Annotated in this window: 74 protein-coding genes and 1 rRNA gene; 24 read left to right on the plus strand and 51 right to left on the minus strand. The window is 71.6% G+C overall.

Going from position 1 to position 84,838, the window contains the following annotated elements; all coding sequences use genetic code 11:
- Window positions 1–217: 217 nt before the first annotated feature.
- From QLQ12_RS06410 to QLQ12_RS06420, 3 genes are all read left to right on the plus strand, one after another.
- Window positions 218–1,933 (plus strand): PHP domain-containing protein, encoded by a 1,716-nt coding sequence (locus QLQ12_RS06410; RefSeq protein WP_282757779.1) that lies wholly within the window; start codon window positions 218–220, stop codon window positions 1,931–1,933.
- A complete protein-coding gene (locus tag QLQ12_RS06415) occupies window positions 1,930–2,526 on the plus strand; it encodes a hypothetical protein (protein ID WP_282757781.1) in 597 nt (198 codons plus the stop codon). Before QLQ12_RS06410 ends, QLQ12_RS06415 begins: the two co-directional genes overlap by 4 nt.
- A 91-nt stretch (window positions 2,527–2,617) precedes the next feature.
- Window positions 2,618–3,538 (plus strand): 5,10-methylenetetrahydrofolate reductase, encoded by a 921-nt coding sequence (locus tag QLQ12_RS06420; protein ID WP_282757783.1) that lies wholly within the window; start codon window positions 2,618–2,620, stop codon window positions 3,536–3,538.
- 212 nt (window positions 3,539–3,750) lie between these two features.
- On the opposite strand, the gene QLQ12_RS06425 is transcribed toward QLQ12_RS06420, so the two are convergent.
- Together QLQ12_RS06425 and QLQ12_RS06430 are read right to left on the minus strand one after the other, a co-directional pair.
- A complete protein-coding gene (locus QLQ12_RS06425) occupies window positions 3,751–4,176 on the minus strand; it encodes a PIN domain nuclease (protein WP_282757784.1) in 426 nt (141 codons plus the stop codon).
- On the minus strand, window positions 4,173–4,379 hold the full coding sequence (locus tag QLQ12_RS06430; RefSeq protein WP_282757786.1) for a DUF2191 domain-containing protein: 207 nt from the start codon (window positions 4,377–4,379) through the stop codon (window positions 4,173–4,175). The genes QLQ12_RS06425 and QLQ12_RS06430 overlap by 4 nt, the downstream gene beginning before the upstream one ends.
- Window positions 4,380–4,504: 125 nt before the next feature.
- Here QLQ12_RS06430 and QLQ12_RS06435 point away from each other — a divergent pair, with 125 nt between their 5' ends.
- Together QLQ12_RS06435 and QLQ12_RS06440 are read left to right on the plus strand one after the other, a co-directional pair.
- Entirely contained in the window at window positions 4,505–4,801 is a 297-nt protein-coding gene (locus QLQ12_RS06435) for an MTH1187 family thiamine-binding protein (protein ID WP_282757788.1), read from the plus strand.
- Window positions 4,798–5,472, plus strand: coding sequence for an HAD family hydrolase (locus QLQ12_RS06440; RefSeq protein ID WP_282757790.1), 675 nt, complete (start codon window positions 4,798–4,800; stop codon window positions 5,470–5,472). Before QLQ12_RS06435 ends, QLQ12_RS06440 begins: the two co-directional genes overlap by 4 nt.
- 55 nt (window positions 5,473–5,527) lie before the next feature.
- Here QLQ12_RS06440 and QLQ12_RS06445 read toward each other — a convergent pair whose 3' ends face one another.
- Genes QLQ12_RS06445 through recO form a run of 3 tightly spaced genes read right to left on the minus strand, consistent with a single transcriptional unit; the run spans window position 5,528 to window position 7,619 of the window.
- Window positions 5,528–6,052: a histidine phosphatase family protein gene (locus QLQ12_RS06445; RefSeq protein WP_282757791.1), complete on the minus strand. Its 525-nt coding sequence runs from the start codon at window positions 6,050–6,052 to the stop codon at window positions 5,528–5,530.
- Window positions 6,053–6,063: 11 nt separating this feature from the next.
- Entirely contained in the window at window positions 6,064–6,846 is a 783-nt protein-coding gene (locus QLQ12_RS06450; protein ID WP_282757792.1) for an isoprenyl transferase, read from the minus strand.
- The gene (recO, locus tag QLQ12_RS06455) at window positions 6,843–7,619 is read right to left on the minus strand and encodes a DNA repair protein RecO (protein ID WP_282757793.1); all 777 of its coding nucleotides are present in this window, start codon (window positions 7,617–7,619) and stop codon (window positions 6,843–6,845) included. Before recO ends, QLQ12_RS06450 begins: the two co-directional genes overlap by 4 nt.
- A 106-nt stretch (window positions 7,620–7,725) precedes the next feature.
- On the opposite strand from recO, the gene QLQ12_RS06460 reads away from it, so the two are divergent.
- Window positions 7,726–8,493, plus strand: coding sequence for a DUF4097 family beta strand repeat-containing protein (locus QLQ12_RS06460; RefSeq protein WP_282757794.1), 768 nt, complete (start codon window positions 7,726–7,728; stop codon window positions 8,491–8,493).
- Here QLQ12_RS06460 and QLQ12_RS06465 read toward each other — a convergent pair.
- The 8 genes from QLQ12_RS06465 to QLQ12_RS06500 form a co-directional block, all read right to left on the minus strand.
- Window positions 8,480–9,586 carry an acyltransferase family protein gene (locus QLQ12_RS06465; RefSeq protein WP_282757795.1) on the minus strand — a complete coding sequence of 369 codons (1,107 nt, stop codon included), beginning with the start codon at window positions 9,584–9,586 and terminating at the stop codon, window positions 8,480–8,482. The genes QLQ12_RS06460 and QLQ12_RS06465 overlap by 14 nt on opposite strands.
- An 83-nt stretch (window positions 9,587–9,669) precedes the next feature.
- Window positions 9,670–10,590, minus strand: coding sequence for a GTPase Era (gene era, locus QLQ12_RS06470; protein ID WP_282757796.1), 921 nt, complete (start codon window positions 10,588–10,590; stop codon window positions 9,670–9,672).
- Between the two features lie 632 nt (window positions 10,591–11,222).
- Window positions 11,223–11,603 carry a cytidine deaminase gene (locus tag QLQ12_RS06475; protein WP_282757798.1) on the minus strand — a complete coding sequence of 127 codons (381 nt, stop codon included), beginning with the start codon at window positions 11,601–11,603 and terminating at the stop codon, window positions 11,223–11,225.
- Window positions 11,596–12,966, minus strand: a complete 1,371-nt coding sequence (locus tag QLQ12_RS06480) for a hemolysin family protein (protein WP_282757800.1) — start codon at window positions 12,964–12,966, stop codon at window positions 11,596–11,598. Before QLQ12_RS06480 ends, QLQ12_RS06475 begins: the two co-directional genes overlap by 8 nt.
- A gap of 12 nt (window positions 12,967–12,978) precedes the next feature.
- The gene (gene ybeY / locus QLQ12_RS06485) at window positions 12,979–13,446 is read right to left on the minus strand and encodes an rRNA maturation RNase YbeY (RefSeq protein ID WP_282757802.1); all 468 of its coding nucleotides are present in this window, start codon (window positions 13,444–13,446) and stop codon (window positions 12,979–12,981) included.
- A gap of 24 nt (window positions 13,447–13,470) precedes the next feature.
- Window positions 13,471–14,550 (minus strand): PhoH family protein, encoded by a 1,080-nt coding sequence (locus QLQ12_RS06490; RefSeq protein WP_282757803.1) that lies wholly within the window; start codon window positions 14,548–14,550, stop codon window positions 13,471–13,473.
- Between the two features lie 147 nt (window positions 14,551–14,697).
- Window positions 14,698–16,098, minus strand: a complete 1,401-nt coding sequence (locus QLQ12_RS06495) for a serine hydrolase domain-containing protein (RefSeq protein WP_282757804.1) — start codon at window positions 16,096–16,098, stop codon at window positions 14,698–14,700.
- The gene (locus QLQ12_RS06500; protein ID WP_282757806.1) at window positions 16,095–16,445 is read right to left on the minus strand and encodes an HIT domain-containing protein; all 351 of its coding nucleotides are present in this window, start codon (window positions 16,443–16,445) and stop codon (window positions 16,095–16,097) included. Before QLQ12_RS06500 ends, QLQ12_RS06495 begins: the two co-directional genes overlap by 4 nt.
- Before the next feature lie 74 nt (window positions 16,446–16,519).
- Between QLQ12_RS06500 and QLQ12_RS06505 the strand changes: the two genes are divergently transcribed.
- Both QLQ12_RS06505 and QLQ12_RS06510 read left to right on the plus strand, forming a co-directional pair.
- A complete protein-coding gene (locus tag QLQ12_RS06505; RefSeq protein ID WP_282757807.1) occupies window positions 16,520–18,931 on the plus strand; it encodes a glycoside hydrolase family 3 protein in 2,412 nt (803 codons plus the stop codon).
- 50 nt (window positions 18,932–18,981) lie between these two features.
- On the plus strand, window positions 18,982–19,767 hold the full coding sequence (locus tag QLQ12_RS06510) for a class I SAM-dependent methyltransferase (RefSeq protein WP_282757808.1): 786 nt from the start codon (window positions 18,982–18,984) through the stop codon (window positions 19,765–19,767).
- 10 nt (window positions 19,768–19,777) lie between these two features.
- On the opposite strand, the gene QLQ12_RS06515 is transcribed toward QLQ12_RS06510, so the two are convergent.
- From QLQ12_RS06515 to hrcA, 3 genes are all read right to left on the minus strand, one after another.
- A complete protein-coding gene (locus tag QLQ12_RS06515) occupies window positions 19,778–20,512 on the minus strand; it encodes a 16S rRNA (uracil(1498)-N(3))-methyltransferase (protein ID WP_282757810.1) in 735 nt (244 codons plus the stop codon).
- Window positions 20,513–20,745: 233 nt separating this feature from the next.
- Entirely contained in the window at window positions 20,746–21,882 is a 1,137-nt protein-coding gene (gene dnaJ, locus QLQ12_RS06520; protein WP_282757812.1) for a molecular chaperone DnaJ, read from the minus strand.
- A 34-nt stretch (window positions 21,883–21,916) separates the two neighbouring features.
- The gene (gene hrcA / locus QLQ12_RS06525; protein ID WP_282757813.1) at window positions 21,917–22,939 is read right to left on the minus strand and encodes a heat-inducible transcriptional repressor HrcA; all 1,023 of its coding nucleotides are present in this window, start codon (window positions 22,937–22,939) and stop codon (window positions 21,917–21,919) included.
- Between the two features lie 153 nt (window positions 22,940–23,092).
- Between hrcA and QLQ12_RS06530 the strand changes: the two genes are divergently transcribed.
- Window positions 23,093–23,653: a DUF4870 domain-containing protein gene (locus QLQ12_RS06530; RefSeq protein WP_282757815.1), complete on the plus strand. Its 561-nt coding sequence runs from the start codon at window positions 23,093–23,095 to the stop codon at window positions 23,651–23,653.
- Between the two features lie 3 nt (window positions 23,654–23,656).
- Here the strand turns inward: QLQ12_RS06530 and hemW are convergent, their stop codons facing one another.
- Window positions 23,657–24,859, minus strand: coding sequence for a radical SAM family heme chaperone HemW (gene hemW, locus QLQ12_RS06535; protein WP_282757817.1), 1,203 nt, complete (start codon window positions 24,857–24,859; stop codon window positions 23,657–23,659).
- A gap of 37 nt (window positions 24,860–24,896) precedes the next feature.
- On the opposite strand from hemW, the gene QLQ12_RS06540 reads away from it, so the two are divergent.
- The 3 genes from QLQ12_RS06540 to QLQ12_RS06550 all read left to right on the plus strand — a co-directional run bounded on the left by QLQ12_RS06540 (window position 24,897) and on the right by QLQ12_RS06550 (window position 28,381).
- Complete coding sequence (locus QLQ12_RS06540; RefSeq protein WP_282757818.1) at window positions 24,897–25,661, plus strand: enoyl-CoA hydratase-related protein; 765 nt, start codon at window positions 24,897–24,899, stop codon at window positions 25,659–25,661.
- 101 nt (window positions 25,662–25,762) lie between these two features.
- Window positions 25,763–26,629, plus strand: a complete 867-nt coding sequence (locus tag QLQ12_RS06545) for a hypothetical protein (protein WP_407651422.1) — start codon at window positions 25,763–25,765, stop codon at window positions 26,627–26,629.
- Between the two features lie 114 nt (window positions 26,630–26,743).
- Window positions 26,744–28,381 carry a PAS domain-containing protein gene (locus QLQ12_RS06550; RefSeq protein ID WP_282757819.1) on the plus strand — a complete coding sequence of 546 codons (1,638 nt, stop codon included), beginning with the start codon at window positions 26,744–26,746 and terminating at the stop codon, window positions 28,379–28,381.
- A 103-nt stretch (window positions 28,382–28,484) separates the two neighbouring features.
- On the opposite strand, the gene QLQ12_RS06555 is transcribed toward QLQ12_RS06550, so the two are convergent.
- From QLQ12_RS06555 to QLQ12_RS06570, 4 genes are all read right to left on the minus strand, one after another.
- On the minus strand, window positions 28,485–28,766 hold the full coding sequence (locus QLQ12_RS06555) for a GlsB/YeaQ/YmgE family stress response membrane protein (RefSeq protein WP_282757821.1): 282 nt from the start codon (window positions 28,764–28,766) through the stop codon (window positions 28,485–28,487).
- A gap of 83 nt (window positions 28,767–28,849) precedes the next feature.
- Window positions 28,850–30,730, minus strand: a complete 1,881-nt coding sequence (gene lepA / locus QLQ12_RS06560; protein WP_282757823.1) for a translation elongation factor 4 — start codon at window positions 30,728–30,730, stop codon at window positions 28,850–28,852.
- 403 nt (window positions 30,731–31,133) lie between these two features.
- Window positions 31,134–31,904, minus strand: a complete 771-nt coding sequence (locus tag QLQ12_RS06565) for an MOSC domain-containing protein (protein WP_282757824.1) — start codon at window positions 31,902–31,904, stop codon at window positions 31,134–31,136.
- Between the two features lie 137 nt (window positions 31,905–32,041).
- On the minus strand, window positions 32,042–32,575 hold the full coding sequence (locus QLQ12_RS06570; protein WP_282757825.1) for a DUF4240 domain-containing protein: 534 nt from the start codon (window positions 32,573–32,575) through the stop codon (window positions 32,042–32,044).
- A 53-nt stretch (window positions 32,576–32,628) separates the two neighbouring features.
- Here QLQ12_RS06570 and QLQ12_RS06575 point away from each other — a divergent pair, with 53 nt between their 5' ends.
- Together QLQ12_RS06575 and rpsT are read left to right on the plus strand one after the other, a co-directional pair.
- Window positions 32,629–33,759, plus strand: coding sequence for a phosphotransferase (locus tag QLQ12_RS06575; protein ID WP_282757826.1), 1,131 nt, complete (start codon window positions 32,629–32,631; stop codon window positions 33,757–33,759).
- Between the two features lie 160 nt (window positions 33,760–33,919).
- The gene (gene rpsT / locus QLQ12_RS06580) at window positions 33,920–34,186 is read left to right on the plus strand and encodes a 30S ribosomal protein S20 (protein WP_282757827.1); all 267 of its coding nucleotides are present in this window, start codon (window positions 33,920–33,922) and stop codon (window positions 34,184–34,186) included.
- Between the two features lie 15 nt (window positions 34,187–34,201).
- Here the strand turns inward: rpsT and QLQ12_RS06585 are convergent, their stop codons facing one another.
- The 5 genes from QLQ12_RS06585 to QLQ12_RS06605 all read right to left on the minus strand — a co-directional run bounded on the left by QLQ12_RS06585 (window position 34,202) and on the right by QLQ12_RS06605 (window position 39,951).
- Window positions 34,202–34,438: a hypothetical protein gene (locus QLQ12_RS06585; RefSeq protein ID WP_282757829.1), complete on the minus strand. Its 237-nt coding sequence runs from the start codon at window positions 34,436–34,438 to the stop codon at window positions 34,202–34,204.
- 39 nt (window positions 34,439–34,477) lie between these two features.
- Window positions 34,478–35,455: a hypothetical protein gene (locus QLQ12_RS47005; RefSeq protein WP_407651423.1), complete on the minus strand. Its 978-nt coding sequence runs from the start codon at window positions 35,453–35,455 to the stop codon at window positions 34,478–34,480.
- Complete coding sequence (holA, locus tag QLQ12_RS06595; RefSeq protein ID WP_282757830.1) at window positions 35,452–36,435, minus strand: DNA polymerase III subunit delta; 984 nt, start codon at window positions 36,433–36,435, stop codon at window positions 35,452–35,454. The genes QLQ12_RS47005 and holA overlap by 4 nt, the downstream gene beginning before the upstream one ends.
- Window positions 36,436–36,664: 229 nt before the next feature.
- A complete protein-coding gene (locus QLQ12_RS06600; RefSeq protein WP_328518262.1) occupies window positions 36,665–38,827 on the minus strand; it encodes a ComEC/Rec2 family competence protein in 2,163 nt (720 codons plus the stop codon).
- A 356-nt stretch (window positions 38,828–39,183) separates the two neighbouring features.
- Window positions 39,184–39,951 (minus strand): helix-hairpin-helix domain-containing protein, encoded by a 768-nt coding sequence (locus tag QLQ12_RS06605; RefSeq protein WP_407651424.1) that lies wholly within the window; start codon window positions 39,949–39,951, stop codon window positions 39,184–39,186.
- Between the two features lie 479 nt (window positions 39,952–40,430).
- On the opposite strand from QLQ12_RS06605, the gene QLQ12_RS06610 reads away from it, so the two are divergent.
- Both QLQ12_RS06610 and QLQ12_RS06615 read left to right on the plus strand, forming a co-directional pair.
- Window positions 40,431–41,318 carry a methyltransferase gene (locus QLQ12_RS06610; protein WP_282757831.1) on the plus strand — a complete coding sequence of 296 codons (888 nt, stop codon included), beginning with the start codon at window positions 40,431–40,433 and terminating at the stop codon, window positions 41,316–41,318.
- Between the two features lie 40 nt (window positions 41,319–41,358).
- Window positions 41,359–42,390 (plus strand): hypothetical protein, encoded by a 1,032-nt coding sequence (locus tag QLQ12_RS06615; protein WP_282757832.1) that lies wholly within the window; start codon window positions 41,359–41,361, stop codon window positions 42,388–42,390.
- A gap of 309 nt (window positions 42,391–42,699) precedes the next feature.
- On the opposite strand, the gene QLQ12_RS06620 is transcribed toward QLQ12_RS06615, so the two are convergent.
- From QLQ12_RS06620 to pepN, 7 genes are all read right to left on the minus strand, one after another.
- Window positions 42,700–43,551 carry a DegV family protein gene (locus QLQ12_RS06620; protein WP_282757833.1) on the minus strand — a complete coding sequence of 284 codons (852 nt, stop codon included), beginning with the start codon at window positions 43,549–43,551 and terminating at the stop codon, window positions 42,700–42,702.
- Window positions 43,552–43,580: 29 nt separating this feature from the next.
- Complete coding sequence (locus tag QLQ12_RS06625) at window positions 43,581–43,976, minus strand: hypothetical protein (protein ID WP_282757835.1); 396 nt, start codon at window positions 43,974–43,976, stop codon at window positions 43,581–43,583.
- A 35-nt stretch (window positions 43,977–44,011) separates the two neighbouring features.
- Window positions 44,012–44,644, minus strand: a complete 633-nt coding sequence (locus QLQ12_RS06630; RefSeq protein ID WP_282757836.1) for a histidine phosphatase family protein — start codon at window positions 44,642–44,644, stop codon at window positions 44,012–44,014.
- A complete protein-coding gene (gene rsfS / locus QLQ12_RS06635; RefSeq protein WP_282757837.1) occupies window positions 44,641–45,045 on the minus strand; it encodes a ribosome silencing factor in 405 nt (134 codons plus the stop codon). Before rsfS ends, QLQ12_RS06630 begins: the two co-directional genes overlap by 4 nt.
- Before the next feature lie 39 nt (window positions 45,046–45,084).
- Window positions 45,085–45,690 (minus strand): nicotinate-nucleotide adenylyltransferase, encoded by a 606-nt coding sequence (gene nadD, locus QLQ12_RS06640; protein ID WP_282757839.1) that lies wholly within the window; start codon window positions 45,688–45,690, stop codon window positions 45,085–45,087.
- 46 nt (window positions 45,691–45,736) lie between these two features.
- Window positions 45,737–47,239, minus strand: coding sequence for a hybrid sensor histidine kinase/response regulator (locus QLQ12_RS06645; protein WP_282757840.1), 1,503 nt, complete (start codon window positions 47,237–47,239; stop codon window positions 45,737–45,739).
- A 68-nt stretch (window positions 47,240–47,307) separates the two neighbouring features.
- Complete coding sequence (gene pepN / locus QLQ12_RS06650) at window positions 47,308–49,803, minus strand: aminopeptidase N (RefSeq protein ID WP_282757842.1); 2,496 nt, start codon at window positions 49,801–49,803, stop codon at window positions 47,308–47,310.
- Between the two features lie 200 nt (window positions 49,804–50,003).
- Here pepN and trpS point away from each other — a divergent pair, with 200 nt between their 5' ends.
- Complete coding sequence (trpS, locus tag QLQ12_RS06655) at window positions 50,004–50,969, plus strand: tryptophan--tRNA ligase (RefSeq protein ID WP_282757843.1); 966 nt, start codon at window positions 50,004–50,006, stop codon at window positions 50,967–50,969.
- Here trpS and QLQ12_RS06660 read toward each other — a convergent pair.
- From QLQ12_RS06660 to QLQ12_RS06710, 11 genes are all read right to left on the minus strand, one after another.
- Window positions 50,958–51,392, minus strand: a complete 435-nt coding sequence (locus QLQ12_RS06660) for a GNAT family N-acetyltransferase (protein ID WP_282757844.1) — start codon at window positions 51,390–51,392, stop codon at window positions 50,958–50,960. The genes trpS and QLQ12_RS06660 overlap by 12 nt on opposite strands.
- Before the next feature lie 57 nt (window positions 51,393–51,449).
- Window positions 51,450–52,958, minus strand: a complete 1,509-nt coding sequence (obgE, locus tag QLQ12_RS06665) for a GTPase ObgE (protein ID WP_282757845.1) — start codon at window positions 52,956–52,958, stop codon at window positions 51,450–51,452.
- Between the two features lie 134 nt (window positions 52,959–53,092).
- Window positions 53,093–53,350, minus strand: coding sequence for a 50S ribosomal protein L27 (gene rpmA, locus QLQ12_RS06670; protein WP_282757847.1), 258 nt, complete (start codon window positions 53,348–53,350; stop codon window positions 53,093–53,095).
- Between the two features lie 8 nt (window positions 53,351–53,358).
- The gene (rplU, locus tag QLQ12_RS06675; protein ID WP_282757848.1) at window positions 53,359–53,673 is read right to left on the minus strand and encodes a 50S ribosomal protein L21; all 315 of its coding nucleotides are present in this window, start codon (window positions 53,671–53,673) and stop codon (window positions 53,359–53,361) included.
- A 179-nt stretch (window positions 53,674–53,852) separates the two neighbouring features.
- Window positions 53,853–54,329: a hypothetical protein gene (locus tag QLQ12_RS06680; protein ID WP_282757849.1), complete on the minus strand. Its 477-nt coding sequence runs from the start codon at window positions 54,327–54,329 to the stop codon at window positions 53,853–53,855.
- A 111-nt stretch (window positions 54,330–54,440) separates the two neighbouring features.
- Entirely contained in the window at window positions 54,441–57,797 is a 3,357-nt protein-coding gene (locus QLQ12_RS06685; RefSeq protein WP_282757851.1) for an Rne/Rng family ribonuclease, read from the minus strand.
- Window positions 57,798–57,930: 133 nt separating this feature from the next.
- The gene (locus tag QLQ12_RS06690; RefSeq protein ID WP_282757913.1) at window positions 57,931–58,707 is read right to left on the minus strand and encodes a TIGR03936 family radical SAM-associated protein; all 777 of its coding nucleotides are present in this window, start codon (window positions 58,705–58,707) and stop codon (window positions 57,931–57,933) included.
- A 10-nt stretch (window positions 58,708–58,717) separates the two neighbouring features.
- Entirely contained in the window at window positions 58,718–60,661 is a 1,944-nt protein-coding gene (locus QLQ12_RS06695) for a TIGR03960 family B12-binding radical SAM protein (protein WP_282757852.1), read from the minus strand.
- Window positions 60,662–60,682: 21 nt separating this feature from the next.
- Complete coding sequence (locus tag QLQ12_RS06700; RefSeq protein WP_282757854.1) at window positions 60,683–61,027, minus strand: STAS domain-containing protein; 345 nt, start codon at window positions 61,025–61,027, stop codon at window positions 60,683–60,685.
- Window positions 61,024–63,528 (minus strand): SpoIIE family protein phosphatase, encoded by a 2,505-nt coding sequence (locus QLQ12_RS06705; protein ID WP_282757855.1) that lies wholly within the window; start codon window positions 63,526–63,528, stop codon window positions 61,024–61,026. The genes QLQ12_RS06700 and QLQ12_RS06705 overlap by 4 nt, the downstream gene beginning before the upstream one ends.
- Window positions 63,529–63,557: 29 nt before the next feature.
- Window positions 63,558–64,298, minus strand: a complete 741-nt coding sequence (locus QLQ12_RS06710) for an alpha/beta fold hydrolase (RefSeq protein WP_328518263.1) — start codon at window positions 64,296–64,298, stop codon at window positions 63,558–63,560.
- A 334-nt stretch (window positions 64,299–64,632) separates the two neighbouring features.
- Between QLQ12_RS06710 and QLQ12_RS06715 the strand changes: the two genes are divergently transcribed.
- Complete coding sequence (locus QLQ12_RS06715; RefSeq protein WP_282757858.1) at window positions 64,633–66,033, plus strand: hypothetical protein; 1,401 nt, start codon at window positions 64,633–64,635, stop codon at window positions 66,031–66,033.
- A gap of 384 nt (window positions 66,034–66,417) precedes the next feature.
- On the opposite strand, the gene QLQ12_RS06720 is transcribed toward QLQ12_RS06715, so the two are convergent.
- Window positions 66,418–67,095: a lysophospholipid acyltransferase family protein gene (locus tag QLQ12_RS06720; RefSeq protein WP_282757859.1), complete on the minus strand. Its 678-nt coding sequence runs from the start codon at window positions 67,093–67,095 to the stop codon at window positions 66,418–66,420.
- Between the two features lie 132 nt (window positions 67,096–67,227).
- Window positions 67,228–70,344, minus strand: a complete 3,117-nt coding sequence (gene ileS, locus QLQ12_RS06725; RefSeq protein WP_282757860.1) for an isoleucine--tRNA ligase — start codon at window positions 70,342–70,344, stop codon at window positions 67,228–67,230.
- A gap of 280 nt (window positions 70,345–70,624) precedes the next feature.
- On the opposite strand from ileS, the gene QLQ12_RS06730 reads away from it, so the two are divergent.
- Genes QLQ12_RS06730 through QLQ12_RS06745 form a run of 4 tightly spaced genes read left to right on the plus strand, consistent with a single transcriptional unit; the run spans window position 70,625 to window position 74,206 of the window.
- Window positions 70,625–71,632, plus strand: a complete 1,008-nt coding sequence (locus QLQ12_RS06730) for an ArsR/SmtB family transcription factor (RefSeq protein ID WP_282757861.1) — start codon at window positions 70,625–70,627, stop codon at window positions 71,630–71,632.
- A gap of 29 nt (window positions 71,633–71,661) precedes the next feature.
- A complete protein-coding gene (locus QLQ12_RS06735; RefSeq protein ID WP_282757862.1) occupies window positions 71,662–72,657 on the plus strand; it encodes an ABC transporter ATP-binding protein in 996 nt (331 codons plus the stop codon).
- Entirely contained in the window at window positions 72,654–73,424 is a 771-nt protein-coding gene (locus tag QLQ12_RS06740; RefSeq protein WP_282757863.1) for an ABC transporter permease, read from the plus strand. The genes QLQ12_RS06735 and QLQ12_RS06740 overlap by 4 nt, the downstream gene beginning before the upstream one ends.
- Window positions 73,421–74,206: an ABC transporter permease gene (locus QLQ12_RS06745; protein ID WP_282757865.1), complete on the plus strand. Its 786-nt coding sequence runs from the start codon at window positions 73,421–73,423 to the stop codon at window positions 74,204–74,206. The genes QLQ12_RS06740 and QLQ12_RS06745 overlap by 4 nt, the downstream gene beginning before the upstream one ends.
- A 20-nt stretch (window positions 74,207–74,226) precedes the next feature.
- Here the strand turns inward: QLQ12_RS06745 and ndk are convergent, their stop codons facing one another.
- Window positions 74,227–74,643, minus strand: a complete 417-nt coding sequence (gene ndk / locus QLQ12_RS06750) for a nucleoside-diphosphate kinase (protein ID WP_282757866.1) — start codon at window positions 74,641–74,643, stop codon at window positions 74,227–74,229.
- Window positions 74,644–74,791: 148 nt separating this feature from the next.
- Here ndk and QLQ12_RS47010 point away from each other — a divergent pair, with 148 nt between their 5' ends.
- Complete coding sequence (locus tag QLQ12_RS47010) at window positions 74,792–78,562, plus strand: VOC family protein (RefSeq protein ID WP_407651425.1); 3,771 nt, start codon at window positions 74,792–74,794, stop codon at window positions 78,560–78,562.
- A gap of 42 nt (window positions 78,563–78,604) precedes the next feature.
- Here the strand turns inward: QLQ12_RS47010 and QLQ12_RS06760 are convergent, their stop codons facing one another.
- From QLQ12_RS06760 to QLQ12_RS06770, 3 genes are read right to left on the minus strand one after another with little or no spacing between them, the layout of a single operon-like run.
- Window positions 78,605–79,000 carry a DUF4233 domain-containing protein gene (locus QLQ12_RS06760; protein ID WP_282757868.1) on the minus strand — a complete coding sequence of 132 codons (396 nt, stop codon included), beginning with the start codon at window positions 78,998–79,000 and terminating at the stop codon, window positions 78,605–78,607.
- Entirely contained in the window at window positions 78,997–80,322 is a 1,326-nt protein-coding gene (locus tag QLQ12_RS06765) for a bifunctional folylpolyglutamate synthase/dihydrofolate synthase (RefSeq protein WP_282757869.1), read from the minus strand. Before QLQ12_RS06765 ends, QLQ12_RS06760 begins: the two co-directional genes overlap by 4 nt.
- Before the next feature lie 40 nt (window positions 80,323–80,362).
- A complete protein-coding gene (locus QLQ12_RS06770) occupies window positions 80,363–83,002 on the minus strand; it encodes a valine--tRNA ligase (RefSeq protein WP_282757870.1) in 2,640 nt (879 codons plus the stop codon).
- Between the two features lie 123 nt (window positions 83,003–83,125).
- Here QLQ12_RS06770 and QLQ12_RS06775 point away from each other — a divergent pair, with 123 nt between their 5' ends.
- Window positions 83,126–84,496 carry a hypothetical protein gene (locus QLQ12_RS06775; RefSeq protein WP_282757871.1) on the plus strand — a complete coding sequence of 457 codons (1,371 nt, stop codon included), beginning with the start codon at window positions 83,126–83,128 and terminating at the stop codon, window positions 84,494–84,496.
- Between the two features lie 258 nt (window positions 84,497–84,754).
- On the opposite strand, the gene rrf is transcribed toward QLQ12_RS06775, so the two are convergent.
- Window positions 84,755–84,838 (minus strand): 5S ribosomal RNA (gene rrf, locus QLQ12_RS47345); the annotation flags it as partial.

Below are 84,838 nucleotides of genomic sequence, written 5' to 3' on the forward strand. Positions count from 1 at the left end.
GATCCGACGGAGCAGACCCTCGCGCTGATCCGGGTGAGTCATCCGAGTCACGAGTGACGTGCGGCTTCGCGTTCGGCGCCCTCGACTTCCTCACCCCCGTCCCCAGCTGAAGGTGGCCCCCGGCCAACCGGGGTTTCGCCTTCGGCCCGTTGATCGTTTGCCGGGTGGTCACTGGATCGCCAGGGGGTGTTGTCCTGTTCGGACGAGGGTGTCGGCCATGGGTCACGGCCACGATCACTCGCACGACCACTCGCACACCACAGCCGATGGGGGCGACCTCCCCGAGGCTCTCGATCTCTCCGTTCCGACCGCCGAACTGTCCACCTCCGACGCCTCGCGCCGCCGGTTCCTGCTCGGCGCGGGCCTGCTCGGCGCGGGTGCGGCCGCCTCGGTGCTGGCCCACTCGGGCGCCGCCGAGGCCGCCGGGCTGCCGCACACCCACGGCCACGCGGGCGGCGGCACCGCCAAGGGCGGGTTCCGCTGGCTCGCGGGCGACCATCACATCCACACCCAGTACAGCTCCGACGGCCAGTACCGGGTTCTCGACCAGGCGCAGAAGGGCCACGCGTACGGCCTCGACTGGCTGGTCATCACCGACCACGGCAGCGCCACCCACGCCAAGATCGGGGTGGACAAGGTCAACCCGGACATCGTCAAGACCCGCTCCGAACTGCCCGGGCTGCTGACCTTCCAAGGCTTGGAATGGAACATCCCGGCCGCCGAGCACGCCACCGTCTTCGTGCACCCGGGCCGCAACGAGGTCGATGTCCTCAAGCGGTTCGAGAACGCCTACGACGGCTCCCTGCAGCCGGCGACCAACACCGTCGCCCAGAACGAGGCCATGGCGATCGCCGGCATCCGGTTCCTCGGCGAACAGGTTCGCCGCCGCAAGATCGACGGTGCGCTGTTCTTCGCGAACCACCCGGCCCGGCGCGGCGTCGACTCCCCGCACGAGATCCGCAACTGGCGCGACGCCGATCCCACGGTCGCCGTCGGCTTCGAGGGCGCGCCCGGCCACCAGGCCGCCGGCATCCCCGCCCCGAACGGCCGTGGCGGCGCCCGCGGGCTCTACGACAACAACCCGTCGGCGGCGTCGTACCCCGGCTACCCGCTGGAGAGTTACCGCACCTGGGGCGGTTTCGACTGGATGACCGCCACCGTGGGCGGCCTCTGGGACAGCCTCCTCGCCGAGGGCAAAGCGTGGTGGATCACCGTCAACTCGGACAGCCACGTCAACTACCTGGACCAGACCGAGCGCGGGCCGGGCAGCGACTTCAACGCCAACGGCAGATACAACGACCCGGTCTACAACGGCTCGATCAACACTCAGGCCGGTGACTTCTGGCCCGGCTACTACGGCCGGACCAACGTGGGCTCGTCGTCGTTCTCCTACCGGTCGGTCATGGACGGCCTGCGCGCCGGCCGGGTCTGGGTCGACCACGGCCGCCTGATCAAGGGTCTGGACGCCCGGGTCCGGGTGACCGGTGACCGCCGCGCCTCCACCGGCACCCCACTCGGCGGAGTCCTGACGGTCAAACGCGGCACCTCCACCGAACTGGTGCTGGAACTCGACCTTCAGGACGTGCCGAACTGGGCCGGCTTCATCCCGGCGCTCAAGCGGGTCGACGTGATCGTCGGCACCGTCACCGGCCCGGTCGCCGACAAGGACACCTTCACCACCCCGAACACCACGGTGGTCAAGTCGTTCGAGATCAACCGGACCAGCGGGAAGATCTCGCTCAGCTACCCCCTCGGCCGGCTGGACAAGCCGTTCTACCTGCGGATCCGCGGCACCGACGGCAACCACACCCAGCCGGGCCTGCTCGGGTCGGCCGTCGACCCGCACGGTCCCCGGCTCGACGTGGCGGGCGCCGCGGACCCGTGGGGCGACCTGTGGTTCTACACCAACCCCATCTGGGTCCTGCCCCGATGACACCGTTCTCCGAAACGAGCGCGCCGGCCGCCACCGCGGCCGGCGCCGCCCCGATCCCGTCCGGTGACCGCCCCGCCACCACCGCTACCGCTACCGCCGCCGGGGCCGGGGCCTCCGGCGACGCCCGGATCGTCGGCGTCAGCCTCGGGCACGCCACCCTCGCCGAGGCCGACCACTGGATCCAGTCGCTGACCCCGGCGCCGGTCCTCGCCTGCACCCACCTGGTCGGCGAGCCGTTCCCGCACGTCGCGATCAGCCTGCTCACCGCGCACCCGTTCGACACCGCCGCCGGCCTGGCCGACGCCGCCACGGCGGCCGCGGCCGGGACGTTCGGACGGGCGGTGCGTTTCCCCGGCGTCGAACACTTGACCGGCGCACTCACCGTCGGTGAGATTCTGCGGCGAAGTTCGATCGCCCGGGTCGAGGTTCTCGGCGGCGGCCCGGCCGACCCGGAGACGATCGTGGAGACCGGCGACTTCGTACGGCCCCAGTTCCGCAACGGGGAGCTGGTGCTGGTCACGGCTCCGGCGGCGGGCGGGGTGCTGATCCCCTTCGAGACCCGCAATCCCACACCGTGCTGCGCCGACCACTGACCCGCGGCGTGAACGGCGGCCCCGCGTTCGCGGAGCGGGATGCGGTGGCGGGGGTGGCGGGCGTCGCGGAGCGGCTGCCTAGGGTGGCCGCATGACTCGTCCCCCTTTGCGACAGCTTCTGGCGGAGGCCCGCAGTGGCGTGCTGGTCTTCAGCATCACGCCACCGCGGCGCAGCGCCACCGAGGAACGGATAAAGGAGATCGCCGAGGTCACCCTCGACCGGCTTTCGGCGCTCGACCTGGACGGCCTGATCCTGTACGACATCGACGACGAGTCCGACCGGAACCCGGACGACCGGCCGTTCCCCTATCTGCCGACGCTCGATGCGGCCCGCTACTACGCCGACCACCTGACCGGCTGGCGCCAGCCGGTGATCGTCTACCGCTGTGTCGGAAAATATCCGGAGGACGAACTCCGTGAATGGATGACCCGGGCCGGGCCCGAGGTGCTCAGCGTGTTCGTGGGCGCGTCGTCGGGTGGGAAGAGCGTGCACACCAGCCTGCGCCGGGCCCATGAGTTGCGGGCCGAGTTCCGGCCCGACCTGCCGCTCGGCGCGGTCGCGATCGGGGAACGCACCGACGAGCACCTGCGCATGCTGGCCAAGCAGGACCGTGGGGCGTCGTTCTTCGTGAGCCAGGTCGTCTACCACGTCAATGAGACGAAGAACCTGCTCAGTGACTACTTCTACGAGTGTCGGGCGCGCGGCGCCGAACCCCGGACGGTGATCTTCACGCTGTCGCTGTGCGGCTCGCTGAAGACGCTGGAGTTCGTGCGGTGGCTCGGCGTCGATGTGCCGCGCTGGCTGGAGAACTCGATCCGGCACTCGGCTGATCCGCTGGCCGAGTCCTACCGGCAGTGCGTGGCCATCGCCCGGGATCTAATCGACTTCTGCGAGCACCTGGGCCTGCCCTACGGGTTCAACATCGAGAGCGTGTCGATCCGCAAGGCGGAGATCGAGGCCAGCACCGATCTCGCGGCCGAGGTCGCCGGGATGCTCCGCGACCGGCGCTGATCTGATTTCGGCCACGTCGGCGGCGACAAGCCGCAAGGCTCCGGCGACGACGTTCTCCTCCAGGCGGACGACGTCGCCGGAGCCCTGACCGCCAGCACGTGCCGTCCCTGTTGGAGCGCCCAGGCCAGTGGCACCGCGCGCCGCCGCGATCCCGGTGCCGAGCGCCTCCCGCCTCCCGGCCTCGATCACTGACAGTTCAGACCCAGGGTGGTTCAGTCCACCGTTCCAGGCTTCGCTAACCAGTGGACCGGCTGCCCCGTAACCTCGGCAACGCGCACGAAGTCCCTGTCGTAGTGCAACAACGTGAGCCCGTGCTCTTCAGCCGTGACAGCGGTGAGCAAGTCCACGGGGCCCGCGGATCGGTGGGCGCCTTTCGCGGCCAGGACAGCCTGCAACCGAGCGGCTCGCTCGAAGACACCGTCCGGCATTACCACCCAACCGAACAGTTCCCGCAGCAACGCTTCCTGCCGCTCCCGGTCGGCATGCGATCGAGCCGTGTAGAGCAGCTCAATCTCCGTTATGGTGCACGTCGAGATCAGACCGTCTGTCACGGTCCGTCGCCATTCGCAAAGGACATGCGGATTGAGAAGAAGGCGAATCAGAGCGCTGGTGTCGACCAGATACTTGGTCTCATTCACGGACGGCGCTCTTTGTCGAGCAACTCGTCGAACTGGCCGGTCTTGGCTATCTCCACCAACTCGGCCAGCGCCTTGACTCGCCGAAGACGAGCGGAGGCGTCACGCAACGCCGCATTGACGGTATCGGCTCGATTCGCCGTCCCGAACAACTCCGCGGCATCGGCCAACGCCTCTTCGTCCAAACCGCCCACACCTTTGGTCATGACGTCCCCCATGCGCAACCAACTCCCTCAGCGTAAGCCACTAGTCTTTAGCCCAGTGGGCATGTGACCAGACTAGTCGGGCGCATTGATCGACTCAAGGGCGATCGGGCTGGGAGGATGGGGACATGCTTGTTGCCTTCTCTGTCACGCCCATCGGCACCGGTGACTCCGTGGGGGACGCGGTCGCCGAGGCGGTCCGCGTCGTCCGGGCGTCGGGCCTGCCGAACCGGACCGACTCCATGTTCACCACCATCGAGGGCGAGTGGGACGAGGTGATGGCCGTGGTCAAACAGGCCGTCGACGCCGTCGCCGCGGTCTCGCCCCGGGTCAGCCTCTCTCTCAAAGCGGACATCCGGCCGGGAGTGACCGACGCCCTGACCGCCAAGGTGGAATACATCGAGCGGGTGCTGGGCCAGTCGTGAGACGGCTGGTGATGTGGGACATCGACTACACACTGCTGCGTGGCGGCGGAGTCGCCGCCAAGGCCTGGAAGGCGGCGTTCACCGAGGTCACCGGGGTGGCCTGGCGGGACACGCCGATCTTCGGCGGGCGGACGGACACCGACATCTGCATCGAGGTCTTCGCCACCCACGGGGTGACCGACTGCACTCCGGAGCGGTTCTTCGCCCGCTATGTCGAGGTGGTGCACGAGATCAAGCACGAGTTCACGGCGCAGGGCATGCTGATGCCGGGAGTCCGTGAGGTGCTGACCCGGCTCGGTGACGACCCGCACGTGGTGCAGACGCTGGTCACCGGGAACGTCCCGGAGGTGGCCGCGATCAAGGTGGCGGCGTTCGGGCTGGAGGGCTCGTTCGACGCCGAGGTGGGCGGTTACGGCACCGACGACAGCCTGCGCGCCACGCTGGTGCGCCGCAGCCTGGAGCGGGCGAGGGCGAAGTACGGCGAGGAGTTCCGCCCCGTGGTGATCGGTGACACCGTGCACGACGTGACGGCGGCGCTGGCCAACGACGCGGTCGCGATCGCGGTGGCGACCGGCGCCACCCCGGCGGCCGACCTGGCCGCCGCGGGCGCGCACGTGGTGCTCACGGATCTCAGCGATCCGGAGGCGGCGGTGAAGGCCCTGACCGGCTGACCCCTGGCCGGCCGAAGCCGGATGGGGCGAACCCGGATGGGAGCGAAACCGGATGTCAGAGCCGCAGCTCCGGCGGGGAACCGGTCCATCGCAGCTCGGCCGGCAGGTGCGACAGGTCGTTGAAGATCAGGACTCGCCGCCGGCCGTTCGGGAAGTAGCGGATCACGGTCAGCCCGGTGTTGGCCGGGATCAGATCGCGCCACCGCTCGGCGGGCGTCTCCAGCGCCTCCCGGACGAACCAGGCCACCTGGAAGGCGTGCGTGATCAGCAGCTCGTGCGTCTCCGCCGGAGCCGGGCCGGCGAACCGGGCGATCATCGCGGCCGAGGCGGCCGGCTCCTCGGTCGGGACCCGGTCGTCGAGTTCGGCGGCGACCCGGACCGGCACACCCGGCAGATGCGCCGCGACAAGCGAGGCGGTCCGCGCCGCGCGAGGGAGCGGGCTGTGGCTGACCGCCGTGAGCGGCACACCGGCCATCCGCTCTCCGAGCAGCGCGGCCTGCCGCTCGCCGGCCGCGCTCAGCCCCGACTCGTCGGCCGTGGCCTCGGCATGGCGGGCGATCCAGAGGTGCCTGGTCTCCACCGGGGGTGGGCCTATGTCGGGCTGACCGGGTTGGGCAGCGCGCCGCCGAAGCGCCGGTCACGCTGGGCGTAGAGCTCGCACGCGTACCACAGGTGCCGGCGGTCGAAATCGGGCCAGAGAGTGTCCAGGTAGACCATCTCCGCATACGCCGACTGCCAGAGCAGGAAGTTCGACGTACGCTGCTCGCCCGAGGGGCGCAGGAACATGTCCACCTCGGGGATCTCCGGGTGGTAGAGGTATTTCGCGATCGTCTTCTCGTTGACCTTGTCGGCCTTGAGCTTGCCGGCCGCGACGTCCCGGGCGATCGCCGCCGCCGCGTCGGCGATCTCGGCCTGGCCGCCGTAGTTGACGCAGAACTGCAGGGTCAGCTTCGAGTTGTTCTTGCTCATCTCCTCGGCGGTCTGCAGCTCGGAGATGACGCTCTTCCACAGCCGGCCGGCCCGCCCGGACCAGACCACCCGCACGCCGAGGTCGACCAGCTGGTCACGGCGCCGGCGGATCACGTCGCGGTTGAAGCCCATCAGGAAGCGCACCTCCTCCGGCGAACGCTTCCAGTTCTCGGTGGAGAACGCGTACGCCGAGAGGTAGGGGATGCCGATCTCGATGGCTCCCTCGATGGTGTCGAAGAGGGAGAACTCGCCCTGTTCGTGCCCCTTGGTGCGGGACAGTCCGCGGTCTTTGGCCCAGCGGCCGTTGCCGTCCATGACGATGGCCACGTGCTTGGGCAGCGCCGCGGAGGGCAACTGGGGTGGCCTGGCACCGGAGAGGTGCGGGGTGGGCGGGCGCGGGCTCAAGGGTTCAACTCCCGTCGATCGACAAGCGGGAGCGAACGCAGTGCCCGCTCCATGTGCCATTGCAGGTGGGCAGCGACCAGGCCGCTGCATTCGCGACGCACGGACGGCGCGGAGGAGTCCGCGACGGCCCAGTCGCCGGAGGTGAGGGCGGACATCAGACCGAGCGTGTCCGGGCTGGGGTGGGCGGAGCCGGGCGGGCGGCAATCGGGGCAGACCGAGCCACCGGCGGGCACGGAGAACGCGGCATGCCGCCCGGCCGTGCCGCAGACCGCGCACTCGGTGATCGCCGGCGCCCAGCCGGCGAAGGCCATCGCGCGCAGCAGGTAGGCGTCGAGCACCAGGCTGCCGGCGTGCTCGCCCACCGCGAGAGCCCTGAACGCCCCGAGGGTGAGCTGGAACAGCCGCAGCGAGGGTTCCCGCTCGACGGGGGTGAGCCGCTCGGCGGTCTCGCAGATCGCGCTGGCGGCGGTGTAACGCGGGTAGTCGGTGAGGAAGTTCTTGCCGTAGAGCGAGACCGCCTCGACCTGGCTGACCGAGTGCAGCGCGCTGCCGACCCCCTCGGGTGAGCCGGCGAGCTGCAGGTCGATGTGGCCGAACGGCTCCAGCCGGGCCCCGAACCGCGAACTCGTCCGCCGGACGCCGCGGGCGACGGCTCGCAGCCGGCCGTGCCGGCGGGTCAGCAGGGTGACGATCCGGTCGCTCTCGCCGAGTTTCTGCACACGCAGAACCACCGCGTCGTCGCGGTAGAGCTGGCGGCGGTATCCGGCGGGCACCCCGCCATTCTGCCCCCTGCCTACGACAGACCCTGACCCGGATCTCAGGGTCGTCTCCGGGACAGGACCGGTGGTGTTCCCGGAGAGGCGGAAATAGCGTCAGCCCATGACCCGAAGAGTTGCCCTGATCCTCGCCGCCGTCTCGATGGGCGCCCTCGCCGGCTGTGACGGCGTGGTGGGTGCGCGGATGACCTTCGACGACACCGAAGCCACCAAGATCACCGAGATCGTGCTGAGCGGTGGCTCCTCCGACCTCATCGTGAACACCGACTCCACCGCCACCGAGACGCGGATCCGGCGGGTCGTCTACGGCGGCACCGACCCGGGCCCCTCCTATGATCTGGCCGGCGGTGTCCTCACCCTGAAAGGCGAGTGCGGTCCCGAGTGCGGGGTCCACTTCGAGATCACCGCGCCGCCCGGGGTGGGCGTGCGCGGGGAGCTGCGGTCCGGTGACGTCTCCCTGAGCGGGGTCGGCGCGGTCGACCTGCGCCTGACCTCCGGCGACGTGATGGTGGACCGCGGCACCGGCCCGGTGAAGGTGCGGGCGACCTCGGGCGACCTGGTCGTCAACGGCGGCACGGAGGTGAACATGGAGACCACCTCCGGCAACCTCGACGTCAGGGAGGTCACCGGCCCGGTGACGGCCCGCGCCTCCTCCGGTGACATCAACCTGGACCTGTCCGCGCGCGCGTCGGTGACCGCGTCGGTCAGCAGCGGCGAGGTGAGGGTGATGGTCCCGTCCGGCGCCTACCAGTTGAAGACCTGGAGCGGCAGCGGCCAGCAGGACATCGTCGGCGTCACCGACGATCCGAAGTCCACGAACGTGCTCGACGTGCGGACCCGCGACGGTGACCTGACCCTCATCGGACGCTGACCGCGGGCTCCGGCCGCGAGCGCCCCGGCCGTCCGGACTCCGGCCCGCCGGGCTCGGCGTGCACGGGCCGCCGCGGGGCGGGACCGGCCGGCGCCGGGGACACCGGCACCGGGATCCGCCGTCCGGGCAGCAGCGCCGGCCGGCGGCCGGCGGCCACGTCCTCCACCCATCCGAAGGCCGCGACCAGGACGGCGAGCAGCACGAAGACCGCGACGATCCGCCAGGCTACGCCGACGAGACCGTCGATACGCATGTCGTGCCGCTCGCCCCACCGGGTGACCGCCACGACGGCCGGCACGTGCCAGAGATAGATCGTGAGAGCCCGCGCGTTCAGCACGGTCAGCGCCCGGTTGCCGCGGACCACCGGCCGCACACAGCCGAGCGCCACCAGGATGAACGCGGCCGACCACAGCGCGTTGCCGAGCGGGATGTCGTTGAGGTCCCAGCCACGCGGACCGGGATGGGTGGCGACCCAGGCGACGGCCGGCACGGCGAGTGCCGCGGCGACGCCGAGCAGCCGCTTGCGGCCGAGCCGCTCCAGGTGGCCGTCGTGGTGGGCGAACCCGAGGAGCCAGGCCCCGCCGTACAGCGCCAGGCCCTGCGCCACCGGCGGCACCGTGATCCCGGCCAGCGTGATCCCACTCAGCGCGAGATAGGGCGTCACGATCGTGGCCAGCGGGAACCGGCGGTAGACCGGCAGCGCCAGCGGCGAGAGCAGCACCATCCAGAGGAAGTCACGCAGGTACCAGACGTGGCCGAGCCCCTGGACCCACCAGCCGGTCGCCTCCGGGGTGACGATCGGGAAGCCCCAGAACAGCAGCATCGCGTTCCAGGCCGAGGTGCCGCTCAGCAGCATGACCGGCACCGCGATCAGGGCGAGCACCCACAGGGACGGCAGCAGGCGGCGGATCCGGCGCTCCACCGCCCACACCCCGAACCTGTCCAGCGAGGCCGCCATCAGCGAGCCCGCCAGGGCGAACATGACCGACATCGCCGGGAAGACCACGGTGAACGCGGCCCACCCGGTGATGTGATAGATCACCACCCGGACGGTCGCCACGGCACGCAGCAGGTCCAGGTACCGGTTTCGCATGGCCCAAGGTGTTACCCGGGCCGACCCGGCCTGCGCAAACTATGGTGAAGAACACCATAGTTGGCGAATGTCCAAGTTTCGATCTAAAAGCCCAGTTTCCGAAGCTGCTTCGGATCCCGCTGCCATTCCTTCGCGACCCGGACATGCAGGTCCAGATAGACCCTCCGGCCGAGCAACTTCTCGATCTCGGCGCGGGCCCGCGAACCGACGTCCTTGAGGCGGGCCCCGCGGGTGCCGATCACGATCGACTTCTGGCTGTCCCGCTCCACGTAGAGGTCCGCGAAGATCCTGGTCAGTTTGCCCTCGACCAGCATCTCCTCGACCAGCACCGCCATCGAGTGGGGCAACTCGTCGCGCACGCCCTCCAGCGCCGCCTCGCGGATCAGCTCCGCGATCAGCATCTGCTCCGGCTCATCGGTCAGCACGTCGTCCGGATAGAGCTGCGGCGATTCCGGCATGTGCTTGACCATGACGTCGGTCAGGATCTCCACCTGGTGCCCGGAGACCGAGCTGACGGGGACGATCTCGGCGAAGTCGTAGAGCTCGGCGACGTCGAGCAGCCGCTGCGCCAGGGTGGTCTGATCGACCAGGTCGACCTTGGTCACCACCGCGATGACCTTGGCCTTGAGCGCGCCGACCTCCGACGCGATGAACCGGTCGCCGCGCCCCACCGGCTCGTCCGCCGGGAAGCACACCCCGATCACGTCGACCTCGCTCCACACCTCATGGACCAGGTCGTTCAGCCGCTGGCCGAGCAGCGTCCGGGGGCGGTGCAGACCCGGCGTGTCGACCAGCACGAGCTGCGCGTCCGGCCGGTGCAGGATGCCCCGGATCACGTGCCGGGTGGTCTGCGGCTTGTTCGAGGTGATCGCGATCTTCTGCCCGATGATCGCATTGGTCAGCGTCGACTTGCCGGCGTTCGGCCGCCCGACGAAACAGGCGAAACCCGCACGGTAGACATCGTCTCGCGGTTTCCCGGCACTCGCGGCCTTGTGCCGGTGCACCTTCCGGAAAGACCCTTTCCCGGTACGCACGTCGCCGTCGACAACAACATCATCCCGTTCCGGGGAGCGCGCGGGCGGCACGGCCTTACCCGCAGGTTCGACACCGGTCCCGCCTCGACGGCCACCAGCGCCGCCCGCCGTCCGTTCACCACGGGACCGGTCGTCTCGCGCACCGGACGAACCGGCCGCCCGGCCGCCGGCGGAACCACCGCCACGGGTCCCCGGAGCACCGGGAATCCGGCCCCAGGTAGGAGCGCCACCACGCGTGCTCTTCGCACGGAAGTTCCTGCCCCCGGCGAGGCCGCCACCACGAGCGCCCGGCGCGCCGGAAGCCTTGTCCCCGGTAGCGCCGCCATCACGCGTACCCCCGGATCCGGAAGCCTTGCCCCCGGTGGAGCCGGCGCCGCGCGCACCCGCGGATCCGGAAGTCCTGCCCCCGGCGGAGCCGGCGCCACGCGTACCCGTGGGATCGGCCGTCCTGCCGCCGGTGGAACCGCCGCGCGCGCCGCCCGGCGTGCGTCCGCGGGGGTCCGCGCCCTGATCCGCGGCGCGCCGGGCCGCCCTGCGTTCCTGCCGCCGCTGCTCGTTGCGCTCGCCCGCCGTGAGGCGCCGCTCCTCGGGACCCTGAGCCATCACTGGGTGACCGTGCCGATGAGCGAGCCGTCGGCGCCCGCGACGTGGATCGGGGCGCTCACCGCGAGGTCACGCACCGCGGCGTGACCGGAACTCTCGAGTTCGGGAGCCTCGGTCACCACCGCGGCCGCCTCGATGAGGGTCGCCCCGGAAGCGGCGGCCTGGGCCACCGCGAGCTGCAACGCCGACAGGGTCAGGTGCGGGAGGGCCACTGACGCGGCCGCGTAGGTGCGGCCGTCCTGGTCGCGGACCGCCGCCCCCTCGGCCGCGCGCACCCGGGCGCGGGAGCTGCGCGCGAGGGTCACCAGCTTGGTGTCCTCGGCGCTCAGCGCGGCGCCGTCAGTGCCCGGAACGGCAATGGAAGTGGTCTGGTCAGGCATCGGCGGGCTGTCTTTCCTCGTTCTCGGCAACGTTCTCATCGTTCTCTGCGGACGGTGGTTCCGGCCGGACCCGGCGCACCAGCACCGAGTCGATCCGGTTCCGCCGGCCGGTGGTGCCTTCGGCGATCAGGTGCAGGCCACGCACCTCCGTTTTGGCGCCGGGAATCGGCACCCGGCCCAGCGTCTGCGCGAGCAGGCCGCCGACGGTCTCCACCTCGTCAGCGGGCAGCTCCACGCCGAACACCTCGCCCAGGTCCTCGATCGGCAGGCGGGCGGTCACCCGCACCGCGCCGTCGTCGAGGTGCTCGATCGGCGGGCGTTCCACGTCGTACTCGTCGGTGATCTCGCCGACGATCTCCTCGAGGATGTCCTCGATCGTGACCAGGCCGGCCGTGCCGCCGTACTCGTCGACCACGATCACCAGGTGGTTGCGAGCGGCCTGCATCTCCGACAGCAGGTCGTCGACCGGTTTCGACTCCGGCACGAAGTTGGCCGGGCGCATCGCCTCGGCCACCGCCTGCTCGGCCGCGGCCGGGTCGCCGTTCTGGGTGCGGCGGACCACGTCCTTGAGGTAGAGCACGCCCAGCACGTCGTCGACGCTCTCGCCGATCACCGGGATCCGGGAGAACCCGGACCGCAGGAACAAGAAGAGCGCCTGCTGGAGCGTTTTGGGCGCCTCGATCCACACCATCTCGGTGCGCGGCACCATCACTTCACGGGCGATCGTGTCACCCAGCGTGAACACCGAGTGGATCATCTCGCGCTCGCCGTGCTCGACCACGCCGCGCTGCTCGGCCAGGTCGACCAGCTCGCGCAGCTCCACCTGACTGCCGAACGGCCCTTCCGGGAATCCCTTCCCGGGCGTCACCGCGTTACCGATCAGGATCAGCAGTTTCGCCAGCGGGTTGAGGACCTTGCCCAGCCAGCGCACCAGCGGGGCGGTCGCCCGGCCCACCACGTAGGCGTGCTGGCGACCCACCGTGCGCGGGGCCACCCCCACCACGACGAAGCTGACCAGGGTCATCGCGCCGGCCGAGACGAGCGCCGCCTGCCAGCCGACGCCCCACGTGTCGACCGCGACCAGCGCCACCAGCGTGGTCGCGGTCAGCTCGCAGAGCAGCCGCAGCAGAAGCAGGAGATTGACGTAGCGGACCACGTCGGAGGCGACCGCGGCCAGGGCGCCGGCGCCGCGACGGCCCTCCCGGGCCAGCTCGGCGGCCCGGGCCTGCGAGACGGTCGCGAGCGCGGCGTCGGTCATCGAGGCCAGACCGGCGAGCAGCACCAGCAGGACGGCGAAAGTGATCAGCTGCAGGTCGGGCAGTCCCACCGATGCGGGAGCCGCCAGGAGTTGGGCGGGGTCCACGGCTCTGCCGGCCTAGGCCTTGCGTCCGGCGCGCCAGCTCTGGAGGAGCTTGTTCTGCAGGGCGAACATCTCGCGCTCCTCCTCCGGCTCGGCGTGGTCGTAGCCGAGCAGGTGCAGCGCGCCGTGCACGGTGAGCAGGTGCAACTCGTCCGCGGCCGCGTGACCGGCCACGGCGGCCTGTTTGGCGGCGACCTCGGGCGAGAGCACGATGTCACCGAGCAGCGCCGGCTCGCCGGCCCCGGACTCGCCGGGGCCGTGGTCGACGCTGCCCTCGTCCATCGGGAAGGCGAGTACGTCGGTCGGGCCGTCGCTGCCCATCCACCGGTGGTTCAGCTCGGCCATGTAGTCGATGTCGACGAGAAGGATCGACAGCTCGGCGAGCGGGTTGACCCCCATCTCGTCCAGGGCGTGCCGGGCAACCGCGAGGATCGCGTCGGTGTCGACCTCGACTCCCGACTCGTTGGCGATCTCGATGGACATAGTGGTGCGATTACCCCTTGCGAATCAGCGCCGGTGACCCGGTGTGCGGCCGCCACTGGCGGCGCGGCCCGGCACGGCGTGGACGGATTGTGCTGCCTGTTGCTCCTGCGACACGTCGAACCGCGCGTACGCGTCGACGATCTCGGCGACCAGCCGGTGCCGCACCACGTCGGAGCTGGACAGCTCCGAGAAGTGCACGTCCTCGACGTCACGCAGGATCTCCCGCACGATCTTGAGGCCACTGGTGGTCCCGCCGGGGAGGTCGACCTGGGTGACGTCACCGGTCACCACGATCTTCGCCCCGAACCCAAGCCGGGTCAGGAACATCTTCATCTGCTCGGGCGTCGTGTTCTGCGCCTCGTCGAGGATGATGAACGCGTCATTGAGCGTCCGGCCACGCATGTAGGCCAACGGCGCGACCTCGATGGTGCCCGCGGCCATCAGGCGCGGGATCGTCTCCGGGTCGAGCATGTCGTGCAGAGCGTCGTAGAGCGGTCGCAGGTACGGATCGATCTTCTCGGTCAGCGTGCCGGGCAGGAACCCGAGCCGCTCCCCCGCCTCGACCGCCGGCCGGGTCAGGATGATCCGGTTGATCTGCTTGGCCTGCAGCGCCTGCACCGCCTTGGCCATGGCCAGATACGTCTTACCGGTACCGGCGGGACCGATGCCGAAGACGATGGTGTTCTGGTCGATGGCGTCGACATACTTCTTCTGACCCAGGGTCTTGGGCCGGATGGTGCGCCCACGCCGGGACAGGATGTTGAGGGTGAGCACCTCGGCGGGACGCTCCGAGGTGTTCTCCTCGAGCATGCGCAGGGTGCGGCGGACGGCGTCGACGCTGAGCGTCTCGCCCTTGTCGATCAACTCGATCAACTCGGAGAAAAGGCGCTCGGCGGTCGCGTTCTCGGCCGGATCGCCGGTGATGGTGATCTCGTTGCCGCGGACGTGCACATCGCTGTCGAGATTGCGCTCGATGAGCCGGAGGATCTCGTCCTTGGCGCCGAGCAGGTTCACCATGATCTTCGGATCGTTCACCGAGATCTTGGTCTGCGCCCGCACCGGGCTGGACGAGCCAGTGCTGGAATCGTTCGGCGTACCGGTCATAGGGTGGCCCGGCGGGCCTCCGCCACCTGCTCTCTTCATCTTCGCCGCCCGACTCGGGCGGCTCGCTCAAGGATCGTGCCATCCTATCCGCTCGACCGCCCGCGCGCCGATGCCATTATCCCCGGTCCGTGTTGCCGGGCGGCGTGCTCAGCCGGGCCGGTCCGCGGGCTCCGGTCCGGCGGACGCCCAGCCGCCGTCGAAACCCTCCTGGCGCCGGGTGAACCGATAGGTGGCCCAGTGCATCCGGACGATCGCGCCACTCTCGTCGCGGGTGAGGCGCAGCAGCTCGCCGACCTCCCGCCCGGAGACGGTGCGCAACACGTCCGCCCGGTCCGGCAGCGGCTCGAAGACCGACGGCGGACGTCCGGCCGGCGCCTCGACGGCCCGGGCCCGCAGCGCGCCGTCGTGCCAGGTGAAGACGAACTCCATGCCCTCGCCCCACCAGCGGCCCAGCGCCGACCGGTACGCGACCGGCGCGGGTGGCCCGGCCCGCCAGGGTCTGATCTCGGCCGGGTCCAGGTCGGCCGCGAGCCGCAGCAGCTCGTGGACCAGCTCGTTGGTCTGCCCGGCGGTCCCGGAGGAGCCGAGGACGGCACAGCCGAGGGCGCCGGGGTTCCCGTCACCACCGCGGCGGCCGTAGACGCCGGCCAGGAAGCCGGGCATGGCGCCGTCGTGGCCGACGTGCACGATCCGTTTGCCCTCGGGCACCAGCATCAGGCCGAGCCCGAACCCCATGGCCCAGAGGCTCTCGTCGGTGGGGGTGAGCGGCCAGCGCATCTCGTCGAGGGTGGCGGCGGCGAGCACCGCGCCGGCCGGGTCGATGATCTCGGGGTCGGCCAGGAAGGCGGCCCACTTGGCCATGTCGCCGGCGGTGCTCCAGAGCTGGGCGGCGGGAGCGAGCCCGCCGACGTCGACCGGGGGCTCCGGGCGGGCCGCGTCGGAGAAGGCGTCGACCAGATAGCCGACGGCCGCCTCGGGTGGCACGGCGACCGTGGTGCGGGTCAGCCCCAGCGGCCGGAGGATCCGCTCGGCGAGGACTTCGTCCCAGGTGCCGCCGCGCAGTCTGGCGACGAGCTGGCCGAGGACGGCCAGGCCGAGGTTGGAGTAGTGGTACCGGCGGGCGTCGGGCAGGACCCGCTCGGCGCGGTCGAGTTCGGCGAGCATGCGGCCGGCGTCGGGGGCGATCAGGGTGTCCCAGATGTCGCCGTACGGCTCCCGCTGGAACCCGGCGGTGTGCGAGAGGAGCCGCCGGATGGTGGCGTCGCCGTGCGCGGGCACGTCGAGGTAGGCCGAGAGCGGCTGGTCGAGGTCGAGCAGTCCGTCGTCGCGGGCCTGCATGACCAGGACCGCGGTGAACGTCTTGGTGACCGAGCCGATCCGGAACCGGGTGTGCTGGCCGAGCGGGTGGGCGGGGTTGCCGGAGTCACCGACGGTGAAGACCCAGGGCTCCCGGTCGGCGCGGTGCAGGGCGACCGAGAGGGCCGGGATCCGGCCGTCGGCCTGGGCCCGGCGAGCGGCGCGTTCGTAGCGAGGGGTGGGCGCGCTCACGAACGGGCCAGCATCGGGCCGAGCGGCGCGCCCCCGACGACGTGCGCGTGCACGTGGAAGACCTCCTGGCCGCCGTGCCTCCCGGTGTTGAAGATGACCCGGAAGCCGTCGGCGGTCAGGCCCTCGATCGCGGCGACCTCCGCGGCGGCGGCGAGCACGTCGGCCGCCGCGGCCGGATCGGCGGCGAGCGCGACCACGTCGGCGTGGTGGGCGACCGGGATCACCAGCACGTGGGTGGGCGCCTTCGGGTCGATGTCACGGAAGGCGAGGGTGGTGTCGGTCCGGTGCACGATGGTGGCCGGGATCTCGCCGGCCACGATGCGGCAGAACAGGCAGGAGTTTTCCACCTGATGGATCTTATGGTCCTCCGGTGGGCTTAGATGGGTCCCGGATCCTCAGACACACTCTTGGGAGCGCTCTCATGACCGATCTCGACGATCTCGTCCGGCAACTCAGCCTGGAGGAGAAGGTCTCCCTGCTGACCGGACAGGACTTCTGGTCCCTGCCGGCCATCCCCCGGATCGGCCTGCGCTCGCTGGTCATGTCGGACGGCCCGGTCGGTGTCCGCGGCACCGGCTACGCCCCCGACGATCCGTCGGTCGCCCTGCCCAGCCCGACCGCGCTCGCCGCGACCTGGGACGTGGCCCTGGCCCGCCGCGCCGGCCGTCTGCTCGGGCAGGAGTCCCGGCGCAAGGGCGTGCACCTGCTGCTCGGCCCCACGGTCAACCTGCACCGCACCCCGCTCGGCGGCCGGCACTTCGAGTGCTATTCAGAGGACCCGCTGCTCACCGGGGAGATCGCGGTCGGCTTCGTGCACGGCGTCCAGGAGCACAACGTCGGCACGACGGTGAAGCACCTGGTCGGCAACGACTTCGAGACCGACCGGATGAGCGTGGACGTGCGGATCCCGGAACGGGCGCTGCGCGAGCTCTACCTCGCCCCGTTCGAGCGGGCCGCGGACGCCGGTGGGTGGGGCGTGATGAGCGCGTACAACGGGGTCAACGGGGCGCCGATGGCCGCGAACGGGCGCATCCAGGACGAGATCCTCAAGCGCGAATGGGGCTTCGACGGGGTGGTCGTCTCGGACTGGCGGGCCGCCCGGGACACGGTGGCGTCCGCGCTCGGCGGGCTGGACATCGCGATGCCGGCGATGGACAACCCGTGGGGGCCGGCGCTCGTGGAGGCGGTGCGGTCGGGTCTCGTGCCGGAGGATGTGATCGACGACAAGGTGCGGCGGGTGCTGCGGCTCGCGGCGCGCACCGGAGCCCTCGACGGGTACGACCTCCCGGCCGAGCCCCTCGACGACGACGGGGACGCGGTCGCGCACGCCGTCGCGGTGGGCTCGTTCGTGCTGGCCCGCAACGACGGCGCACTCCCGCTGGAGTCCGGCGCCCTGTCCCGGGTGGCGGTGATCGGCGCGCTGGCCACCGACGCGCGAGTGCTCGGCGGCGGCAGCGCCCAGGTCACCCCGCGGCACGTCATCTCGCCCCTGGACGGGCTGCGCGCGGTCCTTCCGGGGGTCGACGTGGCGTACGCGACCGGCGCCGACCCGCGGCCGTTCCTGCCCGCCGCGCAGGGCCCCGACTGGGCGCCGTTCCGTTTCACGATCGAGGAGAACGCGTTCCCGGTCGAGGCGGCGAGCATCCGCTGGATCGGTGACCCGCCCGGAGGCCTCGACGTGGCCGGCATCACCAGCCTGGAACTGCGCACCGAGATCACCCCGTCGGAGAGCGGCGAACACGTGCTCGCGATCTCCGGTTTCGGGGCGTTCGAACTGGCCGTCGGCGGCGAGAAGCTCTACCAGGGGTCGCTGCACCCGCCCGGCACCGGCCGCGCCGACCTGCTGCTGCACCCGCGCGAGGAGCGGTTCACGGTCACGCTGGAGGCCGGCGTGCCGGTGCCGGTGGTGCTGCGGCAGTCCTTCGAGCCCGGCACGGCGCACTCGGTGTCCACCACGCTCGGTCACCGGCCGCCCGGACCGGACGACGACGGGCTGATCGCCGAGGCGGTCGCCCTGGCCGCGGGATCAGACGTCGCGGTAATCGTGGTCGGCACCACCGAGCAGGTCGAGTCGGAGGGCTTCGACCGCACCTCGCTGGCCCTGCCCGGCCGTCAGGACGAACTCGTCGCCCGGGTCGCGGCGGCCAATCCCCGGACGATCGTGGTGGTCAACGCCGGCTCGCCGGTGCTGCTGCCCTGGGCGGACGAGGTGGCGGCGGTGCTGCTCACCTGGTTCCCCGGGCAGGAGGCCGGCGCCGCGCTCGCCGACGTGCTGCTCGGCGTCGCGGAGCCGGGCGGGCGCCTGCCGACCACCTGGCCGCGCCGGGAGGAGGACTGCCCGGTCCTCGAGGTGCGCCCGGCGGACGGCGCCCTCCCCTACGACGAGGGGATCTTCATCGGCTACCGGGGATGGTCGCGGCAGGCTGCCGATCCGCTGTTCGCTTTCGGTCACGGCCTGGGTTACACCGAGTGGTCGTACGACCACCTGGCCTGCTCCGGCTCCGAGGCCCGCGTGACCGTCACGAACACCGGCTGGCGCGCGGGCCGTGAGGTCGTGCAGGTGTACCTCTCGCCCGGCACGGACTCCCTGCCCTCGGACGGCGGGTCCCCGGCCCCGGACCCCGGGTCGCCGGTGGAGCGGCCGGAACGCTGGCTGGCCGGGTTCGCGACGGTGGACGCCGAACCGGGCGAGTCCGTCACCGTGACGATCCCGATTCCCCAGCGGGCCTACCAGGTGTGGAACGACGGTTGGCAGACGCTCCCGGGCACCTACACGGTGATCGCCGCCCACGCCCTCGACGACCCGCGCCGCTCCGTCGAGATCACGGTCTGACCGTCACCGGGGCGGGACTGAAGAGTCCCGCCCCGATTAGGTTGACGGCCATGACTACGCGCGAACGTGCACAGATCTTCGGGGAACTGGCCGAGGAGTACGACCGGATCCGGCCCGGCTACCCGGCCGAGTTGGTGACCGACATCCTGTCGCTGGCCGGTCCCGGCCCGGTGCTGGAGGTGGGTGCGGGCACCGGCAAGGCGACGGCGCTGTTCGCCGCCCACGACATCGACCTGACCTGCCTGGAACCGGACCCACGGATGGCCGCCGTCCTGCGCCGCACGGTTCCCGGCGTCCCGGTGATCGAGTCGACGTTCGAGGACTGGACGCCCGGCCGGGGTCACGGCCTGCTCGTCAGCGCCCAGGCCTGGCACTGGGTCGACGCGGCCCGCCGGCACGAACTGGCGTTCGCCGCCCTCGCGCCCGGGGGCCTGCTCGCCCCGTTCTGGAACGTCTTCCTGCTCCCTGACCAGACGCTGTACACCGCCCTGGCCGAGGTCGACGCCCGGCACGGCCTGGTCGGCAATCACACCCCGCACTCCATGCGCCCCGACGACCTCCCGGCCGAACCTGTCCCGTTCGCCGAACAGTGGCCGGAACTCACCGGCATCGAGGACCTGTTCACCGACCTGCGCACGCTGAGTTATCGCTCGGCCCGCTCCTACCCGTCGGCCGAGTACCGCGCGCACCTCAACTCGATCTCGATCTACCGGATGCTCGACGACGAGCTGCGCGAGACGGTGCTCGACGACACGATCGCGGTCCTCGACGCCCACGGCGGCACGATCGACTTCGCCGTCCACACCTACGTGGCGCTCGCCCGCCGCCCCGTCTGAACCTCGGCTGTCACCAGCGGTTCAGGCGGGCAGAGAGTACGGCGAGGGCGGCCACACCGGCGGTCGAGGTGCGCAGCACGGCGGGTCCCAGGCGCACCGGCACGGCGCCCGCCTCCCGGAACGCGTCCAGTTCCGGGTCGCTGATCCCGCCTTCGGGGCCGACCACCAGCACGATCTCCCCGGCATCCGGCAGCGTGACCGCGGTCAGCCGCTCGGTGGCCTCCTCGTGCAGCACGAACGCGGCCGCCGCCTCGTCCAGCCGGGCCGCGACCTGCTTCGTCGAGCAGTCCGGGTCGCCGGCCACCACCGGCAGCCACGGCCGGCGGGCCTGCTTGGCCGCTTCCCGGCCGGTCGCCGCCCACTTGTCGCGCGCCTTGAACCCACGGTCGCCCCGCCACTGCGCCACCGACCGGGACGCCGCCCACGGCACGATCTCGTCCACGCCGACCTCGGTCATCGCTTGCACGGCCAGCTCGCCACGATCGCCCTTGGCGATGCCCTGCACCACGACCAGGCGCGGGTCGGTGACCGGCTCCTGCCGGCGGCCGGTGACCGTGACGTCGACACTGCCACGCCCGACGGCGGCCACTTCGCCGAACGCGGTGCCGCCCCGCCCGTCGGCGAGGATCAGCGCCTCGCCCACGCGCAGGCGCTGCACGGTGGCGGCGTGATGGCCCTCCGGCCCGTCGAGCGTGAACGTCGATCCGGAGGGCAGGCTCTCGACCAGGAACAGCGGCGCGGACATGCCCGCACGCTACCGAACCGATCGCGCGCACTCGCGCCGCACCGGGGCGGCCGCACTGACCGAATCCGGACACGGGCGCCTATGCCGTCACCGGCCTTCCCGGGGATGCCAGGAAAACCTCAAACGAGCAACAGAGCGCTTGGATCGTACGAAATCAGGCTTTTGATCTTGAAGTTGGTGTGCCGGTTCCACGCGGTCCGCCGCGCGGAACCGGAACGGTGACGCGGACGAACCTAGTGGCCGTTGAAGGCGTCGCGCATGCGGCTGAAGAAGCCGCCCTGCTTGCTCAGCTCGGCCACGTCCTCGCCGCGGGTCTTGGCGAAGTCGCGGAGCATGCGCTCCTGGTCGGCGGTGAGCTTGGTCGGCGTCTTCACGTCGAGGTGCACGAAGAGCTCGCCGCGGCCCTGGCCACGCAGGTGTGGGACGCCCTTGCCGCGGATGCGCAGCGTGCTGCCCGGCTGAGTGCCCGGTTTGACCTCGATGTTCTCTTCGCCGTCGAGGGTCTTGATGGTCATCCGGGTGCCGAGGGCCGCCGCCGTCATCGGCAGGGTGACGCGGCAGTGCAGGTCGTCGCCCTTGCGGGAGTAGACGTCGTGCGGGCGCTCGTGGATCTCCACGTAGAGGTCGCCGGCGGTGCCGCCGCCGGGGCCGACCTCACCCTGCTGGGCGAGGCGGATCCGCATGCCGTCCTCGACGCCCGCCGGGATCTTGACGGTGAGCGAACGGCGGGTCCGGATGCGGCCGTCACCGGCGCAGGTCGGGCAGGGGGTCGGGATGACCGTGCCGTGCCCCTGGCAGTTCTGGCAGGGCCGGGAGGAGACCACCTGGCCGAGGAAGGTGCGCTGCACCGACTGGACCTCACCGCGGCCCGAGCAGACCTCACAGGTGGCCAGGTGGGTGCCGGGCGCGGTGCCGGCGCCGGAACACTGAGTGCAGAGCACCGCGGTGTCGACGGTGATCGGCGCTTCCACGCCGAAGGCGGTCTCGACCAGGTCGAGTTCCAGGCGGAGGATCGCATCGGCGCCGGGGCGCGTGCGTGGCCGCGGGCCACGGGAGCCGCCGCCGGCGGCCGTGCCGAAGAACGCGTCCATGATGTCCTGGAAACCGACGAACGGGCCGGCGCCACCGGCACCACCGGGCATGCCGCCACCGGGCGCGAGCGGGTCACCGCCCAGGTCGACCATCTGCCGCTTCTGCTCGTCGGACAGAACCTCGTAGGCCGCGTTGATCTCTTTGAACTTGTCGTGCGCCTCCGGATCCGGGTTGATGTCCGGGTGGTACTGCCGAGCCAGTTTCCGGTAGGCGCGCTTGATCTCGTCGTCGGTGGCGTCCCGGCTCACACCGAGAATTCCGTAATAGTCCTTGGCCACGGGGTTTGGAGTCCTCAATGTCTGCGCGAATCCGTCAATTCTGTGCCAACAGGTCGCCAACGTAGCGTGCCACTGCACGAACGGTAGCGATAGTGCCGGGGTAGTCCATCCGGGTGGGGCCCAGCACGCCGAGCCCCCCAACGATCGTGGTACCCGGTCCGTAACCGCTGCTCACCACGGACGCCGACCGCAGGTTGTCGATCTGGTTCTCGTCACCGATCAGGACCCGGGTGGTCCGGGGCTCCAGATCGCCGATGAGTTTCAGCAGGATGACCTCCTCCTCGAGGGCTTCGAGGACGGGCCGCAGCGTGCCCTGGAAGTCCAGCACACCGCCGCGTGTCAAGTTCGCCGTACCCGCCAGCGCGAGGCGCTCCTCACTCCGCTCGACGAGCGTCTCCAGAAGCACCGAGGCCAGACAGGTCATCGTCGCACGTCGACCGGCATCGCACTCCTCGACCAGGGTCTGCACGAGTGGCGGAGTGTCGGCGAGCCGCTGACCAGCGAGTTTCTCGTTGACCCGGCGCCGCAGCTCCCACACGTCACCCTCGGCCAGCGGGCCGGGCATCTCCACCAGGCGCTGCTCCACCCGGCCGGTGTCAGTGATCATCACGAGCATCAGGCGGGTGGTGGAGATCGGCACGAGTTCCAGATGGCGCACGGCGGAGCGGGAGAGACTGGGATATTGCACGACGGCGACATGGCGGGTGAGCTGAGCGAGCAGCCGCACCGTGCGGTGCACCACGTCGTCGAGGTCGACGGCGCCGACCATGAACCGCTCGATGGCGCGGCGCTCCGCCGGGCTCAACGGCTTGATCTTGGTCAGCCGGTCGACGAAGAGCCGGTAGCCCGCGTCGGTGGGCACCCGGCCGGCACTGGTGTGCGGCTGCCGGATGTAGCCCTCCTCCTCGAGCACCGCCATGTCGTTGCGCACGGTGGCCGGGGAGACGCCCAGCTTGTGGCGGTCGACCAGGGCCTTGCTGCCGACCGGCTCCTGGGTCTCGACATAGTCCTCGACTATCGCCCGGAGCACCTCGAGCTTGCGGTCATCCAGACTCATATGACCCCTCCCCCTGTTGGCACTCCTGCTAATAGAGTGCCAGTCTACGTCGCGAGCGGCGGCAAAGCGATGATCGAAAGTACGTACCGGCCTCAGGTTTTGGGGGTGGCACCGCCCGCGACCGGGTCGAACCGGAGTCCTAGCGTGTCATTCATGACTGAACCGACCCGCCCGCCGGACGACGATCCGACCACGCCGTACAAGTCGCCGGGCGGCTATCCGCCACCCCCGCCCTACACCCCGCCCACATCACACCCCGGCGGATACCCGCCGCCGCCCACCTCCGGAGCCGGTGGATACCCGCCGCCCGGCTACAGCGCGCCGGGTTACGGAGCGCCCGGCTACGGCGGGCCGGGCGGCTACGCCGTCTCCCCCGAGGACCGGACCTGGATCCTGGTCGCCCACTTCGGCGGCGCGGCCGGCGCGTTCCTCGGCGGCGCGTTCGTCGGCTGGATCGGCCCTCTCGTCGCTTTCCTGGCTCGCGGGAACGTCTCCCCGGTGGTCCGCGCCGAGGCCGCCAAGGCGCTGAACTTCCAGCTTCTCTGGATGGTCATCGCCGTGATCGGGTACGCCACCATCTTCTGCTTCTTCATCGGCCTGGCGGTCGTCGCCGTGGCCTGGCTCGTCGCCAGCATCTTCGGCCTGATCGCGGGCATCAAGTCGCTCAACGGCGAGCCGTACAACTACCCGGGCAACGTGAACTGGGTCAAGTGAGGCTCACAGCACGTCACGGATGACCGCGTCGGCCAGCAGGCGGCCACGCAGCGTGAGCACGAGCCGCCCGTCCTCATAGGCTCGCGGCTCCAGCAGCCCCTCCGCCAGGGCCCGCGCGGCGCCCGCGGCGTCGACCCGGTCCAGAGCGATGCCGTCGCGCAGCCGCACGCGGAGCATCACGTCCTCCATGTGCCGGTCGGCGCCGGTCAGCACCTCGCGGGCGTGTCCGGGTGATTCACCGGCGGCGAGGCGTTTCGCGTACGCCGTCGGGTGTTTGACGTTCCACCAGCGCACCCCGCCGACATGGCTGTGCGCGCCGGGGCCGAGGCCCCACCAGTCGGCGCCGGTCCAGTACAGCAGGTTGTGACGGCATCGAGCGTCGTCCCCACGAGCCCAGTTGGAGACCTCGTACCACTGGAATCCGGCGGCGGTCAGCGCCTGTTCGGCCGCGAGATAGCGGTCCGCGGCGACGTCGTCGGAGGGGAAGGGCAGCTCACCGCGGCGCATGCGGGTCGCCATCCTGGTGCCGTCCTCGACGATCAGCGCGTAGGCGCTCACATGGTCGACACCCGCGTCGATCACCGCCCGCAGCGACCCGGCGAAGTCGTCCGCCGACTCGCCCGGCGTGCCGTAGATCAGATCGAGGTTGACGTGCTCGAACCCGGCTTCGCGGGCCTCGGCCGCGGCCTGCGTCGCCCGGCCCGCGGTGTGCTTGCGGTCGAGGACGCGCAACACGTTCTGCGCCGTCGACTGCATGCCGAGCGAGATCCGGGTGAAGCCGGCTTTCCGGAGACTCCGCAGATAGGCCGGGCCCACCGACTCCGGGTTGGCCTCGGTGGTCACCTCGGCCCCCGGCGCCAGCCCCCACGTCCGGTCGATGCCGTCCAGAACGCGGCCCAGGTCGCCGGCGCTGAGCAGGGTGGGTGTGCCGCCGCCGACGAACACGGTGTCCACCGGGCCGGGCTCGATCACCCGGGCGGCCACGGCGAGCTCGGCCAGGACGGTCTCCGCGTACTCGTCGCGGCTCGCGCCGCCGCCCAGCTCGCTCGCCGTGTAGGTGTTGAAGTCGCAGTACCCGCAGCGGCTGGCGCAGAACGGGACGTGGACGTAGACCGCGAACCCGTTCTTGCCCACCTGACGGGTGGCTTCGTCGGGGAGGGACCCGTCACGGGGTACGGGTTCGCCATCAGGAAGTGCGCCGGCCATCCGACAAGTGTGCACGGGCGCCGTTAAGGTTCGGCGCATGGATCTGGTCCGTACCGTCACCGCCGCCGGGGTGACCACCATGACGTTGGACAACCCGGACAATCGCAACGCTCTCTCCACCGCCCTGCTCCGGCGATTCCTCGACGCGCTGGCCGCGTCGAGCGCCGACCAGGACTCACGTGTGGTGGTCCTCTCACATGCCGGCCCGGTCTTCTGCTCCGGCGTCGACCTCAAGGAGACCGCCGCCGCCCGCCCCGGCGACCGGCTCCCCGCCGAGTTGCTCGCCGACGTGCTCGCCGCGCTCTGGGAGTTCCCCAAGCCGGTGGTCGCGCGGATCGGCGGGCCCGCCCGGGCCGGTGGCCTCGGCCTGATCGGCGCCGCCGACATCGCCGTCTGCACCCGCTCGGCCACGTTCGCCTTCACCGAGGTGCGGCTGGGGGTGATCCCCGCGGTGATCAGCTCGACCGTGCTGCCACGGCTGGCTCCTCGGGCCGCCGCCGAGCTCTACCTGACCGGCGACGTCTTCGACGGGGCCCGGGCGGCCGAGATCGGCCTGGTCACCGCCGCCGTCGAGGACGAGGACCTGGACGACGCGGTGGAACGCTACTGCGCCTCGCTCATCCGCGGCGGTCCGCTCGCGCTCGCCGGGACGAAACAACTTCTGCGGCGTACGCGCGCCGAGACGATCCGTGCCGATCTCGCGGATCTCGCGCAGCGGTCGGCCGGCTACTTCAAGTCGGCCGAAGGACGCGAGGGCGTCGCCGCCGCGCGGGAGAAACGCGACCCCGGCTGGGTCCGATGATCTCGGCGATCTGATGATCGCCCCCGTCGGGTGCCCGGAGCCACAGTCACGCGGGCGGCAAGCGCTCGTTGTCTAGGCTTGGCGTCCCCAGGTTGGAGGTGGTGTGGGTGCGAGCGAGGACGATCGTGGGTGTGATCACCCTGCTGACCCTGATCGGCGTGGCCGGTGTGGTCGCGTTGGTCCACAACCTCGCGGGCAACCTCACGCTGCCGAGAATCAACCCGGAGTGCACGGTCAGCGCCGACGGCGAGGTGACCCTCGACTCCGCCCAGATGGCCAACGCCGCGACCATCGCCGCGGTCGGCGTCCGGCGCGGCATGCCCGAGCAGGCGATCGTCGTGGCGCTGGCCACCGCCTTCCAGGAGTCCAAGCTGGAGAACCTGGACAGCGGTGACCGCGACTCCGTCGGGCTGTTCCAGCAGCGTCCCAGTCAGGGCTGGGGCACGGTCGAGCAGATCCAGGACCCGCGGTACGCCGCCGGCCGGTTCTACTCCGCCCTCAAGAAGGTCGAGGGCTGGCAGGAGATGCGGGTGACCGACGCGGCCCAGACGGTGCAGCGGTCGGCGTACCCGGAGGCCTACGAGAAGTGGGCCGACGAGTCGAAGGTGCTGGCCGCCGCGCTGACCGGCCGGGCCACCGGCGCTGTCGCGTGCGTCGTGCCGGACACCCCCGCGGTGCGCGGCACGGCGGCGGCCGCCGCCCTGCTGAGCAGCCTCCAACTGGACTGGGGCAAGAAACTCAGCGGCCAGGCCCGCAGCGCCGAGGCGGCCGGCCTCACGGTCCAGGTGGCCGACCCGAGCGTCGGCTGGCGGTTCGCGCACTGGCTGGTCTCGCACGCCTCCGCCACCGGCCTCGAACGGGTACGTTTCGGTGATCTCGAGTGGCACGCCCCCGAGGGAAAATGGCGGCCGGTGACCGACGGCAGCGGCAGTGACCAGGCGCAGGTCATCGCCGAGGTCTTCCATTGACCACACTCCGGGATCATCGGCGACCACCCGTGCTGTCCACCTTGCGAACCAGCAGGTTGCGCTGCGTATATATCCACATGGACACTGCGCAACCGTGCTGGTACTAAGTAGGTCGTGCTGACGGCGATCGTGTGGCTCCTGTTCGGGGCGGGAAGCGTCGGCGCCATTCTTCTCGGTGTGCGTCGGCACCGCCCGGCCCGCCGCGCGCCCTGGCTCCTGCTCGCCGGCTCGATCGCGGCCCTCGCCGTCGGCGACGTCTGGTACGAGATGGACCAGATAGCCCTCGCCGACACCGCCTACCTGGTGATGTTCCCCCTGGTCGCGTTGAGCCTGCTGCAGTTCACCCGGGGCGGCGCGCTGCTGCCCGACCGGGCCCGGCTGATCGATCTGCTCGCGCTCGCCTGCGCCGGGCTGCTCGTGGTCTGGGTCTTCGTGGTGAGTTCCGGCGGCCGGTTCCCCACCGTCTCCCCCGCCGACGTCATCGGCGCGCTGCTGCTGATCGGGGTCGCCGGGCGACTCGTCCTGGCCGACCGCCGAAACGTTTCGGCGATCCTGCTGCTGACCGGCGCCGTCGGCATGCTGGCCGGAGACATCGCCTATCCGCTCACCGAGAGCCGACTGGCCGAATCCGGGTACGTCGTCCTCTATCTGACCTGGGGGCTCGCCGCCCTCGCCCCGTCGATGGTGCGCCTCACCGAGCCACGCCCACCAGAGCCCTCGCCGTGGCGTTTCCGTGACACCATCCTGCTGGCCGCCTCCGCCGCCACCCCGCCGCTCGTCCTGATCGTCGAGGCGCTCTCCGGGCCGGTCCGCAACGGCGTCGTGATCGCGGTGACCAGCGCGATCACCCTGTTGCTGACCATCACGCGGCTCGCCGACGCCATCCACCAGAACAGTCAGGCGCTCACCCGGGAACGCGCGCTGCGGGCCGCGAACACCGCGCTCGTCGCCGCCGCCGACCCGCCCGCGGTCGAGGAGGCGGTGCGGACGGCGGTCACCCGGCTCCTGCCGGCGAACGCGGTCCGCCAGGTGATCCTCGCCACCGACGACGGGCGGCTGTCCCGCGAGGGTCTGCCGCCGGTCCCTCCCGGCGCCGGGTCCCGCAGTTGGTGGGCCGGCGCCGCCGACCCGGACGAACGCACCCTGATCTGCCCGCTCCGGCTGGAACCGCTCGCCGTGGCCCGGCCCAGCGGCGGCGCCCTCGTCATCGCCGGCCGCCGGGAAGCCCTGGTGGCCGGGCGTGACGCGCTCGAAGTGCTGGCCGGGGAGACCGCGCTGGCGCTGGACCGGATCACCCTGGTCGAGGCGGTGGGCCGCCGGGACAGCGACCTCTATCTGCGAGCCGTCACCGGGAACACCGCCGAGATCATGGCGGTGGTCGACGCCGACCACCGCATCCGGTACGCCAGTCCCGGCCTGCACCGCCTGACAGGCGGACCGGAACTGCCGCCCCTCACCGCCTTCGACGACCTGGTCCACACCGACGACCAGGAGACGGTACGACGAGCGCTGCGCGCCGAGGGCGACGGCCAGGTCTACTGCGCGCTGCCCCGGCTCGACGGCACCCAGATGCTGGTCGAGGTGGTGTACCGGGACTTGCGGGCGGACCGCCTCGTGCAGGGCCTGGTGTTGACCCTCCGGGTGGTCGGCAACCGCGGCGAGGCGGTGGAACCGGCACCGCACCACGAACATCTGGGTGAACTTCCGGCCTGGGTGAATCGGCGCAGTGCCCAGCACAAGTTTCGCTACTGACGCGCTGATCCCACTTTCCGGACCCCGGCTCCGGCTTTCTTCGAAAACGCGAAATGCCGGCCCCTTCCGGGGCCGGCATTCAGCGTTTTGGTGGAACCGCGGGTCAGCGGGTCAGGCGACGGCGACCGTAGGTGCCGGCGACCAGCGCGACGCCGATGGCCGCGAGAACAACCTGGAAGAAGAACTCGATCCAGTCGAAGCCGGGAGTGCTGGCGACACCGGCCGCGCGGGCGATGACGGTGCCCAGCAGGGCGGCGACGACACCGACGACCATGGTCAGCCACAGCGGGATGTTCTGCTTGCCGGGTACGACAAGCCGGCCGAGAGCGCCGATGACAAGGCCGACGATCAGGGCGACGATGATACCGGTGAGCGTGAGTTCCATTAGGGCCCTCCTCGGGGGGTGGAGCTTGATGGTTGCGTCCGTCGAGCCCCTGTGTTCCCGACCCCCCGAGAAATCAAACCGCCCTATTTTTTGGATGTCCCCTTGGTGTCGGTGCTATCGGAGGTCGAGAGGGCGGCGATGAAGGCCTCCTGCGGCACCTCCACACGGCCGACCATCTTCATCCGCTTCTTGCCTTCCTTCTGCTTCTCCAGCAGCTTCCGCTTCCGGCTGATGTCACCGCCGTAGCACTTCGCGAGCACGTCCTTGCGGATCGCCCGGATCGTCTCGCGGGCGATGATCCGGGAGCCGATGGCCGCCTGGATCGGCACCTCGAACTGCTGCCGCGGGATCAGTTTCTGCAGCTTGGCGGCGATCGACGTGCCATAGGTGTACGCCTTGTCCTTGTGCACGATCGCGCTGAACGCGTCCACCGGCTCGCCGTGCAGCAGGATGTCGACCTTCACCAGGTCGGCGACCTGCTCACCGGAGGGCTCGTAGTCGAGTGACGCGTAACCCTTGGTCTTGCTCTTCAGCTGGTCGAAGAAGTCGAAGATGATCTCGGCGAGCGGGAGGGTGTAGCGCAGTTCCACCCGTTCGGTGGAGATGTACTCCATGCCGAGGAGGTTGCCGCGGCGGCTCTGGCACAGCTCCATGACGGCGCCCACATACTCGTTCGGCACCAGGACCGTGGCCCTCACCACGGGCTCGTGGATCTCCGCGATCTTGCCGGACGGGAACTCGCTCGGGTTCGTGACCACCGACTCGTTCGCGTCCTCGGTGAGGACCCGGTAGACCACGTTCGGCGCGGTCGAGATCAGGTCGAGGCCGAACTCCCGCTCCAGCCGCTCCCCGATGATCTCCAGGTGCAGCAGGCCCAGGTAGCCGACGCGGAACCCGAAACCCAGAGCCGCCGACGTCTCCGGCTCGTAGGTCAGCGCGGCGTCGTTCAACTGAAGCTTGTCGAGAGCGTCGCGCAGCGCCGGGTAGTCCGAGCCGTCGATCGGGTAGAGACCCGAGTAGACCATCGGCTTCGGGTCCTTGTAGCCACCGAGCGGCTCGGTGGCCGGCCGGAGGCTCCGGGTGACGGTGTCACCGACACGGGACTGCCGCACGTCCTTCACACCGGTGATCAGGTAGCCGACCTCGCCGACGCCGAGCGCGCTCGCCTTCTCCATCTCGGGCGAGACGACACCGATCTCGAGCAGCTCGTGCACGGTGCCGTTGGACATCATCTTGATCTTGTCGCGCGCCTCGATCCGGCCGTCGATGACCCGGACGTAGGTGACGACGCCGCGATACACGTCGTACACCGAGTCGAAGATCATCGCCCGGGCCGGGGCGGTCGCGTCACCGACCGGCGGCTGAAGCTCCCGGACGACCACGTCGAGCAGGTGATCGACGCCGACGCCGGTCTTGCCCGACACGCGCAGCACGTCGGACGGGTCGCAGCCGATCAGCTTGGCGAGTTCCTCGCCGTACTTCTCGGGCTGGGCCGCCGGCAGGTCGATCTTGTTGAGCACCGGGATGATGCGGAGGTCGTTCTCCATCGCCAGGTACAGGTTGGCGAGGGTCTGCGCCTCGATGCCCTGGGCGGCGTCCACCAGGAGGATCGCGCCCTCACAGGCGGCGAGGCTCCGGGAGACCTCATAGGTGAAGTCGACGTGCCCCGGGGTGTCGATCATGTTGAGGACGGCGGTCTCACCCTTCCGGTCGCCCTCACGGACCGTCCAGGGCATCCGCACGGCCTGCGACTTGATGGTGATGCCGCGCTCGCGTTCGATGTCCATCCGGTCGAGGTACTGCGCGCGCATCTGGCGCGGGTCGACCACCCCGGTGATCTGCAGCATCCGGTCGGCCAGCGTCGACTTGCCGTGGTCGATGTGGGCGATGATGCAGAAGTTGCGGATGCGGCTGGGATCGGTCGATCCGATCACGTTCACGCCGGGGTCGAGCGGTCCAGGCACGGTCTTCCGTTCTTCTCGGGCTGGTCTATCGCGGGTGGAGCCTCGCCAGCAGTCCGATGGACCGGCCTCGCCGCCGGCCCACACTCGGGCCGGCACCGCTCCACCGCCGGTCGGACCGGCTCGGCGCGGCTCGTTCCTGCCGGAACAATCCGCTCCGCCGCTGGTTGACCAGCTTGGCGCGGCTCGTCCCGGCCCGGGTTGCTCCGCTCCGCCGCCCCTGCGGGCGGTTTCGCTCAGCGGACCCGGTCGGGCTGCTGGGTGACGCCGGCACCGGGCCGGCGTCCTCTATCGTCCCACGTCCGCGAGGGCAGCTCCGATCACACCCGTTCGGTCGCCCGCAGCGGCTCCTCGCGGAAGCCCGCGACAACCGGACCACCAGCCCAGAACCGCCGGTACGGGTCGATCACACCCGCTCCAGCGGCCCGTGCGGGCCGGGCGGCAGTTCCACGGTGACCGCATCACCCGGGCGGACGGCGCCGCCGCGCAGCACCACACCCATCACCCCGGCCTTGCGCACTAGGTTTCCGTCACCGTCACGACCCAGGACCTCCTTGAGAAGGCCCTGCCGGAAGCCGTTGATCTGCGCACACGGGTTACGAAGCCCGGCGACCACCACCGCCGGCCGAAGATCCTCCGCCGTGCCGGCCACGGCCGCGTCCCGCTCGACGGCGGCCGCCACCGCCGCCGCGGCCCGCGCTGTCTCCTCGTCCAGCGTCGCCGCCGCGGCAGCAGCGAGCACCGCGGCCACCGGCCCGGCCTCGCCCAGGGCAGCCCCATCCGCAGCCGCGAGACCGGGTCTGTCGGCTAGGGTGGCGCCGTTCGGGGCCGGGGTGGCGCCGGGCCGCGGGCCGAACCGCAGGATCGTGCCGCGTGGCAACCCGAGAAGGTCGATCCCGTTCGTCGTGAGGTTCTCGCCGAGGCCACCGGCCGGCACGTCGTAGCCCTTCCCCCCGACTTCCCCGAACAGTTCGGCGTGAATCAGGTGAACCTGCCGGAGATTGGGCTGGGACGGGTCCGCGGCCACTCGGCTGCGATGCCGGACGTTCACGCCGGCATGCGCATCCCCCTCGACCCCGAGGCCCGCGACCAGCACGATCTCGTCCCGGTTCGGCTTGGTGAAGGTGTAGACGTCGCTGCGGCTGACGGCGACGACTGTTCCACGCTCAGCACTCATGCGGCCGAGTCTGCCCACCCGCTGCCACTTCCTCGACCCCGTATCCACTCCGTGACGGGCAGCATGGACCGGCGTCCAGCTCATCGGTTGGAGCGGCCGGCGACTCGATCGGTCACCGCGAGCAGCTCAGCCGAGGGTCAGTCAGGTGGCTCCAGGAACAGCGCTGACAGCCGTGGCAGGCGGCGGCGCATCTCGTCCTCGTTGTCGAAATCCCACAGGTCGGCGACCTCGGGACGGGTGCGTGGCCGCTCGCCGGTCGGCAATGGCGTGCCGGTGGCCTGCTCGTAGGCCCGGGCCGCGATGCCGAGCACCTCCTCGGCCTCGAAGACCGCACCGGTGTCGGCCGCACCCTTGATCACCGCCACGTTGGCCAGCACGTCGGGCGAACCCACCGCGGCGGCCACGGCTTTCCGGCCATGGGCGATCAGCCAGCCCCGGAAGGCGTCGAAACCCGCCTCGTCGGCACCGCTGTTGATCAGATAGGCCGCGGCCCAGAGGTCTTCCGTCCCGGAAGCCGCCATCACCTTGTCGAGGTGACGGCCCCACGCGACGATGTCTTCCGCATCGCGCGTGGCCAACTCGGCGACGGCGCGCTCGGCCACCGCGGCGGGCGAGGCCGGCCGCTCGGCGGTGGCGCGGTCGATGACCGCCCAGAAATCGTCGGTTCGCATGCCTGAATCCTGCCAGTCGGGTACGACATTCTCGCGGGCGGCAGGATGGAGTCATGCGGCCGATCACTCTGCCCGACATTCCGTACGACGCCACCGCCGTACGGCCGGATTGGTCCGATCTGCCGGAGAGCGTGCGCCAAGCGATCAACGAGCGTCTCGGCTCACCGGTCACCGCCGCCCGCAGCGCGGGGGGCGGATTCACCCGGGCGTTCGCCGCCGTGCTCGAGACGGCGGCTCCAGAGACGCCGGCTCCGGACGCACCCGCCCCGAGAACGACCCACCCGAGAACGGCCGGCCCGGCGACCGCGGGCCGGGGAGCAACCGGCCGGGAAGCGGCCAGACCTGCGAGCGACAGCGGGAACAGGGTGTTCGTCAAGGCGGCGCCGCTGAACGATCCGGTCTCCCAGTGGTACGCCCGGGAGGCCGCCATCACCGAAGCCCTCCCGCCGGAGGTGACCGCCGCCCGCCCGCTCTGGACGATGACCGAATCCGGCTGGTTCGTGCTGTGCCTGGACGCGATCGACGGCCGCGTCCCGGCGCTTCCCTGGTCGCAGGCCGACCTGGACGCGACCCTGCGCACCTGGTCGTCCGCGGCGACCGCGCTGGCTCACCCGTCGCCGCGGTTGCTGGAGATCGGCCTGCCCACCCTTTCCGAGATCGTGCGCGACGAGATGTCCTGGTGGTCCCTGATCGCCAAGCGCCGCGAACCGATGCCGGAGCCCGCCCGCGGGACGATCGCCCCGCAACGGCTCGCGGAGCTGGCCAAACTGGAGCGTGCCCTGCCCGAGTCGGTGGCCGGGGACACGATGTCGCACGGCGACCTGCGGGTGGACAACGTGCTGATGGACCGGAACGGCCGGGCCTGGCTCTGCGACTGGACCTGGCCGTGCCTCGGCGCGCCCTGGTTCGACACCGTCACGTTGCTGGTCAGCGCGTACGCCAGCGGCCTCGACACCGACACCGTGCTGCGCGCCTGGGGCGCCCCGGACGACGGGGTGGACGGGGCGCTGGCCGCCCTCTCCGGGTACTGGCTGGTCCGGGCCGGTGACGGGCCGAGCAGCGCGTCCCCGCACAGCCGCCAGCACCAACGGTTCAGCGGCGAGCAGGCGCTCGCCTGGCTGGCCGAACGCCGGGGCTGGAACACGGGCGGGGAGGCCCCTCGCAAGCGTGCCTGGTGGCGCTGAGCCGGAGCGGTTTTGGCGGCTCGGAGGGGTGCTGGTAATCTGGTCCATCGCGTGTGGTGACACGCTGTTTGTTTCATGCACCGGCCTCGCCGGTTGAGACGGCCGCGTGATGACCATTCGTTGAGACCATTTTCCGAACTAGTCAGGACAAGGCTGTCGCGTGGCGAACATCAAGTCCCAGATCAAGCGCAACCGGCAGAACGAGAAGGCCCGTCTGCGCAACAAGTCGGTCAAGTCTTCGCTGAAGACCGTGATCCGCAAGCTGCACGAGGCGAGTGACTCGGGCAACACCGAGTCGGCCACCGCGCTGCTGCGTGCCGCTTCGCGCCAGCTGGACAAGGCTGTCAGCAAGGGCGTCATTCACAAGAACCAGGCGGCCAACCGCAAGTCGGCCATCGCCAAGAAGATCGCCGCGCTGTCCGCCTGATCCGCTCGTTCCGGATCAGGTCATGGCCGCATGGATGCGGCCGATGACCCGCACCCGTCCTTGAGGCGGGTCGGCTTGGACAAACCCGGGCACCGCAGGACCTTCGGGTTCGTAGCGGTGCCCGGTTTCGTTTCGGTGCCAGCGGTCGTCCACGCTCGACGAAGACAAAGCGCCCGGCGTGACCCCCGGGGCGTGGAAGTCCAGCGACGTGCCCCGGATCCGGCAGGTGGGGGCAACGGAGAGGACCGTCACGGGCACTCCGCAACGGTCCTGATCGGCGAGAAGCCGTGGTTACTCGTAGCGGCGGGACGCGGCCTGGCGCGCCATCTGCTGTCGCACGTCCAGTTGGTCGGCCCAGGGGCGCCGGGTCGACGTGCTGTTTCCCCGCGGCTCCTCGCCGGAACGCGCCTGGAAGTCGCCGGAGTCAGGCACGCCGCCGGCCTGCTCGCCGCCGTAGGGGTTTCTGGTGACCTGCGAATACTCGTTTCCGGAGAAGCCGCGGCTGTACGAGCCCGGGTAGCCGACGGCCGGCGCTCCCGCCATGTCGTCGGGCCCATACCCCACAGCTGACGGCTCCTGCGAGACGATCGGCGCATAGCCACCGGTCCTCTCGGCTAAGGGGGAGCCGGCCACCGCATAACCGCCGGCCTGCTCGGCCATGGGCGCGACCGCCGGACCGACATCACCGGCACGGTGAGACGAAGACGACGTCGCGGGCCGGACGGGCATCGTGGATCCGTTGCTCCATGCGGCCGAGCGTGAGACGGCGACACGGAGCCCGGCCCGCTGGGAGCTCTGCGGATCCGCCCCGGCGCCCTCGGCACGGCCGGAACGAGCCCACTCCGAGCCCGCGCTGCCGGCCGGGAACGTGACCTCGCCGTAACCGGCGGGATCAGTGGCCGGCGCTCCGGACGGGACGGACGGCGCGAACCCGGAGTCGGGGGCGACCTGCCCATAACCCTGCATGGTGGCCGGTCGCAGCACGGCCGCCCGGGCCGACGTGGTCTCGGCGACGGCCGGACGCGGGGTGAGCGCCCCGGCCACGAGGTCGTTGAACTTCACCATCAGCGCGACAGTCACCGGCAACACGATCACGCCCCACCAGCTGACCAACTCGGCGAGGGCGAGCAGGACGCCGAGGACCACCGTCCCCTCGAGGAAGACGAAGCAGAGCAGACCGCTCGGCGCGAGGTGGCGCAGGCGCAGCGCCCGCGCGTAGAGCGGCTGGTTGGCCCGCTCGGCGCGGCGGGCTCGGACCGTCCGGGTCATCGGGCGCCTCCGTCCCGGCGGGCTGCCGCGATCGCGAAGACGGTCTGTTCCAGCGCGAAACCCCGGTCCTCGGCGCCGCCCTTGACAGCGGCGTTGCAGTCGGCGGCCGCACGCATGGCGTCGACCAGGCCCTCCGGCGTCCAGCCGCGGCTGCGGACCTGGGCTTTCTCGATCTTCCAGGCGGGCATGCCGAGCGTGCTCGCGAGCTGGTAGGGGTTGCCGCGCCCGGCCGAGGCGACCCGCGCCACGGTGCGCACACCGTCGGCGAGCGCGTCGGCGATCGGCACCGGGTCGACCCCGACGTGCAGGGCCCAGCGCAAAGCCTCCAGCGCGCCCGGCAGGTCGCCGACCATGGCGGCGTCGGCCACCGCGAAGCCGGTGACCTCGGCGCGGCCCTTGTAGTAGCGCGCGACCACGGTCTCGGTGATCCTGCCGTCGGTGTCGGCCAGAAGCTGGGAGCAGGCCGCGGCGATCTCGCGCAGGTCGGTGCCGACCGCCTGGAGCAGCGCGGCGGCGGCGGAGTCGTCACACCGGATGCCGTGGCCGCGGAACTCGTTGCGGACGAACGCGATCCGCTCGGCGTCCTTCTTCAGCTTCATCACCGGCACGACGGTGGCGCCGGCGGCGCGCAACCCGTCGGCGAACGCCTTGCCCTTGGCCCCGCCGACGTGGGTCACGATCAGGGTGACGTCGGGGTCGGGGTTCTTCGCATAGGCCAGCAGGGCGGTGCTGAGGTCCTTGCGCGCGTCCTGACCGGCGCGGATGACCAGCACCCGGCGGCCACCGAACAGCGAGGGGCTGAGCATCTCGGCGACCTCGCCGGCCATGAGCGACGCCGCCTCGTATTCCCGGACGTCGGCGCCCGGGTCGGCGGCCCGCGCCGACTCGACCGCCTCGGCAACGGCACGGGCGGCGAGTAGTTCCTCATCGCCTTGGACGAGCAGCAACGAGGGGGGTGGCGCGGCATTCACGTGCAACATCGTCGCACGGGGGACCGACAGTTCCGTGAGCCTCACTCGTTAGCGCAGATCGCGGGCCAGGGAATGCGAAACCAGACATATCGGCAGTGCAAGATTCCGTGGCCGCCGTACAGTCGCTTACTCAGGCCCGATGCTTCATCTGACCGTTTCGAGTGATTCGCCCTTTATTGAGGCCCATAGTCGGTTAAAATCCCGCGAGGCCGATCACTCCCGGGCGTGTCGCGTGGTCCTACCCCGGCGGCTCACCCCGCGCGGCGACCGCCAGCCCGCCGCCGGACACCACCACCGCCACATCACCCGACTCGTCGGTGCGCAAAATCCGCGTGCCGCCCTGAGCGATCCGCCCGAGCAGCACCGGGTTCGGGTGCCCGTAGTCGTTGTCCCGGCCGACCGACACCAGAGCCACCGCCGGGTCCACCGCGTCCAGCAGCGACGTCGCCTGAAGGGCGCTCCCGTGGTGCGCCACCTTCAGCACGTCCGCCCGCAGCGCCGCCGGCCCGAGCCCGGTGACGAGATCCTCCTGCTCCTCGGTCTCCGCGTCCCCGAGCAGCAGCACCGACCGCCCCTCGGTCGCGGCACGCAGGATCAGCGAGTTGTTGTTCGGATCCGAGTTGGTGCCGCGCATCGGCGTGATCGGGCCGATCACCTCCAGATTCAGCCCACCCACCGCGTACGCCCAGCCCGGCCCGGCCGCCCGCGGGGCGATCCCGGCCGCCGCGGCGGCCTGCTCCACCGCCGCCCGCCCGGCCGCCGGCTCCGGCCACTCGGGCCCGATCACCGCGCCCACCTCACGACCCCGGAACACTCCGGCGACCCCGCCGATGTGGTCGGCGTGGAAGTGGCTGACCACCAGGACCGTGACCTGCCGGACACCGAGCCGGCGCAGGCAGTGGTCGACCGCGTTCGGCTCCGGCCCGGCGTCGACCACCACGGCCCGCCCGGATCCGGCCGCCAGCACCACGGCGTCACCCTGGCCGACCGCGCACGCCACCACCAGCCAGCCCGGTGGCGGCCACCCGGACGCGAGCAGCCGCACCGGCAGGGCGCCCAGGATCGCGCCGAGGGCCACCACGGCCGCCAATCGTCGTACGATCGCTCGCCGCGCCGCGACCAGGAAGGCGACCGTCAGCCCGGCAAGCAACAGCCCACCCGCCGCGCCGCCGGGCCACGGCAGCGCCCCCGCCGGCACCCGGGCCCCGATGCGCGCCACCAGCACCAGCCAAGCGGTGGGCCAGTGACCGGCCCAGGCGGCGAACTCAGCGGCCGCCGGCCACACCGGTGACAGCACGGCCGCCCCGACGCCGAGCAACGTGGCCGGGGCGATCGCCGGCACCGCCACCAGGTTGGCCGGCACCGCGACGAGGCTGACCGTCCCGGAGATCGCGGCGATCACCGGCCCGCAGGCGACCTGAGCCGCCGCCGGCACGGCCAGCGCCTCGGCCACTCCGGCCGGGCAGCCCCGGCGGCGCAGCCCGTCGCGCCAGACCGGGGCGATCAGCAGGAGGCCCGCCGTGGCCATCACCGACAGGGCGAACCCGGGATCGGCCGCGAGTTCCGGGTCGGCGATCAGCAGGACCGCCGCTCCCGCCGCCAGGGCCGGCACCGCGGCCCTGGCGCGTCCGGCGGCCAGTCCCAGCAGTCCGATGGCTCCCATCGCCGCTGCCCGGATCACGCTCGGCGACGGCCGGGCCAGGATGACGAAGCCGGCCAGGGCGATCGCGCACAGCACGGCGCAGAGCACCGGCCCGGCCCGCGCCCGCCGGACCACGAAGAGCACGACCCCGAGGACGATTGCCACATTAGTGCCGGAAACGGCGGTCAAATGAGTCATGCCGGTGGTGCGGAAATCCTCCTCCAGGGCCGGGTCGAGCCGGCTGGTGTCGCCGACCACCAGCCCCGGCAGCAGCCCGCCGGAGTCATCCGGCAACGGCTCGCATGCCCGCTGAAGGCCGGCCCGCAGCACGGCCGCCCCACGCTGGGCCCACGACGACCGGCCGTCCAGAACCGGCGGGGTTCGCGCGGAGACGACCGCGGCCCGCAGGTCACCGGGCCTCGGCGGCATGAGCCGTCCGGCCGCGGTGACCCGCTGGCCGGGGAGCAGCCCGCGCCAGCCCTGGTCCGCGCCCAGCACCAGGGCCCGCGCGGAGAGCCGGATCGGGGCGGCGCCCTCGGCGGTCACCGACTCCAGATCGACGGCGACCAGGTAGGTCGGCGGCCCGGACGTCCTGGCCAGCGGCCGGGGGTCGTCGCGCACCACCGCCTCGACCCGGACCGTCTCCGCGGCCTCGACGAGCGCGGTCAGCGCCGGAGCCTCCCGCACCGAAACGCGGGCCGCCGTGGCGATCGCTCCGCACCCCACCCCGAGCGCCACGGCGACCCCGACCCACCGCATCGCCCCGGCCCACCAACGGCCACCCGTGACCGGCGACCCGACGGCCCCGGATCCGGCGGAGCCCGCCCGGCGTGACCCGGGCACGGATCCGGCCGAACCCGCCCGGCGTGACCCGGGCACGGAGGCGCCGGGGACAAGCGCGGAAAGACCGGCAGCGGCAGATCCACGCGCCACCGGGGAAGAGCCGCTTGCCTGCGCTGCAGAGCCGTGCGTGACCGCGAGAAGGCCTCCCGCGACGGCCAGACCGGCCAGACCGACCGTGAGCCCCCACGCCGCGGGGAGGTGGAGCGCGGCGAGGGCGGTCAGCCAGAGCCCGACCGTGAACCCCGCCAGCCGGAGGTCCGGAACCCGGTCCATCAGACCGTCACCAGGTCTTTGAGCTGCTCGTAGCGCGACTCTCCGATCCCGTCGACCTTCCGCAGGTCGCTGACGCCGCGAAAGCCACCCTGGGCATCTCGCGCGGCCAGGATCCGCTGGGCCAGCACCGGCCCCACGCCCGGCAGCCCGTCCAACTGGGCCAGGGTCGCCGTGTTCAGGTTGACCGGTGCTCCGGGGGTCCCCGGCGCGCCGGTTCCCGGCCCGGCCCCGGGCGGCGTGCCCGGCGGCGGCGTCACCCCCACCATGATCAGCTCACCGTCGGTGACCCGCCGGGCGAGGTTGAGCATCGCCACGTCGACCCCGGGTTCGGCGCCACCGGCCGCGGTCAGCGCGTCGGCGACCCGCGCGCCGGGGCTGAGCCGCACCAGCCCGGGCCGCCGCACCTTCCCGCCGACCGCGACCACGACCTCACCCGAAGCCTGCCCCGGGGCCGAGCCGGAGCCCGGCCCCACGGTAGAGCCGGAACCGGAACCGGAACCGGAACCGGAACCGGAGCCGCGGGCGGGCCCGGAAGCCGCCACCGCACCGCCCTGCCCGAGTTCGACCGGGTCGACCCGCGGCTGCGCCCGCCACGCCAGGAACCCCGCCACCAGGACGACGACCGCGGCCACCGCGGCCAGAGCCCGAACCCCCGGCCGCCCCGGATCGAAGGCGTTCAGCCACTGCCGTCGCCCGCCGCCGAACGCCCCGACCCCGCTGAGCCCTTCCCCGGGCGGCTCAACCAGGGAACCAGGCCGCTCAGCCACGGAACCAAGCGGCTCAGTCACCGAACCAGGCCGCTCAGCCACCGAACGGGTGTCCCAGGAGCCGGAAACGGCGTCCCACGGGTAGGCCGAAGACCCACGCGAACCGCCGCCGCCCACCCCCGCGCCCCCGGCACGAGAGACCCCTGGCGCATCCCCGGGACGGGAGACCTGCACAGCGCCGCCGGAATGGGAGACGCCCAGCCCGTCCCCGGAACGGGAGACGCCTGAAGGGGGGACATCGTCATCCTCCGACGACCAGGCCGGAACGATGTCCGCCCAGTCCAGGGGCCCCTCCTCGGGAACCGCACGGGCGGCCGCTCCCCCGTCGAGCACCGCCCGAAGCCGTGCTCCCACGACGTCACCGCTATCCTTCGCCTCTCGCACCGCCCGACCGTAGGAGCCTTCCGGGTCCGCCGATCGCGGCCCTGTGGACAACTCGGCACTGTGGACAACTCAAGGGACAACCGAAGGACTGCGTCGTGACAGCAGGACTCTCCACCGGGGCCCGGGACGAGGCGATCGTCCGGCTCCGCGCCGCGGGATGCGTGTTCGCCGAAGAGGAGGCGGCCATTCTGGGCGAGGCCGCCGACGGCTCCGACGACGCCCTGGCCGCGATGGTCACCCGGCGTGCCGCCGGCGAGCCCGTCGAGCAGGTCGTCGGATACGCCGACTTCGGTGGCGTACGGGTCCGCCTCCGCCCCGGCGTCTTCGTTCCCCGGGTCCGCAGCGAGCTGCTGGTGCGCCTGGGAGCCGCCGCGATCGGCCCGGGCGCGCTGGTGGTCGATCTGTGCTGCGGCTCCGGCGCCCTCGGCCTGGCCGTCCGCCACCGCGTTCCCGGGATCACCCTGCACGCCGCCGACCTGGACCCGGTCGCGGTCACCTGCGCCCGCGAGAACCTGACCGCAGACAGCGAGGCCGCCGCAGCCCGGGTCCGCACCACCCGGACCGCCGCGATCGGGGCCGCAGGGAACCAGGCCGAAGGGAACCAGGCCGAAGGGAACCAGGCCCGGGTCCATCAGGGGGACCTGTTCCAGGCCCTGCCCACCGGTCTGCGTGGCCGGATCGACCTGATCCTGGCGAACGTCCCCTACGTGGCCACCCGGCACATCCCGTTCCTGCCCGCGGAGGCCCGCGACCACGAACCTCGCACCGCCCTCGACGGCGGCGACGACGGTCTCGCGGTCTTCCGTGCGGTGGCCGCCGAGGCCCCGCGCTGGCTGGCTCCCGGTGGCCTGCTGCTGTCCGAGATCACCGAGGCACAGACCGCGACGGCTCTGACGATCGCCGATGGGAACGGATTGACGGCCACCGTCGTCACCGACGATGATCTCGACGCTCGCGCGATCCTGTCGCGCCGGCCGCGATGAACCCCGCCTGACATCCCCGAAGAGAATCCCCGAGGACACCGTGGGCCTGTTGCGTAGGATCGCCCGCGCCCGGCTCGCCGGAAAAGTCATCCGGCGTCTGCGCCGCGCCGGCATTCCGGATGCCCGTTACCATTCCCGCCCGTTCGAGATCAGGTTCACCGCCCCCGGTGACAGTGAACCCACCATCCTGCCCCTGGCCCCGCTGCTGAGCAGGACGAAGTCTCTGGACGACTTCATCGCCGGGCTGCTGCGGGTTCCGGCTTCCTGGGAGGAGGCGGCCCCGCTGCTGCGCCCGGTGCTGCGTGGCGCCGCTCCGGGCGCGCCGTTGCACCGGCCGGTGCTGCCGTTCCTGTCCGAGTTCGTCGTGGTCGACCAGCCCGACACCATGACCTATGTGACCCGGGCCCAGGCCGCAGCCTGGAAGACCGGTTCCGACCAGGTCTTCGCCACCGCCCAGGCCAACCTCACCGGCGCCGTGCTCCATGGGGTGGCGAACGGCCCGGTGGTGGTGCGCTTCGTGGACGACGGCAACTCGTACTGGACCTCGCACCTGCTCCTGGCGGGGTGGCTGACCCGGCTGACCGACCAGGTCGGCGGCACCCCGGTGGCGTTCGCGCCGGAACGCGGCACCCTTCTGGTGACCGCCGACGACAGCCGGCACCTGGCGGCGCTTTTCGCCGAGGCGGAGAGCGTTTTCGCCACGTCGCCGCACCCGCTGACCCCGATGGCGTACCGCAGCGGTCCGGACGGCTGCACCGTTCCCTATCAGGCGCCGCCCGGGCATCCCCTGCATCAGACGGTCCGGCGGGCGGAGCGTCTCCTCGCCGTGCACGAGTACTCCCAGCAGCCCCCGGACCCGGCTCTGCCGTCGGCGCCGCTGCACCTGCTCGGCTCCCCCACCGAGGGCTGGCGCACCCGTGCGCTCTGGCCCGACGACACCCCCACGCTGCTTCCCGAGGCCGACGAGGTGCAGGCCGGCGACCGGGTGCTCCCCTGGTCGGCCCTCGCCGCGCACCTCACCGCCACCCCGCACACCCCCGCCCGCTGGCTGGCCCACTCCTGGCCCACCTGACGACCCCGCTGCCGCGGCCGCCGCGATCCGCTCCCGCTTCTTTCTTTCCGGTACGGCCACGCAGGGAACCGTGGCAGTCCGCGCGAGGTGGCTGCCCCACACGCGCACCCCGCGACCACCGGGCTGCTGCCGCCTCACCGCCGCCCGCGCGATCGTGAGGCGGCGGCCCCGTGCCGAGGGCATCGAAGATCTAGAGCGGGTGGATCTCGCTGGGCGGGGCTGGTGTGGATCTACCGAGGCGGGTGGGGATGCCCCTGGGCTCACGGGAGGGGTGGTGCGGTCGGGGACCGGCGCTGTCCCCGTACGACATCATGGTTTTCGTCGGTGAATGACCACACCCGCCAGGCCGGGCCCGGTGTGTGCGGCGACCACCGCGCCCACCTCGGTGAGATAGCAGTCGCGCAAGCGATCGCCGAGCCGGGCACTGAGGGCGTCGACCAGCGCGGACGCCCGGTCGGGGGTGCCGAGATGGTGGACGGCGACGTCGGCGTCGCCGTCGCCGGCGGCCTCGGCCGCGAGATCGACGAGGCGGGTGAGGGCGCGCCCGGCCGTGCGGACCTTGTCGCGGACGGTGACCGCGCCGTTGTCGACGTGCAGGATCGGCTTGACCGAGAGGGCCGTGCCGAGCAGGGCGGAGGCCGCGCCGATGCGGCCGCCGCGGCGCAGGAACTCGAGCGTGTCGACGTAGAACAGGGTGGTCACCCGGGCCGCGTGGTCGGCGGCGGCCCGGCGGACCGTCTCCAGGTCGTGGCCCTGCCGGGCGGCCGCGGCGGCGGCCAGCGCGGGAAAGCCGAGGCCCATGGCGGCGGTGCCGCTGTCGACGACCGCGACGCGCGGGCCGACCTCGGCCGCGGCGAGCTGGGCGGCTTCGAAGGTGCCGGAGAGTTTGGCGGAGAGGTGCACCGAGACGACGCCGTCGGCGCCCGCGTCGAGCAGGCGCCGGTACTCGGCGACGAACTGTGAGGGCGCCGGCCGTGAGGTGCTGACGGCGGCCCGGCGCGCCGTCAGCGCGCGGGCCACCTCGGCCGGTGAGACCTCGATGCCCTCCAGGCCGTCCCAGCCGTTGATCACAACGGTGAGCGGCACGATGGTCAGGTCATACGTGCCGTTGAGCTCGGCTGGCAGGTACGCGGTGGAGTCGGTGACGACCGCGATGGTCATGCAGGCAAGGTACTTGATTCAGATGTACGTCAGCTGCCGGCCACCGAGGAGACCACGAACGGCTCCCCCTGCATGCACGTGGTCATCATCCCGGGCTCGGCCTTGCCGACCACGGTGACCTGGGCCCCGACCTGGAGTGAGGAGCGCAGCTTCTCGTCCTGGACGATCAGCAGATGGTCGCCGGCGCCGTCCTTGAGGAGGATGCAGTTCGGCTCGACCCCGGCGGTCACGGTGCCGGTGAGCGTGGTCTCACCGGCCGCCGCGGAGGCCTTCGGAGCGGGAGCGGCGGCACTGGCGGACGCGGTGGCTGACACGGTGGCGGATTCGGGGGTGCCACCGGCGCCGACGGGGGTGGGCGTGTTGTTCGCGCAGCCGGCGGTGAGCGCCAGAAGCAGCGCGGCGGGGACGACGGTTCTACGGATCATGATGGTCAGACGTTACCGGAGCCCCGCCGGTTCCCTCAGACCGGCGGCGGGACCGGGCGATCGGCGAGGACGCCGACGTTGTAGGCCGCCATCTGCCAGCCGCGGGCCTCGTCGTGGGTCAGCTCCACCCAGTGGCAGTTCTGCAGGGCGCGCAGCGTGCGCAGGTGCTCGCGCTGCCAGCCGAGCAGGTGCCCGACGCCCTGACGGGCCGCCGCGCCGTGGGTGGCGACCACGACGGTGCCGCCGGGCGGGGCCAGCCGGGCCGCCTCCAGCAGGGCCTCGGAGACACGCTTGCCGAGGTCGTCGAGGGTCTCCACCTCGCCGCCGATCACGTCCTCACCGGCGGTCCAGCGGGCGTGCTCGGCGGGGCGCTCGGCGGCGACCTCGGCCATGGTGAGGCCCTGCCAGTCGCCGAAGAACCGCTCGCGGAGCCGCTCGTCGGTGCTGATGGTGAGTCCGGTCAGCGCGGCGAGCGCGGCCGCCGTGTCGAAGGCCCGGCTCAGGTCGCTGGAGACGATCGCGTCCGGGCGCATGCGGACGAGCAGCTCGGCGGCGTCGACGGCCTGACGGCGGCCGAGGTCGTTGAGCGGCACGTCGGTCTGCCCCTGGACGCGGGAGCCGGCGTTCCAGTCGGTGTTGCCGTGCCGCCAGACGATGAGGCGGGTCACGACGCTTCGGCGGCCGGAGCCCCGGCATCGACCATGTCGCGGTCGACGAACGGGATGATCGGGCAGTCCTTCCACAGCCGGTCCAGGGAGTAGAACTCGCGCTCCTCGCTGTGCTGGACGTGCACCACGATGTCGACGTAGTCGAGCAGCACCCAGCGGCCCGCCCGCTCGCCCTCGCGGCGCACCGGCTTCGCCTTCTCCGGCAGGTTGAGCAGTGCTTCCTCGACGGCGTCGACGATCGCGAGGACCTGGCGCTCGTTGGACGCCGAGGCGATGACGAACGCGTCGGTGATGTAGAGCTGTTCGGCGACGTCGATGACGGAGATGTCGTGCGCCTTCTTGTCCGCGGCGGCCTGGGCGGCCGTCAGAGCGAGTTCAAGGGCGCGTTCGGTGACGGGCAAAAGAGTCCCCTCGGTCGGGTTATCAGGAGTTCAAGCGTCTCACACCGGCCCGGCAATACCCGAGTCCCGATACAGGCCCCGCTTGTTGATGTATTGCACGACACCGTCCGGTACCAGGTACCAGACCGGTTCACCGGCCGCCACTCGTTTCCGGCAGTCGCTGGAGGAGATCGCCAACGCCGGGACCTCCACCAGGGTCACGCTCTCGGCGGGCAGGTGCGCCCCGGAGAGTTCGAAACCCGGCCGGGTGACACCGATGAAGTGCGCCAGCTCCAGCATCGTGAGCGCGTCCTTCCACGACATGATGCGGCCGAGGGCGTCGGCGCCGGTGATGAAGTACAGCTCGGCCGACTGCCCGTAGATGGCCCGCATGTCACGCAGCGTGTCGACGGTGTAGGTGGGGCCGTCCCGGTCCATGTCGGCGCGGCTCACGTGGAAGCGCGGGTTGGAGGCGGTGGCGACGACCGTCATCAGATAGCGGTCCTCGGCGGGCGAGACGCGGCCCTTCTCGTACGGCTGGCCGGTCGGCACGAACATCACCTCGTCGAGCTCGAAGCGCGCCTGCACCTCGCTCGCCGCGACCAGGTGACCGTGATGGATCGGATCGAACGTCCCACCCATGATCCCTACACGCCGTCCGGACATCAGAGAAGAATATCTTTCCTTCCGATCTTCGGGCGGTCGGAGGGGATCACCCGTCGAGACGGCGGCGGACGGCAGTGAGCAGGTCGTTGGCGGTGAACGGCTTCTCCAGCAGCGCCACGCCGGGGTCGAGGGTGCCCTGCGAGGCGAGGACCGGCTGGGCGTACCCGGACATGTAGAGCACCCGCGTGCCGGGCCGCACGTCGACCAGCCGCTCGGCCAGTTCCTTGCCCAGCATCCCGGGCATCACCACGTCGCTGACCAGCAGGTCGATCTCACCGTCGTGGCGGGCGGCGAGTTCGAGGGCGTGAGCGCCGCCCTCGGCCGCGATCACCCGGTACCCGGCGCCGGTGAGGATCCGTCCGGCCACGTCACGCAGCGCTTCCTCGTCCTCGACGACGAGCAGGGTCTCGCCGTGCCCACCGGTCGGCGCCGGCTCCGCCGCGGCGTCCGCGGGCTCGACCGCGGCGCCGGCCGGGAGCAGCACGGTGACCGTGGTGCCGAGGCCGACGTCGCTGGTCAGGGTCACCTCGCCGCCGGCCTGGGTGACGATGCCGTAGACGGTGGCCAGGCCGAGCCCAGTTCCCTCGGCGCTGCCCTTGGTGGTGAAGAACGGCTCGAAGGCGCGTTCGGCCACGTCGGCGGGCATGCCCCGGCCGGAGTCGGAGACCCGCAGCCGGATCCGCTCGTCGAGCAGCGCCGTGTCGATCACCAGGTTGCCGCCGTGCGCCATCGCGTCCCGGGCGTTCAGCGCGAGGTTGACCAGCATCTGCTCGATCTGGCTGGGATCGCAGGTGACCGTCGGCAGATTCGCGCCGGGCCGGAAGATCAGGGTGATGTGCTCGCCGAGAGTGCGGCCCAGCAGCCCCTGGACCTCGGTGATCAGGGCGTTCAGGTTGACCGGCTGCGGGCGGACCACCTCGCGGCGGGCGAAGGCCAGCAGCTGATGGGTGAGGTCGGTGCCGCGTTTGCCGGCCCGGATCACCTGCTTGGCGTCCGAGGCGATCATCGTGGCGTCCGGTTCGGCCGACTCGGCCTCCTCGATCACGAACGAGGCGTAGTTGAGGATCACGCCGAGCATGTTGTTGAAGTCGTGGGCGATGCCGCCGGCGAGCTGGCCCAGGCTCTCCAGACGCTGGCTGCGGTGCGCCTGCGCCTCAGCACGCAGGCGGTCCTTCTCCTCCTCGATGCGCACCCGCTCGGTGACGTCCCGCACCACCGCGACGGCGAGCCGGCCCCGCGCGGTGTCGACGAGCGTGGTGGACGACTCGACCGGGAACTCGGTGCCGTCCCGCCGCCGGGCGGTGGTCACGATCCGGCCGATCGAGCCGGGGGCGCCCTCGTCGATGAGGCGCTGCCGCTCCGCGGCCAGGGCGCGGGACTCCGCGGTGAGCAGCAACTCGACGGACTGACCCACGAGTTCGGCCGTCGGCCAGCCGTACATCTGCCCGGCCCGGTCGTTGGCCAGCACGATCCGGCCCTCGTCCAAAACCAGGATCGCGTCCGGCGCGGCCTGCAGCAGACCGCTGGACAGCTCCTGGGACCACTCCACGCATCCACCCCCGTGGCCTCAGGCTACGAGGGCCACGAGGTCACAGGGGTGGAGACGGGCGAATCCGGTCAGCCCCGGGCGACCAGCGCCCGGCGCATGTCGTCGTCGGAGTCCTCCACCACGCGACGCAGGATCTGGTTCAGGCCGGTGGTGGCCAGCAGGTCCGCGGCGAGCTGCCGGGTCCGCTCCGAGACGGCATACGAGGGGTACGCCACGAGAGCGATGTGCTCGGAGCTCATCCCGCCGCGGACGCGCATCATCTCCGGCATCTCGGCGAAGTACCGCTCGACGTACGGCTCCAGCAGGTCCAGTTGCTCGGCCTGCCAGAACCCGCTCGCGGTGAGCTCGGCCATCCGGTTGGACAACGTGGTGTCGCCGACGATCGCGGTCCAGGCGGCCGCCTTGGCGTCGGCGTCCGGGCGGGCCGCGCGGCACCGGGCCGCCCACTGCTCGCCGGAGGCGCTGCGGTCGGAGTCCAGCTCGGCATCGATCACGTCGGCGCCGGCCGCGCCGAGCACGGCCAGCCGGTAGATGATCAGCCAGCGCAGGTCGGCGTCGACCGCCAGGCCGGCCGGCACGTTCTCGCCGGCCAGCCAGCCGCGCAGGCGGGCCACGTCGACTCCCGCCCCGATCAGCCCGCGGGCCGCGGCGAGCTGCCGGGGGTCGCCGGGCGCGCACACCGCGAGCAGCCGGTCGGCGGCCTGGGCGAGCAGAGCCAGCGCGGCCGGGCGGGTCTCCGGGGTGGCGTACCGGTCGACCAGGCCCCGGGTGGCGCGCAGCACGTCCTCGACGACGGCCACCTCGGACTCCACCGGCAGGGCGGCGAGGACCAGGGCGACCAGTTCGGCGACCGGGCGTTCGCCGTCCACCACGGCGTCCAGGGTGGCGGCCCAGATCACCGCGCGGGGCAGCGAGTCGTCGAGGCGGGGCAGGAGCAGCGGCACGGCGGCGGCGGAGTCGTCGTCCAGGCGTATCTTCGCGTATGTCAGGTCGCCGTCGTTGAGCAGCAGCAGGTCCGCCGCCGGCTTCCCGGCGAGACCGGCCAGTACGGTACGCCCGGTCGCGTCCAGCTCCACCTCGATGAGTTCCCGCCGCACCACGCTGCCGTCGGTGGCCCGGTCGTAGAGGCCGACGCCGATCCGGTGCGGCCGCAGCGTCGGATGCCCGGCCGGGGCGGTCTGCACCACGGCCACCTCGACGTAGTTCGCGCCGTCGGAGACGACCTCGGCGCGCAGCGTGTTGACCTGGGCGCGGCGCAACCACACCTCGGCCCAGCCGGAGAGGTCCCGCCCGCTCGCCTTGGACAGGGCGCCGAGCAGGTCGGCCAGGGTGGCGTTGCCGTACGCGTGCGCCTCGAAGTGGGCGTTCAGGCCGGCGAGGAACGCCTCGTCACCGAGCCAGGCGACCAGTTGCTTGAGCACGGCGGCGCCCTTGGCGTACGAGATGCCGTCGAAGTTGAGCAGCGCCTGCTCGGTGTCGGAGACGTCGGACGGGGCGACCGGGTGGGTCGACGGCCGCTGGTCGGCGCGCAGGCCCCACGCCTTGCGATGCATCGCGAAGGTGGTCCAGGCGTCGGAGAAGCGGGTCGCCTCGGCGGTCACCCGGGAGCCCAGGTACTCCGCGAACGACTCGTTCAGCCACAGGTCGTCCCACCAGGCCATGGTGACCAGGTCGCCGAACCACATGTGCGCCATCTCGTGCGCGATCACGTTGGCCCGGCGCTCGCGCTCGGTGTCGGTGACCGCCGAGCGGGGGATCATCTCGTCCCGGAAGACGACCAGCCCCGGGTACTCCATCGCGCCGAAGTTGAACTCGGGCGCGAACGCCTGCTGGTAGTGGCCGAACGGGTAGCGGATCTCGAACATCTCGTGGAACCGGTCCAGCGACTGCCTGGTCAGCTCGAAGATCTCCGGCGCCTGGGCGTCCAGGTGCTCGGCGAGCGCCGCCCGCGCGTAGAGCACCAGCGGGATCCCGTCGTGCTCGTCGGTCACCACGTGGTACCGGCCGGCGATCAGGGTCGCCAGGTAGGTGGAGATCCGCTTGGTGGGCGCGAACTCCCAGCGGCCGCCGTCCCGGGAGACCAGCTCACCGTTCGTGGCGACCAGCCAGTCCTCGGGGGCGGTGACGCTCACCCGGAAGACGGCCTTGAGGTCGGGCTGGTCGAAGGCGGGCAGCACCCGGCCCGCGTTGTTGAGGAACAGGTGCTGGTAGAGGTAGGTGTACCCGTCGGCCGGGTCGGTGTAGCGGTGCAGGCCCTCGCCGTCGTTCGAGTACCGCATCGTCGCGTCGACGACCAGCTCGTTCTCCTCGGCCAGGCCGGTCAGCTCCAGGCGCGCGCCGGTCGAGGCCTCCGGGGGCACGGGAACGCCGTTCAGCGTCATCGACACCACCTCGACCGGCTCGAACTCGAGGAAGGTCGCGTCGCCGGGCCGGGCGCGGAAACGCACCACCGCACGGGAGCGGAAGGTGTCGCCGGAACCGGTGAGGTCCAGGTCGACGTGATATTCCTCGACGTCGACGAGGGACGCTCGCTCGACGGCCTCAGCACGGGTCAGGGTCGGCATGAAACAATCATGACGGACCTGCCCGGCCCTGTTAATCTCGGTCCGTGCGCGCGTCGACCTTCGCTTGGTGGCTGCCCTGACGGGGCGGCTCACCCACACGCGCGTTCCTCCACCGCGGCCGCCCGACCGGGCGGCCGCTGCTGTTTCTTCGCGATCTCCCGGGAGCAGGCGGTCCTCCGTACCCCGCAAGGAGATCTTCGATGGCACCCACCCGCCGCCTCACCGGTTTCAAGCCCACCGGCCACCTGCATCTCGGCAATCTGCTGGGCGCTCTGCGCCCCTTGATCGCCGCGCAGGCGGACACCGCCTCCATCGCCCTCATCGCCGACCTGCACGCGCTCACGATGGATCACGACCCCCAGCGGGTACGCGCCCTCACGCTCGAACAGGCGACGGTCATGCTGGCCGCCGGCGTGGACCCGGAACGCACCCCGATCGTCGTGCAGTCGCAGATCCCGGAGCACACCGAGCTGCACTACCTGCTGGAGTGCGTGACCGGGTTCGGCGAGGCGGCGCGCATGATCCAGTTCAAGGAGAAGTCGGCCGCCGGCGGCCCGGTGCGGCTGAGCCTGCTCACCTACCCGGTGCTGATGGCCGCCGACATCCTGGTGCAGGACATCACCGCGGTGCCGGTCGGTGAGGACCAGAATCAGCACCTAGAGCTCGCCCGTACCCTCGCCACCAGGTTCAACAGCCGTTACGGGGAGACTTTCACGGTGCCCCAAGGGGTGCGCCCGGACGCCGCCGCCCGGGTCATGGACCTCGCCGAGCCGACCATCAAGATGGGCAAGAGCACGGGGACCGGCCGGATCGGGCTGCTCGATCCGCCGGACGTGGTGCGGCGGGCCGTGGCGCGGGCGGTCACCGACGAGTTCGCGGTGGTCCGCCGCGACCGGGAGAGACAGCCCGGCGTCACCAACCTGATCGACGTGCTGGCGGCCTGCTCCGGGCGGCAGCCGTCCGATCCGGGCTCCTACGGTGCGCTCAAACGCGAGGTGACGGACGCGGTGGAGACACTGCTCGCGCCCATCCGGGCGCGGCACGCCGAGTTCGCCGTCGACCCCGGGCACGTCCGGCAGATCCTGGCGGACAGCGCGGCGCGGGTGCGGCCACGGGCGGTGGCGACGGTCCGCCGTGCCCGCTCCGCCCTGGGCCTACTGGACTAGCGCGGGCAGCCGCTTCTCGAAGCGGACCCGGTGCGGGCCGGTAGACGGGACCTGCCGGTAGCCCGAGGACTGATAGAGGGCGATCGCCGCGGACAACCGGGCCCCCAGCTCCAGCCGGAGCAGCGGCCGGTCCGCGGCGAGCGCCTCCTCCTCGATGGCGACGATCATCTGGCGGGCCAGACCGCGGCCTCGGAAGGCCGGGCGCACGTACAGCCGCCGCAGTTCCGCGGCGCCGGGCCCGGTCTCCTGCCAGGCGCCGCAGGCGACGGCCCGTCCGTTCACCACACCCACCAGATACGCCACGTCGTCACCCGGCTCGAACATCCGATCCGCCTCCGCACCGGCCGCCTCCAGTTCCCGCTGTTGGGCGGTGATGAGGGCGGCCAGTTCGGGATCGAGGGAGGAGCGGATTTCGATCAGCACGGACGTGACTCTAGGTGACGACCGTTTCCGGAGGGTTGCGCTGATCTGGACTGCGGCCTATTCGTCGGTGTCGCCGGAGATGTCATCCTCGTCACTGACCAGCACCGGCCGGTTCGCGTTGGAGATGGTGCTGACCGTGCCGTCGGTCGCCATGTGCAGCAGTTCGTCGTCGCCGCGGACGCGCCGGGCCTTGCGGGCGGCGAGCCGCTGCGCCGCGGAGGGCCGGGTGTCGAGCTCCTCCAGGCGGATGTCGGTGCCACGCGGACCGGAGATGTACTCGCCGGCGTTCGGCTGCCAGTCGAACTCGCGCTGGCCGATCCGCACCGGACTGCCGGGCTGCGCGCCCTTCTTGGCGAGCTCGGCTTCGACTCCGAGACGCTCCAGCCGGTCGCCCAGGTAGCCGATGGCCTCGTCGTTGTCGAAGTTGGTCTGCCGCACCCAGCGCTCCACCTGGGTGCCGCGGATCACGAAGACGCCGTCCTCGTCCTGCTGCACGGTGAAACCGGTGTCGTCGACCGCCCGGGGGCGGATCACCACTCGGGTCGCTTCCTCGACCGGCTTGGCCGCGCGGTATTCCGCGACCAGCTTGGCCAGGGCGAAGCTGAACTCCCGGAGACCTTCCCGGGTCATCGCGCTGATCTCGAACACCTGGTAGCCACGGGCCTCCAGGTCGGGGCGGACCATCTCGGCCAGGTCGCGTCCGTCCGGGATGTCGATCTTGTTGAGCACCACGATCCGCGGCCGGTCCTCAAGGCCCCCGTACGCGGACAGTTCGGCCTCGATCGCGTCCAGGTCGGCCAGCGGGTCCCGCTCGATCTCCGGCGCCGCCGCGTCCAGCACGTGCACCAGCACCGAGGTCCGCTCGATGTGGCGCAGGAACTGCATGCCCAGGCCCTTGCCGGTGGCCGCGCCGGGGATCAGGCCGGGCACGTCGGCGATGGTGTAGGTGTGCTCGCCGGCCTGCACCACGCCCAGGTTCGGCACCAGGGTGGTGAACGGGTAGTCGGCGATCTTCGGCTTGGCCGCGGACATCACCGCGATCAGCGACGACTTGCCGGCCGACGGGAAGCCGACCAGGCCGACGTCGGCGACGCTCTTGAGCTCCAGCACCACGTCCAGCTGGTCACCCGGCTCGCCCAGCTCGGCGAAGCCCGGCACCTTGCGACGGGCGTTGGCCAGCGACGCGTTGCCCCGGCCACCCCGGCCGCCCCGGGCCACGGTGAACTCGGTGCCGGCGCCGACCAGGTCGGCCAGCACCTCGCCGTCCTCGGTCATCACGACCGTGCCGTCGGGCACCTTGAGGATCAGGTCCCGGCCGGTCGCGCCGTCCCGGTTCGAGCCGGCGCCGCCACCGCCGTTGTTGGCTTTGATGTGCGGGTGGAAATGGAAGTCCAGCAGGGTGTGCTGCTGCGGGTCCACCACCAGGGTGATGCTCCCGCCGTGCCCGCCGTTGCCGCCGTCCGGCCCGCCGAGCGGCTTGAACTTCTCCCGGTGCACGGAGGAACAGCCGTGTCCACCGTCACCCGCCTGCAGGTGCAGCACTACCCGGTCGACGAACGTGGTCACTTCTCGACTCCTACTACCTACCGAGGTTCAGTGCCGGAAGGTCGGTGCGCTCCGCGCCCGAACCCCACACACCGAAGCGAAAAAACAACAGCGGGCCGCGGACCCGAGGGTCCACGGCCCGCTGTAGAGAAAAACTACTCCGCGATCGGGACGATGCTGACGGTCTTGCGGCCGCGCAGCTTCCCGAACAGGACGTTGCCGGCGGACAGCGCGAAGAGCGTGTCGTCGCCACCACGGCCGACGAGGTCGCCCGGGTGGAACTTCGTGCCCCGCTGACGGATCAGGATCTCACCGGCGCTGACCAGCTGACCACCGAACCGCTTGACGCCGAGGCGCTGGGCGGCGGAGTCACGGCCGTTACGCGAGCTTGATGCACCCTTTTTATGAGCCATGGCTGCGCCTACTTCCCGCTGGAGATGCCGGTCACCTTGACGCGCGTCAGCGGCTGGCGGTGCCCCTGGCGCTTGTGGTAGCCGGTCTTGTTCTTGAACTTGTGGATCCGGATCTTCGGACCCTTGGTGTGCTCGGCGATCTCGCCGGACACCGTAACGTTGGCAAGCTTGGCCGCTTCGGTCACCAGGTTGTCACCGTCGACGAGAAGCACCGCGGCCAGGGTCAGAGCGTCGCCGGGCTGCCCCACGAGCTTCTCGACCTCGATCACGTCGCCCTCGGCAACCTTGTACTGCTTGCCGCCGGTCTTGACGATCGCGTACATCGACGCGGACTCCCTGAGACTTACGCAGCCTCACGGCTGCTGGCGGATGTTGCACAGAATCCGGCAAGCGCTCGGGGCTCTCTGAAAGCTCAGCTTCCTCAAGCGCGCACGGAACTAGCGCCGAAAAGGCGCCGTCGGCAAGACTACTTCATCGTGGGGCCGAGCCCCAAACCGGGCTGTTAACCGCGGCCACATGCCTTGTCCAGCACGTCGTGCAGGTCGGCGAGTTTCTTGTCATCGACCTGACCGATGTCGCCCTTGAGCGCGGTGACCTGTGCCCCCATCGCGGCCAGAGCCTCCTTGACCTTGGGGTCGGAGACCAGCTTCGACATGTCCAGCAGAGCGTACGAGAAGCTCTGGAGGTCACGGGTGACCTTCTCCTGGGCCTTGGCCTTCTCCTGGGCGCCCTCAGCGGCGGCCCGGGTCAAGAGCTGGTAGTCCTCGGCGAAGGTCTTGCCGAATTCGCTGCTGGTCCGGCTCGCCTGGGCGCAGATGGCCTCGGTGTCCGCGCCGAGCGCGGTGTCGGTGGGCTTCTCGGCCGTGGCCGCCGACCGCGTCACGGCCGGGGCCGCGGTGGACGCCTCGGACCCGCCGCCGGTGCAGCCTGCCAGAAAGGCGGTGGCGAGCGCCGCCGCCGCAAGGGTGTGGATTCGCATGGGGGCTCGGTCTCCTCGGGGGACAGGGATCGATCCCGCCGAGGGTAACGGAAAACCCGGCCCAGCAGTTAACTTTCTTTACAAGTCACTGCCGGGCCGGGCTCATGCTGCTCAGGGGCGGGTTCGCCGCCTCGCGCCGCTCCGCCTCGACCGGCGGCGGGTGCCCGCGCCGGCGCCCACCACGTCGTCGTCCTCGTCCTCGTCGTCGTCCTCGTCCGCCGCGTCCGGGTCGTCGGCACCGGCCAGCCGCATCGGCTCGGCCTCCGCCTCGGGCCCGGTGCCGTTCGCGTCCGCCGGGACGTCATAGCGGGACAGGTCGTACCCGCTGATGTCGTACTCGTCGTCGTCGGCCGTGGCGGGCGGCGACGGCTGGGTTCGCCGGACGATGCCCGAGCCCGCGACCGGGGCGGGCGGCACCTCGGCCACCTCCGCGGCCGGACCGGCGTCCGCAGCGACCTCGGTCACGGTGACCGAAGGCACAGTGACCGGAGCCACAGCGGCCGGGGCGACCGCGGCCGGAGCCGCGGCGACCTCGGAGGCTTCCGGCGGCGTCACCGTCTCGGCGGCTTCCACCACCTCGACCGGCTGCTCCACCGGGGCGTTGTCGCCACCACCCCGGCGCCGGCGCTGACGGGTCGACTGCTGTTGCTGTTGCTGTGCCGGAGCCTCGGTGCGCGCCGAAGCGGCGACCACCTTCACCTGGCTGCCGGCCCCGCCGCTGTTGCCACCGCTGCCGCCGCCGCTGTTGCCACCGCCGCCGTTCGACCGCTTCTCTGGCACCGGCTCCGGGTGGATCAGCACACCGCGGCCCTTGCAGTGGTCACAGTTCTCGCTGAACGCCTCGAGCAGGCCCGCACCGATCCGCTTGCGGGTCATCTGCACCAGGCCGAGCGACGTGATCTCGGTGACCTGGTGCTTCGTACGGTCCCGGCCCAGGCACTCGGTGAGCCGCCGCAGCACCAGGTCGCGGTTGCTCTCCAGCACCATGTCGATGAAGTCGATCACCACGATGCCGCCGAGGTCGCGCAGCCGCAGCTGGCGCACGATCTCCTCGGCCGCCTCCAGGTTGTTGCGGGTGACCGTCTCCTCCAGGTTGCCGCCCGCGCCGGTGTACTTACCGGTGTTGACGTCGACCACGGTCATCGCCTCGGTCCGGTCGATCACCAGGTGACCGCCGGACGGAAGGAAGACCTTGCGGTCCAGGCCCTTCATGATCTGCTCGTCGATCCGGTGCTCGGCGAAGACGTCGTTGACGCCGGTGTGCCGGTGCAGCCGCTCGACCAGGTCCGGAGAGACCGACTCGAGGTAGTTCTCCACCTCGGCGTACGCCTGCTCGCCCTGGACCACCAGCTCGCGGAAGTCCTCGTTGAAGAGGTCCCGGACGACCCGGATGACCAGGTCGGGCTCCTCGGACAGCGCCCGCGGGGCGTTGCCCTCGGCGGCGCGCGCCTGGATGTCCTCCCACTGCGCCTGCAGCCGCTTGACGTCGCGGGCCAGCTCGTCCTCGGTGGCGCCCTCGGCCGCGGTCCGGACGATCACGCCGGCGCCGTCCGGCACCATCTTCTTCAGGATGTCGCGGAGCCGCTTGCGCTCGTTGTCCGGCAGCTTGCGGCTGATGCCCGAGGCGTTGCCGTTGGGCACGTAGACCAGGTGCCGGCCGGAGAGGGCGATGTGGCTGGTCAGCCGGGCGCCCTTGTGACCGATCGGGTCCTTGGTGACCTGCACCAGCACCGAGTCGCCGGAGCGCAGCGCCTGCTCGATCGAGCGGGCCCGGCCCTCCAGGCCGGTCGCGTCCCAGTTGACCTCACCGGCGTAGAGCACGGCGTTACGGCCGCGGCCGACGTCGACGAAGGCGGCTTCCATGCTCGGCAGGACGTTCTGCACCTTACCGAGATAGACGTTGCCGACCATGGTGCCGGAGGTGGCCCGGGCCACATAGTGCTCGACCAGGATGCCGTCCTCGAGGACCGCGATCTGGAGACGGTCCGATTTCTGCCGGACCACCATCACCCGGTCGACCGCCTCCCGGCGGGCCAGGAACTCCGACTCGCTCAGGATCGGCGGGCGGGTGCGGCGCTGCTCACGGCCGTCGCGGCGACGCTGGCGCTTGGCCTCGAGCCGGGTCGAACCGGAGACGCCCTGCACCTCGTCGCTGCGGCGCGGCTCGCGCACCCGGACCACGGTGTGCACGCCGTCCTCGATGCCGCCGGTCTCGCCGTCACCACTGGAGCCCTTGCGGCGCCGGCGACGCCGCCGGCGGGTGACACCGTCGCCCTCGGTCTCCTCCGACTCCTCGTCGTCCTCGCCCTCGTCGGCGGACGCCTCCGCGCCCTCCTCACCCTCGGGCTCCTCGGCGTCGCCTTCGTCGGCCTCGTCGGACGGGCCCTTGCCGCGGCCCCGGCCACGACGGCCACGGCGGCGGCGACGACGGCCGGCGCCGCCGTCCTCGTCGTCATCGTCGCCGTCCTCGTCCGAGCCGTCCTCGGCGTCGTCGGCGTTCTCGTCGGTCTCGTCGACCTCGTCCAGCACCGGCTCGGTCTCGGTGACCGCGACCTCGGCGGGCTCCTCGGCGGCGCCCCGGCGGCGGCGACGGCTGCGGCGGGTGACCTCCGGCGCCTCCTCGGCGACGGGCTCCTCGGCCACCGTCTCCTCAACGCCGGAGAGCTCCGCGGCGGGCGCCTCGGCCACGACCGCGAGCGGTTCGGCGACCGGACGGCGGCGACGGCCCACCGGCGCCGGCTCGGCCTGGGTCGCCTCCGGCGGCATGAACAGGACAGCGGGGGGCAGCGCGGCGCGGCGGGCACGGGGCGCCTTGGCCGGCTGTTCCTCCACGAAGTCGTCGTCGAGCGGCAGGATGCCGACGACCGGGGCGCCGGCGGCCCGGGCCGCGGCAGCGGCCTCCACAGCGGCGTCCTCGATGAGCGCGGCCTCGTCCTCCTCGCTCACCTCCGCCACGGGGGCGTCGGGCACGGACGGCTCAGGCGCCTGCTCCGCGGCCGGAGCCTCGATCAGGGCGGGCTGCTCAGCGGCCGGTTCGACCTTCTTACGGCGGGCCCGGGTGGCCTTCTTCACCGGCGCGGCCGGAGCCTCGGCAGGCTCCTCGGCCGGCACGTCGGCCGTGACGGAGGTCTCCGCCGGGGCCTCCGCCGGGACCTCCAGTGCGGGCTCGACCTTCTTACGGCGGGCCCGGGTGGCCTTCTTCACCGGCGCGGCCGGAGCCTCGCCGTCGCCGGCCACGGCTGCGGCCTCGATCGCGGCGCCCGGCTCGGTGGCCGGGCCGGCCTCGACCTGACCGGCCACGGCGCCGGGCGTGTCGGCCTCCGGTGGAGGCGCGACCGCTTTACGGCGCGGAGCCCGCGTCCGGCGTGCCGGGGTGGTGCCTGCGGCGGCGTCTGCGGGGGGAGTGGTGACTCCGTCCCGTTCACCGCCCTGATCTCCCAGGTTGACTGGGGGCTCGTTATCGAGCATGGGGCGCTCTCCAGTTCTCGGCGACCCCGGGCGCGGGTAAGCGCTGCCACGCAGGATCGCTGCAAAGTTTTTCGGGCCCGGCCATCGCGGCCGAGCTTCCGAAGTCTGCCAACGAACGCTGGCCGGTTTTCGGCTAGCGCTCTCCGATGCCGACGTCAACGCGATCCGCGTCCAACGGATCGACGATCTCCCCCTGCGCGGTGAGTGTGCCCTGGGCCAGCCGGGTCACCCGTGGGGGCACCGGCGGCTCCAGGCCGGCCACCACGCGCAGGCCGGAGAGGACGTCATCGGGCCGCACGGCTGGCGTTACCTGCCGTACGACAAGGTCGATTATCGCACACGGTACCGCAACCGCCCCGGAAGGTAGGTCCGGCTCATCGGCGACCTCGCACCGGGCCACCGCCGCCCTGGCGTCGAAACTGCGGCGGCCCTGCTTCGTCATGCGCTCCACCAGCACTTCCGGCGCGCCGAGGAACGCGGCGACGGCCTTCTCCGCCACCGCGGACTCGACCTCGGGAAGTTCGATCCGCCAGTGGGAGGCGTCGATCCGGTCGGCGAGGCTGCCCGCGCCGGCGATCACCGCCTCCAGCACGTCCAGCCCCGGGGAGAGGGCGGCGTCCAGCGCGACCCGCAACTCCTCCGGGTCGATCGGGGCCTGCAGGCCGATCTCCAGGTACTCCGCCTCGCTGCCGACACCGGTCGGCGCGGCGCTGGCATAGGAGATCTTCGGGTGCGGGGTGAAGCCCTGTGAGAAGGCGATCGGTACGGCGGCACGGCGCAGCGCCCGCTCGAACGCACGGGCGAAGTCCCGGTGTGAGGTGAAACGCAGCGGGCCACGCTTGGCGTACCGGAGGCGGACCCTCTGGACGACCGGGGCCTGGCCACCGACGGGCTGGTTCTTCGGGGGAATCGGAAGTCTCCTAAGCGGGAACCCGTAGGCCGTTCACGGGTGTCAGGGGCAGCAGCTTCTTGCCGGTGGGACCGATCTGGATCTCGGTGTCCATCGACGGGCAGACGCCGCAGTCGAAGCAGGGGGTCCAGCGGCAGTCGTCCTGCTCGTACTCGCTCATCGAGTCCTGCCAGTCCTGCCAGAGCCAGTCCTTGTCGAGGCCGGAGTCGAGGTGGTCCCAGGGCAGGACCTCCAGTTCCTCGCGCTCGCGGGTGGTGAACCAGTCCAGGTCCACGCCGAAGCCGGGCAGCACCTCTTCGGCCGCCTCGACCCAGCGGGCGTACGAGAAGTGCTCGGACCAGCCGTCGAAACGGCCGCCCTTCTCCCAGGCACGGCGGATGACCTGGCCGACGCGGCGGTCACCGCGCGACAGCAGGCCCTCGATCAGGGACGGCTCACCGTCGTGGTAGCGGAAGCCGATCGCGCGGCCGAGCGAGCGGTCACTGTTGATCGCCTGCTTGAGCAGCTTGAGGCGGCCGTCGATGACCTCCGGCCGGTCCATCGGAGCCCACTGGAACGGGGTGTGCGGTTTCGGCACGAACGCGCCGATCGACACCGTGCAACGGATGTCCTTGGTGCCGGCCGCCTCACGGCCGGCCCGGATCACCTCGTGCGCCATCTCGGCGATCTCCAGGACGTCCTCGTCGGTCTCGCTGGGCAGGCCGCACATGAAGTACAGCTTCACCTGCCGCCAGCCGTTCGAGTACGCCGTGACGACCGTCCGGATCAGGTCCTCCTTGGTCACCATCTTGTTGATGACCTTGCGGATCCGCTCCGAACCACCCTCGGGCGCGAAGGTGAGGCCGGTCCGCCGCCCGTTGCGGGACAGTTCCTGAGCCAGATCGATGTTGAACGCGTCGACCCGGGTGGACGGCAGCGACAGCGAGACGTTGGTGTCGGCGTACTGCTCGGCCAGGCCGGAGCACATGTCACCGATCTCGGAGTGGTCGGCGCTGGAGAGCGAGAGCAGGCCGACCTCGCTGTAGCCGGAGAACTCCAGGCCCTCCTTGACCATCTGGCCGACCGTGGTGATCGACCGCTCCCGGACCGGGCGGGTGATCATGCCGGCCTGGCAGAACCGGCAACCCCGGGTGCAGCCGCGGAAGATCTCCACCGCATAGCGCTCGTGGACCGTCTCGGCGAGCGGGACGAGGGGCTTCTTCGGGTACGGCCAGGCGTCGAGATCCATCGTGGTGCGCTTGGAGACCCGGAACGGCACGTCCGGCCGGTTCGGCACGACGCGCTGGATCCGGCCGTCGGGCAGGTAGTCCACGTCGTAGAACCGGGGCACGTAGATGCTCTCGGTCCGGGCCAGGCGCAGCAGGAGCTCGTCGCGGCCACCGGGGCGGCCCTCCGCCTTCCAGTCCCGGATGATCCCGGTGATCTCGAGAACCGCCTCCTCGCCGTCGCCGAGCACGGCGGCGTCGATGAAGTCGGCGATCGGCTCCGGGTTGAAGCTGGCATGCCCGCCGGCCAGCACGATCGGGTCGTCGAGACCGCGGTCGGCGCTGTTCATCGGGATGCCGGCCAGGTCGAGGGCGCTGAGCATGTTGGTGTAGCCCAGCTCGGTGGCGAACGACAGCCCGAACACGTCGAACGCCTTCACCGGCCGGTGCGCGTCGACGGTGAACTGCGGGACGCCGTTCTCCTTCATGAGCGCCTCGAGGTCGGGCCACACCGAGTAGGTGCGCTCGGCGAGCACGTCCTCCTGCTCGTTCAGCACCTCGTAGAGGATCTGAACGCCCTGGTTGGGCAGGCCGACCTCGTAGGCGTCGGGGTACATCAGCGCCCAGCGGACGACGGTGGCGTCCCAGTCCTTGACGACGGCCCCGAGCTCGCCGCCCACATACTGGATCGGTTTGCTGACCCTGGGCAGCAGCTGCTCGAGCTGCGGGAAGACGGAACTCACGCTCATGGGTGTCCAGGGTACGCGAGACTAGCCGCCGAGGTCCGTCGCGGCCCGTTCCAGGTCGGTCGCCAGCAGGTCGGCCCGGAACGCGCAGAGCTGCAACGTCATCCGTGCGGCCCCACGTTCCCCGACGACCAGCCGGATCGGTTTCCCCCGGTCGTCCAGATCTCCGACGATGTAGTCGAGCAGCCGCACACCGGCGCTGTCCAGGAACGAGACCGCTGTCAGGTCGATCAGCACGGCATTCGCCGCGGTGGTGTGCGCCACTATCACCCGGCCGATGTCGTTGGCGTTCGCCAGATCGATCTCACCCTTCAGATGTACGAGATCGGCCATTCCCCGCCGCGAGAAACTCACCCACTGGTCCGTCACGATGGCTCCCCCCGGTGGCGCCGCATGATGACCATCGTCCCGTCACCGGCACGGTCGAAGGCCACGTCGTCCATCGACTCGTAAATCAGTTGCAGCCCGCGGCCGCGGGCGACGTCGTTGCCCGGCCCACGCCAGCGGCCCCTGTCACTGACCCGGATCTCGACGGTGCCGGCGCTGATGGTGGCGGCCACGTCCACCACCCCGAACGGGTCGTGGGCGTAGCCGTGCTCGATCGAGTTGGCCACCGCTTCGGAACAGGCCAGCAGCACCGCGTTGAGGCATTCGGTGTCCACGCCGTGACCGGCCAGCCAGCCCCGCATGTCGGCGCGGAGCAGGGCGATCTGCACCGGGTCGGCGCCGATCGAACGCTCCAGCCGCTCCTCGGTGCCGAGGGTGAGGCAGAGCAGGCACACGTCGTCGCTGTGGTCCCGGCCGACCAGGGTGTCGGCCAGCCCCGCGGTCAGGCCCTTGAGCGGGGCGTCACGCAGGCGCGCGTACTCGCGGGCGAGGATCTCGAAACCACGGTCGATCGGGCGGGTACGGCGCTCGATGAGCCCATCGGTGTAGAGCAGCAGGCGGCTGCCGGCGGCCAGCCGCATCCGGTGCTCGACCCGGCGCCGGTCACCGGCCCGGGAGCCGATCGGCGCGGACCGGGCGTCCAGCAGGTACTGCGGGGAACCGGCCGGCTCGTGCAGCAGCGGTGGCAGGTGGCCGGCGCAGGCGTACGTCACCTCGCTGCTGAGCAGGTCCACCTCGGCGTAGACGACCGTGGACATCCGGGCCGAGTCGACCCGGTCACAGAACCGGTCCAGGCCTTCGAGCAGCCGGGCCGGCCCGTTCTCGGCCGAGGCCAGTGCCCGGATCGCGCTGCGCAGCTGCCCCATCGTGGTGGCCGCCTCGATGCCGCGACCGACCACGTCGCCGACCACCACGGCCAGCTTGTTGGCGGTGATCAGGAAGGCGTCGTACCAGTCGCCGCCGACCTCCATGTCCTGCGCCGCGGCCTGGTAGTGGGTCTCCACCACGAAACGGGGGTCGGCGCCCGGCACGTCCGCGGCGAGCAGGCTGCGCTGCAGGGTCCGCGCGATGGCCCGTTCCTGCTCGTAGAGGCGGGCGTTCTCGCACGCGAGCGCGACCCGGTCGGCCAGATCGACCAGGAACAGCCGCTCGGCCTCGGCGCCGCGGCGGTCCGGGGCCATCCGGACGGCGAGCGTGCCGAGCACCCGGCCACGGACGATGAGCGGCAGCACGGTGCAGCCCAGCCCGTCGCCGTCGATGGCGAAGACCGGCGCCGCCGTCTCGATCGCCTCGGCCGTGCGGGCCCCCAGCCGGGCCGGGTCCGGCGCCGGGCCGCCGTGGTGCTCGACCAGACCGGCCGGGCCCACCTGCAGCCGCACCAGCGCCCAGTCGGCGATCTCCGGCACCACCCGCTCGACCAGCCGGCGGGCCCGCTGGAGCAGACGGTGCTCCTCGTCCAGGGCGCGGGTGGTACGGGCCAGGAACTCCGACCGCTCCTCGCGCCGCCGGGCGTCGTCGTAGAGCCGGGCCCGGTCGAGAGCCTGCCCGGCCTGCTGCCCCAGGAGCCGGATCACCCGCAGCTCACCGTCGGTAAGCGTGCGTTCGTCCCGGAAACTGAACGCGAGCACGCCCAGCACCGCCACGCCGCCCTGCTCGTCGGCCGGCCCGGTGGTCAACGGCAGCAGCACCACGCTGCGGCGTTCCGACCGGCGCATCGACTCGGCCAGGTCGGGGAAGTGCGCCTCCGCCTCGGCCAGGGTGCCGATCACGTGCAGGTCACCGCGCCGGGCCACCTCGGCCACCGCCCGTGTCGACGAGCACGGCATGTCGTCCCAGTTGCCGGTGGTCGGATCGGTCGAGGCGACCGCGACCAACAGGTCCCGTTCCGGGTCGATCAGGTAGATGCTGCTGCTCGCGGCCTGGAAAGCGGGTTCCGGCGCGCGGAGCACCGCTTCCGCGACCTCGGCCTCGGTAGGGGCCGCCGCCAGGTCGGCCACTATCTGCTGCAGCACCCGGACCCGCTGCTCGGACGACTCCGCCGCCCGGCGGGCGGCGAGCAGCTCGCGCTCGTAGCCACGCCGCTCGGTCGCGTTGAAGACCATCGTGCGAATGATGCGGGGCGCGCCGGTCGGACCTCGCTCCAGCACCGAGTTGACCAGGGTGGGCAGCCGGCGCCGGTCGGCGCCCACCACTTCGAGCGCGATCTCGTGCACCTCGCCCTGCATCATCAGCAGCGGCGCGTAGTGCGTCTCATGGTAGATCTGGTCACCCGGAGTCAGCAGGTCACGGAACCGTCGGTGACCGATCAGATCGGCTCGGGAGTACCCGGTCCACGTCAGGAAGGTCTCGTTGACCCGGACGATGGTGCCGTCCGGAAGCGTCGTCAGATAGCCACACGGCGCATGCTCGTACAAGTCCTCGGGATCGTCGTCCCAAGGAAGTCGCAACTCACTCGTCACGTCCGGCACGCCAGATTCACTCACGCCAATGCTCCGCCGATCATGCCCGCTGTCTACAACCAGGACTTGATCGCGTCAACCGTCTCTTCGGGCGCGCTCAGGTTCGGGCAGTGCCCGGTCGCGTTCAGGGCCATGAAGGTGCTCTCCTGGGTGTTCTTGTGGACGTAGTCACCGACCACCGCGGGGGCGATGACGTCGTCCGCGCACTGGAGGATCAGGGACGGGACCCGCAGGTCCGGCAGATCGGCGCGGTTGTCGGAGAGGAACGTCACCCGGGCGAACTTCCGGGCGATCTCCGGATCGGTACGGCAGAAGCTGTTCGTCAGCTCCTCCCCCAGTTCGGGCCGGTCCGGATTTCCCATGATCACCGGGGCCATCGCGCTCGACCAACCCAGATAGTTGCTGTCCAACGACTCCAGCATCTGCTCGATGTCGGAGTGGAGGAACCCGCCGACGTAACCGTCCGCCTCGTCGTCGATGTACCGCGGCGACGGGCCGATCATCACGATCCCGGAGAACCGCTCCGGCTCCCGGATCGCGGCGAGCACGCCGATCATCGCACTCACCGAGTGGCCCACGAAGATCACGTCACGCAGGTCGTTCTCCTGGACGATCTCCAGAATGTCCTCGGCATAACCCGCGAGGGAGCCATGGCGGGAATCCCGGTAAGCCGACAGGTCGGACTTGCCGTTGCCGACGTGGTCGAAGAGAACGATCCGGTGGGTGTCCTGGAAGGCCGGCGTGACGAAGCGCCACATGTTCTGGTCGCAGCCGTACCCGTGGGCGAACAGCATCGGCCGTCCGGACTCGGAGCCCGTGATCGTTACCGCGTTTCTCTGCGTCGTACCCATGCGATGTCCGGCGCACCACTCAGGCCGGTTGCGGCCCGCGGAGGCGCCCCTCCCTCCCTGACTGCACGCGAATAGTGACTCCCGGCACTCCCCGGCCCGTCAGGCAGGGTGATGCGAAGTCCGGGTAACCATACGACTCCGGAGCGTTCCGCACATCGCCCTCGTTGTCCGGCATTCGCGTTCGGTGTCCCGATCCGGCCCCGCCGTCCCACTGGCGCAGCGTGCCTAACCTGGGAACGAGCGCTCGCCTCCAGGCGCGCGGGAGGAGATCGAATCCATGGCCGACCAGCAGCCGGGTGACACCACCCCGGCCGCCGGGATGCCCGGCCCCACCCGGCTCGCCGGTTCCGGTGAGCCGCCGACCACCGTCGTGCACGGCCGGTGGAGCGGCGCCGCGGTGGTCCCCGAGAGTGCGCCCCGCCGGTCTCTCTGGTCTCGCATGGTGGACCGGATCAACGGCGCCGGCCCGGCCGCCGAACCCGGCGACGACCGCACCGCGATCCCCGCCGTCGACCCGTGGGCCGATCAGGACACCCCCGCCTGGCCGGACGCCTACACCACCCCGGCCGCGACCACCCCGCTCCCGGAGACCCGCCTCGACGTCCCGGCCTCCACGCCGCCGACGACCCGGCTGGACATTCCCGGCCCCGCACCGGCGCCGCCGACCCGCCGGGACACGCCCGCCGCCACACCGGCGCCGCCGACCCGCCTCGACATTCCCCCTGCCACACCGGCGCCCCCGGCCCGCAACGCGCCGGCCGCCGGCGCCGGGTCCGGGCACGCGCCGGAACCGCGCCGCTCCACCATCCCGGCGCCGGGCACCTATCCGCCTCCGGCCGCCGGCTCCGGCCTGCCGCCGCTGATCCCGCCGAAGGTCCGCGCGTGGGGCCGCCAGGCCGCCTCGAAGAGCCAGCGGGCCGCCGCCGGCGCTCCGGAGAAGCTGCGCTCGTGGAGCCGTCAGGCCGCGACGACCAGTCCGGACAAGCTGCGGTCCCTGGGCCGGCAGGCGGCGGGCACGGCCGTGAAGCCGCGCCCCTGGGCCCGGAGGTCCGCCGCACCGGCCAAGCCGTCCCCGATCCCGGTCCAGCCCCGCCCGCCGGCGACGCCGCCCTGGGCCGCCCCGCCGCCACGGCCCCGCCGCCGACGCCGGCTGCGCAGACTCACCGTGCTCACGGTCATCGGCCTGCTGCTGCTCGCCTACTGGCTGCTGCCCGGCGTGCGCCAGTACCCGGTCACCGCCGTCCTGCCCGCCTCCTTCGCCGACCTGGACCTGCGCGACACCGCCGCGGGGCGGCGCGCCGCCCAGAAGCTCGCCGACCAGCTTCAGGAGACGGGCGCCGACGGCGGCGCCTTCGCCGGCATCTACGTCGACTCCCGGGGCAAGCGAGTCACCGTCTTCGGTGTCACCGGCCTGCGGCTCACCCCCGGCTCCGACGTGCAGGCCCAGATCGAACGGCTCACCGGCCCCCTCAAGCTGAAGGACATCGAGCCGTTCGACCTCGGCGAGTTCGGCGCCCACCAGCAATGCGGAACCGGCCGCCTGGACGGTGCCGGGGTCGTGGCCTGCGTCTGGGCCGACCACGGCAGCCTCGCCACGGTCCTGCTCACCCGCCGGTCCCTGGCCGACAGCGCCAAACTGGTGGCCGGCCTCCGCGAGACGGTCCTCGAACCGGCTTGACCTTCCACCCACATCCGCCGGTCCACACACCACGGGTGAACTCCATCACCGTCGGCGACGGGTAGCCGGTGACCCGCCGCCTCCGCCCGAGAGTCGCGCTGGGGCCGTGATCGGGGGGACGTCGCGGGGACCGCCACGGATCAGGGTCGGGTAGCCGTACCGCACAGGGGCGGAAGCGAACCGCCGGGCCGGACCACCGCACGCGGCGTCCGGAACCGCCCACCGCGAGCCGACCGCCAGGCCGGACCACCGCACGCGGCGCGTCTCGAACCGCCTACCGCGAGCCGCCCGGCCACCGGGACCGGGACGCGCCTCGCGGCGGTCCGGCCGACCGGACCCGCCCGCTCACCTGCCGGTGGAAGCGGACGGCCGGGCGGCGGTGCGTCAGGCGGAGGGTTCCTCGCGCTTGGGCGCGTAGCGGGGGATGTACTCCTGGCCGGTCAGCTTCTGGATCTCACCCATCACGTGGTCGGTGAGCTCGCGCAGGGCGGTGCGGTCGTCGGCGCGGCCGATCGTCTCGATCGGCTTACCGAACTTGACCGTGATCACGCCGCGGATCAGCTTGGGGTAGAGCCGGCCGATGGGCTGCACCTTGTCGGTGCCGAGGACGCCGACCGGGATGATCGGGACGCCGGCGGCGACGGCGAGGCGGGCGACGCCGGTGCGACCGCGGTAGAGGCGGCCGTCGGGCGAGCGGGTGCCCTCGGGATAGACGGCGACCAGGTCACCGCTCTTCAGAGCGGGGATGGCGGCGTCGAAGGCGGTGAGGGCCGCGCGGCCGCCGGTGCGTTCGACGCGGATGGCGCCGACGCCTGCCATGAGCTTGCGGTTGAACATGCCCTTCAGGCCGGTACCGGTGAAGTAGTCCGACTTGGCCCAGAAGGCCAGGTGGCGCGGCACCACGCTGCCGAGGAGAAGCTCGTCGGCGACGGAGAGATGGTTACTGGCGAAGATCGCGCCGCCGGTCGACGGGATGTTCTCGATGCCTTCGACGTGCGGCCGCCAGCCGGTCATCAACGCTTTGCCGAGCGTGACCTTGCCGATGGAGTAGAGCAGCGGCAACGCATCCTCCGTGACACCTGGGGGTTTGTGGTGCTGTGAGGTTAGCCGACAGTCGCGGCGAAGTATCTAGCGGCGCTGAACCGGCCCGGACGTTCGCCTGCTATAGGCGAACATCCGGGCCAATCGGCTGTTTCAGATGGTGCGGGTGACGGTCACCACGACCCGCTCCCCGTCGCCCGCCTCACCGGCGAAACCGTCGGCCAGGTCGGCGAACTCCAGCGACGTGGCGAGAGTCTCACCGGCGACGAAGTCCCGGTACGTCTCGACCGCCGCCCGCACCGGCGCCGTCGCCGACAGCACCAGCGCGATCCGGTCGCTGACGTCCAGGTCGGCGTCCCGCCGGGCCTGCTGCACGACCCGGATCACGTCGCGGGCCAGGCCCTCGGACGCCAGTTCCGGGGTGACGACCGTGTCGAGGACCACGACACCGCCGCCGGCCGGCAGCGGCGCGGAGTTCTCCGCGTCGGCGGCGACCAGCTTCAGCTCGTACTCCCCTTCGGCGAGGGTGACGCCGGCCGCGACCGGGGCGCCGTCGACGAGCTGCCAATCGCCGCTCTTCACCGCCTTGATCACCTGCTGGACCTGCTTGCCGACCCGGGGACCGAGCGCCCGCGGGACGACGTTGAGGACCTGCTGGCAGTACGCGGCCACGTCGTCGGTGAACACCACGTTCTTGACGTTGACCTCGTCGGAGAGCAGGTCGGCGAGCCCCGCCAGGGCCGCGCCGCCGGGGGTGGCGACGGTCGCCGAGGCCAGCGGCAGCCGGACCCGCAGGCCCTTCGCCTTACGCAGCGACAGGGCCGCCGAGGCGACGTCCCGGATCGCGTCCATCGACGCGACCAGCTCGTGGTCGGCCGGGAACGCGTCCGCCGAGGGCCAGTCGGTCAGGTGCACCGAACGGCCGCCGGTCAGGCCGCGCCAGATCTCCTCGGCGGTCAGCGGCGCGAGCGGCGCCACCACCCGGGTGAGGGTCTCCAGCACCGTGGCCAGGGTGTCGAAGGCGTCCTGGTCACCCTCCCAGAACCGGTCCCGGGACCGGCGCACGTACCAGTTGGTCAGCGCGTCGAGGTAGGACCGGACGGAGGCCGCCGCACCGGAGATGTCGTAGTCGTCCATCTGCCGCTGCACGTCGCTGACCAGCTCACCGGTCTTGGCGAGGATGTACCGGTCGAGCAGGTGCTGCGAGTCCGCGCGGAGCCGGGCCTCGTAACCGGAGGCGTTGGCGTAGAGGCTGAAGAAGTACCAGACGTTCCACAGCGGGAGCAGCACCTGGCGCACCGAGTCGCGGATCGCCACCTCGGTGACCGGCATGTCCCCGCCCCGGAGCACCGGCGACGACATCAGCATCCAGCGCATCGCGTCCGAGCCGTACGAGTCGAAGACCCCGTACACGTCCGGGTAGTTCCGCAGCGACTTGGACATCTTCCGGCCGTCCTCGCCGAGCAGGATGCCGTGACTCAGGCAGTTCCGGAACGCGGGCCGGTCGAACAGCGCCGTGGCCAGCACGTGCATGGTGTAGAACCAGCCACGGGTCTGGCCGATGTACTCGACGATGAAGTCGCCCGGGTAGTGGTGCTCGAACCAGTCCTTGTTCTCGAACGGGTAGTGCACCTGGGCGAACGGCATCGACCCGGACTCGAACCAGCAGTCCAGCACCTCCGGCACGCGCCGCATGGTCGACTGCCCGGTCGGGTCGTCCGGGTTGGGCCGGGTCAGCTGGTCGACGTAGGGCCGGTGCAGGTCGGTGACCTTGACCCCGAAGTCGCGCTCCATGTCCTCGAACGAGCCGTAGACGTCGACACGCGGGTACTGCGGGTCGTCGGACTTCCACACCGGGATCGGGGAACCCCAGAACCGGTTGCGGGAGATCGACCAGTCGCGGGCGTTCGCCAGCCACTTGCCGAACGAGCCGTCCTTGATGTGCGACGGCGTCCAGCTGATCTCCTGGTTCAGCTCGACCATCCGGTCCCGGAACGTGCTCACCGCGACGAACCAGGACGACACCGCCTTGTAGACGAGCGGGGTGTCACAGCGCCAGCAGTGCGGGTACGAGTGGGTGTACCCGTCGTGGCGCAGTACCACGCCGCGCTCCTTCAGCGTGGCGATCACCGGCTTGTTGGCGTCGAAGACCTGCAGGCCCTGGAAGTCCGGGACCAGCGAGGTGAACCGGGTGTGGTCGTCGACGGTCACGACGGTCGGGATCCCGGCCGCGTTGCAGGCGTTCTGGTCGTCCTCACCGAAGGCGGGAGCCATGTGGACGACGCCGGTGCCGTCCTCGGTGGTCACGAAGTCGGCGCCGAGGACCTGGAAGGCGTTCGGCCCGGCCGGCTCGACGAGGAAGTCGAACAGCGGCGTGTACCGGCGGCCCACCAGCTCGCTGCCGAGGACGGTGCCGGTCTGCTCGTACCCCTCCAGCTCTTTGGCGTAAGCGCCCACCCGCCCGGCGCCGACGAGCAACCGATGCCCGTCCTTCTCCAGGAGGGCGTATTCGATGTCGGGACCGACGGCGAGCGCCAGGTTGGACGGCAGCGTCCACGGCGTGGTGGTCCACACCGCGATGTCCTCGCCGGTCTCCAGGCGGAACTTCACCGTGAGCGCCGGGTCGGTCCGGTCCCGGTAGACGTCGTCCATCCGGGTCTCGGTGTTGGACAGCGGCGTCTCACAGCGGAAGCAGTACGCCAGAACCCGGAACCCTTCGTAGACGAGCCCCTTCTCATGCAGCGTCTTGAACGCCCACATGACCGATTCCATGTATTCCGGGTCGAGGGTCTTGTAGTCGTCGGCGAAGTCCACCCAGCGGGCCTGGCGCGTCACATAACGCTCCCAGTCCTTGGTGTAGGCGAGCACCGACGTGCGGCAGGCCTCGTTGAACTTGTCGATGCCCAGCTCGACGATCTGTGCCTTGCTGGTGATGCCGAGCTGCTTCTCCGCCTCGACCTCGGCGGGCAGGCCGTGGGTGTCCCAGCCGAACCGCCGCTCGACCCGCCGGCCCCGCATCGTCTGGTACCGCGGGACCAGGTCCTTCACATACCCGGTGAAGAGGTGCCCGTAGTGCGGCAGGCCGTTGGCGAACGGCGGGCCGTCGTAGAAGACGTACTCGTTGGCGCCGTTCTCCCCGGCCGGGCGCTGCTCGACGGACGCCTCGAACGTCTTGTCGGCCGCCCAGTGGTCGAGGACGGCGCGTTCGACGGCCGGCAGGTCCGGACTCGCTGGAACACCCGTGGCATCGGTGTGCTTCGGATAAGTCATGGTTCCCCTCAAGCAGTTCACGTGTCGTGACTGCGAGGACGAGCCGTCGCCGGCCCGCGGTACCACCTCGCTTGACGGGAGACCCGCCCGCTCATTTCGCCGGCGCTCGCGCGTGCCGGTCCACCCGGTTCTACTGGGACCCTCGCCGCGAGCAGGGTCCGTTCTTCCGGAGGCTCCCCGGTGATGGCCGGTTCAAAGCCTGCGTGCGGTTCAACGATACCGGTCGCCCTCCGGTTCCCTCATCCGCATTACCGCGCGGCCGGATCCCTAGACTCGACCCGTGATCCGGATCGAGATCGACGAACCCACCCTGGCCCGCACCCGGATCGCGACGAGCCCGCTGCTCGAGACGATCTGCGGCGTGTGGCTCCTCGGCAAGGATCCGTCGACCGTCCCCTGGCCCTACACCGACTGGGTGCGGCGTGCCCGGCAGGTTCCGATGCCGGAGCCGGTCCGGCTCTACTACCGGTTCGGCCGGATGCTGCCGGACTTCCTCGTCCCGATGCCGGCCGTTCCGGCGCCGTCGTTCGAGGAACAGATCGAGCTGTTCCGCCGCACCCCGGCCGAGGTGATCGAGGCACAGATCGCGATCCACCATCCGCACGGGGAGACGCCGCCACCGCTGAAACCGTTCCTCGACGACCGGGAGACCGCGCTGAACGGTCTCGCCGACGGCCTGTCCGCCTGGTGGGAGGCGGTGATGGCGCCGTACTGGCCGGCCATGCGGGCCGCGCTGGACGAGGAGGTGCTGCTGCGGGCCCAGGCGCTGGCCGCCGACGGCCCGGACGCCCTGCTCGGCCGGCTGCACGACCGGATCCGCTGGGAGCCGCCGGTGCTGACCGTCGTCAAGCAGCTCGAACACAGCTTCTCCGTCACCGACCAGCGGCTCCTGCTGGTGCCGCTGATCTTCTCGCACGGTGGGCTGCCCTGCTCCACCGACGATCCCGACGTGGTGATGGTCACGTACCAGGCGCGTGGCGCGGCGGTGCTGGCCGGCGGCCCCGGCCCGGTCACCGACCGGACGGACGACCGGCTCTCCCTGCTCATCGGACGGGGCCGGGCCACCGTGTTGCGGGCCCTCGCCACCCCGGCCACCACCACCGGCCTGGCCACCGCGCTGGGTCTGGCGCCGAGCACCGTCTCCGAGCATCTCGCCGGGCTCCAGGCCGCCGGCGTGGTGCACCGCCGCCGGGCGGGACGGCGCGTCCTCTACGCACTGGAGCCGGCCGGCCTGGCTCTGGTCAACCTGCTCGGTGAGGATTCGGCCGCGACCGAATTCGTTTCCTGAATCCCTTTCGGTTCCATAGCTTTCCCTCCATGCACAGTGCCCCATCAGGAAGCAGCGACCACGCCATCGAGGCGGTGGGCCTGCGTCGTACCTACCGGACGAGAACCGGCTGGTTACGTCCCAGGAACAGCACGGTCGAGGCGGTTCGCGAGGTCGATTTCACGGTCCGGCGCGGCGAGCTGTTCGGCCTGCTCGGCCCGAACGGCGCCGGCAAGACCACCACCATCAAGATGCTCAACACCCTGCTCATCCCCTCGGCCGGGTCCGCCCGCATCTGCGGGTTCGACGTGGTCCGGCAGACCCGGGAGGTACGGCGGCGGATCGGGTACGTCTTCGGCGGCGACCGTGGCCTCTACGACCGCCTCTCCGCCCTGGACAACCTGCGCTACTTCGCCGAGCTGTACGGCGTCGCCCCGCGCGACCAGAGACGGCGGATCGGCGAACTGCTGGACCTGGTCGGGCTGACCGGCCGGGAACGCGAACGCGTCGAGGGCTACTCGCGGGGCATGCGGCAGCGGCTGCACATCGCCCGCGGCCTGCTGCACTCCCCGGAGGTGCTGTTCCTCGACGAGCCGTCCATCGGGGTGGACCCGGTCGCCGCCCGTGAGCTGCGCCGGACCGTCGCCGACCTGGCCGCCACCGGCACCACGGTGCTGCTCACCACCCACTACATGGCCGAGGCCGACGAGCTCTGCGACCGGATCGCGGTGATCGCCGACGGCCGGATCCAGGCTCTGGGCACCCCTGCCGAACTGCGGCAACGGGCGGACGGGCGGCGCGTGGTCGAGGTGGAGGCGTACGGCGTGCCGGACACCGCCATCTCCGCGCTCCGCGACCTGCCGGGCGTCCGGGAGACGGCGGTCGAGACCCGCGGGGCGCTCCAGGTGCTGACCGTCCAGTCGGACGCGCACGTCGACGTGCAGGGTGACGTGCTGCGCGAACTGGCCGGCATCCGGCTGGGCCGGGTGGACAGCCGGGAACCCACCCTGGAGGACGCGTACGTGGCGATCGTGAACGCCTCATGAGGACACTGCGGATGTTGCTGATCGGCACGCTGCTGCACGCCAAGCACCTGAGCCGGTCGCCGTTCGAGGTGGCGATCTCGCTGGTGGTCCCGGTGGTGCAGGCCGTCCTCGCGGTCTATCTGTTCCGCTCCGGCGGCGAGCAGGACCGCCTGCTCCAGGCGGCGGTCGGCGCCGGCCTGATGGGCGTCTGGTCGTCGGTGCTCTTCGGCTCGGGCGGCGCCATCCAGAACCAGCGCTGGCAGGGCACCCTCGAAATGATCATGATGGCGCCGCGGCGGCCGGTGATGGTCATCCTGCCGCTCACCATCGCCACCGGGATCACCGGAACCTACTCACTGCTCGCCACGCTGATCTGGGGACGCGTGCTGTTCGGCATCCGCCTCGACTTCGCGCACCCCGTCGCCTTTCCGATCGCCGCCGTCGTCTGCATCGTCGCGCTCGGCATGTTCGGGCTGCTGCTGGCGGCCACGTTCGTGCTCATGCGCAACGCCAACGCGCTGGCCAACGTCCTGGAATACCCGGTGTGGCTGGTGTCCGGCATGCTCGTGCCGCTGACCGTGCTGCCCACCTGGACCATCCCGATCGCCGCGGTCCTGCCGACCACCTGGGGAGCGCGAGCGTTGCACGAGGCCACCGCAGGCGGCCCGGTCTGGCCGTCGGTCGGGATCTGCCTGGCCATCAGCGTGGCCTGCCTGGCACTCGGCGCCGCGGCACTGACCGTGGTCGAGCGACGCGCCCGCGTCACCGCGACCCTGGCCCTGGCATGAGGACGCTACGACTGGTGACGGTCGGCGGCATGATCGCCTACCGAGCCCTGTTCAACTGGACCCGCCCCGCGCTGTTCGTCGGCACCCTGCTCATCGGGCCGGTGTTCCAGCTGCTCTTCTTCGCCTACCTGGGCCGGCAACTGCGGGTCGGCGACGACCAGTTCTTCCTGGTCGGCAACGCCGTGTTCACCGCGTCGATGGCCTGCGTGTTCGGCGGCACCATGGCGGTCGCCAACGAGCGGCGCTTCGGCACTCTCGGGCACGTGCTGCTCTCGCCGCGCAGCCGGACCGCCGTGTTCTGGGGGCGCGTTCTGCCGTACGCCGGGAACGGTCTTCTGATCGCGGTCTTCACCCTGACCGTCGCCTCGCTGATGCTCGGCCTGCGCATCCCGCTCACCGCGCTGCCCGGACTGGCCCTGGCCATGGCGGCGGGCTCACTGGCCTGCGGCTTCTTCGGCCTCACGCTGGGCGCGCTGGGGCTGCGGTTCCGCGACGTCTTCGTGGTCTCCAACGTCGCGATGGCTCTGCTCCTGCTGCTCACCGGGGTGAACGTGCCGGCCGGAAGCCTGCCGCCGTGGATGGCCGCCGTCGGAGAGGTGCTGCCGATCACCCACGCGGCGGAGGCGGCCCGGCTGCTGGCCGCCGGGCGCGGCCTCGATGCGGCCGCGCCCGCGCTGGGCCAGGAACTGCTGGTGGGAGCCGGTTACGCGGTTCTCGCCGCGGTCCTGCTGAGGGTCTTCGAGGCGGAATCCCGCAGACGGGCCAGCCTGGACACCCTGTAGGACCGTCAGGCCCCGGGAAATCAGATCTTGGGGAACCAGAGCGCCAGCTCGCGCTCGGCGCTCTCCGGGGAGTCGGAGGCGTGCACCAGGTTCTCCCGGTTGGAGAGGGCCAGGTCACCACGGATCGTGCCGGCGGCCGCCTTGCGGCCGTCGGTCGCGCCGATCATCGCGCGGACCACCTCGATCACCGAGTCGCCGGAGAGCACCAGGGCTGCCAGCGGGCCGCTGGTCATGAAGTCCTTCAGCGGCGGGTAGAACGCCTTGTCCACATGCTCGGCATAGTGGGCGTCGGCGAGCGACGCGTCCATCGTGCGCAACTCCAGCGCCTCGACCACCAGGCCCTTACGCTCGAAACGGGACAGAATCTCGCCGAGCAGCCCGCGGCGGACCGCATCGGGCTTGATCAGGACGAGCGAACGCTCGGTGGTGCTGGACACGCAGTTCCTCCGTAACAACACAGGGCAGACACGCGGGAGTTCAGCCTATCGGTACCGCGAACAGGGCGAGCGGCGATGTCCGGACTGCCGCACTTTCGCGGAGGCGCCGCCGGGTCATAACCTGACGGGAACTACCGGGAGGTCCACAGTGGCAAACCAGACCGGCCGGCCCATCGCTCCGGCGCGCAAGCTGGTGGCATGGATCATCGGCACGATTGCGGTGTTCGTGATCGCTCTCGGGCTGGGCATGTCGAGTTCGCCGGTCGCCTTCTTCGGCGGCGCCGTGCTGGTCATCGCCATAGCGGTGGCGCTGGTGCCGGTGTCACGCCGTGGCGGCCGCGCCACCGTGGCCGGCACCGCCGAGGTCAGGTCGATCACACCGCCCCCGGCCGCCGGCGCCTACGGTCGCGCCACCATCGAGCTGATCGTGGTCGCCCCCGGCCTCGGCGCGTTCGACACGACGGTCCGCGAGCCGCGCATCCCGGTCGACAAGTGGCCGCTGCCCGGAGCCACCGTGCCCATCACCGTCGACGTCGACGACACCCGCCGGGTCCGGGTCAGCTGGCGGGATGCGCCCTCCCGGCTGGAAGGCGACGACCCGCCGCCTCCCCCGCCCGCCGCCGGTGACGAGCCCGACGACCTCGATGAGGAACTGTTCGGCACCGTCGACGCCGCTCCGTGGGAGGGCCGCGAGCACGACTGGGACGTCGACACCGACGACGACCCGCTGCCGTCCTCCGGTTCCCGTGGCACGTCCACCGGCTTCGCCCGCCGCACCGCCACCCCCGTCGTGGTCCGCGACACGCCCGCCGGCACCATCGTCGAGGGCCAGGTCGTCGGCACCGACGAGGACCCGGCTCCGCTCCCACGCCGGGCCGGCAGCGCACGCCACTTCAGCCAGCCGGCGGCGACCGACGAGTTCACCCGGCCGTCGGCCTCCACCCGCACCACACCCGACGCCGCGGACGTGGCCGACCCCGCCGACCCGGACCATCCCGCTGACCGGGCCCATCGTGCCGACCCGGCCGGCTCCACCGGCGTCCCGGCCGACGTCCGGACCGGCTCAGCCGACCCGGTCGACCGGACCGACGACGAACCTGCCGAGGACGATCCGGCCGACGATTCGGGCTGGTCCTCATCCGGCGCCACCACGTCGGCCCGGGACTCCTCCCAGCGTTCCGGCCCCGCACCCGCCGGAGCCGCCGCCCCGGATGAGGACGCCTGGCCCTCCTCCGAGCCCTCCAGGACGACAGACCGGTCCTCCTCCGAGCCTCCCCGGACGACGGACTGGTCCCCCTCCCAGCCCTCCAGGGCCACCGACGAGGACGCCGGCCGGTCTTCCTCGCGGCCTTCCCGCACCGCACGGACCGCGAGCGCGGACGCCTGGGCCGGGCCTGACACGGTGTCCGCCGCACGTTCCGCCCCCGGACCGGACCGGCCCGCCACGGCCCCCGTCCCGGGAGAGCGCACACACCACAGCTCCGGACCGGACGCGGGACCCGGCTCCCCGTCGGCCGGCGCCTATGCCGCACCACCCCAGGCAGGACCTCCGCCGGGCGGCTCGTGGACCCCTTCCGGCTCGACCTCCGGCCGCCCGCCGGGTTCCCGCCCGAGCCCACGCCCGCGCGGCGGCTCAGCCACCGTCACCGTCGAACGAGACACCCCATCGGGTACGACCCACGACTCCCCCACCGCAACCACCACCGCCACACCGCAGGCGGGCACCGTGCCCCCGGCACAGCGCACCCCGGCCGAGTCCCGGCCCGCCCCAGCGGACCCCCAGCCGACCACGCCGGAGTCACAGCCCACCCCACCGGAGTCACAGCCCGCCACGGCCGAGTCCCCATCCACCGCGGCCGAGTCCCCGTCCGCCACGGCCGAGTCCCCATCCACCGCGGCCGAGTCCCCGTCCGCCACGGCCGAGTCCCCATCCACCGCGCCGGAGTCGCAGCCCGCTTCAGCGGAGTCCCGGCTCGCCCACTCCGCGCCGTCCGACCCGGCCGCCGACATCGACCTGGACCTCGACGGTCCACCCAGCCGACCGGGCGGAACCAGCGCGTCCACCACGGCGGCCGCAGCCGCAGCCGGCGTTGCCGCGGGCACGGCGGCCGCAGCCGTGCCGAGCCAGCAGTCGACCCGTCGCCGCTCGGACCACGGCGAGACCACGGCGCCCGGCTTCCCGACCCGGTCCGCGACGCCCACCCGGTCCGCACCCTCGCCCGCCCCGGACGACCCGTCCGAGCCGAGCGCTCAGTCCAGGCCGGAGCCGTCTCCCTGGACCGCGCCCCGCCCCGCTCCTTCGCCCAACCCCGCTCCTTCGCCCAACCCCGCTCCTTCGACCGGCCGCGCGTCCTCGGCCCCGGTCTCGCCTGCGACACGGGTGCCGAGGCCCGCGGCCGCCCCTTCGTCGCCCGCCGGGCGGGAGCCGGGTCTCCAGCCGCCACCGCCTCCGACGGCACGCCGGTCCGACGCCCCGCCGCCGCCGCCGGCCGCACGGCCGAGCGATGCCGCCGCGCCGCCACCGCCACCGGCCCGGTCCGCCCGGCCCGGCACGCCTTCCGGCGGCTCTTCCCGGGAGCAGCAGGCCTGGGCGCGGCCGGCTGCGCCGGCCGCGCCCTCGGCGGAGGCCGCTCAGCCCATGCAGGGACCGACGCCCCGGCCGTCTCACGCCGACGATCGCTGGGCGCCCCCCGGCCGCCCGGTCTCCCCAGCCGCGGAACACCCGGCTGCCTCACGACCCGGCCCCACGCGGCCCACCGACCCGCAGCCGGCCCCCGCGCGGCCCACCGCTACTCAACCCGCCCCCGACCGGCCCAGGTCTTCCGCTCCGGGCGCGACGCCCGCTTCTGCGGTTCCGCCGAACGTGGAGACCCGTCCTCTCGGCAGCCGGACCCGCTTCTTCGTGCAGCCGGGCGACGACATCCACCCGGACGACTTGTACGCGTCTGACGACTCCCCGGCCGGCGACCTCTCGGCTACGGCGGAGCCGGGGCGAGACGTTCCCGCGGCGAGGGCCGAACCGGCTCCCGCCGCGTATCCCGCGCAGTCGCGCGCGGAACGTACCCCCTCGTCGTCGCCGTCCGCGCCATCGCCGGTCTCGGCCCCGCCGGCTGTCCCGCAGCCCGACCGGCCGTTCCCGAGCGCGCCGCCGGCCACACCGCGCTCCTCGGCGCCGCGGCCCGGCATCGACCAGATCGACATTCCGCTCGACGGCCTCAACTTCCCGTTGGCCGGCAATCCCGAAGCGGCCCCGGAGGCGTCACCGCGGGCGGCCGCCGCCCGCGCGGACGGCATCATCGCCGCCCCCGCGGAGGAGACGCCCCGCCCGTCGTCCGCGCTGCGGGACGGCATCATCGGGGTGGCGGTGGGCCGTGCGGCCGTCTCGCCCGACGCGACACCGACTCCGCATCGGGAGGACGTTCCGGCTGCCGGCGAGGAGCAGCGCCGCGCGGGCGGCCCGTGGGGGGACTTCAGCGGCCGCAAGAATCCGGATGAGCACGCGGCTGATGTGATCACCGCCTATCCGAGCGCGCGTCCCGGGCCGGCCGGTGCGATCCACGGGGTCGGCATCACGGTGCTGGTCACCGACCTGGAGCGCTCGACCGCGTTCTACCGGGACATCCTCGGCTTCCACGAGATCGACACCGGCGACGGCAGTGCGGTGCTGGCTTCCGGCGACACCCGGCTGGTGCTGCGTACGGTGCACAACCTGTCGTCCGAGGCGGGCCGCCTGATCTACCTGAACCTCGAGGTCGGCGACATCGAGGCGGTGCACGCGGAGCTGCGGGAGAAGGGTGTCGCGTTCGTCCACTCGCCCCGCCCAGTGAACCGTGGCGACAAGCTGGAGCTCTGGTCCGCCACGTTCCGCGATCCGGACGACCACAACATCGCCATCACCCAGTGGCGGGCCATCTACTGATTTCCAGGGCCGGACGTTCACCGAACGCCCGGCCCGCCGGAATCAGCCCAGGATGGTACGGCGGACGTGCAGCGCGTACGCCCACGCCGCCCCGAAGATCACTCCGACCGCGGCGAGCGCGAAATGCAGGAACCCGCCCGCGATCAGCACCAGTTGCAGGGCGGTGCCCACATGCCACGCCCACCCTTTGCCCATCAGCCCGGCCAGGACGACCGACAGCACCGCGGCGATGACCGCCATGGTGACGCCCTGGCTCTTGAGGTCGCCGCCGAGAAGCAGGATCGGCTGGATCGTCAGGAGCAGGACGATCGCCTCCAGCACCAGGGTTCCGGAGCCGAGTCCCCGTACAGCGGCCTGGGGGTTCTTGAGGCCTGAGGGCCGCGGCGCGGCGGTCTGCTCGCCGTCGGACGGCATCGCGTTCTCGTCCGGAGCGGTCATCGCCGGAGAAGTTTCCGCGCGTCGGCGACGGTGACCACCGATCCGGTGATCAGCACGCCGACGCCGCTCAGCTCACCGGAAGCGTCCTCCTCGGCCTGGAACACCGCTTCCGCGATGGCGTCCGGCATGTCGGTGGCGACCGTGACCCGATCCTCGCCGAAGACCTCGATCGCCAGCTGGCCCAGCTCGATGGCGGTCATCGCGCGGGGCGAGCTGTTCTGCGTCACCACGATCCGCGCCACCACCGGTTCGAGCAGCTCGAGAAGGCCGGTCACGTCCTTGTCGCCGAGCACCGACAGCACCGCGATCAGGTGCCGGAAGGTGAACTCCTCCTCCAGCGCGGCGACCGTGGCGGCCATGCCGTGCGGGTTGTGCGCGCCGTCGAGCAGGATGGTCGGGGCGCTGCGCACCCGTTCCAGCCGGCCGGGCGAGTCGACCCGGGCGAAGCCCTCACGGACGAGGTCGATCTCCAGTTGCTTGCCGGCGCCGGCGCCGAGGAACGCCTCGACCGCGGCGAGCGCGAGCGCGGCGTTCTGCGCCTGGTGGGCGCCGAAGAGCGGCAGGAAGACCTCGTCGTAGACGCCGCCGAGCCCCTGGAGGACGAGCACCTGCCCGCCGACCGCCTGGGTCCGGTGGACGACGCCGAACTCGCTGCCCTCGCGGGCGAGGGTGGCGCCCATGTCCGCACAGCGTTCGACGATGGGCCGCATGGCGTCCTCGTCCTGAAGCGCGGTGATCACCGTGGCGCCGTGGTGGATGATGCCGACCTTGTGCCAGGCGATGTCCTCGACGGTGTCGCCGAGCCACTCGGTGTGGTCGAGGCCGATCGGGGTGAGCACGCAGACGCCGGCCTCGATGACGTTGGTGGCGTCCTCCTCGCCGCCGAGGCCGACCTCGACCACCGCGATGTCGACGGGGGCGTCGGCGAACGCCGCGTACGCCATCGCGGTCGTCATGTCGAAGTAGGTCAGCGGCTCCGGGTTGCGCGCGTCGATCAGCTCGGCCAGCGGCGCCACGTCCTGATAGGTGGCGACGAACCGTTCCTCCGAGACGGGTTCGCCGTCCAGGCTGATCCGCTCGCGCACGGTCTCCAGGTGCGGGCTGGTGTAGCGGCCGGTGTGCAACCCGTGCGCCTGCAGCAGCGCGTCGATCATCCGGGCTGTGCTGGTCTTGCCGTTGGTGCCGGTCAGGTGGATCGCCGGGTAGGCCCGCTGCGGGCTGCCCAGCACATCCACCAGGTCCCGGATCTTCTGCATGTCGAAGACCATGCGGGTGAAGCCGCGCTGGTTCAGTGCGGCTTCGACCTCGTCGTACTCGCTCATGCTCTGCTTTCTTCCCGCCTGTCGCCCGGTGACCGTGAGGTCAGGCGGCCGGCAGGGCTTCGAGGGCGGCAGCGATCCGGACCAGATCGGTCTCGGCCGCGGCCAGGCGGTCCTTGATCTTCGCGACGACCTGTTCCGGCGCCTTGCCGATGAACGCCTCGTTGCCGAGCTTGGCCCGGCACTGGGTGGCCTCCTTCTCGGCGGCGGCCCGGTCCTTCGTCAGCCGGGCCCGCTCGGCCGCCACGTCGATGGCGCCGCGGGTGTCCAGGTCGACCGTGATGCCGCCGGTCACCGCGAGGGTCGCGGTGGTGGCGAAGTCGGCGCCGGGCGCGTCGAGCCGGGCCAGCGAACGGATCAGCGGCTCGTGCGCGTCGATGCCGACGTTGCCGAGGCCGGTCAGCGCGGCGGTGACCCGCTGGCTCGGCTTCAGGCCCTGGTCGGAACGGAACCGCCGGACCTCGGTGACCACCTTCTGCAGGGCGGCCAGCTCCTCCTCGGCGGCGTCGTCGATCAGCGCCGGGTCGACCGTGGGCCACGCGGAGCGCATCACGGTCTCGCCGCCGGTGAGCGCGATCCACAGCTCCTCGGTGACGAACGGGATGACCGGGTGCAGCAGCCGCAGAAGCTGGTCGAGCACGTGCCCGAGGACCCGCCGGCTGTTGTCGGCGGCCTTGCCGGTGCCGGCCAGGACCGGCTTGCTGAGCTCGACATACCAGTCGCAGACGTCGTCCCACGCGAAGTGGTAGAGGGTGTCGCAGACCTTCGCGTACTCGTACGCCGCGAAGAGCTGGTCGACCTCACCGATGGTGTGCTGGAGGCGGGACAGGATCCACTTGTCGATGGCGCTGAGCTCGCTCGCCGGCGGCAGGTCGCCGTCGACGGTGGCGCCGTTCATCAGCGCGAAGCGGGTCGCGTTCCACAGCTTGTTGCAGAAGTTGCGCGAGCCCTGGCACCACTCCTCGCTGATCGGCACGTCGGAGCCGGGGTTGGCGCCGCGGGCCAGGGTGAAGCGGGTGGCGTCGGCGCCGTAGCGCTCGATCCAGTCGAGCGGGTCGACGACGTTGCCGAACGATTTCGACATCTTCTTGCCGAACTGGTCGCGCACCATGCCGTGCAGGTTGACCACGTCGAACGGCTGCTTGCCGTCCATCGCGTAGAGACCGAACATCATCATCCGGGCGACCCAGAAGAACAGGATGTCGTAACCGGTCACCAGCACGCTGGTCGGATAGAACTTCTCCAGGTCGGCGGTCTGCTCCGGCCAGCCCAGCGTGGAGAACGGCCACAGCCCGGACGAGAACCAGGTGTCGAGGACGTCCTCGTCCTGGTGCCAGCCCTCACCCGTCGGCGGCTGCTCGTCCGGTCCGACACAGACGATCTGGCCCTCCGGCCCGTACCACACCGGGATGCGGTGGCCCCACCACAGCTGCCGGGAGATGCACCAGTCGTGCATGTTGTCGACCCAGGCGAAGTAGCGCTTGGACAGCTCCGCCGGCTCGATCTTGACCCGGCCGTCGCGCACCGCGTCACCGGCGGCCTGCGCGAGCGGCTTGGTGTTGACGAACCACTGCAGCGACAGCCGCGGCTCCACGGTCGTCTTGCACCGCGAGCAGTGACCCACCGAGTGCAGATAGGGCCGCTTCTCGGCGACGATGCGCCCCTGCTCCCGCAGGGCCGCGACGATGGCCGGGCGAGCCTCATAACGATCAAGACCTTCAAACGGGCCGGGTACGGTGATGACCGCCCGCTCGTTCATGATCGCCGGGCTGGGCAGCCCGTGCCGCTGGCCGATCTCGAAGTCGTTCGGGTCGTGGGCCGGTGTCACCTTGACCGCGCCGGTGCCGAAGGCCGGGTCGACGTGCTCGTCCGCCACGATCGGGATCCGCCGGCCGGTCAGCGGCAGCTCCACCTCGGTGCCGATCAGATGCTGGTAACGCTCGTCGTCGGGGTGCACCGCGACCGCGGTGTCACCGAGCATCGTCTCGGCCCGGGTGGTGGCCACGACGATCGAGTTCTCGCCCTCGCCATACCGGATCGAGACCAGCTCGCCCTCGTCGTCGGTGTGCTCCACCTCGATGTCGCTGAGCGCGGTGAGACAGCGCGGGCACCAGTTGATGATCCGGTTGGCCCGGTAGATCAGCTCGTCGTCGTACAGCCGCTTGAAGATCGTCTGAACAGCCCGGGACAGGCCCTCGTCCATGGTGAAGCGCTCACGGCTCCAGTCGACGGAGTCGCCCAGCCGGCGCATCTGGCCGAGGATCTTGCCGCCGGACTCGGCCTTCCACTCCCAGACCCGCTCGACGAACTTCTCCCGCCCGAGGTCGTGCCGGGACAGCTGCTGGGCGGCGAGCTGCCGCTCCACCACGTTCTGCGTGGCGATGCCGGCGTGGTCCATGCCGGGCAGCCACAACACCTCGAAGCCCTGCATCCGCTTGAGGCGGACCAGGGTGTCCTGGATCGTGTGGTCGAGGGCGTGGCCCACATGCAGCGACCCGGTCACGTTCGGTGGTGGGATGACGATGGTGAACGGCGGCTTGTCACTCTTCGGGTCCGCGGTGAAGTAGCCCTCCGATACCCAACGCTCGTACCGCCGCTGCTCTACCTCGCCCGGCTGGTACTGGGCGGAGAGGCCACCGGTGGGCCGGCTGTCGGGGGTACGGGTTTCGGTCGCATCGGTCACCCGACAAGTCTACGGAGCCCCACCGGGTACCCGGAATTCGCACCACCTCCGGAGGGTGTGCGGGCGGCGAATCGCCGTCCGGGCAGGCCCACGGCCGTCCATTCCGCGAGATAGGCTCGCCAGATGTCGGACCGCGGCCAGCACACACCCACCTCCGCCGATCCCGTTTCCGCGGATCCCGCCCACGCTGATCGGGCCGCCGCGGCCGTCACGCCCGCGGCTGCCACCCGCGTGGACGTCGACTCCACCGACGCCGGGCGTGCCGGCAACGAGCTAACGAACTCACCCGGCGCGAACCCCGACTCCACGAACTCACCCGGCGCGAACCCCGACTCCACGAACGCCCCCGGCGCGGATGCCGACGCCGCAAACTCACCCGGCGCGCACGCCGACGCCGCAGACGCCGCCCGTGCGGGCACCGCCGACGTCACGGACGTCGCCCGCCCGGACACCGCCCGAGTAGGCCCCGCCCGCGGAGACGCCGGCACCGCGATCGTGCCCCGCGCCGATGTTCACGGCGCCGACACCACCCGCGTAGACGCCACCACCACGGACGTCGCCCGCGTAGACGCCCAGGCCACAGACCTCGTCCGCGCAGACGCCGACACCACGAGCGCACTCCGCGCCGATGGCGGCTCCGCTGATGCCGAACGCGTGGTCGCCCACCACACAGGTGCCGCCCAACGGGAGCTCGGTCCCACGGACGTCCCCCACACGGCTGCCGCGGATGACTCACCCGCGGAGGCCTCCCAGACTCGCACCCACCGTCCGCAGGCCGGCTTCGCGGAAGCAGGGACAGTCGCTCCGGGTCAGGGCGCCGGTGACGTTCCGTTCGAGATCGGCGCATCGGAGAACGGCGAAGGTGACGCTCCGTTCCGGCTCACCGCTCCACAGAGCGACGAAGCCGAGGCCACGGCTACCGCTGCCGCACCGGCCAAGCCCAGCCAGACCCGCACCATCGTCCTGGCGAGTGTTCTCGCCGTGGCCCTGGCCGCGGCCGGCACCCTCGCCTGGTTCGGCTGGAAGGTGAACTCGCAGCGCCAGACGACGCTCTCCACTCCTTCGAAGATCGGCTCGCTGACCCTGGACGACAGCGAGCAGGCCACCGCCACAGCCGACTACCTCCAGACCGCCCTCTCCGCCGAGATCCCCATGAGCAAGGCGGTGGGCGCCGTCTACACCGGCAGCGACGACAAGTCGGTTCTCTTCTTCGGCGGCACCACCCTGCTCTGGTCGCCCAAGAGCGACCTGGACTCAGCGATTCAGCTCATGAGCGACGAACAGGGCGCGGTGACCGGCCTGAAAGAGGTCGACGCGGGCGACTTCGGCGGCACCATGAAGTGCGGCGTCACCAAGTCCACCGAAGGCGACCTGGCCGTCTGCGGCTGGGCCGACCACGGCAGCCTCGCTCTCGCGATGTTCCCCGGCCGCAGCGACACCGAGGCCGCCCCCCTGATGCGCGAACTCCGCTCCGCCGTCCAAACCCGCAACTGACCCCCCAGGGCTTTCGCCTAATCTGCGCCCCAGGGCTCCGCCTGATCGGGCAGGGCTCCGTCTGATGGGGCAAGGCTCTGCCTGACCGAGGCGTCTGATCGGGCAAGGCTCTGCCTTGCGAGCCCGAGCAGCACAAACACCCAGAGTGCCACAAACACAGAGAGCCGGGAGTGCCGGCGCACACGTAGAAGGCCGAAGTACTGGCGCGCAAACACAGAAAGGCCCACCCCGTGTGGGGTGGGCCTTTCATCACGTTGAGTCCGGCGGCGTCCTACTCTCCCACACCCTCACGAGTGCAGTACCATCGGCGCTGGAGGGCTTAGCTACCGGGTTCGGAATGTA

Origin of the sequence: Actinoplanes sandaracinus, from assembly GCF_030009775.1 — a bacterium.
Classification (GTDB): Bacteria; Actinomycetota; Actinomycetes; order Mycobacteriales; family Micromonosporaceae; genus Actinoplanes; species Actinoplanes sandaracinus.

Bases quoted from the DNA above. Each gene is read 5' to 3' on its own strand.
- QLQ12_RS06410 (WP_282757779.1), top strand. From the start codon at position 218: ATGGGTCACGGCCACGATCACTCGCACGACCACTCGCACACCACAGCC.
- QLQ12_RS06415 (WP_282757781.1), top strand. From the start codon at position 1,930: ATGACACCGTTCTCCGAAACGAGCGCGCCGGCCGCCACCGCGGCCGGC.
- QLQ12_RS06420 (WP_282757783.1), top strand. From the start codon at position 2,618: ATGACTCGTCCCCCTTTGCGACAGCTTCTGGCGGAGGCCCGCAGTGGC.
- QLQ12_RS06430 (WP_282757786.1), bottom strand. From the start codon at position 4,379: ATGACCAAAGGTGTGGGCGGTTTGGACGAAGAGGCGTTGGCCGATGCC.
- QLQ12_RS06435 (WP_282757788.1), top strand. From the start codon at position 4,505: ATGCTTGTTGCCTTCTCTGTCACGCCCATCGGCACCGGTGACTCCGTG.
- QLQ12_RS06460 (WP_282757794.1), top strand. From the start codon at position 7,726: ATGACCCGAAGAGTTGCCCTGATCCTCGCCGCCGTCTCGATGGGCGCC.
- QLQ12_RS06465 (WP_282757795.1), bottom strand. From the start codon at position 9,586: ATGCGAAACCGGTACCTGGACCTGCTGCGTGCCGTGGCGACCGTCCGG.
- QLQ12_RS06475 (WP_282757798.1), bottom strand. From the start codon at position 11,603: ATGCCTGACCAGACCACTTCCATTGCCGTTCCGGGCACTGACGGCGCC.
- ybeY (WP_282757802.1), bottom strand. From the start codon at position 13,446: ATGTCCATCGAGATCGCCAACGAGTCGGGAGTCGAGGTCGACACCGAC.
- QLQ12_RS06490 (WP_282757803.1), bottom strand. From the start codon at position 14,550: ATGACCGGTACGCCGAACGATTCCAGCACTGGCTCGTCCAGCCCGGTG.
- QLQ12_RS06505 (WP_282757807.1), top strand. From the start codon at position 16,520: ATGACCGATCTCGACGATCTCGTCCGGCAACTCAGCCTGGAGGAGAAG.
- QLQ12_RS06510 (WP_282757808.1), top strand. From the start codon at position 18,982: ATGACTACGCGCGAACGTGCACAGATCTTCGGGGAACTGGCCGAGGAG.
- QLQ12_RS06515 (WP_282757810.1), bottom strand. From the start codon at position 20,512: ATGTCCGCGCCGCTGTTCCTGGTCGAGAGCCTGCCCTCCGGATCGACG.
- hrcA (WP_282757813.1), bottom strand. From the start codon at position 22,939: ATGAGTCTGGATGACCGCAAGCTCGAGGTGCTCCGGGCGATAGTCGAG.
- QLQ12_RS06530 (WP_282757815.1), top strand. From the start codon at position 23,093: ATGACTGAACCGACCCGCCCGCCGGACGACGATCCGACCACGCCGTAC.
- hemW (WP_282757817.1), bottom strand. From the start codon at position 24,859: ATGGCCGGCGCACTTCCTGATGGCGAACCCGTACCCCGTGACGGGTCC.
- QLQ12_RS06540 (WP_282757818.1), top strand. From the start codon at position 24,897: ATGGATCTGGTCCGTACCGTCACCGCCGCCGGGGTGACCACCATGACG.
- QLQ12_RS06555 (WP_282757821.1), bottom strand. From the start codon at position 28,766: ATGGAACTCACGCTCACCGGTATCATCGTCGCCCTGATCGTCGGCCTT.
- QLQ12_RS06565 (WP_282757824.1), bottom strand. From the start codon at position 31,904: ATGAGTGCTGAGCGTGGAACAGTCGTCGCCGTCAGCCGCAGCGACGTC.
- QLQ12_RS06570 (WP_282757825.1), bottom strand. From the start codon at position 32,575: ATGCGAACCGACGATTTCTGGGCGGTCATCGACCGCGCCACCGCCGAG.
- QLQ12_RS06575 (WP_282757826.1), top strand. From the start codon at position 32,629: ATGCGGCCGATCACTCTGCCCGACATTCCGTACGACGCCACCGCCGTA.
- QLQ12_RS47005 (WP_407651423.1), bottom strand. From the start codon at position 35,455: ATGACCCGGACGGTCCGAGCCCGCCGCGCCGAGCGGGCCAACCAGCCG.
- holA (WP_282757830.1), bottom strand. From the start codon at position 36,435: ATGTTGCACGTGAATGCCGCGCCACCCCCCTCGTTGCTGCTCGTCCAA.
- QLQ12_RS06600 (WP_328518262.1), bottom strand. From the start codon at position 38,827: ATGCGGTGGGTCGGGGTCGCCGTGGCGCTCGGGGTGGGGTGCGGAGCG.
- QLQ12_RS06620 (WP_282757833.1), bottom strand. From the start codon at position 43,551: ATGACCATCGCGGTCGTCACCGACTCCACCGCGTACCTGCCAGCCGAG.
- QLQ12_RS06625 (WP_282757835.1), bottom strand. From the start codon at position 43,976: ATGATCCGTAGAACCGTCGTCCCCGCCGCGCTGCTTCTGGCGCTCACC.
- nadD (WP_282757839.1), bottom strand. From the start codon at position 45,690: ATGTCCGGACGGCGTGTAGGGATCATGGGTGGGACGTTCGATCCGATC.
- pepN (WP_282757842.1), bottom strand. From the start codon at position 49,803: ATGCCGACCCTGACCCGTGCTGAGGCCGTCGAGCGAGCGTCCCTCGTC.
- trpS (WP_282757843.1), top strand. From the start codon at position 50,004: ATGGCACCCACCCGCCGCCTCACCGGTTTCAAGCCCACCGGCCACCTG.
- rpmA (WP_282757847.1), bottom strand. From the start codon at position 53,350: ATGGCTCATAAAAAGGGTGCATCAAGCTCGCGTAACGGCCGTGACTCC.
- rplU (WP_282757848.1), bottom strand. From the start codon at position 53,673: ATGTACGCGATCGTCAAGACCGGCGGCAAGCAGTACAAGGTTGCCGAG.
- QLQ12_RS06680 (WP_282757849.1), bottom strand. From the start codon at position 54,329: ATGCGAATCCACACCCTTGCGGCGGCGGCGCTCGCCACCGCCTTTCTG.
- QLQ12_RS06685 (WP_282757851.1), bottom strand. From the start codon at position 57,797: ATGCTCGATAACGAGCCCCCAGTCAACCTGGGAGATCAGGGCGGTGAA.
- QLQ12_RS06695 (WP_282757852.1), bottom strand. From the start codon at position 60,661: ATGAGCGTGAGTTCCGTCTTCCCGCAGCTCGAGCAGCTGCTGCCCAGG.
- QLQ12_RS06710 (WP_328518263.1), bottom strand. From the start codon at position 64,298: ATGCTGTTCGCCCACGGGTACGGCTGCGACCAGAACATGTGGCGCTTC.
- QLQ12_RS06715 (WP_282757858.1), top strand. From the start codon at position 64,633: ATGGCCGACCAGCAGCCGGGTGACACCACCCCGGCCGCCGGGATGCCC.
- ileS (WP_282757860.1), bottom strand. From the start codon at position 70,344: ATGACTTATCCGAAGCACACCGATGCCACGGGTGTTCCAGCGAGTCCG.
- QLQ12_RS06735 (WP_282757862.1), top strand. From the start codon at position 71,662: ATGCACAGTGCCCCATCAGGAAGCAGCGACCACGCCATCGAGGCGGTG.
- QLQ12_RS06740 (WP_282757863.1), top strand. From the start codon at position 72,654: ATGAGGACACTGCGGATGTTGCTGATCGGCACGCTGCTGCACGCCAAG.
- QLQ12_RS06745 (WP_282757865.1), top strand. From the start codon at position 73,421: ATGAGGACGCTACGACTGGTGACGGTCGGCGGCATGATCGCCTACCGA.
- QLQ12_RS06760 (WP_282757868.1), bottom strand. From the start codon at position 79,000: ATGACCGCTCCGGACGAGAACGCGATGCCGTCCGACGGCGAGCAGACC.
- QLQ12_RS06765 (WP_282757869.1), bottom strand. From the start codon at position 80,322: ATGAGCGAGTACGACGAGGTCGAAGCCGCACTGAACCAGCGCGGCTTC.
- QLQ12_RS06775 (WP_282757871.1), top strand. From the start codon at position 83,126: ATGTCGGACCGCGGCCAGCACACACCCACCTCCGCCGATCCCGTTTCC.